This window comes from Lentzea sp. NPDC005914 (assembly GCF_040629405.1).
GTDB lineage: Bacteria > Actinomycetota > Actinomycetes > Mycobacteriales > Pseudonocardiaceae > Lentzea.
Map to the genome: position 1 here is coordinate 57,672 of NZ_JBEXVQ010000009.1, position 112,490 is coordinate 170,161.

General features: G+C 68.6%; 118 protein-coding genes, 2 tRNA genes and 1 pseudogene (2 of these 121 cut by a window edge). 55 read left to right on the top strand and 66 right to left on the bottom strand.

Features of this window, described 5'->3' with window-relative positions; translation table 11 throughout:
* A protein-coding gene (locus ABZ345_RS14930; RefSeq protein ID WP_359847669.1) for a carboxylesterase family protein crosses the window boundary here: on the top strand, nt 1-1,297 show its 3' portion. 146 nt of this gene lie to the left of the window's left edge; 1,297 of the gene's 1,443 nt are visible here — the last part of the coding sequence; its start codon lies off the left edge, out of view; the stop codon is at nt 1,295-1,297.
* A gap of 49 nt (nt 1,298-1,346) precedes the next feature.
* Here the strand turns inward: ABZ345_RS14930 and ABZ345_RS14935 are convergent.
* Both ABZ345_RS14935 and ABZ345_RS14940 read right to left on the bottom strand, forming a co-directional pair.
* Nucleotides 1,347-1,431: transfer RNA gene (locus tag ABZ345_RS14935), tRNA-Ser, on the bottom strand.
* 28 nt (nt 1,432-1,459) lie between these two features.
* Nucleotides 1,460-1,891 carry a MarR family transcriptional regulator gene (locus ABZ345_RS14940; RefSeq protein WP_045310758.1) on the bottom strand — a complete coding sequence of 144 codons (432 nt, stop codon included), beginning with the start codon at nt 1,889-1,891 and terminating at the stop codon, nt 1,460-1,462.
* Nucleotides 1,892-2,059: 168 nt separating this feature from the next.
* On the opposite strand from ABZ345_RS14940, the gene ABZ345_RS14945 reads away from it, so the two are divergent.
* From ABZ345_RS14945 to ABZ345_RS14960, 4 genes are all read left to right on the top strand, one after another.
* Nucleotides 2,060-3,781: a bifunctional metallophosphatase/5'-nucleotidase gene (locus ABZ345_RS14945; protein WP_359847672.1), complete on the top strand. Its 1,722-nt coding sequence runs from the start codon at nt 2,060-2,062 to the stop codon at nt 3,779-3,781.
* A 96-nt stretch (nt 3,782-3,877) separates the two neighbouring features.
* A complete protein-coding gene (locus tag ABZ345_RS14950) occupies nt 3,878-4,441 on the top strand; it encodes a hypothetical protein (protein WP_359847675.1) in 564 nt (187 codons plus the stop codon).
* Nucleotides 4,442-4,499: 58 nt separating this feature from the next.
* Complete coding sequence (locus tag ABZ345_RS14955; RefSeq protein ID WP_359847678.1) at nt 4,500-5,270, top strand: hypothetical protein; 771 nt, start codon at nt 4,500-4,502, stop codon at nt 5,268-5,270.
* Nucleotides 5,271-5,869: 599 nt separating this feature from the next.
* On the top strand, nt 5,870-6,766 hold the full coding sequence (locus tag ABZ345_RS14960) for a neutral zinc metallopeptidase (RefSeq protein ID WP_359847681.1): 897 nt from the start codon (nt 5,870-5,872) through the stop codon (nt 6,764-6,766).
* Between the two features lie 63 nt (nt 6,767-6,829).
* Here ABZ345_RS14960 and ABZ345_RS14965 read toward each other — a convergent pair whose 3' ends face one another.
* The gene (locus ABZ345_RS14965; protein WP_359847684.1) at nt 6,830-8,341 is read right to left on the bottom strand and encodes a M28 family metallopeptidase; all 1,512 of its coding nucleotides are present in this window, start codon (nt 8,339-8,341) and stop codon (nt 6,830-6,832) included.
* A 78-nt stretch (nt 8,342-8,419) separates the two neighbouring features.
* Nucleotides 8,420-9,052: a GNAT family N-acetyltransferase gene (locus tag ABZ345_RS14970; protein WP_359847687.1), complete on the bottom strand. Its 633-nt coding sequence runs from the start codon at nt 9,050-9,052 to the stop codon at nt 8,420-8,422.
* 45 nt (nt 9,053-9,097) lie between these two features.
* Here ABZ345_RS14970 and ABZ345_RS14975 point away from each other — a divergent pair, with 45 nt between their 5' ends.
* Nucleotides 9,098-10,063 carry an NAD(P)H-quinone oxidoreductase gene (locus tag ABZ345_RS14975; RefSeq protein WP_359847690.1) on the top strand — a complete coding sequence of 322 codons (966 nt, stop codon included), beginning with the start codon at nt 9,098-9,100 and terminating at the stop codon, nt 10,061-10,063.
* Here ABZ345_RS14975 and ABZ345_RS14980 read toward each other — a convergent pair.
* Entirely contained in the window at nt 10,047-10,691 is a 645-nt protein-coding gene (locus tag ABZ345_RS14980) for a class I SAM-dependent methyltransferase (protein ID WP_359847693.1), read from the bottom strand. The genes ABZ345_RS14975 and ABZ345_RS14980 overlap by 17 nt on opposite strands.
* A gap of 19 nt (nt 10,692-10,710) precedes the next feature.
* Nucleotides 10,711-11,910: a cysteine desulfurase-like protein gene (locus ABZ345_RS14985; RefSeq protein WP_359847696.1), complete on the bottom strand. Its 1,200-nt coding sequence runs from the start codon at nt 11,908-11,910 to the stop codon at nt 10,711-10,713.
* A 255-nt stretch (nt 11,911-12,165) separates the two neighbouring features.
* Between ABZ345_RS14985 and ABZ345_RS14990 the strand changes: the two genes are divergently transcribed.
* From ABZ345_RS14990 to ABZ345_RS15060, 15 genes are all read left to right on the top strand, one after another.
* The gene (locus tag ABZ345_RS14990; RefSeq protein WP_359847699.1) at nt 12,166-12,639 is read left to right on the top strand and encodes a bacterial proteasome activator family protein; all 474 of its coding nucleotides are present in this window, start codon (nt 12,166-12,168) and stop codon (nt 12,637-12,639) included.
* Nucleotides 12,640-12,694: 55 nt separating this feature from the next.
* Entirely contained in the window at nt 12,695-13,546 is an 852-nt protein-coding gene (locus tag ABZ345_RS14995) for a class I SAM-dependent methyltransferase (protein ID WP_359847701.1), read from the top strand.
* Nucleotides 13,547-13,605: 59 nt separating this feature from the next.
* Nucleotides 13,606-14,520 (top strand): ABC transporter permease, encoded by a 915-nt coding sequence (locus ABZ345_RS15000; RefSeq protein ID WP_359847704.1) that lies wholly within the window; start codon nt 13,606-13,608, stop codon nt 14,518-14,520.
* A gap of 16 nt (nt 14,521-14,536) precedes the next feature.
* Nucleotides 14,537-15,355: an ABC transporter ATP-binding protein gene (locus ABZ345_RS15005; protein ID WP_359847707.1), complete on the top strand. Its 819-nt coding sequence runs from the start codon at nt 14,537-14,539 to the stop codon at nt 15,353-15,355.
* 3 nt (nt 15,356-15,358) lie between these two features.
* Nucleotides 15,359-16,261, top strand: a complete 903-nt coding sequence (locus ABZ345_RS15010; RefSeq protein ID WP_359847710.1) for a glycosyltransferase family 2 protein — start codon at nt 15,359-15,361, stop codon at nt 16,259-16,261.
* A 72-nt stretch (nt 16,262-16,333) separates the two neighbouring features.
* Nucleotides 16,334-16,528 (top strand): hypothetical protein, encoded by a 195-nt coding sequence (locus tag ABZ345_RS15015; protein WP_359847712.1) that lies wholly within the window; start codon nt 16,334-16,336, stop codon nt 16,526-16,528.
* Between the two features lie 67 nt (nt 16,529-16,595).
* Nucleotides 16,596-17,798, top strand: coding sequence for a sugar ABC transporter substrate-binding protein (locus tag ABZ345_RS15020; RefSeq protein WP_359847715.1), 1,203 nt, complete (start codon nt 16,596-16,598; stop codon nt 17,796-17,798).
* Entirely contained in the window at nt 17,795-18,673 is an 879-nt protein-coding gene (locus ABZ345_RS15025) for a sugar ABC transporter permease (protein WP_359847718.1), read from the top strand. The genes ABZ345_RS15020 and ABZ345_RS15025 overlap by 4 nt, the downstream gene beginning before the upstream one ends.
* A gap of 26 nt (nt 18,674-18,699) precedes the next feature.
* Complete coding sequence (locus ABZ345_RS15030; RefSeq protein ID WP_359848314.1) at nt 18,700-19,482, top strand: carbohydrate ABC transporter permease; 783 nt, start codon at nt 18,700-18,702, stop codon at nt 19,480-19,482.
* A gap of 151 nt (nt 19,483-19,633) precedes the next feature.
* Nucleotides 19,634-20,071, top strand: coding sequence for a helix-turn-helix domain-containing protein (locus tag ABZ345_RS15035; RefSeq protein ID WP_359847720.1), 438 nt, complete (start codon nt 19,634-19,636; stop codon nt 20,069-20,071).
* Nucleotides 20,068-20,628, top strand: coding sequence for an ImmA/IrrE family metallo-endopeptidase (locus ABZ345_RS15040; protein ID WP_359847723.1), 561 nt, complete (start codon nt 20,068-20,070; stop codon nt 20,626-20,628). The genes ABZ345_RS15035 and ABZ345_RS15040 overlap by 4 nt, the downstream gene beginning before the upstream one ends.
* Entirely contained in the window at nt 20,625-21,854 is a 1,230-nt protein-coding gene (locus ABZ345_RS15045) for an MAB_1171c family putative transporter (protein WP_359847726.1), read from the top strand. Before ABZ345_RS15040 ends, ABZ345_RS15045 begins: the two co-directional genes overlap by 4 nt.
* Nucleotides 21,855-21,951: 97 nt before the next feature.
* Nucleotides 21,952-22,749: an SdrD B-like domain-containing protein gene (locus ABZ345_RS15050; RefSeq protein ID WP_359847728.1), complete on the top strand. Its 798-nt coding sequence runs from the start codon at nt 21,952-21,954 to the stop codon at nt 22,747-22,749.
* Nucleotides 22,750-22,898: 149 nt separating this feature from the next.
* Nucleotides 22,899-23,774, top strand: coding sequence for a PIG-L family deacetylase (locus ABZ345_RS15055; protein WP_359847731.1), 876 nt, complete (start codon nt 22,899-22,901; stop codon nt 23,772-23,774).
* 21 nt (nt 23,775-23,795) lie between these two features.
* Nucleotides 23,796-24,257 carry an RICIN domain-containing protein gene (locus tag ABZ345_RS15060; RefSeq protein ID WP_359847734.1) on the top strand — a complete coding sequence of 154 codons (462 nt, stop codon included), beginning with the start codon at nt 23,796-23,798 and terminating at the stop codon, nt 24,255-24,257.
* 46 nt (nt 24,258-24,303) lie between these two features.
* On the opposite strand, the gene glf is transcribed toward ABZ345_RS15060, so the two are convergent.
* The 3 genes from glf to ABZ345_RS15075 all read right to left on the bottom strand — a co-directional run bounded on the left by glf (nt 24,304) and on the right by ABZ345_RS15075 (nt 28,106).
* The gene (glf, locus tag ABZ345_RS15065; protein WP_359847737.1) at nt 24,304-25,491 is read right to left on the bottom strand and encodes a UDP-galactopyranose mutase; all 1,188 of its coding nucleotides are present in this window, start codon (nt 25,489-25,491) and stop codon (nt 24,304-24,306) included.
* An 81-nt stretch (nt 25,492-25,572) separates the two neighbouring features.
* Nucleotides 25,573-26,472 carry a glycosyltransferase family 2 protein gene (locus tag ABZ345_RS15070; RefSeq protein ID WP_359847740.1) on the bottom strand — a complete coding sequence of 300 codons (900 nt, stop codon included), beginning with the start codon at nt 26,470-26,472 and terminating at the stop codon, nt 25,573-25,575.
* The gene (locus ABZ345_RS15075; protein WP_359847743.1) at nt 26,469-28,106 is read right to left on the bottom strand and encodes a glycosyltransferase; all 1,638 of its coding nucleotides are present in this window, start codon (nt 28,104-28,106) and stop codon (nt 26,469-26,471) included. Before ABZ345_RS15075 ends, ABZ345_RS15070 begins: the two co-directional genes overlap by 4 nt.
* Nucleotides 28,107-28,400: 294 nt before the next feature.
* Here ABZ345_RS15075 and ABZ345_RS15080 point away from each other — a divergent pair, with 294 nt between their 5' ends.
* Complete coding sequence (locus ABZ345_RS15080; RefSeq protein ID WP_359847745.1) at nt 28,401-30,341, top strand: DUF6541 family protein; 1,941 nt, start codon at nt 28,401-28,403, stop codon at nt 30,339-30,341.
* Nucleotides 30,342-30,415: 74 nt separating this feature from the next.
* Here the strand turns inward: ABZ345_RS15080 and rfbB are convergent, their stop codons facing one another.
* From rfbB to rfbC, 3 genes are all read right to left on the bottom strand, one after another.
* On the bottom strand, nt 30,416-31,402 hold the full coding sequence (gene rfbB / locus ABZ345_RS15085) for a dTDP-glucose 4,6-dehydratase (RefSeq protein ID WP_359847748.1): 987 nt from the start codon (nt 31,400-31,402) through the stop codon (nt 30,416-30,418).
* 44 nt (nt 31,403-31,446) lie between these two features.
* Entirely contained in the window at nt 31,447-32,328 is an 882-nt protein-coding gene (gene rfbA, locus ABZ345_RS15090) for a glucose-1-phosphate thymidylyltransferase RfbA (protein WP_359847750.1), read from the bottom strand.
* Nucleotides 32,329-32,407: 79 nt separating this feature from the next.
* The gene (gene rfbC, locus ABZ345_RS15095; RefSeq protein WP_359847753.1) at nt 32,408-33,016 is read right to left on the bottom strand and encodes a dTDP-4-dehydrorhamnose 3,5-epimerase; all 609 of its coding nucleotides are present in this window, start codon (nt 33,014-33,016) and stop codon (nt 32,408-32,410) included.
* 126 nt (nt 33,017-33,142) lie between these two features.
* Between rfbC and ABZ345_RS15100 the strand changes: the two genes are divergently transcribed.
* Nucleotides 33,143-34,033 carry a glycosyltransferase gene (locus ABZ345_RS15100; protein WP_359847756.1) on the top strand — a complete coding sequence of 297 codons (891 nt, stop codon included), beginning with the start codon at nt 33,143-33,145 and terminating at the stop codon, nt 34,031-34,033.
* 66 nt (nt 34,034-34,099) lie between these two features.
* Here the strand turns inward: ABZ345_RS15100 and ABZ345_RS15105 are convergent, their stop codons facing one another.
* The 6 genes from ABZ345_RS15105 to ABZ345_RS15130 all read right to left on the bottom strand — a co-directional run bounded on the left by ABZ345_RS15105 (nt 34,100) and on the right by ABZ345_RS15130 (nt 39,327).
* Entirely contained in the window at nt 34,100-34,465 is a 366-nt protein-coding gene (locus tag ABZ345_RS15105) for a DUF2304 domain-containing protein (protein ID WP_359847759.1), read from the bottom strand.
* 1 nt (nt 34,466) lies between these two features.
* Nucleotides 34,467-35,159, bottom strand: a complete 693-nt coding sequence (locus tag ABZ345_RS15110; RefSeq protein WP_359847762.1) for a glycosyltransferase family 2 protein — start codon at nt 35,157-35,159, stop codon at nt 34,467-34,469.
* A gap of 106 nt (nt 35,160-35,265) precedes the next feature.
* On the bottom strand, nt 35,266-36,147 hold the full coding sequence (locus ABZ345_RS15115) for a glycosyltransferase (protein ID WP_359847765.1): 882 nt from the start codon (nt 36,145-36,147) through the stop codon (nt 35,266-35,268).
* Nucleotides 36,144-37,496 (bottom strand): hypothetical protein, encoded by a 1,353-nt coding sequence (locus ABZ345_RS15120; RefSeq protein WP_359847767.1) that lies wholly within the window; start codon nt 37,494-37,496, stop codon nt 36,144-36,146. The genes ABZ345_RS15115 and ABZ345_RS15120 overlap by 4 nt, the downstream gene beginning before the upstream one ends.
* A gap of 55 nt (nt 37,497-37,551) precedes the next feature.
* Complete coding sequence (locus tag ABZ345_RS15125) at nt 37,552-38,487, bottom strand: NAD-dependent epimerase/dehydratase family protein (RefSeq protein ID WP_359847770.1); 936 nt, start codon at nt 38,485-38,487, stop codon at nt 37,552-37,554.
* Between the two features lie 51 nt (nt 38,488-38,538).
* Nucleotides 38,539-39,327 carry an HAD family hydrolase gene (locus ABZ345_RS15130; RefSeq protein WP_359848317.1) on the bottom strand — a complete coding sequence of 263 codons (789 nt, stop codon included), beginning with the start codon at nt 39,325-39,327 and terminating at the stop codon, nt 38,539-38,541.
* Between the two features lie 86 nt (nt 39,328-39,413).
* On the opposite strand from ABZ345_RS15130, the gene ABZ345_RS15135 reads away from it, so the two are divergent.
* A complete protein-coding gene (locus ABZ345_RS15135) occupies nt 39,414-40,295 on the top strand; it encodes an LLM class flavin-dependent oxidoreductase (protein WP_359847773.1) in 882 nt (293 codons plus the stop codon).
* Between the two features lie 32 nt (nt 40,296-40,327).
* Complete coding sequence (lhgO, locus tag ABZ345_RS15140; RefSeq protein ID WP_359847776.1) at nt 40,328-41,488, top strand: L-2-hydroxyglutarate oxidase; 1,161 nt, start codon at nt 40,328-40,330, stop codon at nt 41,486-41,488.
* Here the strand turns inward: lhgO and serS are convergent.
* The 4 genes from serS to ABZ345_RS15160 form a co-directional block, all read right to left on the bottom strand.
* Nucleotides 41,481-42,728 carry a serine--tRNA ligase gene (gene serS / locus ABZ345_RS15145; protein ID WP_359847779.1) on the bottom strand — a complete coding sequence of 416 codons (1,248 nt, stop codon included), beginning with the start codon at nt 42,726-42,728 and terminating at the stop codon, nt 41,481-41,483. The two genes, lhgO and serS, sit on opposite strands and share 8 nt — an antisense overlap.
* A 169-nt stretch (nt 42,729-42,897) precedes the next feature.
* Nucleotides 42,898-43,353 carry a DUF350 domain-containing protein gene (locus ABZ345_RS15150; RefSeq protein ID WP_359847782.1) on the bottom strand — a complete coding sequence of 152 codons (456 nt, stop codon included), beginning with the start codon at nt 43,351-43,353 and terminating at the stop codon, nt 42,898-42,900.
* Nucleotides 43,354-43,374: 21 nt separating this feature from the next.
* Nucleotides 43,375-44,538, bottom strand: coding sequence for a glutathionylspermidine synthase family protein (locus tag ABZ345_RS15155; RefSeq protein ID WP_359847785.1), 1,164 nt, complete (start codon nt 44,536-44,538; stop codon nt 43,375-43,377).
* A 6-nt stretch (nt 44,539-44,544) separates the two neighbouring features.
* Nucleotides 44,545-45,183 (bottom strand): hypothetical protein, encoded by a 639-nt coding sequence (locus ABZ345_RS15160; RefSeq protein WP_359847788.1) that lies wholly within the window; start codon nt 45,181-45,183, stop codon nt 44,545-44,547.
* 192 nt (nt 45,184-45,375) lie between these two features.
* On the opposite strand from ABZ345_RS15160, the gene ABZ345_RS15165 reads away from it, so the two are divergent.
* Nucleotides 45,376-46,398 carry a septum formation family protein gene (locus ABZ345_RS15165; RefSeq protein ID WP_359847790.1) on the top strand — a complete coding sequence of 341 codons (1,023 nt, stop codon included), beginning with the start codon at nt 45,376-45,378 and terminating at the stop codon, nt 46,396-46,398.
* Nucleotides 46,395-46,745 (top strand): metallopeptidase family protein, encoded by a 351-nt coding sequence (locus ABZ345_RS15170; protein ID WP_359847793.1) that lies wholly within the window; start codon nt 46,395-46,397, stop codon nt 46,743-46,745. Before ABZ345_RS15165 ends, ABZ345_RS15170 begins: the two co-directional genes overlap by 4 nt.
* Here ABZ345_RS15170 and ABZ345_RS15175 read toward each other — a convergent pair.
* Nucleotides 46,742-47,335, bottom strand: coding sequence for a histidine phosphatase family protein (locus ABZ345_RS15175; RefSeq protein ID WP_359847796.1), 594 nt, complete (start codon nt 47,333-47,335; stop codon nt 46,742-46,744). The genes ABZ345_RS15170 and ABZ345_RS15175 overlap by 4 nt on opposite strands.
* Nucleotides 47,332-48,222: a prephenate dehydratase gene (gene pheA, locus ABZ345_RS15180; RefSeq protein WP_359847799.1), complete on the bottom strand. Its 891-nt coding sequence runs from the start codon at nt 48,220-48,222 to the stop codon at nt 47,332-47,334. Before pheA ends, ABZ345_RS15175 begins: the two co-directional genes overlap by 4 nt.
* A 147-nt stretch (nt 48,223-48,369) precedes the next feature.
* Between pheA and ABZ345_RS15185 the strand changes: the two genes are divergently transcribed.
* The gene (locus tag ABZ345_RS15185; RefSeq protein WP_359848320.1) at nt 48,370-48,888 is read left to right on the top strand and encodes a macro domain-containing protein; all 519 of its coding nucleotides are present in this window, start codon (nt 48,370-48,372) and stop codon (nt 48,886-48,888) included.
* A 42-nt stretch (nt 48,889-48,930) separates the two neighbouring features.
* Here ABZ345_RS15185 and ABZ345_RS15190 read toward each other — a convergent pair whose 3' ends face one another.
* Nucleotides 48,931-49,425, bottom strand: a complete 495-nt coding sequence (locus ABZ345_RS15190) for a GNAT family N-acetyltransferase (RefSeq protein WP_359847802.1) — start codon at nt 49,423-49,425, stop codon at nt 48,931-48,933.
* A 61-nt stretch (nt 49,426-49,486) separates the two neighbouring features.
* On the opposite strand from ABZ345_RS15190, the gene ABZ345_RS15195 reads away from it, so the two are divergent.
* Complete coding sequence (locus tag ABZ345_RS15195) at nt 49,487-50,104, top strand: response regulator transcription factor (RefSeq protein WP_359847804.1); 618 nt, start codon at nt 49,487-49,489, stop codon at nt 50,102-50,104.
* Here ABZ345_RS15195 and ABZ345_RS15200 read toward each other — a convergent pair.
* From ABZ345_RS15200 to ABZ345_RS15215, 4 genes are read right to left on the bottom strand one after another with little or no spacing between them, the layout of a single operon-like run.
* Entirely contained in the window at nt 50,082-51,188 is a 1,107-nt protein-coding gene (locus tag ABZ345_RS15200) for a GAF domain-containing sensor histidine kinase (RefSeq protein WP_359847807.1), read from the bottom strand. The genes ABZ345_RS15195 and ABZ345_RS15200 overlap by 23 nt on opposite strands.
* Before the next feature lie 5 nt (nt 51,189-51,193).
* Nucleotides 51,194-54,184, bottom strand: a complete 2,991-nt coding sequence (cydD, locus tag ABZ345_RS15205; protein ID WP_359847810.1) for a thiol reductant ABC exporter subunit CydD — start codon at nt 54,182-54,184, stop codon at nt 51,194-51,196.
* 1 nt (nt 54,185) lies between these two features.
* Entirely contained in the window at nt 54,186-55,154 is a 969-nt protein-coding gene (gene cydB / locus ABZ345_RS15210; protein WP_359847812.1) for a cytochrome d ubiquinol oxidase subunit II, read from the bottom strand.
* Nucleotides 55,155-55,166: 12 nt separating this feature from the next.
* Nucleotides 55,167-56,621, bottom strand: a complete 1,455-nt coding sequence (locus tag ABZ345_RS15215) for a cytochrome ubiquinol oxidase subunit I (protein ID WP_359847814.1) — start codon at nt 56,619-56,621, stop codon at nt 55,167-55,169.
* 330 nt (nt 56,622-56,951) lie between these two features.
* Here ABZ345_RS15215 and ABZ345_RS15220 point away from each other — a divergent pair, with 330 nt between their 5' ends.
* Nucleotides 56,952-57,530, top strand: a complete 579-nt coding sequence (locus tag ABZ345_RS15220) for a TMEM165/GDT1 family protein (protein ID WP_359848322.1) — start codon at nt 56,952-56,954, stop codon at nt 57,528-57,530.
* Here ABZ345_RS15220 and ABZ345_RS15225 read toward each other — a convergent pair whose 3' ends face one another.
* Nucleotides 57,531-57,980, bottom strand: a complete 450-nt coding sequence (locus ABZ345_RS15225) for a MarR family winged helix-turn-helix transcriptional regulator (protein WP_359847817.1) — start codon at nt 57,978-57,980, stop codon at nt 57,531-57,533.
* Between the two features lie 55 nt (nt 57,981-58,035).
* Between ABZ345_RS15225 and ABZ345_RS15230 the strand changes: the two genes are divergently transcribed.
* Nucleotides 58,036-58,407: a cupin domain-containing protein gene (locus tag ABZ345_RS15230; protein WP_359847820.1), complete on the top strand. Its 372-nt coding sequence runs from the start codon at nt 58,036-58,038 to the stop codon at nt 58,405-58,407.
* A gap of 7 nt (nt 58,408-58,414) precedes the next feature.
* Here ABZ345_RS15230 and ABZ345_RS15235 read toward each other — a convergent pair whose 3' ends face one another.
* Genes ABZ345_RS15235 through ABZ345_RS15260 form a run of 6 tightly spaced genes read right to left on the bottom strand, consistent with a single transcriptional unit; the run spans nt 58,415 to nt 65,686 of the window.
* On the bottom strand, nt 58,415-58,552 hold the full coding sequence (locus ABZ345_RS15235; RefSeq protein ID WP_359847823.1) for a hypothetical protein: 138 nt from the start codon (nt 58,550-58,552) through the stop codon (nt 58,415-58,417).
* Between the two features lie 35 nt (nt 58,553-58,587).
* Nucleotides 58,588-60,714: a DUF5682 family protein gene (locus ABZ345_RS15240; RefSeq protein WP_359847826.1), complete on the bottom strand. Its 2,127-nt coding sequence runs from the start codon at nt 60,712-60,714 to the stop codon at nt 58,588-58,590.
* Nucleotides 60,707-61,792, bottom strand: coding sequence for an AAA family ATPase (locus tag ABZ345_RS15245; RefSeq protein WP_359847829.1), 1,086 nt, complete (start codon nt 61,790-61,792; stop codon nt 60,707-60,709). Before ABZ345_RS15245 ends, ABZ345_RS15240 begins: the two co-directional genes overlap by 8 nt.
* A 43-nt stretch (nt 61,793-61,835) precedes the next feature.
* Nucleotides 61,836-63,320 carry a DUF5691 domain-containing protein gene (locus tag ABZ345_RS15250; protein ID WP_359847832.1) on the bottom strand — a complete coding sequence of 495 codons (1,485 nt, stop codon included), beginning with the start codon at nt 63,318-63,320 and terminating at the stop codon, nt 61,836-61,838.
* Nucleotides 63,317-64,480 carry an SWIM zinc finger family protein gene (locus ABZ345_RS15255; protein WP_359847835.1) on the bottom strand — a complete coding sequence of 388 codons (1,164 nt, stop codon included), beginning with the start codon at nt 64,478-64,480 and terminating at the stop codon, nt 63,317-63,319. Before ABZ345_RS15255 ends, ABZ345_RS15250 begins: the two co-directional genes overlap by 4 nt.
* 33 nt (nt 64,481-64,513) lie before the next feature.
* A complete protein-coding gene (locus ABZ345_RS15260) occupies nt 64,514-65,686 on the bottom strand; it encodes a homogentisate 1,2-dioxygenase (protein ID WP_359847838.1) in 1,173 nt (390 codons plus the stop codon).
* Nucleotides 65,687-65,767: 81 nt separating this feature from the next.
* Between ABZ345_RS15260 and ABZ345_RS15265 the strand changes: the two genes are divergently transcribed.
* The 4 genes from ABZ345_RS15265 (at nt 65,768) to ABZ345_RS15280 (ending at nt 69,949) form a co-directional block, all read left to right on the top strand.
* Nucleotides 65,768-66,631: a hypothetical protein gene (locus ABZ345_RS15265; protein WP_359847840.1), complete on the top strand. Its 864-nt coding sequence runs from the start codon at nt 65,768-65,770 to the stop codon at nt 66,629-66,631.
* A 383-nt stretch (nt 66,632-67,014) separates the two neighbouring features.
* Entirely contained in the window at nt 67,015-68,178 is a 1,164-nt protein-coding gene (locus ABZ345_RS15270; protein WP_359847843.1) for a fumarylacetoacetate hydrolase family protein, read from the top strand.
* Nucleotides 68,178-68,810 carry a helix-turn-helix domain-containing protein gene (locus ABZ345_RS15275; RefSeq protein ID WP_359847845.1) on the top strand — a complete coding sequence of 211 codons (633 nt, stop codon included), beginning with the start codon at nt 68,178-68,180 and terminating at the stop codon, nt 68,808-68,810. The genes ABZ345_RS15270 and ABZ345_RS15275 overlap by 1 nt, the downstream gene beginning before the upstream one ends.
* Entirely contained in the window at nt 68,807-69,949 is a 1,143-nt protein-coding gene (locus tag ABZ345_RS15280; RefSeq protein ID WP_359847848.1) for a VWA domain-containing protein, read from the top strand. The genes ABZ345_RS15275 and ABZ345_RS15280 overlap by 4 nt, the downstream gene beginning before the upstream one ends.
* Here ABZ345_RS15280 and ABZ345_RS15285 read toward each other — a convergent pair.
* Both ABZ345_RS15285 and ABZ345_RS15290 read right to left on the bottom strand, forming a co-directional pair.
* A complete protein-coding gene (locus ABZ345_RS15285; RefSeq protein ID WP_359847851.1) occupies nt 69,946-70,410 on the bottom strand; it encodes a hypothetical protein in 465 nt (154 codons plus the stop codon). The two genes, ABZ345_RS15280 and ABZ345_RS15285, sit on opposite strands and share 4 nt — an antisense overlap.
* Nucleotides 70,407-70,871, bottom strand: a complete 465-nt coding sequence (locus ABZ345_RS15290; protein ID WP_359847854.1) for a hypothetical protein — start codon at nt 70,869-70,871, stop codon at nt 70,407-70,409. Before ABZ345_RS15290 ends, ABZ345_RS15285 begins: the two co-directional genes overlap by 4 nt.
* A gap of 77 nt (nt 70,872-70,948) precedes the next feature.
* Here ABZ345_RS15290 and ABZ345_RS15295 point away from each other — a divergent pair, with 77 nt between their 5' ends.
* From ABZ345_RS15295 to ABZ345_RS15310, 4 genes are all read left to right on the top strand, one after another.
* Nucleotides 70,949-71,713: a DUF2470 domain-containing protein gene (locus ABZ345_RS15295; RefSeq protein ID WP_359847856.1), complete on the top strand. Its 765-nt coding sequence runs from the start codon at nt 70,949-70,951 to the stop codon at nt 71,711-71,713.
* Between the two features lie 76 nt (nt 71,714-71,789).
* Nucleotides 71,790-72,488 carry a CPBP family intramembrane glutamic endopeptidase gene (locus ABZ345_RS15300; RefSeq protein WP_359848325.1) on the top strand — a complete coding sequence of 233 codons (699 nt, stop codon included), beginning with the start codon at nt 71,790-71,792 and terminating at the stop codon, nt 72,486-72,488.
* 147 nt (nt 72,489-72,635) lie between these two features.
* A complete protein-coding gene (locus ABZ345_RS15305; protein WP_359848328.1) occupies nt 72,636-73,823 on the top strand; it encodes an arginine deiminase in 1,188 nt (395 codons plus the stop codon).
* Nucleotides 73,824-73,922: 99 nt separating this feature from the next.
* Complete coding sequence (locus ABZ345_RS15310) at nt 73,923-74,483, top strand: ferritin (protein WP_359847859.1); 561 nt, start codon at nt 73,923-73,925, stop codon at nt 74,481-74,483.
* 47 nt (nt 74,484-74,530) lie between these two features.
* On the opposite strand, the gene ABZ345_RS15315 is transcribed toward ABZ345_RS15310, so the two are convergent.
* The 9 genes from ABZ345_RS15315 to ABZ345_RS15355 all read right to left on the bottom strand — a co-directional run bounded on the left by ABZ345_RS15315 (nt 74,531) and on the right by ABZ345_RS15355 (nt 81,386).
* Nucleotides 74,531-75,676: a DUF6596 domain-containing protein gene (locus ABZ345_RS15315; protein WP_359847862.1), complete on the bottom strand. Its 1,146-nt coding sequence runs from the start codon at nt 75,674-75,676 to the stop codon at nt 74,531-74,533.
* A gap of 1 nt (nt 75,677) precedes the next feature.
* Nucleotides 75,678-76,085 carry a YciI family protein gene (locus ABZ345_RS15320; RefSeq protein WP_359847865.1) on the bottom strand — a complete coding sequence of 136 codons (408 nt, stop codon included), beginning with the start codon at nt 76,083-76,085 and terminating at the stop codon, nt 75,678-75,680.
* 110 nt (nt 76,086-76,195) lie between these two features.
* Entirely contained in the window at nt 76,196-76,768 is a 573-nt protein-coding gene (locus ABZ345_RS15325; RefSeq protein ID WP_359847867.1) for a hypothetical protein, read from the bottom strand.
* A 154-nt stretch (nt 76,769-76,922) separates the two neighbouring features.
* Nucleotides 76,923-77,540: a hypothetical protein gene (locus ABZ345_RS15330; RefSeq protein ID WP_359847870.1), complete on the bottom strand. Its 618-nt coding sequence runs from the start codon at nt 77,538-77,540 to the stop codon at nt 76,923-76,925.
* A 324-nt stretch (nt 77,541-77,864) separates the two neighbouring features.
* Complete coding sequence (locus ABZ345_RS15335) at nt 77,865-78,668, bottom strand: hypothetical protein (protein WP_359847873.1); 804 nt, start codon at nt 78,666-78,668, stop codon at nt 77,865-77,867.
* Between the two features lie 3 nt (nt 78,669-78,671).
* Nucleotides 78,672-79,196, bottom strand: a complete 525-nt coding sequence (locus ABZ345_RS15340; protein ID WP_359848331.1) for a SigE family RNA polymerase sigma factor — start codon at nt 79,194-79,196, stop codon at nt 78,672-78,674.
* 86 nt (nt 79,197-79,282) lie between these two features.
* Nucleotides 79,283-79,618: a DUF952 domain-containing protein gene (locus ABZ345_RS15345; protein ID WP_359847876.1), complete on the bottom strand. Its 336-nt coding sequence runs from the start codon at nt 79,616-79,618 to the stop codon at nt 79,283-79,285.
* A gap of 62 nt (nt 79,619-79,680) precedes the next feature.
* Nucleotides 79,681-80,616: a DUF5926 family protein gene (locus tag ABZ345_RS15350; RefSeq protein ID WP_359847879.1), complete on the bottom strand. Its 936-nt coding sequence runs from the start codon at nt 80,614-80,616 to the stop codon at nt 79,681-79,683.
* Nucleotides 80,617-80,645: 29 nt separating this feature from the next.
* A complete protein-coding gene (locus ABZ345_RS15355) occupies nt 80,646-81,386 on the bottom strand; it encodes a glycerophosphodiester phosphodiesterase family protein (protein WP_359847882.1) in 741 nt (246 codons plus the stop codon).
* Between the two features lie 90 nt (nt 81,387-81,476).
* Here ABZ345_RS15355 and ABZ345_RS15360 point away from each other — a divergent pair, with 90 nt between their 5' ends.
* Entirely contained in the window at nt 81,477-82,664 is a 1,188-nt protein-coding gene (locus tag ABZ345_RS15360) for a cytochrome P450 (protein WP_359847885.1), read from the top strand.
* Here ABZ345_RS15360 and ABZ345_RS15365 read toward each other — a convergent pair.
* The 11 genes and pseudogenes from ABZ345_RS15365 to ABZ345_RS15415 form a co-directional block, all read right to left on the bottom strand.
* Nucleotides 82,661-83,630 (bottom strand): annotated as a pseudogene (locus ABZ345_RS15365) (glycerophosphodiester phosphodiesterase). The gene ABZ345_RS15360 and the pseudogene ABZ345_RS15365 sit on opposite strands and share 4 nt — an antisense overlap.
* A gap of 66 nt (nt 83,631-83,696) precedes the next feature.
* Nucleotides 83,697-84,602: a DUF4328 domain-containing protein gene (locus tag ABZ345_RS15370; RefSeq protein ID WP_359847888.1), complete on the bottom strand. Its 906-nt coding sequence runs from the start codon at nt 84,600-84,602 to the stop codon at nt 83,697-83,699.
* Nucleotides 84,603-84,604: 2 nt separating this feature from the next.
* Nucleotides 84,605-84,943, bottom strand: a complete 339-nt coding sequence (locus tag ABZ345_RS15375) for a rhodanese-like domain-containing protein (protein WP_359847891.1) — start codon at nt 84,941-84,943, stop codon at nt 84,605-84,607.
* Between the two features lie 59 nt (nt 84,944-85,002).
* Nucleotides 85,003-85,893 (bottom strand): hypothetical protein, encoded by an 891-nt coding sequence (locus ABZ345_RS15380; RefSeq protein WP_359847894.1) that lies wholly within the window; start codon nt 85,891-85,893, stop codon nt 85,003-85,005.
* Complete coding sequence (locus ABZ345_RS15385) at nt 85,893-86,384, bottom strand: SigE family RNA polymerase sigma factor (protein WP_359847897.1); 492 nt, start codon at nt 86,382-86,384, stop codon at nt 85,893-85,895. The genes ABZ345_RS15380 and ABZ345_RS15385 overlap by 1 nt, the downstream gene beginning before the upstream one ends.
* Nucleotides 86,385-86,498: 114 nt before the next feature.
* Nucleotides 86,499-88,091 (bottom strand): cation acetate symporter, encoded by a 1,593-nt coding sequence (locus ABZ345_RS15390; RefSeq protein WP_359847900.1) that lies wholly within the window; start codon nt 88,089-88,091, stop codon nt 86,499-86,501.
* Nucleotides 88,088-88,438: a DUF485 domain-containing protein gene (locus ABZ345_RS15395; protein ID WP_359847902.1), complete on the bottom strand. Its 351-nt coding sequence runs from the start codon at nt 88,436-88,438 to the stop codon at nt 88,088-88,090. The genes ABZ345_RS15390 and ABZ345_RS15395 overlap by 4 nt, the downstream gene beginning before the upstream one ends.
* Nucleotides 88,439-88,697: 259 nt before the next feature.
* The gene (locus ABZ345_RS15400) at nt 88,698-90,497 is read right to left on the bottom strand and encodes a cation acetate symporter (protein ID WP_359847905.1); all 1,800 of its coding nucleotides are present in this window, start codon (nt 90,495-90,497) and stop codon (nt 88,698-88,700) included.
* Nucleotide 90,498: 1 nt separating this feature from the next.
* Complete coding sequence (locus tag ABZ345_RS15405; RefSeq protein WP_359847907.1) at nt 90,499-90,927, bottom strand: hypothetical protein; 429 nt, start codon at nt 90,925-90,927, stop codon at nt 90,499-90,501.
* A complete protein-coding gene (locus ABZ345_RS15410; RefSeq protein WP_359847910.1) occupies nt 90,924-91,784 on the bottom strand; it encodes a LytTR family DNA-binding domain-containing protein in 861 nt (286 codons plus the stop codon). The genes ABZ345_RS15405 and ABZ345_RS15410 overlap by 4 nt, the downstream gene beginning before the upstream one ends.
* A gap of 72 nt (nt 91,785-91,856) precedes the next feature.
* Nucleotides 91,857-92,717 carry a S49 family peptidase gene (locus ABZ345_RS15415; protein ID WP_359847913.1) on the bottom strand — a complete coding sequence of 287 codons (861 nt, stop codon included), beginning with the start codon at nt 92,715-92,717 and terminating at the stop codon, nt 91,857-91,859.
* A 98-nt stretch (nt 92,718-92,815) separates the two neighbouring features.
* On the opposite strand from ABZ345_RS15415, the gene ABZ345_RS15420 reads away from it, so the two are divergent.
* Nucleotides 92,816-92,983, top strand: a complete 168-nt coding sequence (locus tag ABZ345_RS15420; RefSeq protein ID WP_166048541.1) for a hypothetical protein — start codon at nt 92,816-92,818, stop codon at nt 92,981-92,983.
* A 222-nt stretch (nt 92,984-93,205) separates the two neighbouring features.
* On the opposite strand, the gene ABZ345_RS15425 is transcribed toward ABZ345_RS15420, so the two are convergent.
* Nucleotides 93,206-94,468, bottom strand: a complete 1,263-nt coding sequence (locus ABZ345_RS15425; protein WP_359847917.1) for a histidine kinase — start codon at nt 94,466-94,468, stop codon at nt 93,206-93,208.
* Between the two features lie 111 nt (nt 94,469-94,579).
* On the opposite strand from ABZ345_RS15425, the gene ABZ345_RS15430 reads away from it, so the two are divergent.
* The 3 genes from ABZ345_RS15430 to ABZ345_RS15440 are packed head-to-tail and all read left to right on the top strand — an operon-like array spanning nt 94,580 to nt 97,258.
* Nucleotides 94,580-95,287, top strand: coding sequence for a (Fe-S)-binding protein (locus ABZ345_RS15430; RefSeq protein ID WP_359848334.1), 708 nt, complete (start codon nt 94,580-94,582; stop codon nt 95,285-95,287).
* Complete coding sequence (locus tag ABZ345_RS15435) at nt 95,269-96,687, top strand: LutB/LldF family L-lactate oxidation iron-sulfur protein (protein WP_359847920.1); 1,419 nt, start codon at nt 95,269-95,271, stop codon at nt 96,685-96,687. Before ABZ345_RS15430 ends, ABZ345_RS15435 begins: the two co-directional genes overlap by 19 nt.
* Nucleotides 96,680-97,258, top strand: coding sequence for an LUD domain-containing protein (locus ABZ345_RS15440; RefSeq protein ID WP_359847923.1), 579 nt, complete (start codon nt 96,680-96,682; stop codon nt 97,256-97,258). The genes ABZ345_RS15435 and ABZ345_RS15440 overlap by 8 nt, the downstream gene beginning before the upstream one ends.
* Here ABZ345_RS15440 and ABZ345_RS15445 read toward each other — a convergent pair.
* From ABZ345_RS15445 to ABZ345_RS15460, 4 genes are all read right to left on the bottom strand, one after another.
* Nucleotides 97,255-97,695, bottom strand: a complete 441-nt coding sequence (locus ABZ345_RS15445; protein ID WP_359847925.1) for a hypothetical protein — start codon at nt 97,693-97,695, stop codon at nt 97,255-97,257. The genes ABZ345_RS15440 and ABZ345_RS15445 overlap by 4 nt on opposite strands.
* 35 nt (nt 97,696-97,730) lie before the next feature.
* Nucleotides 97,731-98,597, bottom strand: a complete 867-nt coding sequence (locus ABZ345_RS15450) for a DNA-formamidopyrimidine glycosylase family protein (RefSeq protein WP_359847928.1) — start codon at nt 98,595-98,597, stop codon at nt 97,731-97,733.
* 15 nt (nt 98,598-98,612) lie between these two features.
* A complete protein-coding gene (locus tag ABZ345_RS15455) occupies nt 98,613-99,050 on the bottom strand; it encodes a DUF983 domain-containing protein (RefSeq protein ID WP_359847930.1) in 438 nt (145 codons plus the stop codon).
* Between the two features lie 94 nt (nt 99,051-99,144).
* Entirely contained in the window at nt 99,145-100,446 is a 1,302-nt protein-coding gene (locus ABZ345_RS15460; protein WP_359848337.1) for a sigma-70 family RNA polymerase sigma factor, read from the bottom strand.
* Between the two features lie 173 nt (nt 100,447-100,619).
* On the opposite strand from ABZ345_RS15460, the gene ABZ345_RS15465 reads away from it, so the two are divergent.
* Together ABZ345_RS15465 and ABZ345_RS15470 are read left to right on the top strand one after the other, a co-directional pair.
* Nucleotides 100,620-101,018 (top strand): hypothetical protein, encoded by a 399-nt coding sequence (locus ABZ345_RS15465; RefSeq protein WP_359847933.1) that lies wholly within the window; start codon nt 100,620-100,622, stop codon nt 101,016-101,018.
* A 32-nt stretch (nt 101,019-101,050) separates the two neighbouring features.
* Nucleotides 101,051-101,126, top strand: a tRNA-Gly gene (locus tag ABZ345_RS15470).
* Nucleotides 101,127-101,253: 127 nt separating this feature from the next.
* Here ABZ345_RS15470 and ABZ345_RS15475 read toward each other — a convergent pair.
* Nucleotides 101,254-102,156, bottom strand: coding sequence for an LD-carboxypeptidase (locus tag ABZ345_RS15475; protein WP_359847936.1), 903 nt, complete (start codon nt 102,154-102,156; stop codon nt 101,254-101,256).
* Nucleotides 102,157-102,282: 126 nt separating this feature from the next.
* Between ABZ345_RS15475 and ABZ345_RS15480 the strand changes: the two genes are divergently transcribed.
* A complete protein-coding gene (locus ABZ345_RS15480; protein ID WP_359847939.1) occupies nt 102,283-102,708 on the top strand; it encodes an OsmC family protein in 426 nt (141 codons plus the stop codon).
* Here ABZ345_RS15480 and ABZ345_RS15485 read toward each other — a convergent pair.
* Entirely contained in the window at nt 102,683-103,729 is a 1,047-nt protein-coding gene (locus ABZ345_RS15485) for a cytochrome P450 (protein ID WP_359847942.1), read from the bottom strand. The two genes, ABZ345_RS15480 and ABZ345_RS15485, sit on opposite strands and share 26 nt — an antisense overlap.
* 58 nt (nt 103,730-103,787) lie before the next feature.
* Between ABZ345_RS15485 and ABZ345_RS15490 the strand changes: the two genes are divergently transcribed.
* From ABZ345_RS15490 to ABZ345_RS15510, 5 genes are all read left to right on the top strand, one after another.
* On the top strand, nt 103,788-106,577 hold the full coding sequence (locus ABZ345_RS15490; RefSeq protein WP_359847945.1) for a BTAD domain-containing putative transcriptional regulator: 2,790 nt from the start codon (nt 103,788-103,790) through the stop codon (nt 106,575-106,577).
* A 40-nt stretch (nt 106,578-106,617) separates the two neighbouring features.
* Entirely contained in the window at nt 106,618-107,247 is a 630-nt protein-coding gene (locus ABZ345_RS15495; protein WP_359847948.1) for a hypothetical protein, read from the top strand.
* A gap of 191 nt (nt 107,248-107,438) precedes the next feature.
* Nucleotides 107,439-107,831, top strand: coding sequence for a contact-dependent growth inhibition system immunity protein (locus ABZ345_RS15500; RefSeq protein ID WP_359847951.1), 393 nt, complete (start codon nt 107,439-107,441; stop codon nt 107,829-107,831).
* Nucleotides 107,832-107,876: 45 nt separating this feature from the next.
* Nucleotides 107,877-108,233 carry a septal ring lytic transglycosylase RlpA family protein gene (locus ABZ345_RS15505; RefSeq protein WP_359847954.1) on the top strand — a complete coding sequence of 119 codons (357 nt, stop codon included), beginning with the start codon at nt 107,877-107,879 and terminating at the stop codon, nt 108,231-108,233.
* Nucleotides 108,234-108,352: 119 nt separating this feature from the next.
* On the top strand, nt 108,353-108,688 hold the full coding sequence (locus tag ABZ345_RS15510) for a hypothetical protein (RefSeq protein WP_359847956.1): 336 nt from the start codon (nt 108,353-108,355) through the stop codon (nt 108,686-108,688).
* Nucleotides 108,689-108,700: 12 nt separating this feature from the next.
* On the opposite strand, the gene msrA is transcribed toward ABZ345_RS15510, so the two are convergent.
* Nucleotides 108,701-109,360 (bottom strand): peptide-methionine (S)-S-oxide reductase MsrA, encoded by a 660-nt coding sequence (msrA, locus tag ABZ345_RS15515; RefSeq protein WP_359847960.1) that lies wholly within the window; start codon nt 109,358-109,360, stop codon nt 108,701-108,703.
* 156 nt (nt 109,361-109,516) lie between these two features.
* Between msrA and ABZ345_RS15520 the strand changes: the two genes are divergently transcribed.
* The 3 genes from ABZ345_RS15520 to ABZ345_RS15530 all read left to right on the top strand — a co-directional run.
* Nucleotides 109,517-111,181 carry a hypothetical protein gene (locus ABZ345_RS15520; protein ID WP_359847963.1) on the top strand — a complete coding sequence of 555 codons (1,665 nt, stop codon included), beginning with the start codon at nt 109,517-109,519 and terminating at the stop codon, nt 111,179-111,181.
* A 98-nt stretch (nt 111,182-111,279) separates the two neighbouring features.
* On the top strand, nt 111,280-112,470 hold the full coding sequence (locus ABZ345_RS15525; protein WP_359847966.1) for a hypothetical protein: 1,191 nt from the start codon (nt 111,280-111,282) through the stop codon (nt 112,468-112,470).
* On the top strand, nt 112,470-112,490 hold the 5' portion of the coding sequence (locus ABZ345_RS15530) for a class I SAM-dependent methyltransferase (protein ID WP_359847969.1). The gene runs 1,587 nt beyond the window's last position; 21 of the gene's 1,608 nt are visible here — the first part of the coding sequence; it begins with the start codon at nt 112,470-112,472; its stop codon lies beyond the right edge, outside the window. Before ABZ345_RS15525 ends, ABZ345_RS15530 begins: the two co-directional genes overlap by 1 nt.

Consider the following 112,490-nt stretch of genomic DNA (forward strand, 5'->3'; position numbering starts at 1 on the left):
GTACGCGGCGCCGCCCGTCCGTTTCCGCTTCGCCGAACCCGCAGCCCCCTGGCAAGGCGTCCGCGACGCGACGGCCCCAGCGCCGCGCTGCGCCCAGGTCGCCGGACTCGGAACCCCCGCCAGCACGGCGGAAGACTGCCTGTACCTGAACGTGACCACGCCCGCGTCCGGACACCGTCTGCCGGTGATGGTGTGGATTCACGGCGGCAACTTCATGACGGGCAGCGGCGGCGAGTACGACGCCCGAGCGTTCGCCGCCCGCGCTGGCGTCGTCGTGGTGACGATCAACTACCGGCTGGGCGCGCTGGGTTTCTTCGGCTATCCAGGGCTGCCGGGCTCCGGCTCGTTCGGTCTGGACGACCAGCAGAAGGCCCTGTCCTGGGTTCGCCGCAACGCCGCGGCCTTCGGCGGCAACCCGGCGAACGTCACGATCTTCGGTGAGTCCGCGGGCGGCATGAGCGCATGTGGACTGCTGACGTCGCCGCGGCGCCTGTTCGACAAGGCCATCATTCAAAGCGGTGCCTGCGGAACGTTGTTCGGTGGCGGCCCAACGGTTTTCGCGCCCACCTGGTTGCCCCGATCCCAGGTGGAGCAGAACGGCGCGGCCCTGGACCTGGGCTGCTCGTCCATCCAATGCCTGCGCTCCCTGGACGTCTCCCGTTTCCTCGACGGCACTGTCGTCCGGACGTTCAACCGCCCTGCCTATGGGACTTCCGTGCTGCCTCATAATCCGGTGGAGGCCATTGAGGACGGACGGTTCCACCGGATGCCCGTGATGATCGGCGGAACTCGCGACGAGGACACGTTGTTCACCTCGCTGTTCAATCCGTCGCCGATTCCGGATGCGCAGTACCGGGCGGAGCTCGTAAAACGACACGGGCCGGAACGGGCGGACGCGCTCGTCGCCCGATACCCGCTGGACGGAGACGGCGACGCGCGCCCGGAACTGTCCGCCACCGTCACCGACCGGTCCTGGGCCTGCCCAGCACATCACGAGGGGCTGCTGCTCTCCGCCTTCCGCTACGAGTTCGCGGACCGGAACGCGCCGATGTTCCTGCGGCTACCACCGTTCCCCTACAAGGCGTATCACTCGTCGGAACTGCAGTACCTGTTCACGTACGGCACGACGTTGACGCCTGAGCAGCGGCAGCTGTCGGACCAGATGATCGACGCCTGGGCCCGGTTCGCGGCTTCCGGCAGGCCTGGATGGCCTCGGGGCGTGGTGGAGAGTCTGGCGCCGGGGCAGGTCGGGCCCGTCGACTTCGTGGCTCAGCACCAGTGCGGGTTCTGGGGGTAGATGCAGCTCAGGGGCGGTGCACCGTGGTGCACCGCCCCTGGTCGGATTGCGGAAGCGGAGGGATTTGAACCCCCGGACGGTTGCCCGTCTCCCGCTTTCAAGGCGGGTGCATTCGGCCGCTCTGCCACGCTTCCCCGACGCCACCGGCGTCAGCCGAGAAGCCTAGCCGTTCGACTCCCGCAGGTGTGTCATGACCCGGTCGAACACCTTGGCAAGCACCTCGCCCTCCTCGGGCGTGAGCAGGTCGACGATGTGCGCGCGCACTCCGGCGAGGTGTGTCGGGGCTGCTTCCACCAACTGGGCCATGCCCTTCTGGGTCAGTTCGGCCAGTACGCCGCGGCCGTCCTCGGTGCACTCGCGGCGCAGCACCAGGCCGGCCTTCTCCATGCGGGCCACCTGATGGGAGACGCGGGACTTCGAGGAGGCCACGTCCTCGGCCAGCTGGGTCATGCGCATGCGTTGGTTGGGCTGCTCCGACAACCTGACCAAGATTTCGTAGTCGGCCAGTGACACTCCGTGGGTGTCCTGCAGCTCTCGGTGCAGGCGGTCCATGAGCATGGAGGAACCGTTCACGTAGGTGCGCCACGCACGCATCTCGCCGTCATCGAGCCAGCGCGGCTCGTGCTCACTAGACGTCACGAGAACAAGGCTAAACCTGCAAGTGTCGATAAGGTCATTCCTCTGGTAAACGCGACGATCGGGAGGCAGACTCCTCCGCCGTACACGCGCGTTAACCACGCCTTGTCGGAGAGGCTCTTACCCATGAGTTCGTTCAGACGGCTTACCGTTCTGGCGATCACCGCTGCCGCGGCCACTGTCATCAGCACCACCGGGCCCGCGCAGGCCGATGTCCAGTCACTGCGCGGTCGAGGCACCGTGGACGTGCGCCTGATCGGTATCAACGACCTGCACGGCAACCTCGAGCCGCCGACCGGGTCGTCCGGGCGCGTCATCCAGCCTGACGGCACGACCGTCGACGCCGGTGGTGCCGCCTTCAACGCGACGCACATCAAGAACCTCCAGAAGGAGGTCAAGAACTCGGTGGTCGTCGGGCAGGGTGACCTGATCGGCGGATCGCCGCTCGTGTCGGCGCTGTTCCACGACGAGCCCACGATCGAGGTGCTCAACAAGGTCGGCATGGACGCGACCGCGGCGGGCAACCACGAGTTCGACGAGGGCTACAAGGAGCTTCTGCGCATGCAGCGCGGTGGCTGCCACCCGACTGACGGCTGCCAGTTCCGCGACACCTACCCCGGCGCGCACTTCCCGATCCTCGGTGCGAACGTCACCAGCGCCAAGACCGGGCTGCCCGCGCTGCCGCCGTTCTGGGTGGAGATCCGCGACGGCATGCCGATCGGTTTCATCGGCATGCCGCTCAAGGACGTGCCGATCCTGGTCAACCCGGACGGCATCAAGGAGCTCCAGTTCGGCGACGAGGTCAAGGCGGCCAACAAGTACGCCAACTTCCTCGACGCGATCGGCGTGAAGTCCATCGTCCTGCTGATCCACCAGGGCGACCAGGTCACCGCGCCGACCGGTGGGCCCAACGCCTGCAACGTCGCGCCGAACAACCCCGGCACCACCATCGCCACCCAGGTCAGCCCGAAGATCGACGCGGTCTTCTCCGGCCACAGCCACCAGCACTACAACTGCGTGGTCAAGGACCCGGCCGGCAACCCGCGGCCGTTCATCGAGGGTCTGGCGTTCGGTCGTGAGCTCAGCGTGGTCGACCTCAAGATCGACCGCCGGACGCGCGACGTCGTCCGCGGCGAGACCAAGGCCGACAACAAGATCGTCACCCGCACGGTCACGCCGGACCCGGTCATCCAGTCCGTGATCGACCTGGCCAAGCAGAAGTCCGGCCCGATCGCGGTCAAGCCGATCGGCTCGATCAGCGAGGACATCGTCAAGGCGCAGGCCCCCTCCGGTGAGTCGCCGCTGGGCAACCTGATCGCCGACGCGCAGCTCGAGTCCACCAAGAGCACCGGCAGCGCGGTGGTCGCGCTGATGAACCCCGGCGGCGTGCGTGCGGACCTGACGTACAAGGCGAAGGGGGCTGAAGGCGACGGCGTGGTGACCTACGAAGAGGGCTTCACCGTTCAGCCGTTCAGCAACCTCCTGCAGACGATCACGCTGACCGGCGAGCAGCTCAAGAACGTGTTGGAGCAGCAGTTCACCGCGGCCAGGACGTTCGTGCTGCAGCCCTCCGCGGGCCTGAAGTACACCTGGACCGCCTCGGCGGCGTTCGGCTCGAAGGTCTCCGGCGTCACGATCAACGGCGTTGCTCTCGACCCGAGCGCGAAGTACCGCGTGACGGTCAACAACTTCCTCGCGAGCGGTGGTGACGGTTTCAGCGAGTTCACCAAGGCTCCCAAGGACGAAACCACCGGTGGAAAGGACGACCTGCTCGCGTTCGCCGACTACCTGGGCGCACATCCCAACCAGAAGGCTCCGGCGACCGACCGCATCACGCAGCAGCCGTAACCGCAGAACGCAGCTGAAGGCCATCTCGGCGACGAAAGTCGCCGAGATGGCCTTTTCGCGTGTCAGGCTGCTCCATTTGATCTAGGGTGAGGGCCGATGTCCTGGTTGCGTCGGCTCCTGCTGCTCGCCGGTCTGGTGACCGGCGCCTGGCTGCTGGGCAGCTCAGGTGAGGCGAACGCCGACGTCAAGGTCGAGATCGACCAGCTCCAGGTCGAGGTGAAGCTCCCCGTCGTCGACGTCGGCCTGAAGGTCGAGACCGGGCTCGTTCCGCAGCAACCGGAAGCACCCCGGCCACCAGCGCCGGCCCCGCGTGTCGAGCCTCCCGAACCAGTTCCCGCGGCCCCGCCGGCGCCTCGGCCGGTCGTCGAAGCGCCGGTCGTCCCCGCCGAGGCGCCGCAGGAGCAGCACACGTCGCCGCCGCCGTTGACGACGCGGCCCACGAACCCCGCTCCCGTGCCCCAGCAACCGCAGGTGGAGCAGCCGATCACCGGCACACTCCCGCAGAGCGGCGCCGGGACGAGCACGAGCAACCAGATCCCGGCGGGCACGCTCACGTACGCGATGCGCCCGCCCACCACCACGACGTCTCTCATCAGCACAGAGCAGCAAGACGTGCCGCGCATCGTGCGCGCGGAGGAACCGACGTTCTCCCCGGATTGATCCCGCGGCGACACAGCCACGCACAGGGATCAGTCATTCCACTCCAGGGAGAACAGTCATGCGCAAGAACCTCAACAGGACCATGTCCGCGGCCCTCCTGGCCGGCGGCATCATGGTCGGGACCGCCGGGTTCGCCCAGGCCGTTCCGGTACCGCTCAACGTCGACGACGAGGTCCGCGTCGGCAACCTGGTGAGCGTCCCGGTCAAGATCTGCGGCAACGCGATCAACGTGCTGGGCAACAGCGACGCCACGTGCGACGAGAAGCCCGCCGCGCGCGTCCAGGCCGACAAGGCGCTCGTCTCCGCACCGGTCACGGTGTGCGGCAACTCGGTCGGCGTCGCCGGCGGCGGCTCTGGCAGCTGCGGCGAGACCAAGCCGGAGAAGCCCAACGGCACCATCGAGGCCCCGGTGACCGTCTGCGGCACCAGCGCGGCCGTGCTCGGCACCGCGAGCGGTGACTGCGGCAAGACCGAGGCCCCCGGTGAGGAGCCTCCGGGCGAGGAGCCCCCCGGCGAGCAGCCCCCCGGCCAGACCCCGCCCGGACAGACGCCTCCGGGGCAGACGCCTCCCGGCCAGACCCCGCCCGACAACGGCGGCACCCCCGGCGGCGGCAACAACGACGACAACAACTCCGGCGGCGGCAACACCGGCAACGACGACTCGGGTGCCGGCGTCCCGCAGACCGGCAACAAGGCGTCGCAGGCCTCCCCGATCCTGAACCTGTCCAGGACCGGCGCGGACCCGCTGGAGTTCCTGCTGGTGGGCCTCGGCCTGATGACCGCGGGCGTCATGGCACGCCGCGGCGCACGTCGCGTCACGAAGGCCTGATCATCGAACTCTGATCGTTTTCAGTTCGTTTTCTGACTGTTTCTCACAATCGCCCGGCGAGCACGCTCTCGCCGGGCGATTGCTGTCTGCACAGTCGATCTCCGCTGGTCACCCGTCTGACTTCACCAATTCAGGTTTCGGGTGAGGTGTTGAGAAATGTGGCGATCAAGCGCATGCTCGATAACGAGCTGGCAACCGGAAGGTGAATGAACTAGACCACCGGAGGCCACGCCCAGAAGGGGTAGGTGGTGCTGTGCAGGTATCTCCTCGCTGTGGCGAAACGCGGTCTGTTGCATCCCCGCGAGTGGATCGGACGTGACCGGTCCGGTCGCGACTGTGTAGCAACGGGACACGAGGTTTCGGGTGCCCAGGCGCCATCGGCGTCGCTCGGTGCACTTCGACGCTGTTGAGCTCGGCATCGCTGACGTCTCATGGCGTCACCGGCTGAGCGCCACGCCAACTTTCGTGGGCCGTAGTCGTCACTACCAAATGGGAAAGCCTTGGTGCGGTGCCCCGACGTCGGGCTCCGCACCAAGGCATGTTTCGTGCTTTATCGTTTGCGGCACCCACCCCACGGGGTCCTTGGCGGGAGGATTGCGGTGCAGTTCAACGAAGGTGCGGAACTCGATCTTTCTCAGGTCTCGGACCAGCGCGGCGTGGGCGGCCGTGTCGCCGGCGTCGGCGGCGGTCTCGGCGTGGTCGGCCTGATCATCTACTTCCTGGTGCAGCAGTTCACCGGCATCCAGCTGCCCACGAGCGGCCTGGAGGGCATGGGCAGCAACACCCAGGTCGAGTCGGGCCAGCTGGCCGAGAAGTGCAAGACCGGCGCCGACGCGAACCGCGACGCCGACTGCCGGATCGTGGCCACGATCAACTCGATCCAGGGCTTCTGGCAGGACCAGTTCGCGCGCTCCGGCAAGACCTACCAGGTCACCAAGACCAACTTCTTCCGCAACAGCGTGAACACCCGCTGCGGCAACGCCACCTCGGCGGTCGGCCCGTTCTACTGCCCGGCCGACTCCCAGGTGTACATCGACCTCGACTTCTTCAACGAGCTGCGCACCAAGTTCGGCGCGCAGGGCGGCCCGTTCGTCGAGGCCTACGTGCTGGCCCACGAGTACGGCCACCACATCCAGAACCAGCTGGGCACCTCAGATCGCGTCAGCTCCCGCACCGGCCCCACGTCGGACTCGGTGCGGCTGGAGCTGCAGGCCGACTGCTACGCGGGTGCGTGGGGCAACCACGCGACGACGGTCCCGTCGTCCAACGGTCAGCCGCTCATCTCGAACATCACCCAGGAGGACGTCAACGCCGCCCTGGACGCCGCCTCGCGCATCGGTGACGACTTCATCCAGCGCGAGCTCGGTGGCGGGCGGGTCGACACGACCAAGTTCAGCCACGGCACCTCGGCGCAGCGGCAGAAGTGGTTCACGACGGGGCTGCAGACCGGGGATCCGGCGCGCTGCAACACGTTCGACACGAACAACCTGGGCTGACAGCCCGGAAACGCGAGAAGGCCGGGCCTCCCGAAGGAGACCCGGCCTTCCTCGTTCACGGAACTACGCGACGGCCGCGTGCGAGTGGTCGTCGTGCGTGGCGGCCTTCATCAGGCCGGCCGACGAACGAGCCGCCGCGCGCTTCGAGCGCGGGGGCACGCCGTTGACGTCCTCAGTGGACACGCCATAGGTGGCGGTCACGAACGCGACGGCGCCTGCGTTGCGGCCCAGCGCGACCCGGTCGAGGTTGCCCAGGTTGTCGCACTTCGAGTGGTAGCAGGCGTCGTAGGCGGCGCCCGCGGTGCCGCCCCACTTGGCTGCCTGGGCCGCGGTCTTGACGCCCTCGGCGCCGGTGAACAGGCCGCCGGCCGGGATGCCCTGCGCGATGAACTCGCCGTAGTCCGAGCGGCCTGAGAAGTCCGTGCCCTCGGTCGGGACGCCCGTGGCGACGAAGTAGTCGGCGAAGGCCTTCTCGATCTGCGCCGAGCCGTACGGGCCGGCAGGGGAGCCCACGCCGTCGGAGTTGTCGCCGTCGTAGATGAAGTAGGCGGCGTTCGGCGAGGCGATCATGTCGAAGTTCAGGTACAGGGCGATGTCCAGCTGCTGTTCGAACGTCAGCGAGCGGACGTACTGGGTCGAGCCGATCAGGCCGCGCTCCTCGGCGCCCCACCAGGCGAAGCGGATGGCGTTGTCGACCTTCGGGCGCGAGCCCAGTTGCAGCGCGGTCTCCAGCAGGGCGGCGGAGCCGGAGCCGTTGTCGTTGATGCCGGGGCCCGCCTCGACCGAGTCGAGGTGTGAGCCGGCCATGACGACGTTGTTGGTGCGGCCGGTGCGGGTCTGGGCGGTGATGTTGCGCTGGGTGCGGCTCTCGGTGTGGAAGCGCATGTCGACGGTGACCGAGGCGCCGGCCTTGCCGATCAGCGTGGTGCCGTCGGCCTGGGAGATGCCGCCGACGGGGATCTTGCCGGGGTCGGTCAGCGTCACGTTGGACAGCGGACCGGCGACGTTGTTCGAGACCAGCACGGCGATGGCGCCTGCCGCGAACGCGTTGAGGTGCTTCTGCGCGAACGTGCAGCCGCCGCGGCGGATCAGGGCGATGGAGCCGGTGAAGTCCTGGCCGGCGAAGTCGGACGCCTCGCAACCCGTGGTGGTGTCCTCCGGGACGACGCGCAGCGGGCCGGTGATGCCGCCGACCGGGGTCTGCGGTGAGGCGGCCATGATCAGCGCCTGGTAGTTCACGCCGTCGACGCGGGCCAGCTCGGCGTCCGTGACCGGGATGTCGAAGCTGAAGGTCGGCGTCGAGACGATGAAGCCCTCGTCGCGGAGCTTGCCCGCGACGTAGTCGACGCTCGCGTCGTAGCCGGGTGTGAGGGCGGCGCGGGTGCCGCCGTTGCGGTCACCGATGCGCTGCAACGCGATCAGGTGCCGGTTGACCCCCTCGGTGGTCACCTTCTTCGCGAGTTTCTTGGCCAGTGCGGGGCCTGCTGGTTCTGCCGCGGCGGACGCGGTGGCGGTAGGGGCTGCGACTAGTGCCGAGATGGCAAGCACTGTCGCCAGCTTGGATCTGCCAGACATGAACGTTCCCCTTCGTTCGGACCTCGCTGAACCCTCACAAAAAGGAGACTTGGGCCACAACCTGCGGTCGGCGGGAGTTCAGTTCGTGAGCAACTGAACACACTCAGCAAGGCCCTCGACCGAGACGTCCCACTGCGGGCGCACGAAATCCGAGGCGTCCAACCGCAATCGCACCTGCTCAAGGCGTGCTCCGCGCGGTGCGACGCTGATGGTGCCGTCGGGCACGTAGCCGAGTTTCGCGCTGACCCGGTTCGACGCGTGGTTTCCGAGCCAAGCCGCCGAACGAGCGATGCGCGCGTCCAGGTGGTCGAACGCGAACTGAAGCACGCCGACCCGCATTTCCGTGCCGAGACCGCTGCCCTGGAACTTCTGGCCGAGCCACGACCCGGTGTGCACCTCGCGCAGCGCGCCGAAGTCGTGCCCGCTGATCGACTGCACGCCGATCGCCTTGCCCTCGAATCGCGCGATGAAGTTGATCGTCCAGTCCCCGCGGGCGATCTTCGCGCGCTGCCCCCAGTAGAACTGCACCATGCCCATGCCGTGATCATTCGGAAGCCAGTCGGTCCACGGCACGCTGAACGGCATCTCCGCCGGGTCGTGCACACCGGCGAGAGCCACGTCGACGAGCTCGAGCAGGCCCTCGTCGTCGTCCGGGCGCAGCTCCAGGCGCGGGGTGCGCAGAACGAGGTGTCGCAGTGGCCAGGCATCCATGTTCCGATGGTGCCCGACCTGTCGAACGGTATTACGGTCGACTGTATGCATGCCATCACTGTTCGCGAACCCGGTGGCCCCGAGGTGCTCGAGTGGACCGAGGTCCCCGATCCCGTGCCCGGTCCCGGTGAGGTGCTGATCGACGTCGCCGCGAGTGCGGTCAACCGCGCGGATCTGCTGCAACGCCAGGGCTTCTACCCGCCGCCACCCGGTGCGCCGGAGATCATCGGCCTGGAGTGCTCCGGCACGATCGCGGCGCTCGGCGAGGGCGTGACCGGCTGGAACGTCGGCGACGAGGTGTGCGCGCTGCTGGCCGGCGGCGGCTACGCGGAGAAGGTCGCGGTCCCGGCACCACAGGTCCTGCCGCTGCCCAAGGGCGTCGACCTGGTCACGGCCGCCGCGCTGCCCGAGGTGGCGTGCACGGTGTGGTCCAACGTCGTGATGGACGGCCGTCTGAAGCTCGGCGAGACGTTCCTCGTGCACGGCGGCGCGGGCGGTATCGGCACGCACGCGATCCAGGTCGCCAAGGCACTCGGCTGCACGGTCGCGGTCACGGCGGGTTCCGACGAGCGCCTGGCCAAATGCGCTGAGCTCGGCGCGGACGTCCTGGTCAACTACAAGACCCAGGACTTCGTGGCCGAGGTGAAGCAGGCCGACGTCGTCCTCGACAACATGGGCGCCTCCTACCTGCCGCGCAACATCGACGTCCTCGCCCCGGACGGCCGGTTGATGATCATCGGTATGCAGGGCGGCGTGAAGGGCGAGCTGCCGATCGGCAAGCTCCTCACCAAGCGCGCCTCGGTGATGGCAACGGGTCTGCGCGGCCGAAGCGTCGACAGCAAGGGCGCGATCGTGGCGCAGGTCCGCGAGCACCTGTGGCCGTTGATCGAAAGCGGTGCGGTGCAGCCGATCGTCGGGCGCACGGTGCCGATGTCGGACGCGGCCGAGGCGCACCGGCTGCTGGAAGCCAGCGACGTCTTCGGGAAGGTCCTGCTCAAGCGAGAGCGGTAGTTCCCGCCAGCGAGGTCCGGGGAGCCGTGCGGAACTTCAGCCCGAACTCCTCGGACCACCGCGTCAGCACGGCCTGCTCGTCCGGCCGATCGACGTCGTCCACCAGCACCGTCGCACCGGGCGCCAGCACCGCGCGCAACACGGGCAACGCCGGATAACGTGAGTCGCCGAAGCCCGGCCCGTCCACGAGCAGCAGGTCCACCAGGCCGAACTGGTCGATGTACGCGAGCACCTCGTCGTGCACCTGCTGCGGCGCGTACCACTGGCCGTGCCGCGACAACGCCGCCGGATGCCGCGACAACGGCGCGTGCACGACCCGTGCGACCGAGCCCAGACCTTCGCGACGTAGTTGTGAAGCAACGAAAGCCGCCGTGCGTTCGTCGTTCTCGATGCACAGCAGATGCCCGAAACCGCGCTGCTGCAACAACCGTGCGAGCAGGACCGAGGTCGAGCCGCAGCCCAGTTCCACGAGCACGGTCCGCGCGCCGAGCACGATCTCGTCCATCACGGCGACGAGGGCCGCCGGACGCAGGTCGCCGGAGAGCTGTGGCAGGTACTCGGTGTCGAGCGATCCGATGCGCTGCAGGGCCGAGAGATCGGCGAGCTCGCGAGCAAGCGAGTCGTCCAACGAAATGATCTCCCCAGCCTCAGCCCAGTTCGGCTACCGCCCTCACCAGGTCATCCACCTCGACAGCGTTCGTGTAGTGCGCGAGCCCGACGCGGATGGCGCCGCCGACCTCACCGACGCCCAGCACCGAGAACACCCCGTGCTGACCGGGGTCGGCGAACGCGCAGACGCCTCGTGACGCGAGGTGTTCCACGCTGTCCTCCGCCTTGACCCCGGCGACCGTGAACGCCAGCGCGGGAACCCTGCGCATGGCGTCGCCGATCACCATCACGTGCCGCAGCGAACGCAGTTCGTTGATGAGATTAGCGAGCAGTCCGGCCTGGTACGCCTTCACCGAGCTCAGAGAGGTGACGAGACGCTCACGGCGCGTGCCCGAAGCCGCGTCGTCGAGGTCCGCGAGGTACTCCACGGACGCGACGAGCCCGGCGAGCATCGGATAGGCGTGCGGACCGAGCTCCAGCCGCTCGGGACCCCGCGCCGTGGGATCGACCGAGACCGACGGCAGCCGCTCCAGCACCGACGGGTCGCGGAACACCAGCGCGCCGACCGGCGGACCACCCCACTGACCAGCGGAGATGGCCACGACGTCGGCACCCATGTCGACGATGTCCAACGGCACGAAAGGCGCGGCCGAAGACGCGTCCACGACCATCAGCGACCCGTGCGCGCGAGCCACCGCGGAGATCTTGCCGAGGTCCGGGCGGGTTCCCACCACCCCGGACGCCGCGGTGATCGCGATGAGCTTCGTGCGGTCGGTGACCAGCTCGTCGTACTGCCAGCCGGGCAGCTCGCAGGTCTCGATGTCGATCTCTGCCCATTTGACCGCGCTGCCGGTGCGCTGGGTGGCGCGCAGCCACGGCGCGATGTTCGCCGGGTGGTCCAGCCTGGAGACGAGCACCTCGTCGCCCATGAACCAGTCGTCCGTCATCGCATCAGCGAGACGTTGCAGCAGCACCGCGGACGACGGGCCGAGCACGACACCCGCCGGGTCACCGCCGACGAGGTCCGCCACGGACCTGCGGGCGGCGTCCACGATGGCCTCGGCCCGTTGCGAGGCGGGGAAGATGCCGCCCGGCCCGGAGACCGGGGCTCGCAACGCGGTGGAGACGGCGGTGGCCACCTGCTCGGGCACCTGCATGCCGGCCGGTGCGTCGAGGTGGACCCAGCCGTCGCCGAGCGCGGGGAAGAGCCCTCGTACCCGCGCGACGTCGAACGCCATGCCACACACCGTACGTATGAACGCAAACACGGTGTTGGCCAGCCCCCACCCGGCATCCGGGTGCATGTTGGTTCTGTTCGATGAGAGTCACGGGCGAGAGGCCCGGAGACGGTGCCGCCGAAGCAGCCTCATACCGGGCGTATTCGGCTGCTTCGGCGGTGCCGTCTCCGGGCCCCTCGGCCGCGACTATCGCGAACGAGGACCGACATGCACCCGGATGACCCCACTGGAGACAAAGAGGCCAGGATGGAGACCATGAACCAGGATCAGCCAGTCGTCATCGTCGGCGGCCAGGACGGCGACATCACCGACATGGTCGAACAGCCGGCGAAGGTCATGCGGATCGGCACGATGATCAAGCAGCTGCTCGAGGAGGTGCGGGCGGCGCCTCTGGACGAGGCGAGCCGCATCAGGCTCAAGGAGATTCACCGGCGGTCCATCGAGGAGCTCGAGGACGGCCTGGCACCGGAGCTGCGCGACGAGCTGGAGCGCCTCTCGCTGCCGTTCACCGAGGAGGGCACTCCGAGCGACGCCGAGCTGCGCATCGCCCAGGCCCAGCTCGTCGGCTGGCTCGAAGGCCTGTTCCACGGCATCCAGACGGCCCTGTTCGCCCAGCAGATGGCTGCCCGCGCGCAGCTCGAGCAGATGCGCGGGCGGGCCCTTCCGGCGGGCAGCGGCGACGCGCACGACGGCGGCCCCACGGGCAAGGGGACTGGGCAGTACCTCTGACTCGCCGGTGGGCCTACCATGCGGCGCACAGCTGGAGTGGTGTGAGGAGTCGAACGTGCTCGACCGAGTTCGCCGGAGCCTAGAACCCGGCTACTTCCGCAAGGCCGTCCGCAGCAGGCTGATGCAGGCGATCGACGACGTCGTACGGCCCTATCACATGGTTCAGCAGGGGCGCATCGACGACCTCCAGCACCAGCTCAACGAGGCGCTGCGGTACCAGGGCGACCGGATCGCGGAGCTGACCGCGAACTACGAGCACCGCGAGCGCCGCGACCTGCTCTTCGCGGCCGAACGGGACGCCGCCGCGGACAGCGCCAGGTTCGCGCTGGAGCAGATGCGGACGGCTCCGCACTTCCCCGACCCGCACTCCACGCTGCACCACGCGCTGAGCCTCATGGACACCGACGGCATGGTGCTGGAGTTCGGCGTCTACACCGGCACCACGCTGAAGATCATCGCGGCGGCCTCCGCCGGTCGTGAGGTGTACGGCTTCGACTCGTTCACCGGGTTGCCGGAGGACTGGCGCACCGGGTTCGCGGCGGGGGCGTTCGGCGTCGACCAGCTGCCGGACGTGCCGGGCGCGGAGCTCATCGCCGGCTGGTTCGACGACACGCTGCCCGGCTTCGTGGCCGAGCACGCGGGGCCCGTCGCGTTCCTGCACGTCGACTGCGACCTCTACTCCTCCACCAAGACCGTGCTGGAGCTGGTCGGGCCTCGTCTGCAGGCCGGGTCGGTCGTGCTGTTCGACGAGTACTTCAACTACCAGGGCTGGCGCGACCACGAGCACAAGGCGTGGATGGAGTACGTCGCCAAGACCGGCATCGAGTTCAGCTACGAGGGGTACTCGGTCGACCACGAGCAGGTGGTCGTGAAGATTCACGAAGTTCCCGCCCAAATCGGACATTGACCTCGCCGTGACCGACCGGGGGCGAGGTCGTCCACAACTCGCCGGTACGCTCAGTCCTCGTGCAAGCCACCAGTACGCTCGACCATCCTGAGGCACCCCCTGCCGCGAACTCCAGGACGTTCGGCCGCGCCTTCGAGGACATCACGACGGCCTGGAAGCACCGTGAGCTGTGGGGTCATCTGGGCTGGCAGGACATCAAGCAGCGCTACCGCCGGTCGGTCATCGGCCCGCTGTGGATCACCGTGTCCATGGGCACCACAGCCCTGGCGCTCGGTCTGCTGTACTCGCAGCTGTTCAAGGAGAACGTGCCGACGTTCCTGCCGTACGTCACGGCCGGGTTCGTCATCTGGGGCTTCATCCTCGGCTGCGTGACCGAGGGCACGGACGTCTTCATCTCCAACGAGGGCCTCATCAAGCACCTCCCGGCACCCATAACGGTGCACGTGCTGAGGTTGGTGTGGCGCCAAACGCTGTTCTTCGCGCACAACCTGATCGTCTACGTCGTCGTGGTGGCGATCTTCTTCCCGACGCTCAGCCAGCCCTACTTCATGAGCAACGACCCGCAGCAGAAGCCCGGCATCAGCTGGGAGATCCTGCTGGCCATCCCGGGCTTCGCGCTGCTGGCGATCAACGGCATCTGGATCGCGCTGCTCTTCGGCATCATCAGCACCCGCTTCCGGGACATCCCGCCGGTCGTCACCAGCTTCATCAACCTGGTGTTCTTCATGACGCCGATCGTCTGGCACGCCGGTGTGCTCAACAAGGTGGCCGGTGAGGACGGCGGCAGCTGGCGAATCCTGATCGCCGAGCTGAACCCGATCTACCACTACGTCGAGGTCGTCAGAGCGCCGCTGCTGGGCCACGTCATCGACTGGCACCACTGGGCGGTGGTCGGCGGCTTCACCGTCGTCGGCTGGGCGCTCGCGCTCGTGGCACTTCGCAACTGGCGCGCCCGCGTTTCGTACTGGGTCTGAGGGAGGTCGGCACATCATGGTGAGCATCAACGTCTGGAACGCATCCGTCGACTTCCCGATCTTCGACGCCAAGTCGAGGTCGCTGAAGAAGCTCGCGCTCGGCAAGGTCGGCGGCAAGATCGGCTCCGAGGGCCGCGTCCCGATCATCGAGGCGCTGCACGACATCACGCTGTCGCTCAAGCACGGCGACCGAGTCGGTCTGGTCGGCCACAACGGCGCCGGCAAGTCGACGTTGCTGCGCCTGCTCGCGGGCATCTACGAGCCGACCCGCGGCAGCCAGCGCATCGTCGGCAAGGTCGCGCCGGTCTTCGACCTCGGCGTCGGCATGGACCCGGAGATCTCCGGGTACGAGAACATCATGATCCGCGGCCTCTTCCTGGGCATGACCCGCAAGGAGATGGAGAAGCGGGTCGACGACATCGCGGAGTTCACCGAGCTCGGCGACTACCTGCAGATGCCGCTGCGCACGTACTCGACGGGTATGCGCGTGCGGCTCGCGCTCGGCGTCGTCACCTCGATCGACCCCGAGATCCTGCTGCTCGACGAGGGCATCGGCGCGGTCGACGCGGCGTTCATGGCGAAGGCCCGCGAACGCCTGAAGGACCTCGTGAAGCGGTCCGGTCTGCTCGTCTTCGCGAACCACTCGGACGAGACGCTGCTGGACTTCTGCGACACGGCGATCTGGATGGACGAAGGCCGGGTCAAGCAGCACGGCGGTCTGCGCGAGGTCCTCACCGCGTACAAGGGCCACGACCCCTTCGAGCGCATGAGCCCCGAGCAGATCGCCCGGCTCGGCTACTCCTCCCCCGTCCTCAGTGGAAATGGCGGCGAATAGACCGTGAACCTCCAGGCACTGCCCAAGGGCTCCGTGGTGGCGGTGGTGGTCACCCGCCATCGCCGCGAGCTGCTGGCCGAGTCGCTCAAGGCGCTCGCGACCCAGACGCGCGTCCCCGACCACCTGGTCGTCGTCGACAACGGTCCTGACCAGCCGGTCGACGACCTCGTCGAGCAGTGCCCGCTTCCCACGACCTACCTGCCGTCGCACCGCAACCTCGGTGGCGCCGGCGGTTTCGCGCTCGGCATCCTGCACGCGCTCTCGCTGGGCGCGGACTGGGTGTGGCTGGCCGACGACGACGGCCGCCCGGCCGACGAGCACGTGCTGGCCGTGCTGCTCGAAGAGGCCGAGCGCCGCAAGCTCGCCGAGATCTCGCCGGTCGTCACGAACATCGACAGCCCGGACAAGCTGGCGTTCCCGTTGCGGCGCGGCCTGACGTGGAAGCGCTCGGCCGCCGAGCTCGGCACGGACTTCCTGCCGGGCATCGCGTCGCTGTTCAACGGCGCGCTGTTCCGCGCGTCCACGCTGGACGTCGTGGGCGTGCCGGACTACCGGTTGTTCTTCCGCGGCGACGAGGTGGAGATCCACCGCCGGATGGTCCGCTCCGGCCTGCCGTTCGGCACGTCGCTGCGGGTCGCGTACGTGCACCCGGACGGCTCCGACGAGTTCAAGCCGATGCTGGGCGGCAAGTTCCACGCCCAGGACCCGGAGAACCCGATCAAGCGCTACTACACCTACCGCAACCGCGGCTACCTGCTGTCGCAGCCGGGCATGCGGAAGCTGGGCGCGCTGGAGGTCTTCCGGTTCGGCCTGTACTTCCTCGCCGTGAAGCGGGACCCGAAGGCGTTCGTCGAGTGGCTCAAGCTCGTGCGCCTCGGTCAGCGGGAGCGCTTCTTCCGCAAGTGATCTGCTGAGGGCGGAACCGCTACCAGCGAAACCGCCCTCAGCACCGCACTCGCACGCGGTTTGCTGAACGGCATGAGCCGACTTGTGCTGTTCCTCGCCGCGAACCCGAACCCCATCACCCTCACGGTCACGACCGAGACGCGGGAAGACCTCGCGCCGCGGTTGACCCAGATCGTCCGAAACGGCCACACGCAGCCGATCGCGGGCCCGGACGGTCGTGAGTACGTCGTGAACTTCGCCAACGTCGTCGTCGCGCACTTCGAGTAACCGCTCGCGCACCCGACGTGATCGGAGTAAGACGTGATGGGTGATCTCCCGACGCAGACTTCTCTCCTTGGCGGGCGCGAGCGCCCTGCTGGCGGCGTGCGGCTCGAACACCGGGCGGGGCGGCAGCGGCCAAGCCCTCAAGCAGTGGTACCACGCTTACGGCGAACCCGGCGTGCAGCAGGCCGTGGAGCGCTACGCCAAGGCGTACACCAAGATCCCGGTCGACGTGCAGTGGAACCCCGGCGACTACGACTCCAAGCTCGCGACGAGCCTGCTGTCCGACGGCGGACCGGACGTCTTCGAGTCCACCCTGCAGATCAGCTCGGTCAGGGCGAATCAGGTCGTGCCGCTCGACGACGTCTTCGGCGCCGCCAAGAGCGATTTCTCCGAGTCGATTCTCGCGACGCACACCGTTGACGGGAAGATCTACGGGGTACCGCAGGCCGTCGACATGCAGATGTTGTTCTACCGCAAGAGCTTCTTCGCTGCCGCGGGTGTCCAGCCGCCGTCCACTGTGGATGAGCTGGTCGATGCTTCGAAGCGGCTCACGCGGGACGGGGTCAAGGGGCTGTTCGCCGGCAACGACGGTGGCGGCGGGGTGCTGGGCGGGCCCGCGCTGTGGTCGGCGGGGCTCGACTACGTGCGGGACCACCAGGTCGGGTTCGACGATCCCCTTGCGGCACAGGCGATCGGCAAGCTGCGCGAGCTGTACACCAGCGGCAGCATGCTGCTCGGCGCGGTGAAGGACTGGGCGGAGCCGGACGCGTTCACCCAGGGTCTCGTCGCGATGCAGTGGACCGGGCTCTGGGCGGTTCCGGCCGTGCAGAAGGCGCTGGGCGACGACTTCGGGGTGCTGCCGTTCCCGAAGCTCACCTCCGACGGACGGCCGAGCGTGCCGGTCGGCGCGTTCGGGGCGATGGTCAACGCCAAGTCGAAGCGGGTCGACGAGGCGAAGGAGTTCGTGCGCTGGCTGTGGATCGAGAAGACCGACTACCAGGAGGACTTCAACCTCGGCTACGGCTTCCACATCCCACCGCGCAAGAGCATCTCCGAGAAGGCGTCGAAGCTGACGTCCGGTGCAGCGGCCGACGCGGTGAAGTTCGTGCGGGACAACGCGAAAGCGTCCAACCCGCCGGACTGGACGTCGGTGATGCGGACGGCGTTCAACGACGCGGTGTCGCGGGTGGTCCGTGATGGCGCGAAGGCTGATGAGGAGCTGAAAACCGCTGCGGGCAAGGTGCGGGACGAGTTGAAGCGCCTGTACGGATGAACAACGGGCGCGCGTTCTGGCTGTTCGTCGGCCCGTTCGCGATCGGGCTGGTCGTGTTCGTGTACGTGCCGATCGGGTGGAGCCTGCTGCTGTCGTTCTTCGACGCCCGCAACACGGTGACGCCGAGCGAGTTCGTCGGGCTGCGCAACTACGTGGACATGCTGACGGACCAGCCGTTCCTGTCGAGCCTGGGCACGTTCAGCGTGTTCGCGGCCTTCATCGTGCCGCTGACGTTCGTGCTCGCGCTGGCGCTGGCGTTGCTGGTCAACCAGATCAGCTTCATGCAGGGGTTCTTCCGTTCGGTGTTCTTCCTGCCGACCGCGTGCTCGTACGTCGTGGCGTCGCTGGTGTGGAAGCTGTCGATCTTCAACGGTGTGCGGTTCGGGCTCGCGAACACGGTGCTGGGGTGGTTCGGCGCGGAACCGGTCGCGTGGACGGTGTCGACCTCGCCGCCCTGGTACTGGCTGGTGCTCGTGACGCTGCGGCTGTGGCTGCAGCTCGGTTTCTACATGATCCTCTTCATCGCCGGGCTGCAGCGGATCCCGCGGCACCTCTACGAAGCCGCGTGGATCGACGGCGCTTCCCGTGGCTGGCAGACGCTGCGGTACATCACGTTGCCGCAGCTGCGAACCACGTCGGTGGCGGTCGTGCTGTTGCTGCTCATCGCGGCGTACCAGGCGTTCGACGAGTTCTACAACGTGCTGGGGACGGACCGCGGTTACCCGCCGTTCGCACGGCCGCCGTTGATCTACCTCTACTACACGGCGCTGGGGTCGGGAGGGCAGGACTTCGGGCACGGCAGCGCGGGCGCGGTGATCCTCACCCTGCTCATCGCGGGCGTGACGCTGCTGCAGGGACGGGTGATCACGCGATGAAGGCTCTGCGGTACCTGGCGCTGTCGATGGCGGCGGTGTTGTTCCTGATCCCGTTCTACCTGGTGCTGCGCAACGGCTTGGCGACCGAGCAGGAGATCACCGCGGCGTCGTGGACGTTCTGGCCGCGGTCGATCCGCTGGGAGAACTTCGCCGAGCTGTTCAGCAACCCGGCCGTGCCGCTGGTGCGCAGCATGGTCAACTCTCTCGTCGTCGCCGTGCTGCAGACGGCAGGGCAACTGCTGCTGTGCGGGCTGGCGGGGTACGGGCTCGCGCGGATTCCCTACCGGTACGCGAACGTGGTGCTGTACCTCGTCGTCGCCACGTTGATGGTCCCGGCGGCCGTGACGTTCGTGCCGACGTTCGTGGTCGTTTCTTCGCTGGGCTGGGTGTCCGACCTGCGCGGCCTGGTGATCCCCGGGCTGTTCAGCGGCTTCACGACGTTCCTGTTCCGGCAGTACTTCCTGAACTTCCCGCGCGAACTGGAGGAGGCCGCGCGGATCGACGGCCTCGGGCACTGGGGCACTTACTGGCGGGTCGTGGTGCCGAACTCGAAGGGGTTCTTCGCCGCGCTGGGCGTGATCGCGTTCGTGACGAGCTGGAACCAGTTCCTCTGGCCGCTCGTGATCGCGCAGGACCAGGACTCGTGGACCGTGCAGGTGGCGCTGTCGACGTTCCTCACGGCGCAGTCGATCGACGTGGTGCAGCTGTTCCTCGCCGCGGCGGTGTCGATCCTGCCTCTGGTCATCGTGTTCGTGGCGCTGCAACGGTTGCTGGTCCGGGGTGTCACGGAGACCGGCATCAAGGGGTGAGCGCGCGATTCTGTCATTGACGGCCCGCGCGAAATGCGCGGACAGCCAACGACAGACCCCCAGGTGGCTGCCGGACAGGACCTGGGCGGGTCCGGCCTGGCAACGACAGTGACAATATGGGCAGCACGCGAGAGCTGTCAAGTAAAGTTTAATGAACAAGACGAGGGGGCACATGGCCACCGGCGACCGTCGCACACTGGCTGACGCGCTGAATGCCCTGATCGCGAAGAAGGCCGCGCGGGACGGGGCCGACTCCGTCGCGGACCAGGTCATCGGTGAGCACATCGGCAAGTCGCGCACGACGGTGTGGAAGCTGCGGACCGGCCAGGAGACCAACCCCAAGGTCGAGACGCTGGAGGCGCTGGCCCAGTTCTTCGGGGTCAAGGTGAGCTACTTCCTCGACGACGAGCGGGCCGTGGCGGCGGACCAGGAGCTCGACTCACTGGCTGCCGCGCGCCGGTTGCAGGAGGCGGCTGAGCGCAACGGCGTGAAGGGCATCAACGCGCGGTTGGGCAGCCTCTCTCCCGAAAGTCTGCTCACGGTCGCGCGTCTGATCGAGGAGCTCGGCGAGGCGGAGAAGGACGAGTGACGGACCCGCTGCGGTCCGAGGCCACCGATCTCGCCACGTTGCGGCGGCTCATCGACGAGACGCTCGACGGGCTGGCGTGGCCGGTTCCGTTCGACCTCGACGCCCTGCTCGAGCAGATCTCCGCGCGGCGCGGCAAGCGGATCAGCCTGTACCCGGCGCCGCTGCCCCGCGACGGGGCCGGAGGGCTGGTGATCGAACGCGCGAAGGACCTCGTGATCGTGTTCGACGAGACGCTGCCACCGTTGCAGCAGGAGCACGTGATCATGCACGAGGCCGCGCACGTGCTGTTCGAGCATCGCGGCACCTCGTTGGAGGACCTCACCGACGACGCGATGACCGAACTGGAGCCCGAGCTCGTCGAGACGGCGCAGAGGTTCGCCCAGCGGGACGGCTACTCGGGCGTCGAGGAGAAGGTGGCCGAGATCGCCGCGGCCCTGATGTGGCTGCGCGCCGGTGCCGCCAGGAGCATGGTGCCGGTGCCGAACCGGCCGCGTGCCGTCGCGGACGCGAACGCCCGGTTCGTGGCCGCGCTGATGAACCGGAAGGCCGACTCGTGACGGTGCTGCTCGACCCGACGGTGATCTCGTCGACCGTTGCGACGTTGTGCGCGCTGTACCTGATGTTCCGGGTCGTGCAGAAGCCGGGCAACCTCGCGTTGCGCGCGGCGTGGCTCGGCACCCAGAGCTTCGCCTTCAGCCTGTGCCTCGGCCTGCTCAACTACGGCGCCGAGGCGACTCGGCCGGTGTCCTCCACGACCCGGTTCATCGGGACCACCCAGCACATGCTCGCGATGATCGGCATCTACCTGGCGTTCTGCGCGTACGTGTTCATGGCCTACACACGGGATGACGCGGTCAAGCGCGTCAGATGGCACGGCACGGCGCTGCTCGTCGTACTGGTCGTCGCGCTGGTTCCGGCGATCGCCGCGTCACCGGAGGACTTCACCGCCTCGCACGTGTCCGATCACGCCAACGGGCCGGTGAGCTCGATCTACCTCGTGGTGTTCATCGGCTACCTCGCCGTGATGGTCGGCGCCGCGGCACTTCTGGCGTGGAAGTGGTCGCGACTGGCCGACGAGCCCTGGATTCGTCGCGGGCTGGTGATGGGCACGATCGGCTACGTGCTCGCCGCCGGGTACTGCGCGGTGCGCACGGCGTTGATCGTCCTGGATCTGATCGACAGGCCGATCCTGATCAAGGACGGCGCGGTCACGGGCTGGCTCATCACGGCGTCGCTGCCGTTCGTCGTGGTCGGGATCACGGTGCCGGGCTGGGGGCCGCGGCTCGCGGCGGCGCTGCGGTGGTGGGCCATGCAGCGCACCCACCGACGGCTCTACCCGCTCTGGTCAGCGCTGACCAGCGCGCATCCGCACGTCCGGATGTCGATCGGGCCCTCCCGGCTCGGCGGGTGGACGCTGCGCCGGTTCAACCGGCCGTGGCTCGCGCACTGGCTCGACGAGAAGTGGGCCGTTGAGGACCTCTCGCTGCGGTTGCACCTGCGGGTGGTGCAGATCTGGGACGCCCGCCGCGCTCTGCTCGACCACTGCGACGCCGCGGACTACGACCGAGCACTCGACGATCCCCGCCTTCGCCGGCGCCGCCCGGACGTCCGTGCCGCCTTCGCGGAAGCCGCCATGCTCGCGGCCGGACTGCGCCGCCACCAGGCAGGCGAGCGTCCACTCCGGACAGGCGGGCACCCGGTACCCGACGGGGCCGCCACCGCGGATCTCGCCGCGAACGTGACCTGGCTGCGGCACGTCGCCGCGGGACTTGAGCTGCGCTGATCCGGCTGCAGAGGGCTTGCAGACGGCTTGGAGGTTTCTTGGAGGTCCGCCCGGCAGAGTTCTCATCGTCAGAACAGACGTCCTGGGGGGAACCAAGATGAAGGTCGCTCGTCTCACCGCTCTCGCACTCGCCGTCACCGCACCGCTCGCCTTCGCCGGCCCGGCCCAGGCGGACAACACCGCCTCGATCTACGGCTTCGTGTGGAACGACGCGAACAACAACGGCATTCGTGAGGTCGGCGAGGCACCGATCGCCGGGCAGTGGATGTACGTCGACGGCACCAACAAGGCCGCGCAGTCGGACTCCGACGGCCGCTACGAGATCACCGGCCTCGCGGCGGGCAGCTACGTCGTCGGCTCGGCAGACCGTTCGCTCTCGCACGGCCAGGGGTGGACCAAGCAGTACGCCGACTCGAGGTTCAGCCCCGCCACCGGCAAGCTGACCAGCCCGGTTGTGCTGGAGGCCGGCCAGAAGTACGGGATGCTCGACAGCGGCTTCGTCACCGCCGTGGTCGACACCAGGGTCAACCAGCTCTTCATCAGCAACCCGAACCCGAAGGTCGGCGACACGATCGACATCGTCGGTTCCACCGTCCACAACGGCAACGTGTACGACCAGTTCGGCGGCCAACTGACCCTGCCGGAGGGTCTGCGCGTCGTCGAGCGCCTCGGCGAAATGCCGAAGTTCTACGACACCGAGCCCGCGGGCAAGGTGACCGGCTACTTCTACGACCGCAAGCCCGGCGGCCTGCCCGAGTGGGTCGGCGCCCGCGTGGTCGTCGAGAAGCCGCTGGACGGCGCCGAGATCAAGTACGAGGCGTGGAAGGGCCTGTTCCGCGGCACCGACACGAACCTGGCCAACGACGTCGAGACCCAGACGCTGACCACCGGCTGATCAGCGCTCGGATGTGAAGCCCGGCTCTCCTGGGGGTGAGCCGGGCTTCTTCAGGAGCAGCCTGGACCGAATAGCCGGGCTGAGTGAGAATCCCTCTCGGGGGTCGTTCGTCGCTGGGGGCGGCGAGCGCTGACGAGGGGGATTTCACAATGAGCAGAACGCGCGCGGCTGTTGCCGGCGCGGCGGTTCTCGCCACCGCTTTCACATCGGCACCCACGCAGGCCGCAGCCGAGGGCGCATGCCAGGGCCGCGTTCTCAACATCGTCGCTCATCACGACGACGACCTGCTGTTCCTCAGCCCGGATCTGATCACCGACATCCGGCGGGGAAAATGCGTCAGAACCGTTTTTCTGGTCGCCTCGGACTATCCGAACAACAGGCAGATCAGCAATGACGACTACATGCGCAAGCGCGAGCTCGGCGTTCGAGAGGCTTACGCGCGTGCAGCCGGTGTGGATTCCACGAAATGGTCGTCCGCGCCGCACGACACCGGAAAAGCGACGCAGTGGACGCTCGGCGAGCGGATTTCCCTCGTCGAGCTGAGGATTTCCGACACAAGCACCGAACCGCAGAACAGGCTGTGGCGGTTGTACGCGTTGAACCAGCCGGTCAAGACTCGCGAGGGCGACAGGAACGCCGCGCAGACCTTCACCCGCGACAGGCTCGGCGGCTTCCTCCGCGACGTCGTGCAGGAGTTCCGCCCGGACGAGATCAAGGCCGGCGACCCGCTCGCCGACCACCGTTCGAACTCGATCCACCTCGACCACCTGGCGACCGCACGGCTGGTCAGGTGGGCACTGGACGGCCGGGGCACGCCGGTCAAGGCGTATCGGGACTACTCGATCTCGAGCGAACCCGAGAACCTGTCCGACAGCGAGGTCGCGACCAAGACCGACGTCTTCACCGCGTTCGTGCAGCACGACCAGGACATCTGCCCCACGAGCCCCGACTGCGCCCCCGCCAGGTGGACCGGTCCGGCGTACCGCGAGTGGATGCGCCGGCAGTACCTCGTGGACCAGCGGTGACGCGAGGGGTTCGTCGAGCCGTTGCCCGAGCCGTACGCCGACAACCCGAAGCCCGGTCCGCACGTCCAGGGCCACTACAAGATCCGCAACGTCGCGACCGGGCACGAGCTGGCGATCCTCAACGCGTCCGCGGAGGACGCGGCAGGCCTGATCACGTGGACGCCGGCCGAATCGCCGAACCAGAAGTTCGAGATGCGGGCGACGACCGGCGGCTGGGAGGTCGCACCGCTGCACGTCGGCGGCAAGTGCCTGGACGTGCCCCGATCGAGCCTGACCAGGGGCGAGCCCGTCACCCAGTTCCGCTGCACGGGCAACGCGAACCAGGCGTTGCGGGTCATCAGGCAGCCCAACGGCGACTACGAGCTGGTCTTCAAGCACTCCGGTCTGCGGCTGACGGCGCCGGCGAAAGCCGGAGCGCCCGTCACGCAGACGCCGTACGACGGCAGCGACGTCCAGAAGTGGCGGTTCGCCGACGCGGCATGACAAAGGGCCCGGTCACGCGTGACCGGGCCCTTCAACATCAGGCAGATCAGTCGTCGAGCGAGCCGTTCAGCGGGGTGCCGTCGGTGAAGAACGGCGCGATCTTGTTCTCGAACACGGTCAGCGCGGAGCCGATCGCCATGTGCATGTCGAGGTACTTGTAGGTGCCCAGACGGCCACCGAAGATCACGTTGCGCTGCGCGGCCTCGGCCTTCGCGAGCTCGCGGTAGCGCTCCAGCTTGGCGCGGTCCTCAGCGGTGTTGATCGGGTAGTACGGCTCGTCGTCCTTCTCCGCGGCACGGGAGAACTCGCGGACGATGACCGTCTTGTCCGTCGGGTACGAGCGCTCCGGGTGGAAGTGGCGGAACTCGTGGATGCGGGTGTACGGGACGTCCGCGTCGTTGTAGTTCATGACCGGCGTGCCCTGGAAGTCGCCGATCGGCAGGACCTCCCGCTCGAAGTCGAGCGTGCGCCAGCCGAGCCAGCCCTCGGAGTAGTCGAAGTAGCGGTCCAGAGGGCCGGTGTAGACGACCGGGATGCCCGCGGGGATCTCGTCGCGCACCTCGAAGTAGTCCGTGGACAGCGCGACGGTGATGTTCTCGTGCTCCGCCATCTTCTCGAGCCACGCGGTGTAGCCGTCGACCGGCAGACCCTCGTAGGTGTCGTTGAAGTAGCGGTTGTCGAAGTTGTAGCGGACCGGGAGGCGCGCGATGACCGCCGCGGGCAGCTCCTTCGGGTCCGTCTGCCACTGCTTCGCGGTGTAGTCCCTGATGAACGCCTCGTACAGAGGACGGCCGACCAGGGAGATCGCCTTCTCCTCGAGGTTCTTCGCGTCCTTGGAGTCGATCTCGGAGGCCTGCTCCGCGACCCACGCCCTGGCGTCCTCCGGCGACATGTAGCGGCCGACGAACTGCGACAGCAGGCCCAGGCCCATCGGGAACTGGTACGCCTGACCGTCGTGCATCGCGAACACGCGGTGCTGGTACCCGGTGAACTCGGTGAACTGGTTGACGTAGTCCCACACGCGCTTGTTGGACGTGTGGAACAGGTGCGCGCCGTAGCGGTGCACCTCGATGCCTGTCTCCGGCTCCTGCTCGGAGTAGGCGTTACCACCGATGTGGTCGCGTCGCTCGACCACCAGCACCCGCTTGTTCAGCGTGGTGGCGGCGCGTTCGGCGACGGTCAGGCCGTAGAAACCAGAGCCGACGACAATCAGGTCATAACCCGCGAAGTTCACGCCTGCAGATTTTACAAGGGCCCCCCGGCGAGGAATTCGCCGAGGGGCCCTTGTGGTGCTACATGAAGAATTGATCTCCGCTTAGAGCACGGAGCGCGGCATCTTCGGCTTCGGGTTGAACGTGATGCCCTCGATCGCCTTGCGGAACAGCTTGGCCCGAATGGACCACGGCACGTTGCCGCCGCGCAGACCCTGTGCCAGGCGGAAGACGAACTTCAGCCACGACACCGGGTTCTCGTGGTGCAGGCGGAACGACGACTCGTTGCGGGCGCCGTATTCGAACTTCCACAGGTTCGACGGGTTCGCGTCACCGAAGTTCACACCGCGGTTCACACCGAGGTCGTGCACGACGACGCTGCGCAGCACCTGCACGCCGGGGCCGGCCTTGGTGATGCGCAGGGTGTACTCCTGGTCGTCGAACCAGATGAAGTACTCGGTGAGCGGCAGGCCGAACTTGGTGAGCGCCCAGCGCGGGAACAGCACCGAGACGAACGAGCAGTGCGTGACCAGGACGTTCTCCTGGCCCTTCGCGATCAGCTTGCCCCAGTCCCAGGTGGTGCCGGGGTTGTTCATCTCGCAGATGTTGCCGTCGACCCACTTGACCAGCGAGCACGCGTACGGCAGCGGCATGCCCATGGCCTCCTCGGCCTTGGCGTGGCCGTTGAGGAGCTCCTCGAGCGCGTCCGAGTTGGCGTAGCAGTCGTCATCCATGATCCAGATGAAGTCCGCGCCGAGCTCGTAGCTCTTGTTCATGCCGGTCGCGAAACCACCGGCGCCGCCGGTGTTCTCCTTGAGCCGCACGACGACGACGCCGTCGATCTGCTCGTACTCCTTGAGCACCTCGTCGGTGCCGTCGGTGGAGGCGTTGTCGACCACGACGATCCACTCGGGACGGCGGGTCTGCGCGAGGACGTGGTCGAGGACCGTTGTGAGCTTGTCCTTGCGGTTGTAGGTGACGACAACGGCGGCGACAGTGCTCACTTGAGCCATCCTTGGTAGAGGTCGCGCGTCCAGTCCTCGGCACGCGGCAGCTTCGCGAAGGCCTCGGCCTTGGCGGCCTGCTCGTCGAGCCAGGTCTTGCGCTGGTCGGGAGAGGTCATCATGGTGCGGATCCGGGCCGCGGCGGCCTGGATGAACGCGTACGGGTGACGCGGGCAGAGCAGGTCGTCGGCGATCAGCGACGACTGCGAGCCGACGTCGGCGGACACGACGGGCACGCCCGCCGCCGTCGCTTCGAAGGACGTGAGAGTCAGGCCCTCGTTGTCCGATGAGACGACGAGCACGTCGGAGTCGCGGAACGTGTCACTGACCGGACGGTCGGGACCGCGCAGTTCGATCGAGTCGCCCAGGCGGGCGCGCAGGCTGTTCACCTCGGCGGCCAGCTCACCGTGGCCGTGGATGATGAACCGCACGTCGCGCGGCGAGCTCTTCTTCAGCTCGGCCGCCAGCTGCAGGAACAGGTACGGGCGCTTCTGCTGCGTGAACCGGCCGACGAACGCGACGGTGAACGGGTTGCTCTCGACGGCCTCGCCGGCGCCACCGACCACGATGTTGCCGGTGGTGAGGCCCGCGAGTGTGGCGAGGACGACCTTGTTCGGCTCCAGGCCGTGCTTGCCGATCAGGTAGTCGCGCAGCTGCGGCGAGATCACGTGGTGCTGGTCGATCATGTTCGACAGCCGCACGGACATGTCGACGAACCCGCCGGTGCGCCACTCGAGCACGTGCAACGAGTCGGCGACCGGGATGTCCGGGCGGACCGACTTGATCCACGGCAGCTTCTCGTAGAGCCACGTGCAGTGGTGCAGGTGGATGCCGCGCACGTCGAACGCCGACAGCAGGCCGTTGAGGAACGCCGACTCCTGCTTCGGGTCCATCGGCACCGTCAGCGGCACGATGAGCGTGCCGTCGAGCTCGGGACGGGTGATCCACTCGTGCGGCGAGTCGCGGTCGGTGATCACGATCGGCAGGAAGCCGGCCTCCTTGGCGAGGCGGATCGTGTCGATCGCCCAGCGCTCGGCACCGCCCAGCTCAAGCCAGTGCAGGCCGAACAGGATCGCGGGCGTCTCGCCGTGCGGGGTGGCCGTGGCGCCGCGGGACAGCCGGATCGGCGCCTTGCGCGGGATGTCACGGCCCCTGCGCTCGACCATGTCCGTGCGGAACTGGCGCAGCGCGTCGAACTGGACGGGCGCGAGGAAGCGCACGGCCTTGCGGGCCTTGCCCAGCACGCCCTTGAGCTCGTCGTAGGCGTTGACCGAGGCGGGAGGGCCGCCGATGTCGACGGCGATGTCGACCAGACCGTCCGAGGGCGGGTGGTCGGCGATGGTGTGCATGAGGCTGCGGACGACCAGGGAACCGACGACCTCGTGGTCGTCCTCCCACTCGATCGTCGTGCGCTCTTCGTCGGTGAGCGCGGGCATCGTGCCCGCGGGGCCGCGGAGGACCGTCAGGCGGAAGGTCTGCCCCGGTCCTGCCAGCGCGTAGAAGTTGGCGGCACCCTCGACCAGGCGTCGTTCCCGGTCGTCGAGCAGGGCGTCGCCGTCGCTCAGTCCGACACCGCTGTCGTCGAGCACCTCGAAAACAGGGGAAGGCTGGGAGTACACAGGCGTATCCGTCACGTCTCTCGAGTGGGGTCGATCGGCGCTCACCGCGGACGGGAGCCGAACGCAGCCGATGGTACCGGCACTGCGGAACGGGGTCCGCCCGACTCTCCAACGGGCGCATCACTGGGCCGATCCGACGACACGCCGTTACCCTGAGTGACCGATCGGCGATCCAGCGGGTGACGCAGATCATTTTTGCCGTGGTGATCATTTCTTGCAGGGCAGCTGCCCGCGATGAAGTCGTGCGGCAGGCCCCGAATACAGTGTCGCCAAGCCCGTTGATCGGGTGATTTCCCGAAAGGAAGCCCGATGATGGCCCAGATCGGCGTGCTCAGCGTGCTCCTCGTGCTGCTCATGGCTCCAGGACTCGCTGTCGGACTCGCCACTGGCCTGCGCGGCTGGATCGCCGTCGGGACGGCTCCGGTGCTGACCTTCGGCGTCATCGCGGTCTCCGCTTCGGCGGTGCCCGCCGTGCTCGGCCGCTGGTCCGTCTGGGGCCTGCTGCTCGCCACCGCGGTGGTCGCGCTCGCCGGCCTGGGCGTCCGGCTCGTCGCCCGCAGGTGGGCCGGTGCCGGTGAGCCCGCGAGCCCGCTCGTGCCGTGGAGCAGGCTGCAACACGGCGGTGTGATCGCCGCAGTGCTGATGACGACCGCGCTCGGCCTGGCCGTGACCGCACGGGCGACGCACATGCTGACCGACGTCCACCAGTTCTGGGACGCGAACTTCCACGCCAACGCGGTCCGCTTCATCGAGGAGACCGGCCAGTCCCAGCCGACGGCCCTGCGCGCGATCAACGACCAGGCGAGCACCACCTTCACGTACCCGAACGGCTTCCACATCCTCGGCGCGACGGCGCTCGGCCTGACCGGTGCCCCGATCACGATCGTGCTGAACAGCCAGTCGGCGCTGCTCGCCGGACTGCTCGCACTCAGCACCGCCACCCTGGTGCGCGTGGCCGGTGGCCGTCCACTGCTGGCGTTCGGCAGCGCGATCGCGGCCGGCGCGTTCTCCGCGTTCCCGTACGACCTCGAGTTCTTCGGCCCGGTCTGGCCGTTCGCGACCGGTATCGCGCTGATGCCGGCGCTGGTCGCGCTGCTCGTCCACACCCTCGACGCACTGCGACCGGCGCTCGTGGTGACCACTGCGCTGGGCATCTGCGGCCTGGTCGCGCTGCACCCCAGCGTGACGCTCACCGCCGTGATCTTCGGTGTCTGCTACCTCGTCCAGCGCTGGGTGACCGCTCGACGGGTGCCGGTGCGCGAACTGGGCCTGCTCGTCGCCGTCGGCGTGCTGTCCGCGATCTACGCCGTGCCTCAGCTGCTGAGCGCCGCGAACGCCGCACAGGCGGACAAGTTCTCCTGGCCGCTGTACACCAGCCCGTCCCGTGCGCTCGGCGAGCTCTTCTTCCTCAGCCACGAGAGCGACCTGCCGCAGTGGTGGCTGGTCGGCGCGATGATTCTCGGCCTCGTCGGCGTGCGCACGCTGAAGCCCCTGTACTTCTGGCTCGCCGGTGGCCTGATCTTCACCGTGCTGTTCGTGATGACGACGTCCTACAAGGGCGCTCTCGTCACGGCGCTGACCAGCTTCTGGTGGAACGACCGCTGGCGGTTCGCCGCACTGGTCGTCCCGGCCATGGTCGTGCTCGCGGGCCACGGCATCGTCGTCGCGCGCGACGGCCTGGCAACCCTGCTGCGCCGCCGCCCCGAACAGCTCGTGACCTGGCAGCGGCTGACCGCGCTCGGTCTAGTCCTCGCGGTGTTCGCCCTGCTGAGCAACGGCTTCTACGCCGAGCGCAACGCACGGCGGGTCATCGGCGCGTACAACGGCCGCTACCCCACGGTGACCAAGTCCGAGCACGAGGGCATCGACAAGCTCGCCACCATCGTGGGCAAGAACGACCTCGTCATGAACGATCCCGGCGACGGCTCCCCGTGGATGTGGGCGCTCGACGACGTGCACCCGGTGTTCGGGCACGTCCTCAACGACATCCCGAAGGCGGCGGCCGTCGGCGAGGACAGGGTCGCGCTCTTCACCCGGTTCAACAAGATCGACACCGACCGCGAGGTCCGGGCAGCCGTCGAGAAGCTGCACATCACGTACGTCTACGAGGGCTGGGGCTTCGTGGCCCCGACGCTGACGCGCATCCCCGGTATGACCGACCTGGACAAGGTCAAGGCGCTGGAGCTCGTCTACAGCAACGAGCACACGAAGATCTACAAGATCCGGCTGGACCAGGTCCCCACCAGCTAGTCGCGACACAGCAGAACGCGGCTGGTGGGAGTGCGCCCATCAGCCGCGTTCAGTCGTTTCAGGACCAGGTGCGCCTAGGCCAGGGCGGCGCGCGCCTTGAGCGGCTCCCACCAGCTGCGGTTGTCGCGGTACCACGCGACGGTCCGGGCCAGGCCCTCCTCGAACGGCACGCGCGGGGCGTAGCCGAGCTCGGTGGAGATCTTGGTGATGTCGACCGAGTAGCGGCGGTCGTGACCCTTGCGGTCGGTGACGCGCTCCACCGACGACCAGTCGGCGCCCATCGCGTCCAGCAGCAGGCCGGTCAGCTCGTGGTTGGTGAGCTCGGTGCCGCCGCCGATGTTGTAGACCTCGCCCGCGCGGCCGCCCTCGACTACGAGCTGGATGCCGTTGCAGTGGTCGTCGACGTGCAGCCAGTCGCGGATGTTCAGGCCGTCGCCGTAGAGCGGCACCTTCTTGCCGTCCATCAGGTTCGACACGAACAGCGGGATGACCTTCTCGGGGAACTGGTACTCGCCGTAGTTGTTCGAGCAGCGCGTGATGCACACCGGCAGGCCGTAGGTGCGGTGGTAGGACCGGGCGATCAGGTCCGAGCTGGCCTTGGCCGACGAGTACGGCGAGTTCGGCTCCAGCGGCTGCTCCTCGGTCCAGGAGCCGGTCTCGATCGAGCCGTACACCTCGTCCGTGGAGATGTGGATGAACTTGCCGACGCCTGCCTCCAGTGCGCCCTGCAGCAGCGTCTGGGTGCCGAGGACGTTGGTCACCACGAACTCCGCGGCACCGGAGATGGACCGGTCCACGTGCGACTCGGCGGCGAAGTGCACCACCACGTCGGTGCCGGCCATCAGCTTGCCGACCAGTTCGGCGTCGCAGATGTCGCCGCGGACGAACTGCAGCCGGGGGCTGTCGGCCACCGGTGCGAGGTTCGCCTCGTTGCCTGCGTAGGTCAGCTTGTCCAGCACGACGACCTCGGCGTCGGCGAACGCCGGGTAGGCGCCTCCGACGAGCTGCCGCACGTAGTGGGATCCGATGAATCCCGCGCCACCAGTAACAAGAACCCGCATCGTGCTCCCCGTTGCACCCGTCTGCCGGGCGTTCGTCGACATGGTCACCTGCCGGCGCCCGACGAGCGGGCGACCTCCATCACGTACTGGCCGTACCCGGACTTCGCCAGCTTCTCGCCGAGGGCGTAGCACGCGTCGGCGTCGATGAAGCCCATCCGCAGTGCGATCTCCTCGAGACAGGCGATCCGGATCCCCTGCCGGTGCTCGAGCACCTGGACGTACTGGCCCGCCTCGAGCATCGAGTCGTGCGTGCCGGTGTCCAGCCAGGCGAACCCGCGCCCGAGGTCGACCAGCTTCGCGTTGCCCTGCTTGAGGTAGACCATGTTGACGTCGGTGATCTCCAGCTCGCCGCGAGCCGAGGGCTCGAGTCCGCGAGCGATCTCCACGACCTGGTTGTCGTAGAAGTAGAGACCGGTGATGGCCTTGTTGGACTTCGGCAGCGCGGGCTTCTCCTCGATCGAGATCAGCTGGCCCTGCGCGTCCACCTCGCCGACGCCGTAGCGCTCCGGGTCCTTGACCGGGTAGCCGAACAGCACACAGCCGTCGATCGAGCTCGCGTGCTGCTGGAGCACCTTGGCGAAGCCCTGGCCGTGGAAGATGTTGTCACCGAGCACCAGCGCCACGTCCTGGTCGCCGATGAAGTCGGCGCCGATCACGAACGCCTCGGCGAGCCCGTTGGGCGCGGCCTGCTCGGCGTACTCGAGCCGGATGCCGAACTGCGAGCCGTCACCGAACAGGCGCTGGAAGTTCGGCAGGTCGGTCGGCGTCGAGATGATCAAGATCTCCTTGATGCCCGCGAGCATCAGCACCGACAACGGGTAGTAGACCATCGGCTTGTCGTAGACCGGCAGCAACTGCTTGGACACGGCCTGCGTGATCGGGTGCAGCCGGGTACCGCTGCCGCCGGCGAGAATGATCCCTCTCATCGTCGCGCGCTCTTCCCATCTGGTTGGAGATCAGTGCACTCGTCGAGCGCGTACACGGAAGCGGTCCGGCGGCGCGTCATCACGCGCTGTTGGCTCGGAGCTTCTCGTAGTAGGCGAGACAGTCCTCGTACCGGGGAAGGATACCGGCCGCTTCGGCCTCGGCGAGGGTCGGGGCGGCGAGGTCCTTGTCGGAAAGCACCTGCTCAAGATCAGTGGGCCAGGGCAGGTCGAGTGCCGCGTCCAGCGGGTTGATGCCGTGTTCCGCGCTCGGGTTGTACGCCTCACCGCACAGGTAGCTCATGACGGTGTCGTCCTCGAGGGCGACGAACGAGTGCCCGAGCCCCTCGGACACGAACAGCGCGCGGCACTCGGTCGAGTCCAGCCGGACGGCGTCCCACTGACCGTAGGTCGGCGAGCCCACCCGGATGTCGACCACGACGTCCAGCAGCGCGCCACGCGGGCAGTAGATGTACTTCGCCTGGCTCGGAGGCACGTCGGCGAAGTGCACGCCGCGGATCGTGCCCCGGCTCGACACCGAGTGGTTGGTCTGGGCCACGCGCATCGAGCGGCCGGTCGCCTCGGTCAGCGCCTGCTCGGAGTACGGGCTGGCGAACATGCCGCGGTTGTCACCGAAGATCCGCGGCACGAACTCGTACGCGCCGGCGATGGTCAGCTCACGAATTTGCACGAGAGCAGAGGATAGCGGCGTGAGCTCCCGGCCATCCTCACGGACAGGGCTCGACGGACAGGGCTCGGACCAGGTAGGGCATCATGGGCGGCCTGGTCGACAGTCGGCGAGGAGAAGCCCAGCACCATGACGATGATCGATATCATGCTGCCCTACTACGGCGACGTCGCGCTCATGCAGGCCGCCGTGCAGAGCGTGCGGTCGCAGACCGACGAGGGCTGGCGCCTGACGGTCGTCGACGACACGGCGCATCCCGACGTGCCCGGCTGGTTCGAGTCGCTGGCCGACGAGCGGATCCGCTACTTCCGCAACGAGCGCAACCTGGGCGTCACCGGGAACTTCACCCGGTGCCTCGACCTCGCAGAGTACGAGGTCATGTCGATGCTCGGCACCGACGACCTGCTGCTGCCCAACTACGTCAGCACCGTGCTCGCCGCCTACAAGGACCACCCCGGCGTCGGCATGATCCAGCCCGGCGTGACGGTGATCGACGAGCACGGCCAGCCGGTCAAGGCGCTCGCCGACGAGGTCAAGCGGAGGCTGTACGCGCCGAAGGTGACCGGCCGCCGGCTGATGGACGGCGAGGAACTGGCGGCGAGCCTGCTGCGCGGCAACTGGCTGTACTTCCCGGCGATCACCTGGCGCACCGAGGCCATCAAGTCGGTCGGCTTCCGCGCCGACCTGCGCACCACCCAGGACCTCGCGCTGGAGCTCGAGCTGATCGAGCGCGGCGAGCAGATGCTGATCGACAGCACGGTCTGCTTCCAGTACCGGCGCCACCTCGAGAGCGTCTCGTCGAAGATGGCGCTCGACGGCGACCGCTTCACCGAGGAGCGCGGGCTGTACCAGGTGATGGCCGAGCGGATGAAGGCCAAGGGCTGGCCACGCGCCGAGCGGGCCGCACGCATGCACTCCGCGTCCCGGCTGCACGCGCTGACCCTGCTTCCGACGGCCGTGAAGGGCGGGCAGCGCGACGTCGCCCGCGCGCTGGCCAAGCACGCTTTCGGCAACGGCTGAGCCACTGCGAAAACGAACGCCCCTGGTCTGCTGACCAGGGGCGTTCGGCGTTTCAGAGCTGTGTTTTCAGACGACGGAGGTGTCGGTCGGCTTGATCTCCTCGTCGGGGGCCTTGCTGTTCTGGATGGCCATCGCGCGCACCAGCTTGGCGTAGCGCAGCTCCAGCTCCTTGAAGCGCAGGAACGTGTTGATGGTGGCGAACCCGAACGCGACCACCATGCCGTAGAGCAGCAGGTCGGTGCCGCGGCCGACGCCCAGCGCGTTGGCGATCGCGCTGACCACTCCCGGCCACAGCACCGCGATGACGCCGAACATCATGAAGACCGAGAAGCCGATCTTGACGCTGGCCGCGGTCTTGCTCTTGCCGTGGTGCCTCAGGAAGAGGAGCAGCAGCGCCACGACAGAGGCGATGAGCAGGATCTGGATCAACATGTCAGTGCCTCGAACCCCTCATGACACCGTCGAAGACGATGTTCACGCCGTTGATGAGCGACTGGCCCTTGGCCATCGAGTACTCCGTGTAGAGGATCGTCACGTGCTCCTCGCCGACCTTCCACTTGTGGTGGTCGATGAGCTCGACGAACTCCGAGGCGTGGCCCATGCCGTTGCTGGTGATGTTCAGCTTGTCCGCGACCGTGCGGTTGAACACCCGCAGACCGTTGTGCGCGTCGGTCAGGCCCAGGCGCCGGGTCCGCGGGCTGAGCAGCACCACGGTCTTGAGCACGAACCGCTTGATCCACGGGATGTGGCTCGTGTCCGCGCCCTTGATGAACCGGGTGCCGACGATGATGTCCAGGTCTTCGGCCTGCAGGCGCTTGAGCATCCGCAGCACGTCGTCGACCTGGTGCTGGCCGTCGGCGTCGAAGGTGACGAAGTACTTCGCACCCGGCTGCGCCTTGGCGTAGCTGACACCGGTCTGCAGTGCGGCGCCCTGGCCGAGGTTCACCGGGTGGCGCACCAGGTGGGCGCCTGCCTGCTGGATCTGCTCGGCGGACGCGTCGGCGCTGCCGTCGTCGACGCACACGATGTTCGGAAACGTTTGCCTGGCGTTCCGCACGACGTCCCCGATGACCTGAGCCTCGTTGTACACGGGAACGACCAACCAGACGTCGGACCATTCAGCCACTGGGGGTCCTCCAGGACGCCATTTTCTGTCGCAATGCGAAGTTCTTGGAAATGCGCTGCCAGTGTAGTGCAGCGGCTACGCCATTCGTGGCCGGTGCCGGGCCCGCTCAGGATCCCCCCGGGATGCTGTCGGCGGGCAGGTAATCCTTGCTGGTCCTGGCCTTCAAGCCGTCGCGCAGACCGTCCCGCATCGCACGCAGCCGGGGACCTCGCGGCTTTTCGTACAGTGCCGTGAGTAACACCCAGCGGATCATGATCAGAATGGACGCGAGGCACCACAGCGGCGACTGACTCAGGTTTTCCCTCACCAGCAGCACGCCGTTGCGGATCACCCAGTACAGCCGCCACTGAGGGTGGTGAGTGACCCGGACGTGCCCGATCAGGAACCGGTGCGCGCGAACGTCGCCGAGCACGTGCGGAAGCCTGACCCGCCGGTCCTGCACGATCCGCATCCCCCTGCGCCGCAGCCGCAGGCAGAAGTCCTGGTCGACGCAGTCCATGAAGAAGTCCTCGCGGAACCCGCCCAGCTCCTCGATCAGCGCGCGCCGCACCACCATGCCGGAGGTGATCACGGCTCCCCGGTCGGCGACCTCGGGCATCAGGGCCGTGCGCGGGTCGAGGTAGGACTCGCGCTCGCTGTCCCAGGGAGCGGGGGCCGCGACACCGACGGTCGGATCGGCCAGGTGCGCGACCAGCAGGCCGACCAGGTCCTTGGAGAGCACCGAGTCCTGGTCGAGCAGCAACACGACGTCGGATCCGGGTGACGTCTCCCGCACGCCCAGGTTGAGCGCGCCCGCCAGGCCGATGTTGCCGCCCGGCCGCAGCACGCGGACCCGGTCGGGCAGCTCGCCGCCGAGCAACTCGGCACCACCTGGGGTGTTGTCCACCACCAGAACCTCGACGCAGGACGCTCTCGCGGCGTCGATGACGGCCAGCAGCCGCTGACCTGGGTGATATGCCGTCGCGATCGCTGTGATCTCTAACGTCACCGGGTGGTTTGTTCCCTGAGCTCGGCGGACGCCGACGTGTCGTCCGGAAGTAACTGCTGGTGGTTGCGGCCGGTCGCCCGCACGAGGACGACGGCCATGACGAGCACGAGAGCGATGGGGCCCGCCGAGGTGGTCAGCACCGCGGAGGTGACCGGCTCGGCCGGCAGCACGTACGCCAGCACCATGACGACGGCGGCGGTCACGAAGGCCACGAGCACCATCCGGTGCTTCTGCAGCGCCAGCAACGTGGGCTGCGTGACGTTCGAGATCGCGAGGAACATCGTGCCGATGCCGAGCAGGGCCATGGCCGTGGCGGACAGGTCCACGGGCGTACCGAGGTAGAGGCTGAGCAGGCGCGGACCCGCGATGCCGAGGACCGCGATGCCGAGCAGGCCGAACACCGCGCACGCGACGACCGCCAGGGAGGCCTGCCTGCGCACCCCTCGCAGGTCGCCCTTCGCCGCTCCGGCGGTCAGCCGCGGCAGGAGCATCGTCTGCAGCGGGAAGATGGCGAACATCGGCAGGCGGGTCAGCGTGACGGCACCCGCGATGACCGTGGCCAGCACGGGTTCCACGTCCGACCGCGCCCCGATCATCAGCGGCGGCAGGTTGATGATGGCCTGGTTGGTCAGGTTGGCTGCGACCAGGAACGTCAGGGCCGACGAGACGCCGAACCTGATCGCGCCCGCGCCGCCGATCGAAGGCGCGGCGGCCGACGACGGGGCGCGCCAGTCGCGCTGACCCTTGATCCACAGCATGACCACGCCGAGCAGCGCCGCGAAGGCCTGGCCGAGGACGAAGGCCAGCCCGAAGGTCCACGCGGAGTCGGCCCCGGCCAGCCACAGCACGACGCAGAGCACCAGCCGCGACCCGCCCTCAGCAGCCAGCGTCGCGGAGTAGATGCCGAACCGCTGACAGCCCGCGAGGACGCCGCGGACCGAGGACGCCGCCCACGCGGAGACCAGGCTCACGACGAGCATGCCGACGAGCTCCCAGTGCCCCCGCAACGGTCCCGAGACCAGCACGGGCGACGCCGCCAGCGAGATGGCGATCGCGGGCACCAGCAGCCTGGCACCCTGCCGCGACACGAAGTGGGCGACGGGCTTGACCGCCCTGCCGAGCGCGCGCTCCTGGCTGACCGAGCGCGACATCTCCTGCTCGAGGCCGATGAAGAAGCCCAGCGCGATCGTGTTGACCAGGAAGTAGAGGCCGGCCAGCGCCGCGACGCCCGGCCGGTCGACCTCGGACCGGTTGATCAGGCCGATGAACGCGGCCCCGGAGAGGATGACCAGCGTGAGGCCGACGCCCATCAACGGCATCGGCCCGCGCAGCAAGCGGATGAGGTTCATGCTCCAAGCCTGTTTCGGTCAGCGTGGTCGCGGCCCTGATCGCACCGCTGTGGCATCAGGCGTTGCGGAAGTACTCCACCGTACGCGCCGCACCGGTCTTGACATCGACCTCCGACACCCAGCCGAGCTCGCTCGTCGCCCTGGACGAGTCCAGGGCGGAGGCCCGCAGGTCACCGAGCCGCGCGGGCGCGTACTCGGGCTCGTCGGCCGCCCCCGCGGCCAGCGCGACCAGGCTGTGCAGCTCCTTGTCCGAGGTCTGCTGGCCGGTGCCGATGTTGTAGCGCTGCCCGCCGCCGTTCTCGCCGGACGCCGCCACGAACGCGGCCACCACGTCCTCGACGAAGACGTAGTCGCGGGTGTTGCCGCCGTCGCCGAACAGCTTCGTCGGCTTGCCCGCCAGCAGGGCGTTGGCGAAGATCGCCACCACGCCCGCCTCGCCGTGCGGGTCCTGCCGCGGGCCGTAGACGTTCGCGAGCGCGAGGTGCGTGCACTCCAGGCCGTACAGCTGGCGGTAGGTGTTCAGGTACACCTCGCCGGAGACCTTGCTCGCCGCGTACGGCGACTTCGGGTTGATCGGCACGGCCTCGGAGACCGGCAGCACGTCCGGCGTGCCGTAGATCGAGCCGCCCGAGGACGCGAAGCAGATCTTGCGGGTGCCGGCCTTGCGGGCGGCCTCCGCGACGTTGATCGTGCCGATGACGTTCTGCTGCGCGTCGAGGATCGGGTCGGCGACGCTGACCCGCACGTCGATCTGCGCGGCGAGGTGGAAGATCACCTCGGGCTCGAAGCCGGCGACCACGTCGGCGAGCTCGGGGTTCGCGATGTCGAGCTGGGTGAAGGAGTACCGGTCGGCGTGGGCCGGGTCGGCAGGCGCGGTGCGGGTGCCGCGGCGCAGGTCGTCGACGACGTGGACCTCGTGCCCGTCACGCAGCAGGCGGTCGACCAGGGTGGAGCCGATGAAACCGGCGCCGCCGGTCACGAGTGCACGCACGGGAACCTCTTCGAAGTCGGAAGCCGGATTTGGGCACAGGCTATCCGTGGCTCAGAACCAGCGTTCGAGCACCATCGCGACGCCGTCCTCCGCGTTCGGGCCCGTGATCTCGTTCGCGGCGGCTCGCGCGGCCTCGTGGCCGTTGGCCATCGCCACGCCGTGACCGGCCCAGGTCAGCATCTCCACGTCGTTCGGCATGTCCCCGAACGCGATCACGTGCTCGCGCTCGACGCCGAACCGTTCCGCGACGTCGGCCAGCCCGGACGCCTTCGTGACGCCGTGCACGCTGGCCTCGATCAGGCCGTTGTTCGTGGAGTAGGTGAGGTCGACCTCGCCATGCAGCACCTCGTTGATCGCGGACACCATCTCGGCGCTGGTCATGGTGCGGTGCCTGATCAGCAGCTTCGTCGCGGGGTGGCCGAGCGTCTCGGCGCGGGTGAGGCCGCTGTGCGGGCCCTCCGGCCAGGGGTGGGTGTAGCTGAGCTCGGCGACGAACGTTCTGTCGTCCTTCGGGGTGCCGACGAGCTCCACCGCGTACGTGCAGTCGTCCAGCACGCTGTCGACGGCGGCCGCGATGTCGTGCAACTGCACCGGGCTGAGTGTGCGCGCCCAGACGATCTCGTCACGGCCGATGTCGTAGAGCACCGCACCGTTCGCGCAGACGGCGAGACCGTCGAGACCTGCTTCGGCGGCGATGCGCGGGATCCAGCGCGGCGGCCTGCCGGTGGCCAGCACGAACGGCACTCCTGCGGCGATCACGCGCGCGACCACCTTCGCGGTGCGTGCGCTCACGCTCTCGTGAGGGGTGAGCAGGGTTCCATCGACGTCGGAGGCGACCAGGCGCGGCTGTTCCACATCGTCATCTTGCCTCTTCGACATCCGAGTCCAAGTTCGTCGGGAGCTGAACAGCTGGTTACCGTACGTACGTGCGCGCAGGAATCGTGATTCTCCCGGAACACCGATGGTGGATCGCCGAACCCAAGTGGCGCGCGGCTGAGGAGTACGGCTTCCACCACGCGTGGACCTACGACCACCTCGGCTGGCGCACCCTGGTCGACGGTCCGTGGTTCGGCGCGGTCCCGACCCTGACGGCGGCCGCGCTGGTGACGTCGCGGATCAGGCTCGGGACCTTCGTGGCGAGCCCGAACTTCCGCCACCCGGTGCCGTTCGCGCGGGAGCTGCTGACCATCGACGACGTGTCCGACGGACGCTTCACGCTCGGCGTCGGCGCAGGTGGGGACGGGTACGACACGGTCGTGCAGGGCGCGAAGCCGTTGCTGCCGCGCGACCGGACGACCCGGTTCGGCGAGTTCGTCGAGCTGCTCGACCAGCTGCTGGTCAAGGACCGCACGTCGTGGCACGGCGAGTTCTACTCGGCCGACGAGGCCCGCAGCGCGCCCGGTTGCGTGCAGCGGCCGCGGGTGCCGTTCGTGGTGGCCGCGAACGGTCCGAAGGCGATGACCGTGGCCGCCAGGTTCGGCCAGGGCTGGGTCACCACCGGACCTCCCACCGAGGACCACGAGGCGTGGTGGCGCGGCGTCGCGCAGCTGTCCGAGCAGTTCACTGAGACGTTGGCCACGCAGGGCCGCACGTCGAGGGTGAACCGCTACCTGAACCTCGACTCGGCGCCGGTGTACTCGCTGTCGAGCGTCGAGTGCTTCACCGACGCCGTGGGCAGGGCGGCTGAGCTGGGCTTCACCGACGTGGTGGCGCACTGGCCGCGGCACGACGGCATCTACATGGGCAGCGAGCAGGTCGTGGAGGACGTCGCCGCGAACGTGCTGCCCACGCTGGACCGGCACCTGTAACGACGGGACCCCGGAAACTAGATTCCGTCACTGTGCGCTCTGTTGTGGTGATCGGTGGCGGAATCGTGGGGCTCGCGGTGGCGGCCGAGCTGGCCTCGCGCGGGGACCGCGTCACGGTGCTCGAGAAGGAGACCCGCTGGGGCGCCCACCAGACCGGCCACAACTCGAACGTCGTGCACGCGGGGCTCTACTACAAGCCCGGTTCGTTGAAGGCCCGGATGTCCGTGGCCGGCAACGCGTCGATGGTCGCGTTCGCGCAGGAGCACGGCGTTCCGGTCGAGGTGTGCGGCAAGCTCGTGGTCGCTACTTCTGCTGACGAACTGCCACGGCTGCACGACCTGGCGTCGCGTGCCGAGGCCAACGGGGTGCCCGCGAAGCTGATCTCCGCGGAAGAGGCGCTGGAGTACGAGCCCGAGGTGGCCTGCGTGGCCGCTCTGCGCGTCGAAAGCACCGGGATCATCTCGTACGCGGGAGTCTGCGCCGCGCTGGTGCGGTTGCTGGACGGGCACGACCTGCGGCTGCGGTCACCCGCGCTGGCGATCCGGACGGTCGGGTCGCACGTCGAGGTGGCCACGCCGCAGGGCGTTGTTCGAGGCGACGTGCTGGTGAACTGCGCCGGGTTGCAGAGCGACCGGATCGCGCGGCTGGCCGGACTGACCCCCGCCGCCCGGATCGTGCCGTTCCGCGGCGAGTACTACGAGCTGCGGCGGACGTCGCTGGTGCGCGGGTTGATCTACCCGGTGCCGGATCCGACGCTGCCGTTCCTCGGCGTGCACCTCACCCGCATGCTCGACGGATCGGTGCACTGCGGGCCGAACGCCGTGCTGGCGTTGCGGCGCGAGGGCTACCGGTGGAGCGACTTCTCGCTGCGTGACGTCGTCGACGTGGCCCGGTTCCCCGGCACGTGGCGGCTGGCGCGGAAGTTCGCGCGGACGGGCGTCGACGAGGTGCTGCGGTCGTTGTCCCGCCGCCGGTTCGCCGCGTCGCTGGCCCGGCTGGTGCCCGCGGTCGAGGAGTCGGACCTGGTCCGGTCCGAGAGCGGTGTGCGCGCTCAGGCCATGCTCCCCAACGGTGCGCTGGTCGACGACTTCCTCATCGAGTCAGCGCCCCGTCAGGTGCACGTCCTGAACGCACCTTCACCCGCGGCGACGAGCGCGCTGGAGATCGCGCGCCACATCGCCTCGCTCACTTGAGCAGCTCGAGCCCGCCCATGAACGGCCGCAAGGCCTCAGGAACCGTGACCGAGCCGTCCGCGTTCTGGTGGTTCTCCAGGATCGAGACGATCCACCGGGTCGTGGCCAGCGTGCCGTTGAGCGTGGCCGCGATCTGCGTCTTGCCGTTGTCGTCGCGGTAGCGCACGTTGAGGCGGCGCGCCTGGAACGTGGTGCAGTTCGACGTGGAGGTCAGCTCCAGGTACCGCTTCTGCGACGGCACCCACGCCTCGCAGTCGAACTTGCGGTACGCCGACATGCCGAGGTCGCCGGTCGCCGTGTCGATGACGCGGTACGGCACCTCGATCTTGGCGAGCATCTCCTCTTCCCACCCGAGCAGCCGCGCGTGCTCCGCCTCGGCGTCCTCGGGCTTGACGTAGCAGAACATCTCGACCTTGTTGAACTGGTGCACGCGGATGATGCCGCGGGTGTCCTTGCCGTACGACCCGGCCTCGCGCCGGTAGCACGACGACCAGCCGGCGTACCGGCGCTCACCGTCGAGGATCTCGTCGGCGTGGTAGCCGGCCAGCGGCACCTCCGACGTGCCAACGAGGTACAGGTCGTCGGCGGGCAGGTGGTAGATCTCGCTCGAGTGGGCGCCCAGGAACCCGGTGCCCGCCATGATCTCCGGCCGCACCAGCGTGGGCGTGATCATCAGCTCGAAGCCGTTGGCCGTGGCCTGCGCCGCCGCCATGTTGAGCAGCGCCAGCTCCAGCTGCGCGCCGACGCCCTTGAGGAAGTAGAACCGGCTGCCGCCGACCTTGGCGCCGCGCTCCATGTCGATCGCGCCGAGCCGGGTGCCCAGGTCGAGGTGGTCGAGCGGCTCGAAGTCGAACTCGCGCGGCTCACCGACGTGCTTGACGACGCGGAAGTCGTCCTCGCCACCGACAGGCGCGTCCGGGTGCACAAGGTTCGGGATCTTCGCCAGCAGCTCGCTGACCTCGCCGGCGGTGGCGTTCTGCTCGGCCTCGGCGGCCTTGACCTCGGCGGCCAGGTCCTTCGCCTTGACGAGCAGGGCGGTCTTGTCGTCGCCCTTGGCCTTGCCGACCTCCTTGCCGAGCACCTTCTGCTCGGCGCGCAGGGTGTCCGCGCGGGAGATGGCGCTGCGCCTGCGCTCGTCAGCGGACAGCAGGGAGTCGACGACGCCCTCGTCCTCGCCACGGGCACGCTGTGACGCGCGCACGATCTCCGGGTTCTCGCGCAACACCTTGAGGTCAATCACCCTGAAAAGGGTAGTCCCCACCTGATCCGCACTTCATCCGGATATCGAGGTCGCGAAGCCAACGCCCGGCCTGGTCTCGTCAGGCGTCGGACTTCGATACCTCCAGCGCCCCGCAAACGCGAAGGACCCGGCGGCTCGTGAGCACCGGGTCCTTCGACGAAGCGCGGGACTAGCTGATGGCGACCGCCACCACGAGACCCAGGGCGACGTGCGCGGAGGCGACGACGACCGAGGCCGGCGCGAACTGGTCCGACTCGATGATCGAACCGATGTCCAGCTTGGTCACCCACTCCAGCAGACGCACGGCGGCGACCTGCACGACGATGCCGACCAGGCCGTAGATCAGCGCGGACAGCAGGCCCTCGTCGAGCTTGCCGACCGACGACGTGATCGCGATGACGACGATGAACGCCATCGACAGCAGGCCGGAGGCGGTCACGATCACGGCGTTGGGGCAGCCGTTGCGGACAAGGGCGGACAGCTTGCCCGGCGTCGTCCAGTCGATGGCGTAGAAGCCGAACACCATGAGGACGAGACCGACGACGGCGTACAGCGCGATCGCGCCGATGTTCCGACCCAAGGTCGCGCCGAAGCCGGGGTCCAACGCGAGCAGCGTGGTCGTCATGTGCTGTTCCCTTTCGGAGTCTTACTCAACAATTCGATGCGGCACGAACGCCGCGCCATCGTCGGTCACCAGACCGACCGTTTCGCGGATGCCGAGGCCTGCCGACGTGTCGCCGACGACCCAGGCGCCCAACGCGGGGCGGTAGCCGTCGAACTCCGGAAGCGGATCGAACAGCTGGTAAACGAAACCTTCTTTGCCGTACACGCCGCCGGTCTGCGTCTCGTAGCCCGGAGCGACGATCTGGATGTTCGACCCCTCACGGCCGAGCAGCGGCTTGCGCACGTACTCGGTGAGCATGCCGGGGTCGTTCAGGTAGGCCGGGAGCAGGTTGGGGTGGCCCGGGTGCATCTCCCACAGGATCGCGAGCAGCGCCTTGTTGGAGAGCAGCATCTTCCACAGCGGCTCGATCCACAGGGTGCCGGGCAGCGACTCGACGGCGTGCCGGCCGAACTGCTCCTCGACCACCCACTCCCACGGGTAGAGCTTGAACGCCGCGTTCATCGGGGCCTCTTCGAGGTCGACGAACCGGTTGAGCAGGGTGTCCCAGCCGATGTCCTCCATCGCGATGCCCACGGTGTTCAGACCGGCCTCGGCGGCCGTCTCCTGCAGGCACGCGGCGGTGAGGTGGTCCTCGCCCGACGGGTCGGCGCTCGACCAACTGAAGTGCAGCTCACTGGACGGCAGCTTGGCACCGATCTCGGCCCAGCGCTCGACCAGGCGCTCGTGCAGCGAGTTCCACTGGTCGTCGTCCGGGAAGACGTCGGTCTTCCAGTACCACTGGATGTACGCGGCCTCCAGCAGCGACGTGGGGGTGTCCGCGTTGTACTCGAGCATCTTCGCGGGACCGGAGCCGTCGTAGCGCAGGTCGAAGCGGCCGTAGACGTGCGGGTCGCGGCGGCGCCACGACTCGGCGATGTGCGGCCAGACCCACTCGGGGATGCCGAAGTCCCGGTAGCGCTCGGTGAGCACCACGTTGTCGACCGCGTCGAGGCACATGGAGTGGAGCAGCTCGACGTCGGCCTCGAGCGAGAGGATCTCGCTCATCTCGAACACGTAGTGCACCGACTCGTCCCAGTACGGACGGTCGGAGCCGTTCGCGTACTTCGCGGGCAGGCCGAAGACCAACCCCTGGTCCGAGACCGTGCGCTGCCAGTTCGGCCGCGGTTGCGAGGTTTCACGACGCAACTGGGTTCAGCCTCCGCTGCTGGACGAGCCGCTGCTGACGCCGAAGCCGCCGCGCTGGACCGACGTGCCCGACTTCGTGCTGACGTTCGCACCCTTGGGGATCGTGTAGCTGCCGCCGACAGCCTTCTGGCCGACGGAGCCTGACCCGCCGTAGTTGTAGCGGTACGAAGAGCCACCGATGTAGATGAAGCCACCGCTGCTGTAGCCGCCATGGCTGCTGTAGTACGTCTGGTCGCAGTAGTCGTCGTCGACGATCACGTTGTTCGAGTCGGTGCACTGCGCCGTCACGTTCGACGGGCTCGCGGCCGCGTACCAGATCGCGACCAGCGCCACGACGCCCACGGCGACACCGCCACCGATGAGCAGGCGCTTGCGCTTCTTGCGCTTCTTCTCGAACGCGGCGGACTCGGCGGCGAACCGCTCCTGCTGCGCCTTCAACGCGGCGGCACGAGCGCGTTGCTCGGCCACCGTCGCCTGGCGCGGCTGCGTCACGCCGGCCTGCTGCTGGCGCACGCTGCCCTTGCCCTTGACGGGCGCGTTCGGCTGCGGCGCCGGCTGGTACGGCGGCGGCTGTTGCGGCTGGCCGGGCGTTCCGGACGGCTCGGGCACCGGCTGGCCAGGTCCTGGCAGGTTGTTGTCAGTCATCACCACTCCCGCGGGCAAGGTACCGAGCGAGGTGGCCGAAACACGGCCGTTTGAGTGACGAGTGTCCTAATAGCAACACTCGACCCAACCCGGCGCACAGCCGCCTCACACAGCACAGGCATCATGGATGAGATGTCTCCGAGCGCCGGTTGGTTGAGTCGATCTGGTCACATCCGCGACACGCGGCTTGTGATGGTCGGCGCTTTCCTCGGCGCGTTCATGCTGTTGATGTTGTCCGCGTTCACGTCCGTGCTGGCAGGAGGCCCGCTGGGCTCCAGCCGCGAGAAGGTGAACGCCGCGTACCAGGCCGTGGCGGGCGAGTGCCTGAACTGGGAGCGCAAGGACCTCTCCGACGCGCAGAAGGTCGACTGCGGCGCCGCTCACCGCTTCGAGGTCACCGGCACCGCCGACATCGCCGGCGCGTACCCGAAGGAAGCGCCGTTCCCGAACGCGGAGGCCTGGGAGAAGATCTCGCAGGAGCACTGCGCGCAGGCCACCTCCTCGTACATGGGCGGCAAGCTCGACCCCGAGGGCAAGTACGGCGTCAGCACGCTGAACCCGGACGAGCACCGCTGGTCGACCGGCTACCGCCAGATCCGCTGCGGCCTGCAGGTCACCGCGCCGTCCGGGGCCGCCCTGCCGTCGTTCGGCAGCGCCAAGACCCAGGACCAGTCGAACGTCTACGACCCCGGCGTGTGCGTCGCGCTGGGCGAGAACAACACGGTCGGCGACCCGGTGGAGTGCGCCCAGCCGCACGCGTTCGAGATCGTCGGCATCGTCCAGCACCCCGAGGGCGAGTTCATGCCGATCGACAAGCAGGACTCGGAGATGTCCGAGAAGTGCGCGGCCATCGTCGCCGAGTACACCGGCGGCGCCGACCTGAAGGCCAAGGGCCTGCTCGTCACCTGGGACACCCGCTCCGAGAAGAGCTGGGCCGTCGGCTCGCGCAAGGCCAACTGCAAGATCGGCGCCGTCCCCCAGGGCAACAACCTCGTGGCGTGGAAGGACAGCGTCCGCAACCCCAACGGCGCCCCGCTGACCACCGCGAACCCGCCGCAGACCACCTCGGTCAGGCCGCAGGACGAGCCTACCGGCGCCCCGCTGCACTCCGAATCCGGCAAGCCCTCCGAATCGGGCAAGCCTTCGGAGTCCGGCAAGCCCGACAAGCCGTCGTCGTCCTCGAGCGCGCCCACCACGACCACCGAGAACAGATGACCGTCGAGATGACCAGGGCTCGCTTCGACGAGCTGGTCGAGGAGGCCCTGGACCTGGTCCCGCCGGAGTTCACGCACGCGATGAACAACGTGGTGGTGCTGGTCGAGGACCGCAATCCCGATGAGCCGTCACTGCTCGGGCTGTACCAGGGGATCGCGCTGACCGAGCGCAGCACGGACTACGGCGGTGCGCTGCCGGACCACATCTTCATCTACCGCGAGGCGATCCTCGAGATCTGCGACTCCGAGGAGGACGTGGTGGAGGAAGTGACCATCACCGTGGTGCACGAGATCGCGCACCACTTCGGGGTGGACGACGCGCGCCTGCACGAGCTGGGCTGGGGCTAGAGCTCGACGCCCGCCCAGGAGCGGCACACCCAGCCGTCGCCCTCGGTCTCCAGCACGACGACGCCGGTGTTCGGCAGCAGGTTCTCCGCCAGCTCCACCGGCACGTTCGACGCCAGCGCCAACGCACCCATCCGGCCCGCGCCACCGTGCGTCACCACCATGACGGTGCCGTCCTGCTTGATCGACTCGATCGCGCCGAGGAAGCGGTCCAGCACCTGCTGCCCGGTCTCGCACCCGCCGGGGAACGCCACGTCCAGCGAACCCTCGGCCCACTTGATCACGGTGTCGAGGTAGGTCTTGTAGGCCTCGGTGTCGTTGCGGCCCTCCAAGGACCCGACCTGGATCTCGTGAATGCCGTCCAGGATCTGCACGGGCAGCCCGAGGCGTTCGGCGGTCGGCAAAGCGGTTTGCTGGGCTCGCAGGCCGATGCTCGCGTAGACGGCGGAGATGTCCTCGCCGACCAGGACGTCGGACAGTTCGCGGGCCTGCTTCTGGCCGAGCTCGGTGAGCGGAGGACCTGGCATGGCCGTGTCCAGTTTGCGTTCGATGTTCGACGCCGTCTCACCGTGCCTGACCAGCAGCAACCTCACCCGCGTTCGCCCTTTCTGACAGCATCGACCCAGTCGGATGCTGCGGCGAACTCGGCGTTGTGGGCCTCGACAGGCCTCTGGTCGGCCTTCGGGAAGGACCCGAGGAACCGGATTTCGCGCGAGTGTCGGTGCAGCGCGGCCAGCGCGTCACCGATCCTCGGTTCTGCGATGTGCCCCTCGACGTCGATGTAGAAGCGGTACTCCCCCAGTTTGCCCTTCGTGGGGCGCGATTCGAGGCCGGTGAGATTGATGCCACGCAACGCCAGCTCGGTGAGCAGCTCGGACAGCACGCCCATGCGGTCGGGGGTGGTCACGACGACGCTCGTGCGGTCTGCTCCGGTCGGCTCAGGCAATGCGCCCGGTCGGCGCAGCAGCAGGAAGCGGGTGCGGGCGTCGGCCACGTCCAGCACGTCGGTCGCGTACTCGTCCAGCGCGTAGTGGTTCACGGCGACCGGGGCGGTCACGGCCGCGTCGAACTCGCCGCGCTCCACGGCCGCAGCGGCAGCAGCGGTCGAAGAAGTCGCGATCGACGTGACACCGGGCAGCGAAGAAGCGATCCACTCGCGCACCTGGGCCAGAGCGTGCGGGTGCGAAGCGATCGTCCCGATCGAAGTCGTCCCCGGACGGACCAGGACGCTGAACCTGACGTCCAGCACGGACTCGGCCACGGCGACGACCGGCTCGTCGCGGATGAGCGCGTCCAGCGTCGCGGGCACGGCGCCCTCGACGGAGTTCTCGATCGGCACGCACGCGAACTCGGTCTCGCCCTTGCGCAGCGCGGCGATGGCGAGCGGGATGGTCTCGAACGGCACCAGCTCGCCCTCGAACCTCGAAGCTGCCTGCTCGGTGAAGGTCCCCTGTGGTCCGAAGTACGCAATGCGCGGCATCGGGTCAGCGTAGTGCGGCGATCAGAGGCGCAAATCACGCCTGTGTCTGCCGCCAAACCTGGGTTCCGTCAGGACCGTTCGAACTGGAATGCTTGGGGCGTGCCCGCTCTAGCGCCAGAACTCGTGTTGTGCGCGGTCGACGAACCGATGGCGAACGCCTGGCTCGCCGTCGCGGACGGACGCGCCGGAGTGCGGGTGCATCGCGGGTCCGTGCTGGACATCCACGCGCAGGCCATCGTCAGCCCGGCCAACTCCCAGGGCTGGATGCGCGGCGGCATCGACGCCGTCTACGCCACGGCGTTCCCCGAGGTCGAGAACAACGTCCGCAGCGCGGTCCTCACGCTGCACGGCGGCGAGCTCCCCGTGGGCGAGGCGCAGATCGTGGCGACGGGCGAGACCGAGCCGGCGTGGCTCATCAGCGCACCGACCATGCGCCGGCCCGGCGAGCGGCTGCCGGTCGACACCGTCCACCCGTACCTGGCCGCGCGGGCGGTCCTGCGGCTCTGGCTCGAAGGTCGTCTCGAGGACGGCACGCCGGTGCGCGACGCCGTCCGCACCATCGCGATGCCGGGCCTCGGCACCGGGGTCGGAGGCGTCGCGCCGTCCACGTGCGCGCATCAGGTCGCGGCCGCGTGGGACGAGGCGTTCAACCCGCTCCACGTCTAGCTTGTGCACAACCCTGTGGACAAGGTTGTGGATGCCTGTGGACTACTGCCGAGGCGCGACCCATCGTTCCAGGTCAAGCTCATCTGTGATGGGGATACCGAAATCCCCAACCGCGGGGATCTCGGGCTTGAGCTTGCGCGCCTCGCGCACCGCATCTGGTCTCAACGCCGAGAGCTTGAACCCGCGCCGCTGGTAGAAGCGGATCGCGTCGAGGTTGTCGTTGGTGGTCGTCAGCCGCACCCGAGTGCACCCGAGCGTGCGTGCCTGACGAACCGCGGCGTCGACCAGCGCGGTGCCGACGCCACGGCCCCGCCGAAGCGCGTCGATCGTGACGATCTCCAGCTGGTGGTTCGCCACCGCGTAGGTCAGCAGACCCAGTACCTGACCCTGCTTCTCCACGAGGAAGCCCGGCAGACTCGCGGGGAAGAACACCTCGCCGTGCGCGACGGAGGTGTGCGCTCCCCATAGCTCCAGTACCAATCGGGCGACAACTATGCGATCCGCTTCTTCGACCGGTCGTACCGAGCCTTCTGCCATGACAAGAACTGTGCCAATCCGAGTCACGCTCAGGAACAGCCATTCGACGTACGGTGGATTCGTGCCAGTGCGAGTTTTGTTGGTTGACGACCACGAAGTGGTTCGCAGAGGTCTGCGCGAGATGCTCGACGACGAGACGGACATCTCGGTCATAGCCGAGGCCGGATCCGTCGACGAAGCGATTGCTCGGGCTCAAAGGACACCGCCCGATGTGGCCGTCGTGGACGTTCAGCTTCCCGACGGCAGTGGTGTGGACCTGTGCCGGTCGCTGCGCGATCTCGGCATCCGCTGCCTCGTGCTGACGGCGTTCGACGACGAGGAGGCGTTGGTAGGAGCCATCATGGCCGGTGCGTCTGGCTATCTGCTCAAGCAGGTTCGCGGCCAGGACGTCGTGACGGCCGTGCGCGAGGTCGCGGCAGGACGGTCCCTTCTGGACCCCGCGACCACAAGTCGAGTACTCGAACGGATGCGCAATCCAGCCCCGGTTGGCCTCACCGATCAGGAACAGCGCGTGCTCGAGCTCATCGGTGAAGGCCTGACAAACCGCCAAATCGGTGAACGTCTCTTCCTCGCGGAGAAGACCGTGAAGAACTACGTGACGTCCGTGCTCGCGAAACTCGGCATGCAACGACGGACGCAAGCCGCCGCATGGGTGGCTAAACGGGGACGGACCAGGTGAGCGTCGTCCCGTTCGGCGAACTCACGACGCGAAAATCGCCACTCGCGGACTTCGCCCGTTCAGCGAGATGACGCAAACCGCGTTGAGTCACACCGGACGGGATGCCGCACCCGTTGTCCGCGACTCGCAGCACCAGATGCTTCTCATCGCGCCGTACGTCGATCTGCACGTGTGTCGCTCCTGAGTGCCGCACGACGTTCGACAACGCCTCACGCAACGCCGCCCGCGCGTCGTCGGCGTGACGCCGCGGCACGTTGGCCAGGTCGCCGGCCACGTGCAGGCGCGGCGAAAATCCGAGCAACTCGCCGGCCGTCCTGGCCTCCGCGTTGATCGAGTCGAGCAGGTCCGCGGAGTCGGCCGGGTCGGTGTTGCGCAGCTTCCGGACGGTCGCGCGGACCTCGGCGATCGTCTCGTCGACCAGGTCGACCGCTTCGTTGATCCTGGCGCGCTGACCCGAGTCGAGCTTCTTGCCCAGCCGCCGTTCCAGCAGGCTGAGCTGCACGCCGGCGCCGTAGAGCCGCTGAATGATCACGTCGTGCAGGTCGCGGGCGATCCGTTCGCGCTCCTCGTAGACCGCGACGCGCTGCCGTGCCGTGAAGCCCTCCGCGAGCACCACCGCGAGCCCCGCCTGAGCAGCGAACGCCGACAGCACGTCCACCGTCTCCTGCGTGAACGGCGGTTTGTCTCTACGGCGATAAACCGCCAGAGCGCCGATCTTGCGGTCCGAGGTTCCGAACGGCGCGACCGCGAACGGTCCGTAGCCTCGCAGCGCGTGCGGCACGTATGGGGCCGTGCGCGGATCGCTGGTCACGTCGTCGGCCATCACCGGGACCCCGGTGCGCGCGGCCTTGGCGGCAGCACTGCGCGGGCTCAACGTCGCCACGACCGGCTCGCCGCTGGACGCCTCGACCGTCAGCGTGCCGTCGTCGTCCTCCGTGGCGAGCATGGCCAGCCCGAGGTCGGCGTCCGCGATCTCCGCGGCCGCCTCCACCACGAGCCGCAGCACGTTCTCCGGGTCTTCCAGCGCCGCCGACGTGATCTCGGTCGACGCGACGAGCACGCGCCGCGCCAGGGAGGGGTCCATGGTCCTCAACGGTATGCGGGCGTGCCGAGGTCCAGCACGAGGTCCGCCCTCGCGGCCTCGTCCGGACGGTGGGTGATGTGCAAGATCGTCCTGCCGTCGCGCCTGAGCTGATCCAACAGCTTCCGCGCGGTCGGTTCGTCGAGGTGGGCGGTGGGCTCGTCGAGCAGGACCACGTCGGCGTCGTGCAGCAACGCACGCGCAAGCGCAAGCCTTTGCGCCTCGCCACCCGAGACCTGATCAGGCCTGATCACCGTGTCGAGCCGGTCCGTCCACTCCGGCAGGCAGGCCAGTTCCAATGCCCTGCGCAGCTGCTCGTCGTCGTGCCGGCCCGACATCCGCAAGTTCTCCCGGACGGTCGTGCTGACGAGCATCGGCTCCTGCGGGCACCAGGTCGCCCTGGGCAGCTCCACGATCCCGCGCTCGGGCTGCAGGAACCCCAGGAGCAGCGCGAACAGCGTCGACTTGCCGCTGCCCGACGGTCCCACGATCGCGACGTGCATGCCGGGCTCGATGTTGAGGTGGAGGTCCTTGAGCGTCGGCTCGGTCGCGCCGGGCCAGCGGACGTCGACGTTCTCCAGCCGGATCCGCTTGCCTTTCGGTGCCTCCGGACGCTCTGGCGCATCGAACTGGAGCCTCGCGCTGGCCTCCTGCAACGCCCTGCGCTGCTGTGCGGCGAGCGGCAAAGCTGCCAGCGGTTCGGCGAGTGCGAGCGGGACCAGGCCGAGCACCGGGTTGCCGGTGGTGGCGCAGATCAGGGCCGCCGCACCGGTCGCGAGCAGGACGATCGCGGTGGCAGCGCCCGTGCCAAACGCTTGCTTGCGGGTCTCCCCGGCAAGTTCCGCGTCCTCGGCTTGGAGCTGCTCCAACACGCGGTGGTGGGTGTCGTGCGCGATGAGATCCGGTGCGGCGGCGAGTGCGTTGATCGTGTCACGGGCGACCTTGCGGCGGCCTCTGGCGAGCTTCGTGCTGGCCCGGCGCTCGGTCCACACGGCGACGGCCGGCGCGGAGATGCCTGCTGCCAACAGCAACCCGCCCAAAGTCAGCGCGGCGGCCGGGTCGATGAACGCGAACAGAATCGTGGTCGCGATACCTGCGCCAAGCGCCACGACCGGCGGCACGAGCACGCGCGGCACCAGATCGCGAACGGTGTCGGTGTCGTCGACGAGTCGTTGCAGGCCATCACGCCGCTGGGTGCGTACGAGCCGCAACCACAGCTCGGCGCGCAGGTTCGTGGCCAGCTGGAACGCCTCGTGGTGCGTGACCAGCCGCTCGACGTACCGGAGGACGCCCTTGCTCAGCGCGAACGTCCGCACGCCCACGACCAGCACCGACAGCGTCAGAATCGGCGGCATCTCGGCGGCCCGCGCGATCAGGTGAGCGGCCAAAGCGGTCAGGGCGATGCCGGCGACGGTCGCCAGCACGCCCAGCCCTGAACCCTTCCACGGGATCGGCAGGCGCTTCGGGCGTTCCCGCTTGGTCTCCTCGGTAACGACCCTGGTGAACGTCTCGTCCTCGGTCGCCTCCTTGTCGCGGTGCGAGGCGAGGACGACGGCCGCGGTATCGCTGGCTCTCTTGATCGCTTTGTCGACTTTGCGACTTGTCACCGGGTCGAGGTGGGCGGTCGGTTCGTCGAGCAACAGCACCGTCGCGCCGTGACGAACCCTCAGCAGGGCGCGCGCGACTGCGACCCGTTGGCGCTCACCCGTCGAGAGATCGGTGATCTGCCGGTCGAGCAGATGCGCCGCCACGACCTCGTGCGCGACCTCCTCGATGTCGTCCGCACCAGGAACCGTCAGCTCCAGCTCGGCCCGCGGCGTGGCGGCGGCGAACGCGGGTTTCTGCGGCACGTAGGCGATGTCGCCGGCCACGAAAGCGGTGCCGTCCGTCGGTTCCAGGAAGCCCAGCAGCACCTGGAACGTCGTCGACTTGCCCGCGCCGCTCGCACCTTCAAGTCGATAAATCTCCCCCGGCCGCACGTCGAAGCTGACCCCGTCCGGCGCGAACCCGTCTCGGCGCAGGACGCGGAGGTTGTCGACGTGGACGGAACCTCCTGGCACCCGCGGCCGGGTCCTGTCCTCGTGCTCGACCACCTCGGCGACGCGGCGGACCGCTTCCAGGCCGTCCTCGCTGGCGTGGTGAGCCGCTCCGGCGGCGCGCAGAGGCAGGTAGCACTCGGGCGCCAGGATCAGCACGACGAGCGCGGTCATCAGGGTCAGGTCGCCGTCCACCAACCGGATGCCGATGCCCACCGCGATCAACGCGACCGACAGCGAAGCGGCGATCTCCAGGACCAGAGCGCTCAAGAACGCGATCTTGAGCGTGCCCATCGTGGCCTTGCGGTGCTGCTCGCCGATCTGCCGAACTGCCGCGGCCTGCTGCTTGGCGCGGCCGAAGACGGTGAGGACCGGGAGAGCCCTGAGCAGTTCCAGGAGCTGGGCCGACAGGAGTTCGGTGACGTCCGCGGCCTTCTGCACGCGCTTCTCGGTGTACCAGCCGATCAGCGCCGCGAAGACCGGGATCAGCGGCACGGTGACCGCGATCAGGACCGCCGACGGCCAGTCCGTGAAGAGGATCCACGCGCCGACCAGCGGCGGCACGATCACGGCGGTGACCAGTGCGGGCAGGTAGCGGGTGAAGTAGGCGTCCAGCGCGTCGAGGCCCTTGGTCGCGAGCACCGACAGCTCCGCCGTGCCGCGGTCGGCGATCCAGCCGGGGCCGCGTTCGAACGACTTGGCCAGCAGCTGGGTCCGCAGCTCTTCCTTGGCACCGGCGGCGGCACGGGCGGCCGCGCTTTCCGTTGCCCACGAAAAACCTGCGCGCGCGAGGATCGCCACGGCCAGAAGCGGCAGGCCTTCGCGAGTCGTGATCACCGACGCCAGCGCGACGGCCTGGGCGACGAGCGCGAGAGCGTTGAGGAACGCCAGGGCGCCCACCCCCACGAGGGCGCGCCTGGCGTTCCTGGAGAGCTGGGGAAGTGCCCCCAGCGGGCCTCGCATGTCAGTTCACCGGGATGTGCCGCACGCCGATGCGCTTGCGGAACACCCAGTAGGTCCAGCCCTGGTAGACGATCACCGCGGGCGTGCCGAACCCGGCGACCCAGGTGATCACCTGCAGCATGTACGGACTCGAAGCGGTGTTGGCGACCGTGAGCGACCACGCGTCGTTGAGCGTCGACGGCAGCACGTTCGGGTAGAGCGAGCCGAACAGGATCGCGACGCTCGCCGCGATCGCCAGTCCCATCAACGCGAACGACTGGCCGTCGCGGTTCGCGAGCAACCGCCACATCGCCGCGGCGAGCACCAGCACGACCACACCGGCCCACAGCCCCGCGACGATCGCGAGCAGCGCGATCAACGGGAGCAGTGCCACCGGCGCCAGCGTGAGCCCCACGCGGCGAGCCCGGTCGCGGATCTCGCCCTCGGTCTTCAACGCGGTGAAGACCGCACCGTGCACCAGCGCGTAGCCGGCGAACGCAAGCGCGCCGACGACCGTGTCGAGCCGGAACGCGGCGAACGCCGAGCCCACGCGGTCGCCGTGCGCGTCGATCGGCAGGCCCAGCACCGTGGTCGAGATCAGCAGGCCGACGCACAGGGTCGCGGTCCACGAGCCGACGATGATCACGGTGTCCCAGGCCTTGCGCCAGCGCGCCGACTCGACCTTGCCGCGGTAGTCGAAAGCGACCCCGCGCCCGATCAACGCGATGAGGAACAACGTTAGTGGCAGGTACGCGGCGCTCAGCAGCGCCGCATACCAGCCGGGGAACGCCGCGAACGTGGCACCGATCGCGACGATGAGCCACACCTCGTTGCCGTCCCACACCGGCCCGATGGTGTTGATCATGACCCGGCGTTCTTGGTTGCTGCGTCCCAGAACCGGCAGCAGCATGCCGACGCCGAAGTCGAAACCTTCGAGGAACAGATAGCCGAGCCACAGCACGGCGATCAGCACGAACCAGAGCGTTTCCACGTCGCCTCTCCCCTAGTACGCGAACGCCAGGGCGCCGTCGTCTGACTTGTGGGGCAGTACGCCGGGAATCCCGCCTCTGACGTACTTGCGGATCAGGTAGAACTCGATGGCCGCCAGCACGCTGTAGACCGCGGTCAGCGCGATGAGCGAGGTCAGGATCTCGCCGGGCGAGATGCCGCTGACGGCCCGCGCGGTGAACATCCAGACACCGTCCACACCAGTCGGGTTGGGCACCACCACGAACGGCTGCCGTCCCATCTCGGTGAAGATCCAGCCGAAGCTGTTGGCCAGGAAGGGAGTCGCGATGCCGGCGAGGCCCAGAACCGGGAACCACCATCCGGTGGGCGTCCGGTTCTTGCGCGTCAGCCACAGCATGAAGACACCCAGTCCGGCCGAGATCCCACCGAACCCGATCATGAGGCGGAAGCCCCAGTACGTCACGGGAAGCGCCGGCACGTAGTCGATCGGCTTGCCGCTGAGCTCGCCGAGCTTGGGGTCGACCGGGTAGTTGGTGCCGTACTTCTCCTGGTACAGCGGGACAAGATCTTGGATGCCCTTGACCTCGCTGCTGAAGTCGTTGTGCGCCAAGAAGCTCAGCAGTGCGGGCACCGTGATGCTCTTGACGTTCTCGCAGTCGGGCCGTGCGACGTCACCGTACGCGAAGATGCTGAAGCTCGCGGGCTGTTCGGTGTGGCACAACGCTTCCGCGGCGGCCATCTTCATCGGCTGCTGCTCGAACATCAGCTTGCCCTGCCAGTCACCGGTGATCGCCAGTGCGCCGAACGCGACCACGCCGACCCAGGTGCCGAGCTTGAGCGAGCCGCGCCAGACGCGTTCTTCTTCCGACTTGCGGTGCAGGTGCCAGGCCGCGATGCCGACGAGGAACGCGCCGGCCACCGCGAACGCCCCCGCGATGGTGTGCGGGAAGGCGGCGAGCACCGTGTTGTTGGTCAGCACGGCCCAGATCGAGGTGAGGCGCGGGCGGCCCTCGTGCATCTCGATGCCGACGGGGTGCTGCATCCACGAGTTGGCGGCGAGGATGAAGTAGGCACTCGCGATCGTGGCCAGGCTGAACGCCCAGGCACAGGCGAGGTGGACCTTCTTCGGCAGCTTGTCCCAGCCGAAGATCCACAGGCCGAGGAACGTCGACTCGACGAAGAAGGCGACGATCCCCTCCATCGCGAGCGGCGCGCCGAACACGTCACCGACGAACCGCGAGTAGGCGCTCCAGGCCATGCCGAACTGGAACTCCTGCACGATGCCCGTCACGACGCCCATGGCGAAGTTGATCAGGAGGAGCTTCCCCCAGAACTTCGTCATCTTGTAGTAGCGCTCGTCGCCGGTGCGCACCCACGCGGTCTGCATCCCCGCGACCAGCACGGAGAGACCGATCGTCAGCGGCACCATCAGGAAGTGGTAGACGGTGGTGATGCCGAACTGCCACCGCGCGAGTTCGAGTACGTCCACGCTTCCGAGCGTATGTGTGGATCATGAGGACCATCAGGTACGACGGTCCCGTTCCGGCTCGGGACCAAGGTCCCGTGCGCGAAGTCACGCCTTTCGGGTGACATGCGTCGGTTACGATTGATGCGCCAGAGGGGAGTAGTTCCCACCGGAGTTCTCAGCCGGTGGCGTGGTGATCGACATACTGATCCGCCTTAGTGCAGATCCGGTCCCACACCCGTTCTTAAGCGGGCGAACGAGACCTCCGGCCAGGCTGCAGCACGCCTGGTCGGGGTCTGTTGCGCCTCCGTCCGGGCTCGTATTCGGACGTGGAGGAATCTCTTGGCCACCTCATTGCTCGCGTTCATCACCGCGTTCGCGGTGGTGTTCCTCGTCGAGCTCCCTGACAAGACCATGGTCGCGACCCTGGTGCTGACCACGCGCTACCGCGGCTGGCCGGTGTTCGTCGGCGTCGTGGCCGCCTTCGCCGTGCAGACGGTGGTCGGCGCGGCGTTCGGCTCAGCCATCACGCTGCTCCCGGACCGCCTGGTCGCGGGGATCGTGGCGTTGCTGTTCGGCGTGGGCGCGTTCCTGCTCTTGAAGGAGGGGTTCTCGCGTGAAGCCGACTCCGCCGACGAGGCCGGTGTGCGCACCGACGTGCCGTTCTGGCGGGCGGCGCTGACGTCGTTCGGCGTGCTGTTCGCGGCCGAGTGGGGTGACGCGTCGCAGCTCGCGACCGCCGGCATCACCGCTCGCTACGGGGAGCCGCTGATGGTCGGTCTCGGCGCCTGGCTGGCCCTGGTCGCCGTGGCCGGTCTGGCTGTCCTGGTAGGACGCAAGCTCGCCGGGCGGTTGCCGACGCACTGGATCCAGCGGGTCGCCGGGGTGATCTTCGCGGTGTTCGGCGTGATCGCGCTGACGCAGGTGTTCTGATCACCAAACAGGGCGCAGGCCTGGCTGGTCGTCGCCGTGGACGTGCTGCAGGTACGCGGTGAGGCCCTGCTTGATGGTGTCGAGGGTGCCGGGGCCGATCGCCTCGGCCATCTCGTTCTCGAGGTCCGACCACAGGTTGTCGGCGAGCCTGAGGTAGTCGCGGCCCTTGCCGGTCAGCGTGACGTACTGCGCCCGCTTGTCCGTGGGGTGCGGTTCCCTGGTGACGTAGCCCCACTCGTCGAGCTCGTTGACGATCTTCGCGGCGGCCTGCTTGGTGACGCCGAGGTGCTGTCCGATGTCGACGGTCGTGGCGCGCTTCGCCTTGAGGAGCCGGAAGACGTAGCCGTGGGCCGGGCGCAGCGGTTCCAGGCCGATCTGCTCGAGACGGTCGTGGAACTGGTCGCCGATCGCCCGGTACGACATGGCCAGCAGCATCGTCACCGGTTCCATTCACATCCCCCTGTAGACAACCTGGTTGACCTTATTCTAAGGTTAGACAACCTAGTTGACTACTTTGGAGGTCATCTTGCTGGTTACGGGGGATTCCGCCGCATCCCACTCGTTCGGCAGGTTCGAGTTCAGATCGCTGGCCGTGCCGTCGCGCGGCAGCTCCGAGATCGCGTTGTGGACCGTCGACGTGCCGGAAGGCGGCGACGGGACGCCGCACTCCGCTTCGTGCGAAGAGGTGTTCTACGTGCTGTCCGGGTCGGTGACGATCCAGGAGCAGACGGCAGGGCCCGGTGACGTGATCGTGGTGCCCGCGAACACCGAGCTGTCGTTGACCGGCGGACCCGCGCGGGTCGTCGTCGCGACCTCGGTGGGGATCAAGGGCACGCTGGCCGACGGGCAGACGATCACGCCGCCCTGGTCGCTCTAGCTCGCCACTAGTTGGCGGGCGAGCCCTCTTCCGGAGGGTCCGCCTCGGTGTCCGGGACCTCCTCGCGGAGCTCGCGGGCGATCTTCTTGGCCTCGTCGATGAGCTCTTGGGACTCCTCGAGGCGATGTTCGTCCGGTGCGGTCACGGTGCTGGGATCGGCGGTTTCACCGATCGCCAAACTCAGGCCAGCAGGCTCCGGACGTGGGCGGCGAGGCGTTGCGCGATCTCCAGGTCCCAGTCACCGTCGCTGGTGGGCTGGGGTGCCTCGCCCGCGACGACGCGTTCGCCGAGCAGGCGCCGCTCGGCGGGCGTGAAGTCGGTGATGGCGCGGCGGAGCAACGGCAGGGCGTCGTCGAACGCCTCGCCGCGCAGGCCGCTCAGCCACTCGTCGATGAGGCCGAACAGTCTCGGGTCGGCGGCGAGCAGGGTGGCCGAGCCTCGGAGGAAGCCGGCGACGAACGCGGTGGCGACCGAGCGGTGCAGTCTGGCCTCCACGTCGTCGCTGGTCAGCTCGCCCGCTTCCCACAGCAGGCGGGTCGCCCTGCCCGTCGGGAGCCCGTGTGCTTCTGCTTTGACGAGGGCGTGCAGGGCTCGCCACCAGGTCTTCTGGTGGTCCTCGTCGGCCGCCAGGCGGGTCGCCTCGTGGGCGCCGTCCACGATCTGGAGTGCGTTCTCCGCGGTCTCGTCGTCGATGTTGCGGCAGGCGAGCGGGAGGCCGACCGCGCCTCGGGTGAGGAGGCCGTGCAGCGCCACGCGCAGCAGTTCCGGGTCGGTGCCGCGGACCGAGCCGTAGCGGACCGTCCTGGCCAGGTCCGGGAGTGCGGCGAGGAGCTCCAGCGCGTCGGTGGCCATGGCGGCGCACCGGTCCAGGGCGTTGCGGGACTCGATGACCGCTTTCGGGAGCTCGCAGCCGACCGCCTTGCTGAGGGTGGTGGCGGCGGTGGCCACTCGGGTCGCGTCCTGTGCCGCCTGAGTGAGGACGGTCTCGGCGGCGGTGTGGACGGTGGTGCCGTGGCGGGCCGCCACCGCCACGGACACCGCGAAGATCGGGTCCCAGCGGAGCTGCCAGACCTCGGCGAACGTTCCCAGCGAGTTGGAGCGGTCCGCCTTGCCCCACGGGACGCCGAGGACTTCCAGCCGCTGCAGGAGTTTCGAGCGTTCGCGATCTGTGTCCTTGCGGAGGTCCAGCTTGAGCTGCTTGGGCTCGACGTCCGCGGGGAGGCGGAGTTTTCGTTGCAGGCGTTGGAGGTCTGCGGCCAGCGGGGAGCGCGGGACGGCTTCGCCGACCTCGCCCAGGCGTTCGCCCACGACCAGCTTGCGGTGCACGAGCTGGAGCGGGATCTCGTCGCCGCCGCAGAGGACCGCGAGGGCCGCCTCGTTGACCTCGCTCAGGCCTGGGGACGGGCGTTCCCTCAGCGCTGCAAGGGTTTCCGCCAGCCGGACGGCTTCCACGGCACTCGCGGTGGAGGCGGGGAGGTCTTCCGCCCTGAGCACGGCGGCGGCTTTGGCGAACCAGCGCGGGACCACGTCCTGCTGGTGCTGCCAGAGGTGGGCGTACCAGCCAGGGGAGTCGACGCCGGCGCCGTAGCCCGACTCCGCCGCGAGCTGACCGTGGCTCCACGGGACCCAGGTGCCGGAGATCCTGCGCCGGCGCATGCCTTTGAGCAGCGCGGTGTCCGCGGCGACGGTCGGCTTGGTGAGCAGCGCCGGAACGTGCCAGGCGCCGCACACCACCGCGATCGGGCCGTCGGTCTCCTTGCGCGCCTTGCGGATCGCCTGACGCATGAACGCTTCTCTTCTGAGAGTGCGTTCGCCTATTTCTTCTTCGAACTCCGCACGGACGGCGACCATGGCCTCGGTGATGGCGTTGGCGAGGTCGATCGGGTTGCTCGCGCTGTGTTCGACCACGTCCTCCCACCAGCGTTCCGGGTCGTCGAAACCCGCGGCCTCGGCCAGCAGGCCGATCGGGTCGACGTTGCCGCTCGGGCCGTCGTCGCCGATCGAGCTCGCGGCCGGCAGGTCGAAAAAACGTGCCGGTGTGCCGTTTTCGTCGGCGAAGCGAAGGGCCTGCCATTCCGGGGAGAACTCGGCGAACGGCCAGAAGGCGGCGTTCTCCGGCTCGGCCTCGTCGTGGAGCAGGATCGCGACGGGCGGGGTGAGGGCGTGGACGTGTTCGAGGAGTGCGTCGGCCTCTGGTGGACCTTCGATCAGGATGAGCGCCGGTCTCGTTTCTTCGAGCGCTCGCTTGACCATCCGGGCCGAGCCGGGGCCGTGGTGCCGGATGCCGAGGAGGACCGGCTCACTCACCGCTGGCGTCCAGGCAGGCCCGGTAGAGGTCACGCCACTCAGCGCGCTCCTTCAGCACGGTCTCCAGGTACTCCTGCCACACGGTCGCGTCCGACACGCGGTCCTTGATGATCGAGCCGATGAGCCCGCTCGCCAACTCGTCCGCGCCGAGCGTGCCGTCACCGAAGTGGCCGGCGAGCGCCATGCCGTTCGCGATCACCGAGATGGCCTCGGCCGTGGACAGGCTGCCGCTGGGCTTCTTCAGCTGCGTGCGGCCGTCCACAGTGGAACCGTTGCGCAGCTCCCGGAAGATCCGCACGACCCTGCGCACCTCGTCCAGCGCCGGCGGTTCGGCGGGCAGCTGGAGTGCTTTGCCGAGCTGCTGGGCGCGGGTGATGACGATCTCGACCTCGGCGTCCTCGGTCGCGGGCGGCGGCAGCACGACGGTGTTGAAGCGCCGTGCGAGTGCTGACGACATCTGGTTGACGCCGCGGTCGCGGTCGTTGGCCGTGGCGATGACCGTGAAGCCCGGCACTGCCTGGACCTGCGTGTTGAGCTCCGGGACGGGCAGCGACTTCTCGCTCAGGATGGTGATGAACGAGTCCTGGACCTCGGACGGCATGCGCGTCAGCTCTTCGACCCGGACGATCGCGCCGCTCTGCATGGCCTTGAGGACCGGGCTGGGCACGATCGCCTTCTCGCTCGGACCCTCGGCGATGAGACGGGCGTAGTTCCAGCCGTAGCGGACCTGGTCCTCGCTCGTGCCGGCCGTTCCCTGGACGACGAGCGTGGAGTCGCCGCTGATGGCCGCGGCGAGGTGTTCGGACAGCCACGACTTCGCCGTGCCCGGGACGCCGACGAGCAGCAGCGCGCGGTCCGTGACGAGGGTGCCGACCGCGACCTCGACGAGCCTGCGGGCGCCCACGTACTTGGGGCTGATGACGGTGCCGTCGGGCAGCGTTCCACCCAGGACGTAGGTGACGACGGCCTGCGGCGACAGGTTCCAGTTGGGCGGCCGCTGGCGGTCGTCCTGGGCCGCGACGGCTGCCAGCTCGGCGGCGTACTGCTGTTCGGCCGTCGGCCTGAGCACGGCGGTCACTGGAGCCTCCTGGATGCGTTGCCTTGCTTCGAAGTGTGCCGGGTCACGCAGGGTCGTCGGCGGGTGGGGCGAACGACTCGCGCAGCCGGATGCGGAGACGGAGGACTTCCAGCTCCAGGGAGTTCTCGGGCCAGCGGCGGGTCAGGCCCTCCCAGTTGGCGCCGAGCAGGTCGGCGTTGCCTCGCGCCAGCAGCACGGCCGGCGGGCGGCCCGAACGCCAGCGCGGATCCGGCAGGGCGGCATAGCGGTGCAGGAGGGCTCGGGTGGTCTCCGGGGACCACGGCGCCGGGAGCTGGGCGCAGGCGTGGTCGAGGAGGTCGTAGTGCCAGTTCACGGACACGGCCACGACCGCCTGCTCCGCGACCGAGGCGGGGAGGGCGGCCAGCATTTCGAGCTGTTCCATGCCGGTGAGGGTCTCGGCTGCCGCCACCGCCCACGGGCGCGGATCAGTGGCGGCGGCCAGCTGGTCGGCGACGCCACGCAGGAGCGCGCCGGCCCAGGGACCTTTTCGCAGGACCTTGGCGGCACCTCGGTCGTCGGTCTCGAGGCGTGCGGTCCAGTACGACGGCGCCACGCTGGCCGCGGCCGCCCGGATGCGGCCGGCCACACCCTTCTCGGAGCCGTCGCGCATGAGGTCGCGCTGCTCGTCGGCATCGGGCTGAGCGGACCAGAGCTCGCCGGCCTTCACCTCGAAGCCGTCTTCTACTCGCTGCAGGCCTCGGCCGAGGCGGTCGGCGGCACGCGCCGCCAGTGCTGAGGCCGGGAGCTTGCGGAGCAGGCGGAGTGCCTCGTCGTGCACGGCCGCGGCACGGTCGTCCAGTGCTGCTTCCAGGAGAGCCTCGTCGGCCGGGCCCAGGTCCGTTTCGAGGGCGCTGACGAGGACCTGGCGGTCGGCCGAGCGGCGGGAGGCCTCGAACTCCGCGGCGATGAAGGCGTTCACCGCCTCCGGGTCGGACCGGCGTTTGCGGCGCAGCGCCCGGACCCGTTGGGCGCTGGGGAGGTCGAGGATCTCGGCCAGCGGAACCTCGTCGACCAGCGGAGCCGTGCCCGAGGCCCACGACCAGCCCTGGCGGGTTCCGGCCAGCCAGCGGCCGCGGGTGCCCAGGACCTCGACGACCGCCGCCCTCAGGCCTGGCCGGGCGGTGCCGAGAGCCAGCAGGGACGGGAGCATGCGGTGGTCGGCCACGACGGTGTTGGCCTTGGCCAGCGCGCACCACTCGGTGAGGAGGACCTCGTCGTCGAGGCTCATGATCGCTTCGAGGACCGCGCGGGCCGCGGGGCGCGGGAGGCCCGCAGTTTCGGGCGGGGCGGGCGGGAGCGGTTCGGCCGCGATCTCCTGCGGGAGAGCGGCGCCGAACGCGGCCACGCCCAGTGCGGCGCAGTCGGCCAGCAGATCGGCCGGGTCGCCGCCGCCTCTCGCGGTGCCGATCAGGAGAGCTTGGACGGTCTTGGACCACTCGGCCTTCAGGGCCGGTGGGGGCATGCGGGATTCGGGGCTCTGAGCGGGACGTGGAGGCGTCGTGGTCACGCGACCACCTCCAGGCCGCCGTCGAGGGCCACGGCGCCCAGACGGAGGGCGTGGCCGTCCCAGAGGCCCCACGCGTCGAAGGGCGCGCCACCGGTGAGGGCCAGTGCCATGTCGAGGCCGCCGTCGTCGCGGACCGGGAGGCCGAAGCCGGACGTGTCGACCAGCGACGTGCCGCACAGACGGACCGCGGCGCAGCCAAGTGGGAACAGGCGTTGCCACGGGTCGGCCATCAGCATCGGTTCCAGGGAGGCCAGCGAGGACCGCCACGACGCGGGAGCCGGCACCGGGTCCGGCGTGCAGGAGCCGGACAGTTCGCCGAGGGCGACGCGGTCGGAGCCCGGATAGGGATGGACGAGGGCCGAGGACTCCTGGCCGTGCGGGAGCAACGGGACGGGGGCGCCCACGGCCGAGTGGCGGATGGCGACCACCCAGCGGCCGGTCTGGCGGCCCCAGCACCACTGGCGGACGGTGCGGACCCGGCCGTCGTCGGTTTCCAGGCGCAACAGGGCCACCCAGCGGTCTGACACACCGGGGGTGGCCCGGACGGTCTCCTCCGGGACGGTCACGCCCAGGCGGGAGCGCGGCTGGACGAAGCAGAGCAGGTGCAGGCCGCCGAGGCGGTCGGCGACGTCGGAGGTCCAGCGGGGGCCGGAGCGGGCGACGATCTCCTGGATCTCACTCACCGCCGCGGCCACGCCGGGGACCTGGGCGTCGATCATGCGGGCCACGAACGCCTGCCACCAGGACGCGGGGCGGCCGGGCAGGGAGGCGACGCCGGCGGAGGCCACGTCCAGCAGCCAGTCGCGCAGGCCGTCGATGCCCGAGGACATTGCGGCGGCCCTGCGATCAGCCGTCTTCTCCCGCGCCCGCAGACGACGCGCCACGGCCTCGGGCGACGAGTCGAGCTCGCGCGCGGCCCGGCGGGTGGTCCACTCCTCCACCCAGTCCGGCGGCAGGGCGTCCGGGATGTCGAGCTCTTGCAACGAGACGGCGTGCTTGCACGGGAACTTGCGGGAAGGGCACGTGCACTTCGCGGAGCCGGCGGCCAGGTCGACGCACACGCGGTACGGCACCGAGCCCGAACCCGTGTAGAGGCCCCAGAGCACCGGCAGGGCCTTGCCCAGGCCCTGCCAGCGCATCGGAACGGCTCGTGTCCTCACAGAACCAAACTAGCGAGGACCCCCGACAGAAAATCAGGCCGGACCTCGGCGGGCCCACGTCCACGCGTATGCCGGGTCCTCACAGGCCTCCGCGCCCTCGCCCAGTTCCAGCGGGCGGAAGGTGTCCACCATGACCGCGGTCTCGTCGAAGTAGTCGACGCCCAGCGACGCCTCGACCGCACCGGGTTGCGGGCCGTGCGTGCAGCCCGACGGGTGCAGCGACATCGAGCCGATGCCGATCCCCGAGCCCTTGCGCGCCTCGTAGTTGCCGCCCACGTAGAACATCAGCTCGTCGGAGTCGACGTTCGCGTGGTTGTACGGCACCGGCACGGCCAGCGGGTGGTAGTCGACCTTGCGCGGGCAGAACGAGCACACCACGAAGTTCGGGCCCTCGAACGTCTGGTGCACGGGCGGCGGCTGGTGCACGCGGCCGGTGATCGGTTCGAAGTCGCGGATGTTGAACGCCCACGGGTACAGGTGGCCGTCCCAGCCGACGACGTCGAACGGGTGGTTCGCGTAGGTGAACTTGGTCAATCCCGCACGGTGCCGCACGATCACGTCGACATCGGTGCCCTCGACGAGCAACGGCGCCTCGGGCCCGCGGATGTCGCGCTCGCAGTACGGCGAGTGCTCCAGGAACTGGCCCTTCGCGGACAGGTAGCGCTTGGGCGGGCCGATGTGCCCGGTCGCCTCCAGCACCAGCAACGACATCGGCGACGAGGGCACCACCCGATAAGTGCACGAGGTCGGGATCACGACGTAGTCGCCGTCACCGACCGTCAACGCCCCGTAGATCGTCTCGATCACGCCGGAGCCACCCTGCACGTACAGCAGCTCGTCACCGAAAGCGTTGCGGTACAACGGAGAAGGCGCGGAGGCGACTACAAAGGCAATGGTCACGTCCGGGTTCCCGAACAGCTTCCGCCGGCCGGTGACCGCGTCGACCTCGTCGGAAGCCCAGGTCAGGTCGGTCGTCTTGAAGTGCCGGGGCTTCAGCGGCAGGTTCGGCGAGACCGTCCCGCGCTCGTCCTTCAGCGTCTCCGCGTTCACGATCGCCGTCGGCAGGTACCGGTGGTAGAGCAGGGCCGAATCAGCCGAGAACCCCTCGACGCCCATCAGCTCTTCCGCGTAAAGCCCACCGTCCGGTTTGCGGAACTGGGTGTGGCGCTTTCGGGGGATCTCCCCCACCTGGCGGTAGTAGGCCATGACGTCTCCGGAACCGTTCTTGGGGCGTTCGACTATCGGACATCTTTGTTCACTTACCGATACCCAGCTAGCGTGTCAGCCGTGTCAAGCGCTGTCGAACTCCGTGCGCCCGGTCCGCGCGGTACTCCGCCCCTGCTCGCGAGGCTTGTGGACGATGCCGCGCTGTTCCCTCCGGGGAACGCGTCGATGCCCGACGCGGTGCGCGGTCACCTCGACGGGAGAGTCGGCGAGTGGTCCGGTGTCATGGGACTTTTCCTGTGCCCGGCGTCCCGTCTCGCCGAGTTGATCACCGAGCTGATCAAGGTCAAGCCCCCGAAGCCGATCGCACTGAGCCTCGTGATCGACACGGGTCTCGGCGGCGTGCCGAAGGCCGTGTCCATCGTCGAGAGCCGAAGTGAGCTCCTGGCCCTGCGCATGGTCGAGATGCCCGCACCGTCCGATGTGGACGAGGTGTGGCTCGAGCGCGTGTCCGAGTTCGTGCCCGAGGACGTCATCCGAGTCGTGGAACCCCGCCGCGGCGGCCCCGAGTGGCTCGACGGCGTCCGCAGGGTGATCGAGCACGGCAGCTGGCCCAAGCTGCGCTGCGGTGGGCTCAGCACCGAGAACTTCCCCAGTGTCGACGAGGTCGCGGACTTCCTGTCCGTCGTCAGCGGTGGCGGCGTCGCGTTCAAGGCGACCGCGGGCCTGCACAAGGCCGTCCGCTACACCGACGAACAGAACTTCACCCACCACGGCTTCCTGAACCTCCTCGTCGCCACGGCGAGATCCCTGAGCGGCCGCGACGTCCGCGAGGCACTGGCGAGCACCGACGCCGAGGCGCTCACCGCCGAGGCCAAGGCGCTCAGCGACCAGGCCGCGCACGCCGTCCGCGGTGTCTTCGCGAGCTACGGCTCGTGCTCGCTCTCCGAACCGATCGCCGACCTCGAGGGGCTTGGACTTCTGTGACCTGGTCCCCGCCCCGAAGGCGGGGAGTCCCACCCGCCGTCGGGCGGGTAGCGCTCACGCGCTGTGCCTCACGGCGCGGATTTCCTGTTTCATCGCCGATCGCGGAAGGGAGGACCCTTGCCGTCTGACATCAGCTCCGCGGGCATCGCCCGACGTGTCCCGGGCTACGGCTCGACCAGCCGCAAGGATGTTCTGGGCCGCGTTGTGGTCCCGGTCGTGCCGGGTGCGGCAGCTCGGCCAGCGACCGTCCGGCTCTCGGGAGACCACACACCCGACCGTGCGGTTCAGCCGCACGACGATCAGCCCATCCATGGAGACACGATGACCACGCCTGTGTTCCGCAGGCCTGCGAGCTCCGCACTCGAACCGCTCCGGAGGACTTGGTGAGCTGGATCAGCGACCCGAACTTCACCGAGGACCAGCCGTTCGGACCGCAGACCCTCCCCTACGGCGTCGTCGACGGGGGCGTGGCCGTCCGCGTCGGCGACCAGGCGTTGCTCCTCAAGAGCCTCGCGCTGGGCAAGTGCAGCGAGTACGTGCAAACGGACTCGCTCGACCCGCTGCTCAAAGCGGGCCGGCCGGTCTGGAGCGTCCTGCGCGCGAAGCTCAAGGACATCGTCACGGCGACGTCCGCGCCGAAGGGTGCCGAGCTCACGAGCATCGAGTCGGCGAAGCTGCCGTTCACCGTGGGCGACTACGTGGACTTCTACTCGAGCAAGCACCACGCGGAGAACGTCGGGAAGATGTTCCGCCCCGACGGCGACGCGCTCACCCCGAACTGGACGCACCTCCCGATCGGCTACCACGGCCGCGCGGGAACGGTGTACGTCTCGGGCACGGACATCGTCCGCCCGAACGGCCAGCGCCGGTCCAGCGAGGGCCCCAAGTTCGGGCCGTCCGAGCGTCTCGACATCGAGGCCGAGGTCGGGTTCGTCTGCGGCGGTCCGCCCGCGGCCAACGTGTCCACGAGCAGGGCCGCCGAACACGTCTTCGGCGTCGCGCTGGTCAACGACTGGTCCGCGCGCGACATCCAGGCGTGGGAGTACCAGCCGCTCGGCCCGTTCCTGGCCAAGTCGTTCGCCACGTCGATCGGCGCCTGGATCACCCCGCTGGAAGCGTTCTCGGTCGCACGCGTCCCGACGCCGCCGCTGCCGAACAAGCTGCACGACTACCTGACCACGGATCAGCCGTGGGGCCTGGACATCACGATCACGGTCGAGCTGAACGACACCATCGTCGCGAGGCCTCCGTTCCGGGAGATGTCGTGGTCATTTGTGCAACAGCTGGCGCACATGACGGTCAACGGGGCTACCGTTCGCCCAGGTGATCTGTTCGCCTCGGGCACGGTCTCGGGACCGGAGAAGGACGAGCGCGGCTCGTTCCTCGAGCTCAGCTGGGGCGGCAAGGAACCGTTCAAGCTCGACGACGGCTCCACGAGGTCCTTCCTGGAGGACGGTGACACGGTCAGGCTGACCGCGACCGCTCCCGGTGAGAAGGGTTCCGTGGTGGGTCTCGCCGAGGTGGTGGGAACAGTTCGGAGCGCGTGATGGTCGGAGCGACGAAGGAGAGCTCGCTGACCCTGGAAAGGGGTCTGGCGCTGCTCCAGGCGGTCGCTGAGGCGGAGTCCGAGGCGCCGTCGATCTCGGAGCTCGCCACGGCCATCGGTGCGTCCAGGGCCGCCGTCTACCGGCTTCTCGTGCCGCTGCAGGCGCGCGGTCTCGTGCGCCGGGAGGGCTCGAAGGTCCGGCTCGGCCTCGGCGTGCTGCGACTCGCGTCCAACGTCCTGCCCCAGCTCCGGATGGCGGCGAACCCGGCTCTGCGCGAGCTCGCGGAGAAGGTCGGCGCCACCGCGCACCTCACCGTCGCGGACGGCACGGAGGCCCAGGCCGTCGCCGTCGTCGAACCGTCGTGGACCGCCTTCCACGTGGCGTACCGGGTGGGTTCGCGCCACCCGGTGCACCGCGGGGCGGCCGGCAGGGCCATCTCGCAGCCCGTGGACAGCTGGGTCGTCTCCACGGGCGAGCTGCAGCCCAACGCGTACGGCGTCGCGGTGCCGGTCCGGGGTGTCCCGGGCCTGCGCGCGTCCGTTGGCGTTGTCGCCCTGGAGAAGCTCGACGCGGACGTGGTCGGTCCGCACGTCATGCGTGCGGCCGAAGAAGTGGCGGCGGCCCTCAAATGAGCGAAGAACGCCTAAGGCGCTGGCGGCTGCTCTTAGGCCCCAGCGCGGAGGACGTGGCGCAGCTCGGCGATGACGACCAACGGCGTGACGGCGCGCTCACGGGTCTCTACGGCGGTGGCGGCGACCGGGGTGCGGGGCTGGGCGCCAGCTCTCCGCAGCTGCACCGGTGGCTCGGCGACGTCCGCAAGTACTTCCCCACGTCCGTCGTCCAGGTCATGCAACGGGACGCGGTCGAGAAGCTCGGTCTCAAGCAGCTGCTCCTCGAACCCGAACTGCTGCAGTCGGTCGAACCGGACGTCAACCTCGTCAGCACCCTGTTGCAGCTCTCCCGCGCCATCCCCGCCCGCACCCGCGACACCGCGAAAGCGGTGGTGCGCAAGGTGGTCGAGGACATTGAGAAGCGCCTGACGGACCGGCTCGTCGAGGCGGTGAGAGGCGCCGTCGACCGCTCCAAGCGCACCCACCGGCCGCAGCTGCAGGACGTCGACTGGGCGACCACGATCAAGGCGAACCTCAAGAACTACCAGCCGCAGCACAAAACCGTCATCGTCGAGGACCTCATCGGCCACCGCAGGCGCAGCCGCACGGCGGCGATGCGGGACGTGATCCTGCTCGTTGACCAGTCCGGCTCGATGGCGGACTCGCTGGTGCACGCGGCGGTTCTCGGCTCGGCGCTGGCGTCCATCCGCTCGATCTCCACCAAGCTCGTCGTGTTCGACACCGAGATCGCGGACCTGACCGACCAGCTCAGCGACCCCGTGGATCTCCTCTTCAGCGCCCACCTCGGTGGCGGTACGGACATCAACCGCGCGGTCGCCTACGCGCAGACCCTGGTCCGCAGGCCCACCGACACGGTCATCGTGATCATCAGCGACCTGTACGAGGGCGGTTCGGAGGCCGAGCTGCAGAGAAGGGTCCGCGAACTGGTCGCGAGTGGCGTCACGGTCGTGAACCTGTTGGCGCTCAGCGACTCCGGCACCCCGGCCTACGACCACGAGCTCGCGGCCAAGCTGCACGCCCTCGGCGCACCCGCGTTCGCCTGCACGCCGGACAAGTTCCCCGAACTGCTGGCGGCCGCACTGCGCAAGGACGACCTCACTCAGTGGGCGGAGTCCGAAGGCATCGCAACGGGCCGTTAGCGGTCCACGACCCGTCCGGGCACCAAGAACGCCAGCCCGCGCGTCATCGCCACGAGCCGTCCGCGTTCGTCAGGACCGGCGATCCACAGCCGGCCGGTGTGCCGCACCAGCACGCGCGCGCGTTCCGGCAGCTCGGGCAGCCGCAGGTTCTTCTCCGAGTCGTGCACCTTCAGGTACGCCTGCCGCCCGATCCGCCGGCCGGGCACGAAGCTCGCCGACACCTGCCGGAACGGGAACCGCTCGAGCAGCTGCAGGGTCCTGCGGCGCGTGAAGAAGTGCCGCAACCCCGGCGCGGCCAGCTCCAGCGCCACCGGTACGGCCAGCACGGTGAGCCACAGCCAGTGGATCATCAGCACGCCGCCGAACGCGACGACGGCGAACAGGATGTGCCCGACCGCGCGCCGGTCCGCCCGCGCCAGGCAGGTCTCGGTCCAGTTCTCGATGCCTGTTTTGGGGATCATCTCTGCACTCGCGCCGGAATCAGCTGCGGTACCCCGCGAAACGTGACCACGGTGTTCCCGGCCGAGTCCGGCGGCACGAACCACACGCGCCGATGGCGAGCGATGCGTCCGCGGAGGACAGGCCCTACGCGCAAGGTCAACAGAAGCGGCGGCGAAGACAACACGACGAGACGCCCTCCTTCCCACTGCACATGGGCGAAATGCCACGGTTCACCCTCCGGTAAACGCACCGGACGGCGACGGGTCACCCTCCAGAGCACAGCCGCGGCGAAGAAGAGCAGGAGCAGCGCCACCGGAGATGACCATGACCACACAAGTACCAGCACGAACTGGAGAACGAAGGCCGACGCGGCGAGAACCGTCCACATCAGGGCACGACGACTCGATCGGTCGACACAGTGCCGCGTCCACCGATCGTCCAACGCCGTCACCTCGGTGGAAGGCTTGTTGGGCACGACCACGTGTCAACCGTACAGGTGACCTTCCCAGGACGAGCGGCGCTAAGTTAGGCTCGCCTAACCTTCGAGGAGGTGCAGCGGTGACCGACACCCAGACCAGGCGCCCACCGGCGCCGCACGCCGCCGAGCGCGCTCGCACGATCGCGGCTCGCGGTGGTCACGCCGCCCTGCTTCCTCAGGCGGGATCCCGCACCAGCCCGTTGTTCCACCACGTGCACCCGAGCGGCACGACGATCTTGCTGCTCGCCGACGAACACCCGCTGGTCGGGCAGCTCTGGCAGACCCCGCGCACGGAGGTGACGGCGATGCTCGAGATCGCCGACCAGGCTCCGGTGCCGTTGCGCGAACCCGTCCGCGGCCTGCTGTGGCTGACCGGATGGGTGACCGCGCTGGACGGCCAGGAGGCGCGCGACGAGATCCTCGCGGTCGCCGACGCGCGGCCCGACCACCGGCTGCTGGACGCGGGCCACGGTGCCTCCGTGCTGAGGCTCACACCCGCGTCGATGGTGATCGCGGACGCCGAGGGCACGTCGTCGATCCGGCCCGAGCAGTTCGCGAGCGCGACGCCGGACCCGTTCTGCCGCAACGAGGACCACTGGCTGCGACACCTGGAGGCCGCGCACCGCGACGTCGTCGGCCAGCTGGCCCGCCACCTTCCGGAGGAGCTGCGCGACGGCCACGTGCGGCCGCTCGGGCTCGACCGGTTCGGGCTGCGGCTGCGGGTCGAGGCCGAGTGCGAGGACCACGACGTGCGGATCGCGTTCTCCAAGCCGGTCAGCACGCCGGCGGAACTCGCCGCGGAGCTGCGGCGCCTGATGGGCTGTCCGTTCCTGTCCCAGCGGTAGCGTTGCGCGGGTGCCGGATCTCATTGCTGACGACGAGAAGCGCGGTTACGAGCTCGAGCTGCTGATCGTCTTCAGCATGACGCTCGGCCTGTCCGGTCTGCGCAGCCTCGTGCGGTTGATCGACAGCCTGCTGCAGCCGACCCCGCTGAACCAGCAGTCGGTCGCGATCAACGTCCCGCAGGCTCGCGCGGACCTGCTGGACCTCGTGGCCCAGCTGCTCAGCGTGCTGCAGCTCGCCGCGTGGGGCGGCATCGGCCTGTACCTGTTGTGGCGCACCGGCATCAAGCTGCGGGTGATCGGCCTCGACGGGACGCGCAAGCTCGCGGACTCACTCGGCGCGGTGGGGCTGGCCGCGGTCATCGGCATCCCCGGTCTCGCGTTCTACTTCGCCGCGTGGGCGCTCGGCCTGAACCTCGCCGTGCAGCCATCCACTTTGGACAACCAGTGGTGGATGAGCCTGGCGTTGATCCTCGCCGCCGCCGGCAACGCGTGGGCGGAGGAGGTGCTCGTCGTCGGGTACCTGATCACGCGGCTGGAGCAGCTCGGGTGGCGGAAGTACACGGCGCTGCTCGCGGCGGCCGTGCTGCGCGGGTCGTACCACCTCTACCAGGGCTTCGGCGGGTTCGTCGGCAACCTGGTCATGGGCCTGGTGTTCGGTTTCTACTGGCAGCGGACCAGGCGTTTGTGGCCGTTGGTGATCGCCCACACCATCCTCGATGTTGTCGCCTTCATCGGCTACACAATGTTGAGGGGTAAAGTGAGCTGGTTGCCTTAATGATTCGACCGCAGATTCGAATATTCCGCACCATTCGTTGCGATTCTGAGCTCAGCAGCGGCGATTTGTGCTGTTCAGGGTTACGCTCGTCCGGTGACTGCGCACACGATCGCTGAGACGGAAGCAATCCCGGACGCCGCGCCCCGCGTGGACAGCGAGGTCGGCCCGTTGCGCACGGTGCTGCTGCACCGGCCGGGCAACGAGCTCAAGAGGCTCACCCCGCGCAACAACGACCAGTTGCTCTTCGACGGCGTGCCCTGGGTCGGCCGCGCCCAGGAGGAGCACGACGCGTTCGCCGCGACGCTGACCGCCCGAGGTGTCGAAGTCCTGCTGCTGGCGGACGTGCTGACGCAGGCGCTGGAGGACAACCGGGCGCGCATCGCGGGCATCCACAGCGCGGTCAACGAGCGCCGGCTCGGCATCGACCTGGCCGACGCGTTGCGCAGCCACCTCACCTCGCTGCCCGCCCCGCAGCTGGCGCAGGCGTTGATGACCGGCATGACGTTCGAGGAGCTGCCGGCCGCCGAGGGTGCGTCGCTGGTGCGCAAGATGCACCTGCCGATCGACTTCGCCGTCGACCCGCTGCCGAACCTGCTCTTCACCCGCGACTCGTCGGTGTGGGTCGGCGACCGCGTTGCCATCACGTCGCTCGCGCTGCCCGCCCGCGACCGCGAGACGACCCTCACGGACCTGATCTACGCCTACCACCCGCGGTTCCGCCGCACGGGCCGCGCGTACGGCGCCCACTCGGCCCCGCTGGAGGGCGGCGACGTGCTGCTGCTGGCACCTGGCGTGATCGCCATCGGCGTCGGCGAGCGCACGACCCCGGCGGGCGCGGAGTCGTTCGCGCGTTCGGCTCTGGCCGACGGTCTCGCGCACACGGTGCTGGCGGTGCCGATCGCGCAGGAACGCGCCACGATGCACCTCGACACCGTCTGCACGATGGTCGACCGCGACGCCGTGGTGATGTACCCGGCGATCAGCGACAACCTGTCCGCGTTCCCGGTGCGCCTGGACGACGACGGCGGCGTGCGCGTCGACGGCCCGGTGCCGTTCCTGGAGGCGGCGGCCGAGGCGATGGGCATCGAACGACTGCGGGTGATCGACACGGGCCTCGACCCGGTCACCGCCGAGCGCGAGCAGTGGGACGACGGCAACAACACGCTGGCGGTCGGTCCCGGTCTCGTCGTGGCGTACGAGCGCAACGTCGAGACGAACGAGCGCCTGGAGGCCAACGGCATCGAGGTGCTGCGGATCGCCGGTTCGGAACTGGGCTCCGGCCGCGGTGGGCCCCGCTGCATGTCGTGCCCGATTGACCGCGCCCCATTGGTGTGACCGTTAGGAACGCCTAACCTTTGTTTGGTTCACCTTTCCAAACAAAGGTTAGCTTTTCCTGGAATGCGAAGATCACCGTTCTGGGCTAACGTACTCCGCATGGCCTCGAACGTGAAGAAGATTGCCCTGAAGAAGTCGAAGTTCCACGAGCTCCTGCAGACCCAGGTGGGAAACGAGTTCTCGGCTTCACAGCAGTACATCGCCCTCGCCGTGTGGTTCGACAACGAGGACCTCCCGCGCCTCGCGTCGCACTTCTACAAGCAGGCTCTCGAAGAGCGCAACCACGCGATGATGATCATCAAGTTCCTGATGGACAACGACATCGCGGTCGTCGTTCCCGGCACCGAGACGCCGATCAACGAGTTCAAGTCGCCGCGCGACCTCGTCGACCTCGCCCTGCGCCAGGAGCAGCAGGTCACCGACCAGATCGTCGCGCTCGCCAGGGCCGCTCGCGAGGAGAGCGACTACATCGGCGAGCAGTTCATGCAGTGGTTCCTGAAAGAGCAGGTCGAGGAGGTCTCCTCGATGAAGACGCTGCTCACGATCATGGACCGTGCAGACGGCAACATGTTCTACGTGGAGACGTTCCTCACCCGCGAAACCGTGGGCGACGACGGTTCCGACTCCAATGCGCCGACCGCCGCGGGTGGCGCTCTCTGATTTTTCCTTCGCACACTCGAGTGCCTGAAATGCGGGCCGCCTCACCTTCACGGGTGCGGCGGGCCTTTTCGGTTGAGCCGGGCCGCCTGACGCGTGAGGTATTCCCGTTCGGCGAGGTTCGACGCTTTCCCGGCCGCCTCGACGTAGAGCCCGGCGGCCGTTTGCTCGTCGCCGTCGCGCTCGTGGAGGTATGCGGCCACAGCGGTGTAGCGGGGTAGTTCGGCGTCCAGTTCCGAGAGTGCTTTGAGGCCGGCGCGCGGACCGTCCGCCTCCGCGACGGCCACCGCGCGGTTGAGCCTCACGATCGGGCTGCCGGTGAGCTGGCTGAGTTCGTCGTACCACTCGACGATCTGCACCCAGTCGGTCTCCTCCGCCCTCTGCGCGTCGGCGTGCAGGGCCGCGATGGCCGCCTGGGCCTGGAACTCACCGAGCTGGTCCTTCGCGAGCGCCGCCTGGAGGATCTCGACACCTTCGGCGATCAGCCCGGTGTCCCACTTCGAGCGGTCCTGGTCGGCGAGCGCGACGAGGCTGCCGTCGGGCGTGGTCCTGCTGGCACGCCGCGCGTGGTGCAGCAGCATCAGAGCGAGGAGACCGGCCACCTCGGGATGGTCGATGGCGGTCGAAAGCTGCCGGGTGAGCCTGATCGCCTCCGCGGCGAGGTCGACGTCGCCGGAGTAGCCCTCGTTGAAGACCAGGTAGAGGACGCGCAGCACGGTCGCGACGTCGCCGGGCTGGTCGAACCGCACGTCGCCGACCGTCTTCTTGGCGCGGCTGATGCGCTGGGCCATCGTCGCTTCCGGCACGAGGTAGGCCTGGGCGATCTGGCGGGTGCTCAGCCCCCCGACCGCTCTGAGGGTGAGCGCGACGGCCGACGACGGCGTCAGTTTCGGGTGCGCGCACAGGAAGTAGAGCTGGAGCGTGTCGTCGGTGTTCGGGACGGGCCCGGTTTCCGGCTCGGTGTGCTCCTCGCGACGTCTCCTGGCCGTTTCCGCTCGCGTGGCGTCGATGAACTTGCGCCACGCCGCCGTGACGAGCCAGCCCTTCGGATCACGCGGTGGGTCCTGCGGCCACACCCGGATCGCCTCGATCAGCGCGTCCTGCACGGCATCCTCGGCCGCCGCGAAGTCTGCTCCGCGGCGGACGAGGATCCCGAGCACAGCCGGTGTGAGGCTTCTGATCAGTGCTTCTTCCACGTCACTCCGTGATCGTCGGCGCGTTGCCGTAGAACGGACGGACCTCGAGCCACTCGTGGATCGGCTTGCCGTCCTTGCCCGGCGCCGCCGACAGCTCCCCCGCCAGTTCGACCGCGCGGTCGAAGCCGTCGACGTCGATGATCATCCACCCGGCGATGAGGTCCTTCGTCTCCGCGAACGGCCCGTCGGTGACCGGCGGCTTGCCCTCACCGTCGTACCGGACCCACGCACCTTCCATCTCGAGCGCCTGACCGTCGACGAACTCGCCGGTGTCCTTGAGCTTGTCGGCGAAGTCGTTCATGTACTGGATGTGGGCCGAGATCTCTTCCTGGGTCCACTGGTCCATCGGCACGTTGTTCACGGGTGCCGGGGCGCCGCGGTAGTGCTTGAGCAGCAGGTACTTGGCCATCTCGGGTGTCTCCCTCGGTGCTGTTGCGACCCATCCTGGCCGCTTTCACCACGGGGACGAAGCCGTTCGGAGCTTCTCGACATCACATCTCAAGATTTTTCGGCCGGCTGTCAGAGGTTCGCCATCGAGCACTCGACGTTGCTCGCGCCGATCTTGATCGCCACGACCTTGTTCGCGTCGCTGCCCGGTTCGCCGAGGAACGCGTAGTGGGCGTTGGTGTCGATGCTCGCCGACCAGCCCGCGCGGTACTCGGAGGCATCCGGGTAGGCCTTCTTGACCTCGGCGAAGGTCGAGCCGACACCGATGCCCTTGGACGTCTTGGCGTCCTTGGGAAGCGTGATGCGCTCGATGCCGTACTTCTTCGAGACCGCGATCTTGTCGTCGGCAGCGCAGCCGGCGTCGACGGAGCCCTCCCACGTCAGCTTGGTCAGACCGGCGGCGCGGGCCTCGTCGAGCGTCATGCCCAGCTTCGTCGCGCCGTAGCCGATGCGGCCGTCGACCTTCGTCACGGCATCCGGCGCGGGCGGGTTGGTCACCGTCTGCGTGACGACCTCGGTGACCACCGGAGTGGTGGACGAGGTGGAGGTCGTGGGCGCCGGCGCGGAGTTGCTGTCCGGAGTGGACGTGCAGGCGGCCAGAGCGAGGGCTGCGGCGGCGGAGACGAGGATGAGCGAGCGGTTCATTGTGGATCCCCCAGGACTTGGTTCGTGGTGTTCGTTGGTGCCAACTCTGGTCGGCGGGCCTCCAAGAAACCTTCAGGCGGCCTGCAAGCGTCTGCAGGCCGCCTGAAAGAGGTGCCGTACCCGCTCCACCCCCCAGCGAGGCGGGTACGACGGCTCAGATGAGGGCCAGCGCGCAGTCGGCGACCCTTGCTTCGATCTTGAGTGACTCGACCTTGCTCGCGTCGCTGCCCGGACTGCCGCCGAACGAGTAGAAGGCCGCGCTGTCGATGCTCGCGTTGAAGCCCCCGCGGTACTCGGTGGCGTCCGGGTAGGCGCGCTTCACGTCGGCGAAGGTCGCACCGAGGCCGATGCCCTTGGACGTCTGGGCGTCTTTGGGAAGCGTGATGCGGATGATGCCGTGCTTCTTCGAGATCGCGAGCTTGTCGTCGGCGACGCAGACGTCTTCGCCCTCGCCGGCGTTTTCCCAGGTCTTGGTCGTCAGGCCGGCGGCGCGGGCCTCGTCCAATGTCATGCCGAGTTTGGCGGCGCCGTAGCCGATGCGGTTGTCGGCTTCGACCTCGATCACCGGCTCCGGTTCTGGCGCGGGAGGGTTGGTCACGGTCAGCGTCACGACCTCGGTCACCACGGACGGTGGCGTGGGCGTCTCCGAGGTCGAGGTGGTGGAGGTCGGTCGCGGCATGGCGTCGTGCTTCGGGACGGGCGTCGAGGTGCATGCCGTCATCGCGGCGACGGCGGCAGCGGCGACGAGAGCTAGCTTGATCGAGTTCTGCATTTCCTGACCCCCCAGGTTGTCTTATTTTCGAGACACCAATAAGACGTCGGCGTCATCGCAGGGTTGCAAACTCGGTTGTCACAGAAAAGTCACGACGACAATGTGAATTCCAGGCACACCAAATTTCCCGGCGCAATTATCTGCGACGGGATGCCTGAATCGGACCGAATTGATTTTGCCCACCACACGTCCAGACACTCATAGGACGTGACCAGGCCAGAAGGGTTGCGTCACGCAGACATCGCGGGCGCCGACATCACCCAAAAGGATGCTGAGGCCCCGCCGCACCCCCAAGAGCGGCGGGACCTCAGCAAGATCAAATGATCAGACCGAACAATCGTTCGCGGCCAAGCGCATTCGCACGGTCGTCACCGTGGCGCCGTCTGTTTCGAACACGTACGACCATTTGGGCGTCCCGGCCATTTGCACGAGCAGTGTGGAACCGCTCTGCGTCGCGGTCGGATAGGCGGTCTTCACGTCGGCCACCGCCGAGCCCGCGCTGATGCCCCGCTGCGTCTTGGCGAAGCTCGGGAACGTCAGCCGGACGATCCCGTTCGCCGGCGAGATGACCGCGGCGTCGCCGTCGGGAACCGACGTCGTGGCGTAGGTCGTGCACGAACCCGCGGGCGTGCCCGGTTCGACCAGTGCCCCGGTCTTCAGCGCGTCGGCCTCGGTCATGGCGAGCGCGAGCTTGCCGACCTTGCTGGACTCGGACGGCGGCAGAGGCGGCGGGGCGGTCGTGGTCTGCTTGGGCGGCGGCGCTCCGGTGGTGCCGTTGTTGTTGCCAGGAGTGCTGCCGTTCGAGTTCGGGGCCGGAGGGTTCACGGTCACGATCGAGGTCGAGGTGAAGGTGCTGACCGACGGAGAACTCGGAGGCGAGGAGGCCGTCGACGAGGCGGTCGGCAGCAGCTCGTCCGACATGTGGTCCGTCGACGAGCGCAGCTGGGTGAGCCCTACTCCGGAACCGACGAGCGCCACCAGGGCGAGCGTCGTGGCCATGGTCGAGCGGCGTCGTCGCCTGCGGTCGGCACCACGAACCACCGCGTCGGTCGCGTCCGGAGTCGTGTGGACGTCCAGCCGATCGTCGCTGAAGAGCCTGCGCAGCTCGTCGTCGAGGTCGCTGTCCACGGGTCAGTCCTTTCCCAGGCGTGTCCGCAGACTCGCCATCGCCTTGCTGCTCTGGCTCTTGACGGTGCCGCACGAGATGCCCAGCGCGTTCGCGATCTCGGCTTCGGAGAGGTTCTCGTAGTAGCGCAGCACGATCACCGCGCGCTGCCGTGGCGGCAGTTCGCGCAGTGCTTGCCAGAGCGGTTCGTTTTCGAGCCTGCTCAACTCGGGCGCCACAGCACCGCTGTCAGGAAGGTCGGCCACGAGGTTCTCGCGGCGACGGCGGCGCCAGATGCTGATGTGCGTGTTGGCCATGGCCCTGCGGACGTACGCGAGCGGGTCGTCGCCCTTTCGCTGCACCGTCACCCAGCGCGATCCGACCTTCTCCAGCACGGACTGCACGAGATCGGCGGCGTCATGCGGGTTTCCGGTCAGAGCATGTCCATAACGCAGAAGTCCGGGCATCGACATGCGCACGAACTCCGCGAAGTCCCCCACGGCTTCCGCTCTTTCCCCGCCACGTTCGGCGGCCACCTCCAGCTGCAGCACCGCCGCCACGGCACGCCCCCTCCCCCAAGCAACAACTGGCTTCGGGAAGGTCACGCGCAAGTGTGCGGAACGGTTGCCTTACTTAATCACAGAACGGCAACGGCCTCAGGCAGAACGAACGAACCGTCGGGCTCGCACGGGAAGTCGTGGACCTGAGCAACGGCCTCGACCGGAATCGGGCCGTAGACGTGCGGGAACCACAGCGGCGAATCCGCCACCGCCTCCCACAGGACCGGCACGCCGAGCAACCGCGGATCGATGACGAGCAACAGCAGCCCGCTCTGCCCGCGGAAGAACTTCCCTGCCGTCACGTGCACAACGCCCCGATCGGAACAGTGCACGAACTCCTCGCCGGCGGGAGCGATCGAACCGGCCGACCGGGCATCAGCCCAGCCGGCCTTCGTGATGATGTGCAGCAGCACTTATCCACAGCTCCCTGTGCACAACCTTGTGGACAACACTGTGGACAACGTCCTGACCAGTGTCAGCGCAGCGTGATCTGACGGCCGCGGAGGCCGTCACGAGCGCGGCGTTCGGCGTCAGTCAGCGGCTCGTCGGACGCCAGCGCCTCCAGCAAGCGCTTGCCCAGCGCCTCGGCGGGCTCGGCCCACTCGCGGGCGTGCATCTCGCGGTCGAGGTCCCAGACCGGCACGAGCAGGCCGTGCGCGCGGAACGAACCGGCGTAGCGCGAGCCCTCGCCCAGGTCCAGCTCACCGCGGGCGGCCAGGCGCGCCATCGCGGGCACCAACTTCTCCTCGGGCTCCGGACGGACCCAGCGCAGGTGCGCCTTGTCGCCCGCGTCGACCCAGTACGCGGCCTTCACGCCGGGGGCGTCGAGACGCTCGGTCGGCAGGATCGCGGCGTTCGCGCGCTCCAGGGACAGCGCCACCTCACCGGTGGGCTCGGTGCCCTCGGGCATCCACCACACGAAGTCGGTGTGCAGCACCGGCGTGATCTCGGCCTCGGGGTCGAGCAGGTCCTGCAGGCGGCCGGGGTTCTCACCGTTGTCCGGGCCGACGACCGGGAGCACGTCACCGGTCTTGGCGTGCTGCGCCCACTGCAGCGCGCGAGCCAGGTCGCGGCTGATGTCGCCGGAGCGGGTCTGCACCTGCAGGCCCACGAACGGCACGTCGTCGCCGCGGATCAGGCCGGCGGCAGCCATCGGCAGCACCGTGGCGAGCGTGACCTCGCGACCGTCCTTGATCGGCAGCTTGGCGATCGCCGACGGCACGAACTCGCGCAGCGCGATCAGCTCGCACTCGGCGGCCAGGCCCTCGAACGGCCGGGACACGATCACGTCCGTCGCGCCGCCGGGCGCGCCGTGGCAGGCCTTGTAGCGCTTGCCGGACCCGCACGGGCAGGGCTGCTTCGGGTTGATCCCGTCCTTCGGTGCGTCCTTGACCGCGGTCCGCTTGGCCACCTCGGGCCCTCCTCAAAGTTCAGGCTTGGTCAGGTCGCCAAGTTAGCCGTCAGCAGGCGGCGGGTGTTCGCCGGGGCGTTCGTCGCGATGTAGCGGACCCCCAGGTCACGGCACAGAGCGACGTCCTCGGCGCTGTCCACCGTCCACACGTACGTCTCGTGGCCCGCTCGTCTCGCCCGATCGACGTACTCGGGGTCGCCGCGCAGCACGTGCACGCCCGGACCCGTGTAGTCGGCGAACGACGGCAGCGCGCCGCTGCGGTACCGGCCGAGGCGGTCGAGCAGCAGCACCGTGCGGATGTCCGGCGCCTGGTCGCGGAACGCCTTCACCGCCGTCGGCGAGAACGACATCATGATGATCTGGCTGTCGAGCTTGTGCTTCTTCAGCGCCTCGACGAGCTTGCGCTCGACCTCGTTGCGGTACCGGACCGGGTGTTTGGTCTCGACGAAGAGCTGCACGTTCTTGCCCTTGACCAGCTCCAGCAGGTCGTCCAGCACCAGCAGTTCGGCCGGCTGACCGTGGCGGTGCCAGCTGCCGTAGTCGTACTTCTGCAGTTCGTTGAGCGAGAGCGCGCTGACCGTGCCACGTCCGTTCGACGTGCGGGTGAGCGTGCGATCGTGCACACACACGATCTCGCCGTCACGCGACAGACGGATGTCGCACTCGAGCCCGTCCGCGCCCTCCTTCAAAGCCAGCTCGTAGGCGCCGATGGTGTGCTCAGGGCGGTCGGTTGACGCACCGCGGTGGGCGACGACTGAAGGCTGCTGCACAGGACCGAACGATAGTGTCTGCGCAACAATTTGAGTCATCAATCAAATGGACGTGGACGAAACGCCGATCGCGACTTACCGTCCCGCCTTGTGACGTTCGACCAGCGTGATCCCGCGTTCATCGCCGACCCGTACCCGGCCTTCGCCGCCCTGCGCGAAGCCGGTGAGGTGCATCACCACGAACAGCTGGGCGTCGCCGTCGCCGTCTCGCACGCCGCCTGCTCCGCGGTGCTGCGGCACCGGTCGCTCGGCCGGATCTGGTCGGACGTGAAGCCGGTCGAGCAGTTCATGGCGTTCAACCTCCTGCACCGCAACTCGCTGCTGGAGAACGAGCCGCCCACGCACACCCGCCTGCGCCGCCTGGTCGCCGCCGCGTTCGGCCGCGGCCACGTCGAGCGCCTCCGCCCGTGGGTCGCCGACCTGGCCGACCGCCTCGTCGACGACCTGGTCGCCAAGATCAAGGATCAGGGCCAGGGCGACTTGCTGGCCCACGTCGCCGCGCCGCTGCCGGTCGAGGTGATCGCCGAGCTGCTCGGCGTCCCCGGCGAGGACCGCCACCTGTTGCAGCCGTGGTCGAACGCCATCGTGAAGATGTACGAGTACGGCCTGCCGCCCGAACAACAGCAGGTCGCCGAACGCGCCGCCGCGGAGTTCGTGGCCTACCTGCGCGAGCTGATCGCGTTGCGCCGCACGAACCCCGGCTCGGACCTCGTGTCGGACCTGGTCGCGGTCACCGACACCGACGGCGCCCGCCTCACCGAGGACGAGCTCGTCGCCACCGCCGTACTGCTGCTGATGGCGGGCCACGAGGCGACGGTGAACGTCATCGGCAACGGCGTCTACGCGTTGATGCAGCACCGCTCGCAGTGGGAACGCCTCTCAGCGCCCGAGGTGATGCCCACCGCGGTCGAGGAGCTCATCCGCTTCGACTCACCGCTGCAGCTCTTCGAACGCACCGCCACCGAACGCGTGGAGATCGCGGGCCACGTCATCGAGCCCGGCGAGAAGATCGCCGCACTGCTCGGTGCCGCCGCGCGCGACCCGTTGGTCTTCGAGGACCCCGACAGGCTCGACATCGGCCGTGAGAAGAACCAGCACCTCGGGTTCGGCATGGGCATCCACTACTGCCTGGGCGCGCCGCTGGCCCGCATCGAGGTGGAGGCGGCGCTGTCGTCGTTGCACCGCAAGCTGCCCGGCGCGGTGCTGGCCGAGGAACCCAACCGGCGCGCGGAGTTCGTGATCCGCGGCCTGCACTCGCTGGTGCTCGGCGCGGACTAGCGGGGATACCGCTTCGGGAGCTTGAAACCGCGCTCCTTCAACACGTTCCGGAGGCGGTCCGGGTAGTCGGTGATGAGACCGCCGACGCCGGTGTCGATGACCTCGTTCATCCGCGGCACGTCGTCCACGGTCCACGGGACGACGACGAGACCCTGCTTGTGGGCGTCCGCAACGAGTTCCTTGGTCGTCATCGTGTGCACCGGCGACAAAGCCTTGGCACCAAAACTCTTCACCGCACGCGCGACGCTGCCGCCGAAGTCGTCGAGGTTCAGGCCACCGGTCCACGGCGAACCGGGCACCAGGAACTCCGGCTGGGTCAACGCGACCAGCGGAAGGCGCGGCTCGACCTCGCGCATCCGCATCAGCGTGCCCCAGTCGAACGACTGGATGGTCACGTTGGACAGGAAGCCGGACCGGCGGATCTCGCGGACCGCACGCTGCACGAACTGCTCGCGCGGCGCGGTCTCGTGCGGCGCGGCGGCCTCGACCTTGGTCTCGATGTTGAAGCGGACGCCCCACGCGCGGTGCTTGCGCGCGAGGTCGAAGAGCTCGGCCAGCGTCGGCATGCGGGCGCCCGGCGAGAGCTCCTGGTCCGGGTACTGCGACCAGCGCGTGCTGCCGCAGTCGAGGGTGCGGACCTGCGCGAACGTCAGGTCCTTCACGTACTTGCCCGCGTAGGGGAACTCCGGGTCACCGGGGAACGCGGGCGCCGTGTCGAGGCACTTCGCCGGGTTCGTCCTGCGGTCGTGGGTGATGACCTCGCGGCCGTCCTTGGTGATCTGGAGATCGAGCTCGAGCGTCGTGACGCCCAGTTCGAGCGCCTTGCCGAACGCCTTGAGCGTGCTCTCCACCGTCAGGCCGATGCCGCCGCGGTGAGCCTGCAGGTCGAATTCCCCGGTGGTGGTGCGCCTGGGCGACGCCTGGTGTGGCCAGTGCGATCACCAGAGCCCCGATGAGTGTCCGCATCCGTCCAACCTGGCACTCACGCGAAGAGTCCGGAAAGTCCCTGGGGACGAACGTCGCCTGAACAGATCAGCGGGGCGAGCCGGACGCGCGGACCGACCGCAGCGGGGGCTCGGGAGCGTCCTTCACCTCGAGCACGCGCATCAGCCGCAGTGACGCGGCGTCCACGGGGAGCAGCAGCGTGGTGATCCGCCGGACGACCAGCGCCGTCGTCACCGCGACGCCCACCATCAGCAGGTCGCCGAGCGCGTGCAGCAGCACCCCGTCGGCCAGCGCCTGGGTGCTGTCGCGGAACGACCAGAGAACCGTGACCGCGAACATCAGCCCGGAAGCGACCCAGAAGCCCCACCACCAGCGCAGGAGCTTCGACGGGCGAGGGCGTTCGTGGGGCGACCCGTGCGCCACGGCGTGTTCGAGCTCGGCCAGCACCGCGCCGGGGACGACGAGGTTCACGCCCGGCACGATCAGTCCGGCGAAGGCCTGTTCGTCCGAGCGGGACGGCCCGTAGCCCGCGCCGGCCGCGGCCACGTTCCGCGCGCGCCGCACCCACAGCAGCGTGAGCACCAGCGACAGCAGGCATCCGGTGATCGTGATCGCCGAAGCGGACACCACCATCGCGTCCGACGCGCTGACCACACCGGCGGAGAGCGCGCCGTAGCGGCTCATCGCAACCAAGACGTACCGCCAGATCTCGGACGACGCACCCCAGAGGGCGACGAAGCCGAGCAGCCACAGCGAGTTCTGCGCGGTCCGGCCCAGCCGCCGCACACCGTCGACCGAGTCGGCCTGCTCGACGGTGCCGGGCACCGCCGTCGGCCAGCGCCACGCCAGCAGCGGGAAGCCCCAGCGCGGCGGGACCGGGTAGTTCGGCGGGCCGCCGTAGGACAACCGCTGCGACCGGCGCGAGGGCTGCGGGTACGCACCGGGTGGCGGAGTCGCCACCCAGTCCACGCGCATCGGTTGCAACGGCTGCACGATCAGATGACCTCGGGTTCCATGCCGTCGACGCCGCCCTCGAGCGGACGACCGTGGGCGTCCCAGTGCTGCATGCCGCCCTCGACGTTCACGGCTTCCCAGCCGTTCTCGTTGAGGTACTGGGTCACGCGGGCGGAGCGGCCACCGGCACGGCACACGACGTAGAGCTGCACGTCGTTCGGCACCTCTTCGAGCCGGGCACCGATCTCGCTCATGGGGATGTGCAGCGCGCCGGGCGCATGGCCCGCGTCCCACTCGTCCTTCTCGCGTACGTCCAGCAGGACGGCGCCCTCGGGCAGGACAGCGGGAACGTCAGCGATCTCCACGCTTGGAACAGTCACGCCCTAGATGGTGCCATGCCGGAGGTTGCACGGACGTGAGCCTCCGGCACGGCCCACCCTCAGGCCACCCCCGCGATGGCGGGCCCGAGCCTCGCGAACTGCTCCTCGGACAGCGGCAGCGTGGCGCGACCGGCTCCGGTGCGCTGCAGGACGCCCGGCTGCTTCGGGTCAGGAGTCAGGTCCGGACTGCCGAAGTTGCGCAGTTCGAGCTTCACGAACAGGCCGTCCTTGCGATAGACGTCCAGCACCTGGACGAGCGACTGGAACGGCTCGTACGGCCGCACGCTGTGCATCTGCACGACCGAGCCATCGTTGCCGTACAGCCGCCGGGCGGGTTGGCAGTCGCCGGTCGCCCAGAGCCCGTCGTCCGCGTTCCACTGCGGGCTGCCGACGAGCCTCGCCGCGGAGAGCCGGATGCTGCCGGTTCCGCCGGAGTCGGTCACGTCGAACTCGATGGCGTCCGCAACGGCATTGCCCGGCACGTTGCCGATGGTCACCTCCGGCAACTGCTGCCGGACCCGGTCGATCAACTTGGGGACGAGCTCGGCGGACAGCACCTCCGTGCCGAAGGTCACCGGCCGCGTCGGCTCCTTCATGCTGCACAGCGGAACTTCCTCCACCTGGCGGCCATCGGGAGGAGGCGCGCTCGCCGCCGGCCGCCAGGTGTTGTACGGCTGCTGGGCCGGTGTTTCGACCCGTGGCCACCCCAGGGCGGGTTCCACGGTGGCGGGACCGTAGTTCGGCTCGTCGGCCGGCGTCGCCGGGGCGGCCTGGTTCAGCGTGGTGGCGCCGAACCCGATGCCGGCGACGACCGCGACCACGCCGAACATCGCTCCGGCGCGCTGGGCGAACACCCGGCGGCGGCCGCGCTTGAGCACGTGGTCCAAGGTCGTCGTAGGTGGTGGCGCGGCGACGTCGAGAGCTCCGCGCAGCTCGTCTTCGATGTTCATCAGGCACACTCCGAGTTGACCGGCTCGCCGTACGCCTCGCGGAGCGTCGCCAAACCCCTGGCTGTCTGACTTTTGACGTTGCCCACCGAACAGCGCAGCTCAGCGGCCGTCTGTTCGATGGACAGGTCGTGCACGAACCGCAGCACCAGCGCGGCCCGCTGCTTGGGCGGCACCTGCTGCAACGCCGCGTTCAACCTGGCATCGGGATCGGAGAAGCCTCCGCCGACCCCGTGTTCCGGCAGGTCGGCGACCGGGCGCTCGCGGTCGCGGCCGCGGCGCCTGCTGTCGAGGAACAGACGCGTCACGATGGTGCGGACGTAGCCCTCCGCCGTTTCACGCCTGATCGCCGGCCACTTCGCGTAAGCCTTCACGAACGCGTTCTGCGCGAGCTCTTCGGCCTCCGACCAGTCACCGCACAACGCGTACGCCGTGCGCCGGGCCCAGTCGAACCTGCTCGTGAAGAACTCCGAGAACTCCTCGTCCCGTCGCACTCCGGTCCCCCTGCTTTCGCTGCTTCGCGTTGAATACGCGACCAGCACGAGCAGGGTTGCACGCACGAAAAACGGGCCGCCCCCGAGGGACGGCCCGTTTTCCAACCAGAGCAGTCAGTGCGCGATGGCCTTCTCGGCGCCCGCACCGGTGAGGGAGCGGACCTCCATCTCGGCCTGCTTGACCGGGTCGGCCTTCTCCTTGGACAGGATCGTGCCGATGTAGCCGAGCAGGAACGCGACGGGGATCGAGACGATGCCGGGGTTCGACAGCGGGAACAGGTCGAAGTCGGCGTTCTTGAACATCGAGGTCGGCGTGCCGGACACGGCGGGCGACAGGATGATCAGGGTGATCGTCACGATCAGACCGCCGTAGATGCTCCACAGCGCGCCCGAGGTGTTGAACCTCTTCCAGAACAGCGAGTAGAGGATCGTCGGCAGGTTGGCGGAGGCCGCGACCGCGAACGCCAGCGCCACGAGGAACGCGATGTTCTGGCCGTTGGCGATGATGCCGCCGCCGATGGACACGAGACCGATCACGACCGCGGTGATGCGGGCGACCTTGACCTCGGAGTCCTTGTCCTCCGCCTGACCCTTCTTGATGATGTTGGCGTAGATGTCGTGGGCGAACGACGCCGACGCCGTGATCGTCAGGCCTGCCACGACCGCGAGGATCGTCGCGAACGCGACCGCCGCGATCAGGCCGAGCAGGATCGGGCCACCGAGCTCCAGCGCGAGCAGCGGAGCCGCCGAGTTCGCCTTGCCGGGTGCCTTGCTGATCGCGTCCGGACCGACCAGCGCGCCGGCGCCGTAGCCCAGGACCAGCGTGAACAGGTAGAAGATGCCGATCAGCCAGATGGCCCACACGACCGAGCGACGGGCTTCCTTCGCGGTCGGCACGGTGTAGAAGCGCATCAGGATGTGCGGCAGGCCCGCGGTGCCGAGGACCAGGGCGAGGGCCAGCGACAGGAAGTCGAGCTGCGTGGTGCCGTTCTTGCCGTAGGCGAGACCGGGGCCGAGCAGCTTCTCTCCGACCTTGGGCGCCTTCTCGACCGCGGCACCGAGCAGCGACGACAGGTTGAAGCCGTACTTGCCGAGCACCCAGAAGGTCATGATCGCGGCGCCGACGATCAGCAGGACCGCCTTGATGATCTGCACCCAGGTGGTGCCCTTCATGCCACCGATGAGCACGTAGGCGATCATCAGGGCGCCGACCACGCCGATGACGAGCGACTGCTGGGTCGTGTCCGTGAGTCCGAGCAGCAGGGCGACGAGACCACCGGCACCGGCCATCTGGGCCAGCAGGTAGAAGAACGAGACGGCCATCGTCGACGTGGCGGCGGCGGCGCGGACCGGACGCTGGCGCATCCGGAAGCTCAGCACGTCGCCCATCGTGTACTTGCCGGTGTTGCGCAGCAGCTCGGCGACCAGCAGCAGCGCGACGAGCCACGCCACCAGGAAGCCGATCGAGTACAGGAAGCCGTCGTAGCCGTTGAGGGCGATGGCGCCCGCGATGCCGAGGAACGACGCGGCGGACAGGTAGTCACCCGCGATCGCGATGCCGTTCTGGGGGCCCGTGAAGGCGCGACCGGCGGCGAGGTAGTCGGCAGCGGTCTTGGTGTTGCGGCTCGCCCGGATGACCACGAACAGCGTGATCAGGACGAAGACACCGAAGATGCTGATGTTGAGGATCGGGCTGGACTGGTTCACTTGCCGTCTCCCTCGATCTCACCGCGGAGCTTCTCCGCCAACGGGTCGAGGTTCTTGTTGGCGTGCCGCACGTACAGCGTCGTGATGACGAAGGTCGACACGAACTGCAGCAGGCCGAAGATGAGCCCGACGTTGATGTTGCCGAACACCTTGGTGGACATGAACCCGTGCGCGTAGTCCGCGAGGAGCACGTACAGCAGGTACCACGCGAGGAACAGCCCGGAGACGGGGAACACGAACTTGCGCAGCCGATGCTTCAGCTGCACGAAGTCATCACTTGCTTGTACGTCGACCCACTTTTGTGCGTCGGGGGACGACTCAGATGGGGTGTGCTCAACAGTGCTCACAGTCCCCTCCTCGCGGTACTCGTCGTAGGTGTCAGCAACGTGACGGGCACGTAATGCCTCCAGGTGCGGTCCTGTTCTTGGTCGAGAACCGTATGGAGACTTGAGTCACTCCGGTAAGACCCCGTTCGGGCCGTTGCGCCAGGCAGTCGGGTGATGCGACGAACGGTCAGTATGCGTCGACGAACAGCACGCTGCGTGACCAGATTCGCCGTTCACCGATTCGAGTGACCAGTTTTCACCCATTTGAAACACTGAATACTCAGCGTGTTCGACTAGCTCCCCTGCGCTTGTCCTCGGCGAACCTGGCCTTCTCCTCGGCGGTGCCGAAGCGGGCGATGTCGCGATCCCGGATGAAGCCGAGCGGGTCCGGCGCGTGCAGTCTCAGCAGGATCTGGTTGACGTCCGCGGGCGCGCGCCTGCGGGTCGCCTTGCTGACGACGATCATGGTCATGAACGCGATCGGAACCGTGATCAGCGCTGGCTGGGTGAACACGGTGGGCGCCCAGCGGCCGGTGTAGGAGCTGACCACGCTGATCACCTGCGCGGTGATGACCATGCCGCCGCCGACGACGAGCCCGCACACGGCGCCGACCCAGGTGAGTCCGCGCCACCAGATGCCGAGCACCAGAAGCGGGCAGAACGTCGACGCGGCGAGCGCGAACGACATCGCCACGGTCAGTGACGCATCCGAGCGCGGCAGGAGCAGAGCAAGACCGATTGCGACGAGTCCGGTGAACACGGTTGCCCACCGGAAGTCACGAACCTTGCCCGGCATGATGTCCGTCGAGACCACTCCCGCGACCGACACGACGAGTCCGGAAGAGGTCGACAGGAACGCGGCGAACGCACCCGCGGCGACGATCGCGCCGAGGATCTGACCGCCCAGGTTCGGCACCATCGTGCTCGGCAGCATCAGCACCGCCGCGTCCGTCTTCCCGTTCACCAGCAACTGGGGCAGGTAGAGCCGGGACAGCACGCCCAGCACCGTCGGGAAGATGTAGAACAGGCCCAGCAGGTAGAGCACGTGCAGCGCCGTCCGGCGGGCCGCCTTGCCGTCCGGGTTGGTGTAGAAGCGCACCAGGACGTGCGGCAGGCCCATCGTGCCGAGGAACGTCGCGAAGATCAGCGAGTACGTCTTGAGCAGGTCGGAGATGCCACCGGTCTGCGGCCGCATCCAGTCGCGATTGGTCGTCGGCGAGCCCTCGACCACCGGGACCGGGCTGCCGGCGGTGAACTCCATGACCGTGCCGGGGCTGAGCTCGTAGACGCCGCGGCCCCAGAACACCTTGCCGTCGGCTTCCCTGCCGTCGATCTCGCCGTGCACCTTCAACGTCAGCGGCTCGTCGACCCGGACCTTGATCACCTGCTCGGCCACGGTGATCGACTCGGCCTGGGGGAACCTGACGACGCCCTCGTCGCTGATCGGCTGCGTGCCGCGGTCCGGCGAGGCGAGGAACACCACGAAGAGCACGAACGTCGGCGCGGCGATCGCGAAGAGCTTGCCCCAGTACTGGAACGCCTGCACCAGCGTGATCGCGCGCATGCCGCCGCCCAGCACGTTGATCACCACGATGACCGTGACGATCAGGCCGCCGAACCACGCGGGCAGGCCCGTGATCGTGGTCAGCGTCAGACCGGCGGACTGCAGCTGCGGCACCAGGTACAGCACGCCGATGCAGACCACGAAGAACGTGCTGAAGTGCCGCACGTTCGCCGACCCCAGCCTGGCCTCGGCGAAGTCGGGCAACGTGTAGGCGCCTGACCTCCGCAGCGGCGCGGCGACGAACAGCAGCAGCGCGAGGTACCCGGCGGTGAAGCCGATCGGGTACCAGAGCGCGTCGATGCCGTCCTTGAGGATGAGCCCGGCCACGCCGAGGAACGACGCGGCGGACAGGTACTCGCCCGAGATCGCGGCGGCGTTGCGGGTGGCGGGGATCGCGCGGCGCGCCACCAGGAAGTCCGGGGTGGTGTTGGCCTTGCGGGACCCGACGTAGCCCAGCAGGAAGGTCACGGCCGCAACGGCGACGATGGCGCTGAGGCTCCAGATGGTGGCGTTCACGTCAGCGGTCGACCATGTTCACGAAGTCGCGCTCGTGCCGTTCGGCCTGCCGGCGGAACACCCAGCCGACCCCGTAGAGGACCGGGAACGGTGCCAGGCCGAGCACGAGCCAGGGGATGCCGATGCCGAGGATCTTGAGGTCACCGATCTGCGGGAAGAGGTAGAAGGTGATGGGCAGCAGGCACATGCCGATCAGGACCGCGAAGGCGAGCCCGAACGCGGAGCGGAGCTGCTGCTTGATGAGGTCGCGGACCAGCTTCTCACCGACGCTGGTCTGCTCCTCCAGCTCGATGATCGTGCGCAGCGCCTTGCCGCGCGCCTTCGTCGAGTCGGCGAGCACGACCCTGCGCCTGCGTGGTTTGCGAGCCTGCTCGCCGAGCCAGGCCTCGCGGGCCGCCTGCTCGGGCTTTCCCGCGTCGTGCCTGCTCACCAGCCGCTCTTCGGCGGTCGCACGATGCGTTCCTTGAGTTCTTTGGTGTGCCGGCGGCTGACCGGGAGCTCCTTGGCGGTGTCACCGGAGCCGATGACCACCGCGTAGCCGTTCGCCGTCATGCGCAGCTCGCTCACCAACGGCAGCGCGACCAGGTACGACCGGTGGATGCGCACGAAACCCGCGTTGGCCCAGCGTTCTTCCAGCTGGGCGAGCGGGATGCGCACCAGGTGGCTGCCGTCCTGGGTGTGCAGGCGGGCGTAGTCGCCCTGCGCCTCGACGTACCGCACGGACGCGCGCGGCACGAGCTTGATGGTGCCGCCGAGCTCGACGGGGATGACCTCGTCGTCGGTCGGCTCGGAAGTCGCGCTGAGCTGGGTCGCGTTCACGCTGGGGGCAGGCGCTGCCGTGCGGCCCACGCGGTCGGCGACCCGGGAGATCGCCTTCAGGACGCGCTCTTCGTTTATCGGCTTGTTGATGAAGTCGAGCGCGCCGACGTCGAACGCCGTGACGAGCGCGTCGCGTTCCTCCACGCCCGTCACGAAGACGAGGGCGGGCGGGTACCGGAACGCGCTGAGCACCCGTGCGAGATCCATGCCGCTGAGCCCAGGCATGTTGATGTCGGCGAAGACCGCGTCGACCGGCGGCAGACCGGCCTTGGTCCTCGCCATGACCTCCTGCTCGTAGTCACCTCTCAGGATGCGCAGAGCCTCGGCGGCGTCGAAGGCCGTGAGGACGCGCCGGATGTGAGGACTGCTCTCGAGCAGGAACTTGATCTCGCTCAGGCCAGGAGCCTCGTCATCGACTGCGAGGACGAGGAGACCGGCGTTGTCATGGGTACTCACTGTGTCGGGCATCTTGCCCATCAATGTGCGGTCATGTCTACGCCGGGGTAGGCCTCGACACGCCCTGCGAAACCGAACTGATGCTCACAGCCCGAATCGGGACCAGCGAGCACGTTCTTCGAGGCCCGCCAGCACCTGCGTCACGAGATCGCCCGATCGGGTGGACGCGGCCGCGAGCCCGAGCTTGGCCAGCAACGGCTTCTTCGGCTCGGCGACGGTGAGCTCGGCATCCGGGAAGCGCTTGGCGATGACGGTCCGGATGGTGCCGATGCCGTCGACGAGGCCGAGCTGCTGGGCCTTGGTGCCGGTCCAGATCTCGCCGCTGAAGAGGTCCTCTTCGGTCTTGAGCTTGGCGCCGCGGCGTTCGGTGACCCACGCCTTGAACTGCTCGTGCAGATCGGCGTGCAGCCCCTTGAGCCACTCGACGTCCTCGGGCTTCTCGGCCTGGAACGGGTCGAGCCTGACCTTGTTCTCGCCCGCGGTGTAGACGCGGCGCTCGACGCCGGCCTTGTCCAGCAGGCCGTTGAGCCCGAAGCCCGCGCTGACGACACCGATGGAGCCCACAAGGCTCGTGCCGTGCGCGTAGATCTCGTCCGCCGCGCACGCCAGCCAGTAGCCGCCCGACGCCGCCACGTCCTCGCAGAACGCGAGCACCGGCACGTGCTTCTTGGTGGCCAGCTCCCGGATGCGCTCGGCGATCAAGGCGCTTTGGGTGGGCGCGCCGCCCGGAGAGTTGATGAGCAGTGCCACGGCGATCAGGCGCTCGTTGTCGAACGCGCGGTTGATGGCGCTCTCGATGTTCTGGAGGCTGATCGTGTTGCGCGCGACCGGCGAGGACTGCGGGGTGATCACCCCGTGCAACCGCACCGCGGCGACGACCGGCGGCCGCTCGCCCCGGTCCATGACCCTGGGAAGACGGGCCGCGATCTTGTCCGTGACGCTCATGTACTCGACAGTACGTGCGTTTCGCGGCCACGCGGGAGCCCAACTGCGCTGTCGGTTGCTCCCGCGTGACCTGGAACACGTGGTGCTAGGTTCGGCGTGTGACGTTCAACCCGATCCGCTGGCTCGAACGCTATGTCGAGTGGTGGGACGACCGGGGCAGGCAGAACGCCGCCGGGCCGACGCCGATGCACATCTACTGGATGTGGGTGAGCTGGAGCGTGTGCGCCGTCGTGCTGATCACGACTTTGGCGGTTGCCGCACGCTGACCTGCAGGCTTCTCAGCACTTGCAGCTGTTGAATCCCTTTGCGGTGCACTTGATGCAGACGCGGACGCGCTCGGGTGCTTGTTGTTCCTGCAATTGATGTTGCCCTTAACTCGCGGCCGGCCTCGACCTGAGGGAGTGCCGGCTGTTCATTGGTCAACACCACAATCGGCACGTTGCACGCCTGGGTTGAGCATGGTTGCGCGTGCAACTACAGATGCTGCCTCAGGCGCGGACGACCGGCTGTTCGTTCGTCATCGGCTCGTCCGACATCTGCGAGCCGATGTTCAGGTTCGGCAGCACGTTCCGCGCGAACTTCGGCACCTTCAGGATGACCTTGGTGCCCGCGTTCGGCGCCGTTTCCACGACGAGGGCGTACTCGACGCCGAACACCGTGCGCATGCGGTCGTTGATGTTGCCGATGCCGACGTGCGCGCCGGTCTGGTGGGCGTCCTTGATGTCGTCGAGGCGGTCGGGGTCCATGCCGACGCCGTCGTCCTCGACGCTGATCAGGGCCTCGTTGCCGTTGTCCTCGGCGGTGATCGTGAGCATGCCGCCGCCCGGCTTCTTGGCCAGGCCGTGGCGCACGGCGTTCTCTACCAGCGGCTGCAGGACCAGGAACGGCAGGACGACCTGCAGGACCTCGGGGGCGATGCGCAGACGGACGTTCAGCCGCGAGCCGTAGCGGGCCTGTTCGATGGTCAGGTAGCGATGGATGTTGGTCAACTCATCGGCGAGGGTCGTGAACAAGCCGTCGGTGCGGAACGAGTAGCGCGTGAACTCGGCGAACTCCTGCAGCAGCTCGCGGGCGTGCGCGGGGTCGGTGCGGATCAGCGAGGAGATCGTGTTCAGCGCGTTGTAGACGAAGTGCGGCGAGATCTGGGCCCGCAGGGCCTTCACCTCGGCCTGGGCCAGCGCCTGGCGCTGCTTCTGGACGACTTCCAGTTCGAGCTGCGTGGAGACGAAACGGGCAGTCTCCTCGGCCATCCGGATCTGGCGCTTGGAGGCGACGCCGGAGACCACGATCAACGTTCCGGCCACGTCGCCCTCGACAACCAGAGGCACCACGACAACGCTGTGCAGGGAGCACGGGCCCTGCAGCTCACAGCCGAGTTTGCGGTGGTCGACGTGTTCTTTGTGGCAGTTGTTGATGGCACGGGCGACCGTGTCGCGGAGGTACTCGTAGTGGTCGTTCGCGCCGCCGTCCCACGACAGGACGGTGCCCTCTTCGTCGGTGATGGCGACCGCGACGCACCGCAGCATCTCGCGCAAGTGAGGGGTGGCCTTGTTCGCGGCCTCCTCGGTCAGGCCCGCGCGGAGGTCGCTCGACGCCCTGGACATGCGGTCGAGCATGTCCATCACAGCATCCTCGACGGAGGTGCTGACTCGTCGAGCGCGGCACAGCATCACGAAGAGGCCCAGAACGGCCAGGGTCGCGATGACGCCGAGCACAGCGCGCTCGGTCAACAGGTCGCCCACGCTGCACATGCTGTGCTGTGGGGCACCCCTATAGCAAGAGGCGCGCCCGGCGTACCCCCGTACGGTCCACCGATCCGGGTAGACATCCGATGAATTTGGGGAGAGGGTGTGCCCGTGAAAGTGGCTCTGTTCGCGACCTGCCTGACCGACACGTTCTTCCCGTCGACGGCACGTGCCGTGGTGCGTCTGCTGGAACGGCTCGGCTGTTCGGTGGACTTCCCGCTCGACCAGACGTGCTGCGGGCAGATGCACTTCAACACCGGCTATCGGGAGCTCTCGAAGCCGCTGGCGCGCAAGTACACCGACGTCTTCGGCGGCTACGACTACGTGGTTGCGCCATCTGGGTCATGCGCCGGCATGGTTCGGGAGATCCATCCCACGCTGGGTACCTCTCCGCCCCGGACGTTCGAGCTCGCCGAGTTCCTCGTCGACGTGCTGGGTGTGACCGACGTGGGCGCCTGGTTCCCCCACCGGGTCACCTATCACCCCACGTGTCACTCGCTGCGCATGCTGGGCGTCGGGGACAAGCCGATGGCGCTGCTCAGGGCCGTGAAAGCCCTCGATCTGGTGGAACTGCCGGACTCGACGCAGTGCTGCGGCTTCGGTGGCACGTTCGCGGTGAAGAACGCCGAGACGTCCACGGCGATGCTCGCGGACAAGATGAAGTGCGTGCTCGACACCGGCGCCGAGGTGCTCAGTGCCGGTGACAACTCCTGCCTCATGCACATCGGCGGCGGGCTGTCGCGGCTGCGCACGGGTGTGCGGCCAGTGCACCTGGCCGAGATCCTGGCTTCGACGGAGGAGGACCCGTGGCGCGCAACCCCGTGACGTGGCTGGGCAGCCCGACGTTCCCCAAGGCCGCGCACAAGGCGCTGGCCGACACCCAGCTGCGGCAGAACCTGCGCAAGGCCACCGGGACCATCCGCGGTCGCCGGGCCGCCGCGGTCGCCGAGATGACCGACTGGGAACAACTGCGAGTCGCCGGCGAGCAGATCAAGGACGACGTCCTGGCGCGCCTCGAACCGCTCCTGCTCCAGCTCGAGGAGTCGGTAGAAGCACGTGGCGGCACAGTTCACTGGGCGCGCGACGCCGAAGAGGCGAACCGGATCGTGCTCGACCTCTGCCGGGCCGAGAACGCCCAGGAGGTCGTCAAGGTCAAGTCCATGGCCACGGCCGAGATCGGGCTCAACGAGGCCCTCGAGGCCGGTGGCGTGCACGCGATCGAGACCGACCTGGCCGAGCTGATCGTGCAGCTCGGCGACGACCGGCCGTCGCACATCCTGGTGCCCGCGATCCACCGCAACCGCTCGGAGATCCGCGAGATCTTCCAGCGCCGCATGGGTGTCGAGGTGTCCGACGAACCAGCGGACCTCGCCGAAGCGGCTCGCGTCTACCTGCGCCAGAAGTTCCTCACCACCAAGGTGGCCATCAGCGGCGCGAACTTCGCCGTCGCCGACACCGGGTCGATCGTGGTGCTGGAGTCCGAGGGCAACGGCCGGATGTGCCTGACCCTGCCGGAGACCCTGATCACCGTCATGGGCATCGAGAAGCTCGTGCCGACGTGGCAGGACCTCGAGGTGTTCCTGCAGCTGCTGCCGCGCTCGTCCACCGCAGAACGGATGAACCCGTACACGAGCGTGTGGACCGGCGTGACGCCCGGCGACGGCCCGCAGAAGTTCCACCTGGTGCTGATCGACAACGGCCGCACCGCGACGCTCATGGATTCCGTTGGGCGCCAGGCACTCAGGTGCATCAGGTGTTCGGCGTGCCTCAACGTGTGCCCGGTCTACGAACGCACCGGCGGCCAGTCGTACGGCTCGGTGTACCCCGGTCCGATCGGCGCGATCCTCACCCCGCAACTGGTCGGCGACCTGCACGACCCGCAGGCGGCGTCACTTCCTTACGCCTCTTCGCTTTGCGGCGCGTGCTTCGAGGTCTGCCCCGTGCGGATCGACATTCCATCGGTCCTCACGCACCTGCGCGCGGAAGTCGTGGAAGCCAAGGGCCGCACCGCGGAGTCGGTCGCGATGTCCGCCGCCGCGTGGATCTTCGCGTCGGCCTCGCGGTACGAGAAGGCCCAGAAAGCCGGTTCCCTGGCCCGGTTCCTCGCCAAGGACGGCAGGATCACGTCCCTGCCGTGGCCGGGTTCGAAGTGGACGTCCTCACGCGACGTGCCCGCACCGCCGTCCGAGTCGTTCCGCGCCTGGTGGAGGAAGAACCGTGGCTAGCGCTAAAGAAGAGATCCTCCAGCGCATCCGCGACGCGCGAGTACCGGCAGCTCCGCCCGTCGTCCGCGGTTACCACCGGACGGGCGAGGGCGGCGTCGAGCTGTTCGCCGAACGGGTCGCCGACTACCGCGCGGTCGTGCACACCGTGAGCAGCGTGCCCGAGTTCCTGACATCGTTGCGGGGCAAGCGAATCGTGACACCGGCCGACGTCCCGCGCGAGTGGCTGGTCGACGGCGTGACGTGGCTGCACGAGCCGTTGTCGATCGACGAGCTGGACCAGGCGGATGGCGTGCTGACTGGTTGCGCGGTCGCGATCGCGGACACCGGCACGATCGTCCTCGACGGCGGCGAGGCGCAGGGGCGGCGTGCGTTGACGCTGCTGCCGGACTACCACCTGTGCGTGGTGAGAGCGGACCAGATCGCCGCGTCGGTGCCGGAAGCGTTGCAACGACTGGAGCCCACGCGGCCGCTGACGTTCATCAGCGGCCCGTCCGCGACCAGCGACATCGAGCTCAACAGGGTGGAGGGCGTCCACGGCCCTCGCACCCTGGAGGTCCTCATCGTCGGTTAGCCGCAGTGTCCGCCGGCGCTCTTCTGGCCCATCTCGTCGTAGTAGAAGGTGCGGGCGAAGACACCGATGCACTTGCCCTTGCCGTACACCTTCACCGGGCCGGCGTAGTACTGGTACTTCCCGCCGTCCTCATCGATGTTGTAACCGGGACGGTTGTTGTCCTCCGCCCAGTCCTCGTTGTACATCTGGATGTAGGTCTCGTGCTTGAACTGCGAGTAGTAGGCGGTCTTCACGTTGGCCGCGCAGTTGTAGCCGGTGCTGGAGTTGTAGTAGAGCCGGATCGTGCTCAGGTGGTTCGGCACGCTGGAGTACACCTTGTAGGTGTCGATCAGCGAGCCCGTGCAGCCGTACTCGGCGGCGTAGGCGTTCATCGGCGCGATCACGGAGGCAGCGGCCGCGACCGACAGGACGGCGACGGCTTTTCCAAAACGTGTCATGCGACCGAGGCTGACCGGGACCGGTAAAGCAGCGGTTATTTCAGCAGCCGGGACAACCGGCGGTCGGCCAGCGGCTTGCCACCGGTCTGGCACGTCGGGCAGTACTGGAACGCCTTGTCCGCGAACGACACCTCACGAACCGTGTCGCCGCACACGGGACACGGCAGCCCGGTGCGCGCGTGCACCCGCAGCCCCGACCGCTTCTCGCCCTTGAGCCGGGCCGCGTCCTGGCCGACGGACCGGGCCACGGCGTCGGTCAGCGTGCTGATCATGGCCTCGTGCAGGTGGTCGAGCTGCTCATCGTTCAACTTGCCGGTCGTCGCGTAGGGCGACAGCCGAGCCATGTGCATGATCTCGTCCGAGTAGGCGTTGCCGATGCCCGCGATCAGGGTCTGGTCCGTCAGGGACGTCTTCAGCCGCTCGGTGCGCTTGGCGAACAGGTCTTCGAGCTGCGTGCGGGTGATCCCCAGCGCGTCGGGGCCCAGCCTGGCGACGCTCGGGATGGTCTTCGGGTCGCGCACGATCCACGCCGCGAGCCCCTTCTTCGTGCCCGCTTCCGTCAGGTCGAAGCCCGGTCCCTGCCCCGGCGGCCCGAGGTGCACGCGCAACGCCAGTGGTCCGCGGCCCTGCTTGGGCGGCGGCGCGGACATGGTGTCGGCCCAGCGCAGCCAGCCGGCGCGCGCGAGGTGGATGACCAGGTGGAGACCGTCCGCGACCTCCACGTCCAGGTGCTTGCCGTGCCGGTGGGCGCCCACGACCTCCTGGCCGTGCAGCGCGGTCCACGGCGGGTCGAACGTCTTGAGCACCTGCAGTGACGCCACGTCGACGCGATGCACCGTGCGGCCCACCGCGTTCTCACGCAGGTGGTGGGCCAGTGCTTCTACCTCTGGCAGCTCGGGCACCCGTCCAGTGTCGCATCAGTCGACGGGTTGCAGCGGGCCCTCGACGTCGGGCAGCGAGTGCATCTCGATCGTGCGAGCGACGCGCGAGGCTTCCTGACGCACCGCCATCGGGCCCCGGACCGACCCGATCCACCGCTCGGGCGGCAGCTCGTCGGCCGTGGCCTTGCTCTCCGCGACCAGCGTGTGCGGCCGGCGCAGCGCCCAGCGGACCGGGAAGAACGCGAACAGGAAGATCAGCGCGAGGATGAGCCACGCGGGGACGACGACCTGCTCAGGCGTCCACGCGATGAGCACCACCGTCATGACGACGAGCATCCCGGCCATCATTATCCCCGGCAGGATGCCACCGCTGACGTCGTGCTCGAAGTCGTCGGACTCCTCCGGGTTGCGCCACTCGATCCGGCTGTGGACCGTCCACATCCGGCCGTCGGCACCGCGCACCAGCCGCGTCATAAACCCGTCTCCCACGCTCGGTCGGTTCTGGTCAAACCGTACCTGGCGCGAGGTGAGCCTTGTGGGTGAACTCGCCCGACGTTGATCGTTACCGTCAGTCCTGGACGAGCGGCTTCGGGTAGAGCGTGATCGTGGTGGTCGTGGTCTCCGGAGGAGGCGGCGGGCACGGGTCGGAGGGCGGCTCGGACGTCGTGGACGGCGTGTCCAGCGACCTGACCTCCCGTTTCGACGTGGAGACCGACGTGACCACCTCGCTGGAGCTGGACCCGACGACCGGCAACGCCCGCTCGCCCGGTGGCTCCTTGCGCTGTTCCTGGGTCGGCGGCGGCGCGTAGGGCGTCGTCTTGCGCACGGTCTCCTGCCGCGGCGCACCGCCGGGGTTGACCACGTTCTCGTGCGGCTGTTCCTGCTTCTGCTGCGTCTGGGGCGCGGGCGCGGCCACGAGCTCCTGGCTGTGCCCGGAGCTGGCCGAACCCGACGTGCTCATGGCGATCACGGGCCGCTGGTCCGGCTGCAGCACCGCGACGCCGGGTCCGCCGTTGAACACCGCCGCCATCGTCCCGAACAGGCCGATCGTCGCCACGCCGGCCGCCACGACGGCCAGCTTCGCTTTGCTGATCAGCATCTTCCCGGCGAACGCGAGGCCGAGCGTGGACGGCACGATCAGGAACGCCGCGTTGGCGCGCAGGGCGGCGCAGACCTCGTTCAGCTCGGTGTAGAGCTGTGCGCAGGACGAACAGGTGTCGAGGTGGGCGCGGATCCGGCGTTCCTCGACGCCCTGGACCCCGCCCGCGGTGAACGTTCCGAGCTTCGACCTGATCGCCGCACACGACGAACGCCCGTCGTCGGCCGCGAGATGTGCCTGCAAGTACGCCGCACGCAAGCCTTCACGCGCGCGGCGAGCCAACGCCGACATGGCGTTGGGCGAGAGACCGAAATGCGGTGCCACGGAGGCGGGGCGCTCGCCCTCCACCTCGACGCGCCACAGCACGACCCGCCAGCGTTCGGGCAGGCTCGAGAAGGCTCTGGTGATGAGGTTGTGCTCGGCCCGGCGGTTCGCGTTGTCCCCCACGGGCTCGACGCGACGGCCCAGCTCCTCGTCCTCCACCGGGACGTCGCGACGCCGGCCGCTCCACTCCCAAGCCACACGCCGCGCGACGGTCAGCAGGTAGGTGCGGACGTGGTCCGTGGGACCGCTCCCGCGCCTGATCGCCTGCAACATGCGGAAGAACGCCTCGGCGGTGAGGTCGTCAGCTTCGGCCGCCTCGCGGACGTGCCTGAGTGAGAAACGGCGGATCGCGTCCGCGTGCCGGGAGAACAGTTCGCCGTAGGCCGAGTCGTCTCCCTCGCGCACCCTGGCGAGCAGGTCCCGGTCGACCTCGTTCTCGTCGACCATCACGGGTTCAACATGCCACAAGGGGCCAGACCTGCCCCTGGATGAGAACAGGTCGATATACAAGACCATCCGATAGTCGTGAGCTGATCAGCGCAACGCATTCGGTGACGAGACGGTCACAGGTGGGCGTCGGCCCGTCGGCCGAAGAAGATCCAGCGACTATCGTCACGACCGTGGTGAACTGGCGGGAACGCGCTTCGGCCCTGGTGCCGGAACTTCGTGATGTCGCCATGACCGAGGAGTGGTCGTGCCACGTGTTCTTCTCCGAGCTGTCTCAGCTGGCGGCGGAGGCACATCGCTCACAGGACGACGAAGTGCTCAGGCGCGCGTACGGGTTCGCGCACTGGTGCTTCCACCAGCCGGAGCAGTTCCTCGAGAACGCGGCGTTGATCAGCTTCTACGAGCACGTGTTCGACGACTGGGACCTTCGCGAGGAGGTCGCGGCGTGGCTGCCGTGCGACGTGCTGCCCAAGGTGCGGGCGTTGTGGGAGTGGCGCTGGCCGAAGGAGCAGTTGGACGAGGTAGATCAACTGTTGGCGGGTTTGCAACCCCCCGGTCGAGACGCCGTCTAGCCCTGTTGTATAGTTCTTTCCCGTAAGGCAGTGCGGATGTAGCGCAGTTGGTAGCGCATCACCTTGCCAAGGTGAGGGTCGCGAGTTCGAGTCTCGTCATCCGCTCCACTCTGAACGGCTCATGCTCATGGAGAGCATGAGCCGTTTTCGTTTCGCCATGATGTTGGGGGGCGACCCCCCAAACCCCCCGCGTCAACAGCGAGACCGGTACCCGGTGGGTGCCGGTCTTTTGCGTTCAACGGACCGCCGGTCCGACGGTGAGCGTGCCCGCTTCTGCGTCCAGTTCAGCGACCGGCCCCAGCGGCACGGACAACGGATCGTCGCCGTGACCGACGTCGATGCCACCGATCATCGGCACGCCCAACGTCCCCAGCCGATCCCGCAGCACGTCGACAATGTTCCAACCGCGATCGACATAGCCCTCGAACCCCGGGAACCGGCCGAGAGCGACGCCACGCAGTCCGGTGAGCGAGCCGGATCGGATGAGTTGCGTCAGGTCCCGGTCGACGTGGCCGAGCCCAACAGCGCGCGGAGCCTCCAGGAACAGGATCGCGCCGTCGAGCGAGGGCAACCCGGCGCCGACGGACCAGGCGATCGTGCCCAGATGTCCGCCGACGAGATGTCCCGTGGCCACACCCGACACCAGGACGGCCGCCGTGAGCGCCTCCGGATCCCGGCGCAGAACGGTCGTTTCGCCCTCCATCACCAGCCGCCGCGTCGCCTCGGCCGAGCGGACACCGGACAGGGACCCGTGGACCCCGGCCACCCGGCACTCCCGCCAGAGGGCGAGATGCAGGTTGGTGATGTCGCTGAACCCGATCAGCGGCTTCGGATCCGCGCGCACGGCGGCGAAGTCGAGGTCGTCGGCGATCCGGTACGCGCCCGCGCCGCCCCGTGTGGCGAACAACGCACGCACGCCGGGATCGCAGTAGGCCTCGTTGAGGTCGGCCAGCCGGTCCTCGTCCAGGCCCGCCATGTATCCGCGGCGGTCCAGCGCGTGCTTGCCGACCTCCACGACAAGCCCCCAGCTCTCCAGGGTTCGCACGGACTCGGCGAGCAACTCCTCGCTCGGATAGCTGGCGGGTGAAACCAGACGAACGCGATCTCCGGCGCGGAGCCTCGGTGACAGCACGACCACGGGCAACGACTCTTCCAGTCCCGATCCGTGAGTTCTCGGGGTGATCTATGGGCCGGGCCGTGGAAAGCTGGCCGGTGTCCGCTCGCATCAACCTGATCGAGCACGTTCGACAAGGACCTGGAGATCATGGCCATCACTCAGACGGCAAACGCGCACTGGGAAGGCTCTCTCGTCGAGGGCAAGGGAAACGTCAGCCTCGACACGTCCAAGAGCGGCAGCTTCGAGATCGACTGGAAGGCGCGCGCCGAGGAGGCCGGTGGCAAGACCAGCCCCGAGGAGCTCATCGCGGCGGCGCACTCGTCCTGCTACTCGATGGCGCTCTCGCACGGCCTGACCGGTGCCGGCACGCCGCCCACCTCCATCGACACCAAGGCGGAGGTCAAGTTCCAGGCCGGCCAGGGCATCCTCGGGATCCACCTGACCGTGCGCGCCAACGTGCCCGGCCTCTCGCAGGAGGCTTTCGTCGAGGCCGCCGAGGGCGCCAAGGCGAACTGCCCGGTCTCCAAGGCGCTCGCGGCCGTCGACATCACGCTGGACGCTTCCCTGGTCTGAACCGCAGTGCCGCGGGCCCGTGACTGATCAGGTGCCTGCGGTAGCGCACGTCGCCGGGCTGCTCGGCCACCTCGGACGAGCGGTCGAGCAGCTCTTCGGCGACGATCCGCCCCTCCAGCCGCGCCAGCTGGGCGCCGAGGCAGTAGTGCGGGCCGTGCCCGAAGCCCAGGTGCGCGGGCACGGACGGCCTGCCGGGGTCGAAGTCCTCGGAGAACACGCGCGGGTCGCGGTTGCCGGCCGCGTAGTCGAGGAAGAGGTGCTCGCCCTCGGCGATCTTCACCCCGCCCATGGTCACCGGACACGTCGCCGTGCGGAAGAAGCCGATGAACGGCGTGTCGAGCCGCACCACCTCCTCCACCACGCCACCCAGCCGGCGTTCGCGTGCGTCGAGGCGCAGCAGCGTGCTGGCCAACAGGTTCGTGGTCGAGTCGGTGCCCGCGACGACCACGGCGAGGCACAGCGACAGCCGTTCCTGTTCGGACAGCTGCCCGCCCTTGAACGCGTCCGAGCGCCCGAAATAGGCGCAGAACTCGTTCATCCCGGTGAAGTACGACCCGAGGACGCGTTCGCTGACCTCCTCACCGCTGGTCAGCTCCAGCACCGGCGCCACGAACTCGCGGAACAACGGGAAGTCCCGTTCGGGCACGCCGAGCACGTCACCGACCACGCCCAACGCGAACGGCGCGGCGAACTCGCTCACGAAGTCGGCCTCCTCCGGCAGTTCGCCGAGCAGCGTCCGAGCGCGCAGTCGAATTGAGTCAGCCATTTGGCGCACGGCCGTTGGAGTGAATTTCTGATTCGCCGCCGCACGAATTCGGGCGTGCCTGGATCCGTCCGCCGCGTTGAGCGAGGACATCAATTCCAGCAATCGCCGCTGCTCCGGCGGCAGCAGCGCTGCCACGGCCGCGACCTGCGGACCTGTCATGTTCCGGGAGGAGAACGTCACCGGATCAGCCAGCACGGCACGCAGGTCGGCGTATGCGGTCACGCGCTGGGCGTTGATTCTCGGGTCGAATTCCATTGCAGTATCTTGTCCCGGTTCCAGCCTTTGTCGGGGGCTGACGACAGGACGAATTAAAGTGATCATCCGGCTGCTCGGTCCGCTCGAACTCACCGGACCGAACGGAGCAGTTCAGCTCAGCAGCGCGGGACAACGGACGCTCGTGGCACGGCTCGCCCTCAATCCCGGGGAGACGGTGCCGAGGAGCGCGCTCATGGACGCGCTCTGGTCGGACGAGGCGCCCGCGAGCGCCACGAAGACCCTCCACAGCCTCCTGGCACGCCTGCGCGGCCAGATCCGGGACGCCGGACTGGGCGAGCTGATCACCACTCGCGAACCCGGCTACGTGTTCAACGCACCCGCCGACACCGTGGACGTCGCACGGTTCGAGGCGCTCGTCGCAGCAGCACGAGTGAGCAACGACCCGGTGGAATCGGCACGGATGCTTCGCGAGGCGCTGGCGTTGTGGACGGGCGATCCACTCGCGGACTGCCGGCCCGGTGAGTGGACGCGACACGAGTCCGCGCGGCTCACCGAGCTGCGGATGGACGCGACCGAGGACCTGATGGAGGCGTCGCTGGAGCTCGGCGAGCACGCCGCGGTCGCACCGCTGGTGAACTCGCTGGTCGAGCAGCACCCGTTCCGCGAACGGCTGTGGGAACAGCTGATGATCGCGCTCTACCGGTGCGGGCGGCAGGCGGAGGCGCTCGCCGCGTTCCAGCGGGCGCGCGGCGTGCTGGCCGACGAGCTGGGCATCGAGCCCAGTGCCCGGCTGCGCGATCTCGAACAGGCGGTGCTGACCGCCGATCCACGCCTCGACCTGCCTGAACGTGCTCCGGTGCTGATCCGCGGCAACCTGCCGGCCGACCGGTCGAGCTTCGTGGATCGACCGGAGACCGAGCACGTCGCCGACCTGATCAGGCAGCACCGGTTGGTGACGTTGATCGGCGTCGGCGGGGTGGGCAAGACGCGGCTCGCGGTGCACGTGGCGCGGGGCGAGCAGCCGCCGGACGGGGTGTGGCTGGTGGAGCTGGCGGCGTTGCGCGATCGGGCGCTCGTGCCGCACACGGTGGCCGAGGCGTTGGGCGTGGTCGACCAGACCGGGCGTGGGCAGCTGACGGTGCTCACGGAGTTCCTGGCGGGCCGGGACGCGCTGCTGGTGCTGGACAACTGCGAGCACGTCGTCGACCACTGCGCGGTGCTGGTCGACACGCTGCTGCGGGTCGCGCCGCGGTTGCGGGTGATCGCCACGTCGCGGCGCGCTCTCCGCGTCTACGGCGAGCAGGTGCTGGCCGTGGCGCCGTTGTCCGTCCCCTATCCGGCGGCGACGTTGTTCGCCCAACGCGCCGACGCGGCGGTGCCCGGCTCGTTCGTCATCACGGGGGCGAACGAGCAGGCGGTGTCGGACCTGTGCCGGCGGCTCGACGGCATTCCGCTCGCGATCGAGATGGCCGCTCTGCGGGTCCGCGCCCTGACGCCCGCGCAGCTGCTGGAACGGTTGGACGACCGGTTCAAGGTGCTGACCGACGGCGGACGAACGGCGTTGCCGCAGCACCAGACCCTGCTGGCGACGATGGACTGGAGCTTCGACCTCTGTTCACCGCGGGAGCAGCTGCTGTGGGCGCGTGCGTCGGTCTTCGCGGGCAGCTTCGACCTCGCGGCGGCCGAGGCGGTGTGCTCGGACGACTCGCTGACCGCGGACTACATGTTCGACGCGGTCGACGGCCTGGTCGACAAGTCCGTGCTGCAGCGCGAAGAACACGGCGGCGTGGCGCGCTATCGGTTGCTGGAGACCATGCGCCAGTACGGGCAGACGCGGCTGCGTGCGAGCGATGAGGAGCCACGGCTGCGCTTGAGGCATAGGGACTGGTACGCGGGCATCGCTCACCAGGGTGAACGGGCCTGGTTCACGCCGCGGCAGGCCGCGACCGTCGGCTGGATGACGACCGAGAGCGGCAACCTGCGAGCCGCGCTGGAGTACTCGCTGACGACGCCGGGCGAGGCCGACTCTGGCCTGCGGCTGGCGGCGACGCTGTGGTTCTACTGGGTGGGCTGCGGGCGGTTCGCCGAGGGACGGCACTGGCTGAACTGGGCGTTGTCGCTGGAGACCGAACCGTCGCGGGCGCGCTGCAAGGCGTTGTGGGTGACCGGGTACGTGGCGACGTTGCAGGGCAACACTTCCGCCGTGCCCGCGCTGCTGGAGGCGTGCCGTGCGGAGGCAACGCTCCTGGGCGACGCAGACGCCGACGTCTACGCGACGTACGTGCAGGGTGCGGCCGCGGTGTTCAACGACGACCTGCCGCTGGGGGCGTCGCTGCTGGCCAAGGCCGACCGGTTGCACACCGAGCTCGGGCACCTGGACAGCAACGTGATCATGGCGCGGGTGGCGTTGGCGATCACCGTGGCGTTCGGCGGTGAGCTCGATCGGGCGGCCTCTCTTTGTGCCAAGGCACGGGCCGTGTGCGAGGAGAACGGCGAGCTTTGGGCGCGCGCGTACGCGCTGTACGTCCTGGCGTTCGTCGCGATGGGACGGGGTGACGTCGTCGAGGCGCGTGAGCTGGCTACTTCTTCGTTGCTCATCAAGGAGAAGTTCGACGACCTGCTGGGGATCGCGGTGTCGGTGGAGCTGCTGGCGCTGATCTCGGCGGTGTGCGGATCCGCGTCGCACGCCGCGCTGTTGCTGGGCGGCGCCGACCGGGTGTGGCAGTCGGTCGGGCTGCCGTTGTTCGGGTCGGCGAACTTCGCGGCCTCACACGACCAATGTGTGGCGTTGTGCCTGCAAGCGTTGGGCGAGGCCGCCTACGCCGCGGCGTTCGCGCGTGGGTCGGCGATGACCGTGGCAGCGGTGGTCGCGGCCGCGCAGTCGTGACGCAGGTTCCGCGCAGCCGGGGGCGATCAGGCTGCTTCGAATGAGAACCAGCGTGCGCACCCCGGACTCGGAAACCCTCGAGGAAGTCCTGAAACTCGCGGCGCGGGCACCGTCGTTCGGCATCGTGCCGCCTTATCGGTGGCGCAACGGCAACGAGTGCCTTGAGCTCGTGACGACACGCACGGACCAGACGGCGCTCCTCGCGTGTGGTGCCGTGCTGCACCACGTGCGGGTAGCTCTGTCGGCGATGGGCTGGGACTGTCACGTGCTGCGGTCTCGTTCCGGGGACGGCCAGGTCGCGTCGGTGCACCCGCGCTGGGAGCTGGACCCGTTCTCGTGCGAGGTGGCCTCCGCGGCGGCGATCTCGTTGCGGCGGTCGGATCCGCGCCCGTTCGTGGCGGACGAGGTGCCCGACTCGGCGCTGACGTGGCTGCTGCACGCGGCCCGCGCAGAGAACTGCGACCTGGAGCTGGTGGCACGACGCAGCGGCGCGTTGGTGCGGATGACCGGCCACGACTGGCTGCGGCTGGGCGAGGCCGTGAGCTCCGTGCTGCTCGCATCGACCGTGTGGGGCCTGGCGTCACAGGCGTTGCTGCACGACGGCGAGGTGCTCGTCCGGGTCGGCTGGCAGTCGCCCAATGCCGAACCGTTGCCCCAGTCGGCACGCTAGTGGCGTGGCCCAGAACGTTGCCAGGTGAATTCGCGGTCAGACGGGTGCATCGTGGTGCCGCCCCCGCGTCCTCATACTGGACCGTATGGGGGCGCGGGGGCGGTGCCGCGAGGCGCCCTGCTGAGCGTGAATTACCCGGCCACGTTCTGGGTCGCGCCACTAGGGCTTCCCCCGGCAGGGACTATGGGTGCGTGGACCGGGACAGAACGCTCGCGCACCTGAGCGACGACGACTGGCTGAGACCTGATCAGTCGTCCACCCAGCTGTACCGGGACCTGTGCGCGTTGCGCGATCTGCCGGTGCGAGAGCTGACGCCGACGTCGCTGCACTTGCTGGTCACGCACCAGGTGGGCCTGGACGTGACCGCGCTGCTGGCGCTGGAGCACGTCGAGTCGGACCCGCTGCGGTCGTTCGCGCTGTACCCCGGCGACCTGCTCGCCGCTCTACTGAGAGTAGATCACTCGTTCTGGACCGATCACCCTGCGTTGCTGACGCGGATGTCGGTTCTGCTGGACCGGCTGCGCACGTTGCCCGAGGGCGACTGGCAGCTGCTGGTGAACGCCGCCGAGCAGTTTCCCGGTTAGGCGCGCGTTAGGCGTCTCTTTGCCGCCCGGTGAGTTGCTGGTGCCATGGCAAAGACCCTCGCGGCCGCCGGCCTCACGCTGGCCTCCCTCGCCGCCACCGCAGTGCTCTTCTCCCCCGTGGCCTCGGCCGAGACGTGCAAGGCCTCCTACTACGACGGCGGCGGCACCACGGCCAGCGGCGAGCGCTTCGACCCCAACAAGCTCACCGCCGCGCACAAGACGCTGCCGTTCGGCACGCACGTGAAGGTGAAGAACCGCTCCAACGGCAAGACCGTCACCGTGCGGATCAACGACCGCGGCCCGTACATCACCGGCCGCTGCATCGACCTGACCCCGAAGGCCTTCAAGACCATCGCGCCGTTGTCACAGGGCGTGGTCGGCGTGACGGTCACCAGGGTTTGATCCAGTAGAAAACAATCGTTTCGCTTGACCCAATCGAGTGAACGAGATAGGCAATCCGGGTGTTGGCGGCGATGAGTGGGCCGGGTCGGCTCGCAACCGGAGCTCTGCTCGGTGCTGTCGTGGCCGCGTTTTACGTGCTCGCACCGCATGTCGGATCGCTCGCCTCGGGCGATCCGACAGCCCCGGACGGCGACAGACCGGCCCGTGTGTCGCTGATCAACACCCCGTCGCTGATACCCACGCAGACCGAGACACCATCACTCACAGTGTCGTCCACCCCGTCGTCGTCCGCTCCGTCTTCTTCTTCCAAGACAACGACTACGACCACCACCACGACGACCGCCGTCACCATCACAACTCAGGCGCCGCCGCCGGTCACCACCACGACGACCTCGAAGCCGCGGCCCACCACGACCACGACGACCACCAAGCCGTGCGGCCTCATCTTCTGCTGATGCGCGGGACAGTCAGGCCTTCAAGCCGACCGGGCACGAAACGCCAGTACCACCCAGACCGCAGTAGCCGTAAGGGTTCTTGGCCTCGCTCAGGTACTGCTGGTGGTAGTCCTCCGCGTAGTAGAACTCGCCGACCGGCGCGATCTCCGTGGTGATCTGCCCGTGCCCGGCCGCACTCAACGCCTGCTGGTAGACGTCCCGCGAAGCCACGGCCGTGACCCGCTGCCCCTCGTCCGCGTACAGCAAGACAGACCGGTACTGGCTGCCGATGTCCGCACCCTGCCGCATCCCCTGCGTCGGGTCGTGCCCCTCCCAGAACACCCGCAACAACGTCTGGAGCGGCACCTCGGACGGGTCGAACACGACCAGCACCGCCTCGGCGTGCCCGGTCAGGCCCGAACAGACCTCTTCGTACGTGGGGTTGGGCGTGGTCCCGCCCGCGTAACCGACGGCCGTGCTCCACACGCCGGGCGTCTGCCAGAACAGGCGTTCGGCGCCCCAGAAGCAGCCGAGTCCGAGCACGATCGTGCGGTGGCCGGCGGGGAACGGTGGCACGAAGGACCGGTCGGGGAAGACGGCGTGCGTGCCAGGGAGCTCGATCGGTGTCGGGCGGCCCGGCAACGCGCTCTCGGGCGGCACCACGCTCTTCTTGTCGCGACCGAACAACGCCATGCGGTCAATGTAGTCATTTCCGCACGTGAGGCGAGTTACAGCGAGCGAACGGTAACAATCCGTGATTCTGCGGCGGTGCACCCGACGCGCCAGGTACTTTGTGGCCGCCGGGGGTCACCCGGTCTTTCACCATTCCCGCAAGTCAAGGACGGCTCGATGGCGGTTGATGTAACGGAGGCGATCCCCGAGGTCGCTCCTGTCGAGGACCGCAAGAGGCCGCCCTTGCTGAAGTGGGGGCTCTGGGCGCTGGTCGTCGTGCCGGTCGTCATCGCGTTCGCCGAGGCGCTCCGATCGCCGAAGCTCCACTTCTGGGACTACTGGGTCGTCATCGCCAAGTCCGTCAGCCCGTCGGGCGAGCTGACCGACGGCATCTGGCGCCTGCACAACGAACACCCCGCCGTGCTCGCGTCGCTCGCCTTCTGGGCCGACGCCAAGTACTTCCACGGCTACAACTACGTGCTCGGCATCTTCTGCGTGCTGATGTCGATCGTCATCCTGTTCGCCCTGATCAAGATGCTGCCCGCCCGGCTGACGGGCCTTCCCCGCGCCGCCGTCGCCGTGGCCGTGTCGTTCCTCGTCTTCTCGTCGTCCGCGCTCGAGTACTACGGCATCGGCATGAGCGGCACGCACTGGCTGCTCGGCCTCATGCCGGCGGTCGTCGCGCTCTCGTTCGCGCATCACGGGCGGACCGTGCCCGCGTTGGTGTTCGCGCTCATCGGCAGCTTCGGACACGGCTCTGCCTACCCCGCGTGGTTCGCGCTCGCGCTGATCGCGTTCCTGCGCCGCGACCACTGGTGGCGGATCGTCGCGCCGATCGTGCTCGGCGCCGGCGTGCTGATCCACTGGATGACCCTGGAGCACCCGGTCGCGCCCACGATCCAACTGGTCGGCGCGGACACCTACCTGGCGACGGCACTCACCATGCTCGGGGAGGCGTGGGTGTCCCGCGCCATCGACCTCGCTTCGATGGCCGGAGCGGTGATCATCGTCGTGTACGGGATCTTCACGGTCCGCGCGGTGAAGGAACGGCAGGAACCTCAGGCGCCGAGGATCGACTACTCGGGCTGGATCGGGCTCGCCGTGCACACCGTGCTCGTCGCCGCCCTGATCGGGTTCGGGCGGGCACGGTTCTCGGTCAACGAGGGGCTGGCGCCGCGGTTCGCGATGGTGTCGCTGCTCGCGGCGTGCGCGTTCGTCGTGCTGATCGCGGTGATCGGACCGAAGTTCCTGCGCACCCGCATCGTCCCGATCGCGCTGGTCGTCGGCATCGGCACGTTCGCCGTCGGCACGTACCAGGCTGGAGCCACCCGCAGCTACTACCCCAAGCAGCCGGTCCTCGCCGTCGCGATGCACGTCGGGGCGAAGTCCTTGATGCTGAAGAACTCCGCGACACCGCTGTCTCTCGCGCCGATGCGAGCGCTGAAGGCGTATCCGTTCACCGACGACTTCACCCTCGGCTGCCACGGTCCCGAACTCGGCTCCACCATCGACGTCAAGACGGCGAAGGACCTTCCCCCGCCCAAGTTCGAGGCGGGGTCGACGATGGGTGCCGTGGAGACCGGAGAGGTCAGGGGCGACACCGAGGTCACCGGCTGGGCCCAGGTCAACGGCAAGACCGTCGACTGCGTCCTCATCACGGACCAGGCAGGTCTCGTGGTCGGTGGTGGCGCGGTCGGTCTGCCGAGGCCGGACGTGCGCGAAGTGATCTCCAACGGATCCGGGCGGTCCGGCTTCGCCGCGGTGGCGAAGCCCGGAACGAAGGACCTGATCGTCTTCGTCCACGCAGAGGGTCAGCTGTACCGCATCATCACCGTGATCTGACCCGGACAACGACATCGTGCAAGGCGGCTCGGCGGAGAACCGCCGCATGCGATACGCAACAATGGCACACGCTGCAGCAAGACCGGAGGAGCCGGAAGATGGCTTGGCAAGACGAACTGCGTGAGCTCGACAACGCCCTCGCCGAGGGTCGTATCTCCGCTGACGACTACCGTCGGCGCCGAGACGAGGTGCTCTCCGGTTCGAGCAGCGCTCCCGCACCGTCACCGCTGAACCCGGGGGCGGCGAACGCACCGTTCCGCTGGAACACCACCCCGCCCCCGGTCGGACCCCCGTCGGGGCCGCAACCGGTGGTGAACCCGGACGCGACGCAGGTCGTGACGCCGCAGGCGCCGCCCAGTGCCGCGACCCAGAACATCAACCCCGACGCGACTCAGGTCGTGAACACCGGGGCGCGCAACTCAGACTCCGAGCGCACCCAGTACGTGCGACCGGTGCAACCGCCTCCCGGTGGTGGCTGGCAGTCCGCGCCTCCGCAGGGCGGCCCCGCTGCCCCGCCTCCGTGGCTGAGCGGTGACGGCGGCTTCGGCGCCGAGTCGAGCCCCGGCTGGGTCGCGCAGGGCCCCGAGGTGTTCGACGAGAAGTCCTCCGGCGCCGGCAAGAAGATCCTGGTCGTCCTGCTGGTCGTGCTCGTGCTGGGCGGCATCGGTACCGGTGTGTACTTCCTGGTCAACCGCAAGGGCGGCGGGGGCGGCGAGGAAACGCAGGGGCAGTCGACCTCGCAGACGCCGACCACGACGAGCAAGCCGAAGCCGACCGAACCGCTCGAGATCCTGCTCGACCAGATCCCGGCTCCCGGCGGCAAGAAGGACCTCAAGATCGAGGTCTCGGCGACCGCCCGGCTGGTGGAGCTGAAGATGCTCGACCAGGGCGAGGCGGACCTGCTGACGGCCGTGAAGATCACCAAGGTCCCGTTCAAGTCCGGCCAGAAGGACCCCGACCAGTTCGGGCCGACGCCGGACTCGTTCTCGGTCATGGTGTTCCCGACCAACAGCGAGGCCGAGGCCGAGACGCTCGTCGCCCAGCTCAAGGCCTACCAGGAGGCCCACGGACTGGTGTTCATCAAGGAACCGCTGCCGAACATGCCCCTCTCGGTGCTCTTCGAGAAGAAGGTCGACAACGACGCTGCCCTGTACCGCGGGCTCTGGGCCTCGGGCAAGAACGTCGTGCGCGTCAACGTCGATCAGGTCCCGATGACCGGCGAGGCGAGCCTGAGCGGTAGCTACCAGCGTCAGGTCCAGGCCGCGCTGAAGAGCTTCCCCGCTCCCTGATGACCCCACTGCGCAAGCTC

Excerpts from the sequence above, each read along its gene's own strand:
- ABZ345_RS14940 (WP_045310758.1), bottom strand. The coding sequence starts at position 1,891 with ATGCGTGCGTGGCGCACCTACGTGAACGGTTCCTCCATGCTCATGGAC.
- ABZ345_RS14945 (WP_359847672.1), top strand. The coding sequence starts at position 2,060 with ATGAGTTCGTTCAGACGGCTTACCGTTCTGGCGATCACCGCTGCCGCG.
- ABZ345_RS14950 (WP_359847675.1), top strand. The coding sequence starts at position 3,878 with ATGTCCTGGTTGCGTCGGCTCCTGCTGCTCGCCGGTCTGGTGACCGGC.
- ABZ345_RS14955 (WP_359847678.1), top strand. The coding sequence starts at position 4,500 with ATGCGCAAGAACCTCAACAGGACCATGTCCGCGGCCCTCCTGGCCGGC.
- ABZ345_RS14965 (WP_359847684.1), bottom strand. The coding sequence starts at position 8,341 with ATGTCTGGCAGATCCAAGCTGGCGACAGTGCTTGCCATCTCGGCACTA.
- ABZ345_RS14970 (WP_359847687.1), bottom strand. The coding sequence starts at position 9,052 with ATGGATGCCTGGCCACTGCGACACCTCGTTCTGCGCACCCCGCGCCTG.
- ABZ345_RS14975 (WP_359847690.1), top strand. The coding sequence starts at position 9,098 with ATGCATGCCATCACTGTTCGCGAACCCGGTGGCCCCGAGGTGCTCGAG.
- ABZ345_RS14985 (WP_359847696.1), bottom strand. The coding sequence starts at position 11,910 with ATGGCGTTCGACGTCGCGCGGGTACGAGGGCTCTTCCCCGCGCTCGGC.
- ABZ345_RS14990 (WP_359847699.1), top strand. The coding sequence starts at position 12,166 with ATGAACCAGGATCAGCCAGTCGTCATCGTCGGCGGCCAGGACGGCGAC.
- ABZ345_RS15005 (WP_359847707.1), top strand. The coding sequence starts at position 14,537 with ATGGTGAGCATCAACGTCTGGAACGCATCCGTCGACTTCCCGATCTTC.
- ABZ345_RS15015 (WP_359847712.1), top strand. The coding sequence starts at position 16,334 with ATGAGCCGACTTGTGCTGTTCCTCGCCGCGAACCCGAACCCCATCACC.
- ABZ345_RS15025 (WP_359847718.1), top strand. The coding sequence starts at position 17,795 with ATGAACAACGGGCGCGCGTTCTGGCTGTTCGTCGGCCCGTTCGCGATC.
- ABZ345_RS15030 (WP_359848314.1), top strand. The coding sequence starts at position 18,700 with ATGGCGGCGGTGTTGTTCCTGATCCCGTTCTACCTGGTGCTGCGCAAC.
- ABZ345_RS15035 (WP_359847720.1), top strand. The coding sequence starts at position 19,634 with ATGAACAAGACGAGGGGGCACATGGCCACCGGCGACCGTCGCACACTG.
- ABZ345_RS15050 (WP_359847728.1), top strand. The coding sequence starts at position 21,952 with ATGAAGGTCGCTCGTCTCACCGCTCTCGCACTCGCCGTCACCGCACCG.
- ABZ345_RS15055 (WP_359847731.1), top strand. The coding sequence starts at position 22,899 with ATGAGCAGAACGCGCGCGGCTGTTGCCGGCGCGGCGGTTCTCGCCACC.
- ABZ345_RS15080 (WP_359847745.1), top strand. The coding sequence starts at position 28,401 with ATGATGGCCCAGATCGGCGTGCTCAGCGTGCTCCTCGTGCTGCTCATG.
- rfbB (WP_359847748.1), bottom strand. The coding sequence starts at position 31,402 with ATGCGGGTTCTTGTTACTGGTGGCGCGGGATTCATCGGATCCCACTAC.
- rfbA (WP_359847750.1), bottom strand. The coding sequence starts at position 32,328 with ATGAGAGGGATCATTCTCGCCGGCGGCAGCGGTACCCGGCTGCACCCG.
- ABZ345_RS15100 (WP_359847756.1), top strand. The coding sequence starts at position 33,143 with ATGACGATGATCGATATCATGCTGCCCTACTACGGCGACGTCGCGCTC.
- ABZ345_RS15105 (WP_359847759.1), bottom strand. The coding sequence starts at position 34,465 with ATGTTGATCCAGATCCTGCTCATCGCCTCTGTCGTGGCGCTGCTGCTC.
- ABZ345_RS15120 (WP_359847767.1), bottom strand. The coding sequence starts at position 37,496 with ATGAACCTCATCCGCTTGCTGCGCGGGCCGATGCCGTTGATGGGCGTC.
- ABZ345_RS15150 (WP_359847782.1), bottom strand. The coding sequence starts at position 43,353 with ATGACGACCACGCTGCTCGCGTTGGACCCCGGCTTCGGCGCGACCTTG.
- ABZ345_RS15160 (WP_359847788.1), bottom strand. The coding sequence starts at position 45,183 with ATGACTGACAACAACCTGCCAGGACCTGGCCAGCCGGTGCCCGAGCCG.
- ABZ345_RS15165 (WP_359847790.1), top strand. The coding sequence starts at position 45,376 with ATGGTCGGCGCTTTCCTCGGCGCGTTCATGCTGTTGATGTTGTCCGCG.
- ABZ345_RS15170 (WP_359847793.1), top strand. The coding sequence starts at position 46,395 with ATGACCGTCGAGATGACCAGGGCTCGCTTCGACGAGCTGGTCGAGGAG.
- pheA (WP_359847799.1), bottom strand. The coding sequence starts at position 48,222 with ATGCCGCGCATTGCGTACTTCGGACCACAGGGGACCTTCACCGAGCAG.
- ABZ345_RS15185 (WP_359848320.1), top strand. The coding sequence starts at position 48,370 with ATGGCGAACGCCTGGCTCGCCGTCGCGGACGGACGCGCCGGAGTGCGG.
- ABZ345_RS15190 (WP_359847802.1), bottom strand. The coding sequence starts at position 49,425 with ATGGCAGAAGGCTCGGTACGACCGGTCGAAGAAGCGGATCGCATAGTT.
- ABZ345_RS15200 (WP_359847807.1), bottom strand. The coding sequence starts at position 51,188 with ATGGACCCCTCCCTGGCGCGGCGCGTGCTCGTCGCGTCGACCGAGATC.
- cydD (WP_359847810.1), bottom strand. The coding sequence starts at position 54,184 with ATGCGAGGCCCGCTGGGGGCACTTCCCCAGCTCTCCAGGAACGCCAGG.
- ABZ345_RS15225 (WP_359847817.1), bottom strand. The coding sequence starts at position 57,980 with ATGGAACCGGTGACGATGCTGCTGGCCATGTCGTACCGGGCGATCGGC.
- ABZ345_RS15260 (WP_359847838.1), bottom strand. The coding sequence starts at position 65,686 with ATGGCCTACTACCGCCAGGTGGGGGAGATCCCCCGAAAGCGCCACACC.
- ABZ345_RS15275 (WP_359847845.1), top strand. The coding sequence starts at position 68,178 with ATGGTCGGAGCGACGAAGGAGAGCTCGCTGACCCTGGAAAGGGGTCTG.
- ABZ345_RS15280 (WP_359847848.1), top strand. The coding sequence starts at position 68,807 with ATGAGCGAAGAACGCCTAAGGCGCTGGCGGCTGCTCTTAGGCCCCAGC.
- ABZ345_RS15285 (WP_359847851.1), bottom strand. The coding sequence starts at position 70,410 with ATGATCCCCAAAACAGGCATCGAGAACTGGACCGAGACCTGCCTGGCG.
- ABZ345_RS15300 (WP_359848325.1), top strand. The coding sequence starts at position 71,790 with ATGACGCTCGGCCTGTCCGGTCTGCGCAGCCTCGTGCGGTTGATCGAC.
- ABZ345_RS15310 (WP_359847859.1), top strand. The coding sequence starts at position 73,923 with ATGGCCTCGAACGTGAAGAAGATTGCCCTGAAGAAGTCGAAGTTCCAC.
- ABZ345_RS15320 (WP_359847865.1), bottom strand. The coding sequence starts at position 76,085 with ATGGCCAAGTACCTGCTGCTCAAGCACTACCGCGGCGCCCCGGCACCC.
- ABZ345_RS15325 (WP_359847867.1), bottom strand. The coding sequence starts at position 76,768 with ATGAACCGCTCGCTCATCCTCGTCTCCGCCGCCGCAGCCCTCGCTCTG.
- ABZ345_RS15330 (WP_359847870.1), bottom strand. The coding sequence starts at position 77,540 with ATGCAGAACTCGATCAAGCTAGCTCTCGTCGCCGCTGCCGCCGTCGCC.
- ABZ345_RS15380 (WP_359847894.1), bottom strand. The coding sequence starts at position 85,893 with ATGAACATCGAAGACGAGCTGCGCGGAGCTCTCGACGTCGCCGCGCCA.
- ABZ345_RS15410 (WP_359847910.1), bottom strand. The coding sequence starts at position 91,784 with ATGCCCGACACAGTGAGTACCCATGACAACGCCGGTCTCCTCGTCCTC.
- ABZ345_RS15415 (WP_359847913.1), bottom strand. The coding sequence starts at position 92,717 with ATGAGCGTCACGGACAAGATCGCGGCCCGTCTTCCCAGGGTCATGGAC.
- ABZ345_RS15425 (WP_359847917.1), bottom strand. The coding sequence starts at position 94,468 with ATGTGCAGCGTGGGCGACCTGTTGACCGAGCGCGCTGTGCTCGGCGTC.
- ABZ345_RS15445 (WP_359847925.1), bottom strand. The coding sequence starts at position 97,695 with ATGACACGTTTTGGAAAAGCCGTCGCCGTCCTGTCGGTCGCGGCCGCT.
- ABZ345_RS15455 (WP_359847930.1), bottom strand. The coding sequence starts at position 99,050 with ATGACGCGGCTGGTGCGCGGTGCCGACGGCCGGATGTGGACGGTCCAC.
- ABZ345_RS15460 (WP_359848337.1), bottom strand. The coding sequence starts at position 100,446 with ATGGTCGACGAGAACGAGGTCGACCGGGACCTGCTCGCCAGGGTGCGC.
- ABZ345_RS15480 (WP_359847939.1), top strand. The coding sequence starts at position 102,283 with ATGGCCATCACTCAGACGGCAAACGCGCACTGGGAAGGCTCTCTCGTC.
- ABZ345_RS15485 (WP_359847942.1), bottom strand. The coding sequence starts at position 103,729 with ATGGAATTCGACCCGAGAATCAACGCCCAGCGCGTGACCGCATACGCC.
- ABZ345_RS15495 (WP_359847948.1), top strand. The coding sequence starts at position 106,618 with ATGAGAACCAGCGTGCGCACCCCGGACTCGGAAACCCTCGAGGAAGTC.
- ABZ345_RS15505 (WP_359847954.1), top strand. The coding sequence starts at position 107,877 with ATGGCAAAGACCCTCGCGGCCGCCGGCCTCACGCTGGCCTCCCTCGCC.
- msrA (WP_359847960.1), bottom strand. The coding sequence starts at position 109,360 with ATGGCGTTGTTCGGTCGCGACAAGAAGAGCGTGGTGCCGCCCGAGAGC.
- ABZ345_RS15520 (WP_359847963.1), top strand. The coding sequence starts at position 109,517 with ATGGCGGTTGATGTAACGGAGGCGATCCCCGAGGTCGCTCCTGTCGAG.
- ABZ345_RS15525 (WP_359847966.1), top strand. The coding sequence starts at position 111,280 with ATGGCTTGGCAAGACGAACTGCGTGAGCTCGACAACGCCCTCGCCGAG.